We start from the raw sequence: 115343 nt of genomic DNA on the forward strand, positions 1-115343 counted from the left end.
TATTCAGAATTTTTTCTGTTTTATAGGCTAATTGAGATTCTTTTTGATATGAAATAGCCAAGACCAATCCTATGATACCCAAAATCAGGCCTACAATTGGAAATAGCAAACCGAGCACAATAGATAGGATACCTAAAACTAGTGAGACTTTTTTCTTTGCTTGCATGCTTAAAAACTCCTTGAAATGATTATTAATTTAGTATATGAGACCGACTTTATAAACTTTTTCCTTGCTCTTAACTGGTCTTCACTTTCCCTTTCCAAGAATCTAGTCCATAAGAAAGGATATAAATCTCAGAGAAACCTTGTTTATTCAGATAAAGTGCTGCATTGGTCACTCGTTGTCCGCGTTGGTTTTCGTAGAGAAGGACAGGTTTATCCTTGCGAATGGCTACAAGGCTTGACTTCAACTGATTTGAAGGAATATTACGGGCTCCGAGGATATGTTTTCTGTGAAATTCTGCTGGGTCGCGCAAATCAATCAACTGCCCTTTCCGAATTAAGGCTTCAAATTCTGCATTGTCCACAATCTTAGCCGCACGACGAATACGAAGGTAGTTATAACCCATCCATGCCACCATTGCCAGTATAAGTGCCCACAAAATCCAAGTAACCATTAGTTCATTTCTCCATTTTTCTCAATATAGTCTAATTCTATCTTGTGCTCTCTACGAAGAACAGCTTCCGCTTCTAGGTAATCTAGCTTGTCCATCAAACCTGCATCATAGATCCGAGAGAGTTCGAGCTTCATCAGTTCAATATCATACAAGCGCTTCCCCATGTAAACAATAATGCCAAACTGTTTGAGAAATTGCTGCACATCATAGAATGTTTTCATAGCTTTCATTCTAACAGATTTTAGACTTTTTTTCAATACTGGACCGACTCTTTCCCCCTATTTTCTTCGTCTTCATTGCCCATTCTTCCGCAAGTATGGTACAATAAAAACATGAGAATTCAACAACTACACTATATTATCAAAATTGTCGAAACTGGCTCTATGAATGAGGCAGCCAAGCAACTCTTTATCACTCAACCCAGTCTCTCTAATGCTGTTCGAGACTTGGAAAATGAAATGGGCATTGAAATCTTTATCCGCAATCCCAAGGGCATTACCTTGACCCGTGATGGGATGGAGTTTCTCTCCTATGCCCGTCAAGTTGTCGAGCAAACCCAACTTCTGGAGGAACGCTATAAAAATCCTGTCGCCCACCGCGAACTCTTTAGCGTCTCGTCTCAACACTACGCCTTTGTAGTCAATGCCTTTGTCTCCCTGCTCAAGAAAAGTGATATGGAGAAATACGAACTTTTCCTTCGTGAAACTCGCACTTGGGAGATTATCGACGACGTCAAGAACTTCCGTAGTGAGGTTGGTGTCCTCTTTTTGAACAGTTACAACCGCGATGTTTTAACGAAAATGCTAGATGACAACCACCTCTTAGCCCACCACCTCTTTACCGCTCAACCCCATATCTTTGTTAGCAAGACCAACCCTCTAGCTAAAAAAGACAAGGTCAAACTGGCTGATTTGGAAGACTTTCCTTATCTGAGTTATGACCAGGGGACGCACAACTCCTTCTACTTTTCAGAGGAGATTCTTTCACAAGAGCACCACAAGAAATCCATCGTGGTCAGTGACCGTGCCACTCTCTTTAATCTCTTGATTGGTTTGGATGGTTACACCATCGCAACAGGGATTTTGAATAGCAACCTCAACGGAGACAACATCGTTTCCATTCCACTAGACATTGACGACCCGATTGAACTAGTCTATATCCAGCATGAAAAAACCAGCCTGTCTAAGATGGGCGAACGCTTTATCGAATACTTACTAGAAGAAGTTCAATTTGATAGTTGATAAACCATCAGACATATTTTATAATATTTCTTAGAAAATAATGATTGGAGAATATCGTTGAAAAAGTTTATATTGGCAAGTGCTGTTATCCTTTCAATAGCAGGGTTGGCGCAAGCACCTATCTATGCGGAAGAAAACAATGCTAATCCTCCTGCTATCACCGAACAAAGCAACTCTAAGGAAGATAAGAAAGATCTTTCAACTAAAACTGAAGAGGAGGTTGCAACACTTCCAAAAGAAAAGGCAAAAGAAGAAGCTCCTAAAAAGGAAGGATGGCAGGAAGAAAATAAACAGTGGCGTTTCTATGAAAACAATCAGCCTGTCCTCAAATGGAAAAAAATTCAAGATAAGTGGTACTATTTTGACCAAGAGGGAAATCGACTCAGTGATACCATCTTTGATGGCTATGTTCTCAATAAAGACGGAGTCATGGTAGAAAATGGCTGGGTAGCTCTTGAGGGTAAATGGTACTACGCCAGTGAGTCTGGAAAAATCATCCAACAAACATGGAAAAAAATCGGAGGAATTTGGTACTACTTTGACAAAGATGGTGTCATGCTCAGTCAGACAATCGTTGATGGTTATCTCCTTACTAAAAGCGGGGCCATGGCTGAGAATGGCTGGGTGAAGATTGACCAAAATTGGTATTATGTCACACCATCTGGCAGAATCTCGCAAGACAAGTGGGAAAAAGTAAACGGTTCTTGGTATTATTTTGACAAAAGCGGCGTGATGCTCAGCAAAACGACTGTTGGTGCTTACCTGCTCGGCAGTAGCGGGGCCATGGTGGAAAACTCCTGGGTGAAGATTGACCAAAATTGGTATTACGCTAATGAATATGGGAAATACAGCCAAGACAAATGGGAGAAAATAAAAGGAACTTGGTACGCTTTTGAACAAAATGGAGTTATGCTTTCCAATAAATGGAAAGGAAGCTACTACCTTAAATCTAGTGGAGCCATGGCGGAAAAAGAGTGGATCTTTGACAAGGCCTACAACAGTTGGTTCTATCTAAAAGCGGATGGAACCTATGCGGCTCGTGAATGGATTGGAGCCTACTATCTCAAGTCTGGTGGCTATATGGCCAAGAATGAGTGGATTTACGACGACTATTACAAGGCTCGTTACTATTTGGACGATAGCGGACATTATGTATCAGGGACCTACAAGATAGACGGAAAGGAACACCTGTTCCAAAAATACGGCCAATGGATTTCTGAAGTTTCAACAGAAGGTGGATTTGTAAAAGGTCAATACAGCAATACCATTTTCCTAGATCCCGGACATGGTGGTCGAGATTCAGGTGCCTTTTACTACAATGTAGCTGAAAAAGATCTCAACATGCAAATCTATCGCAAACTGCGTAAGAAATTAGAAGAATTAGGTTATACTGTCCTCACATCACGTGACAGTGATATCGATGTTGATTTTAAGACTGAGCGTTCAAAAATGGTAAATAAAACCAACTCTGATATCTTTATCAGTATCCATTTCAATGCAACTGGTAGCGCATACTCAAAAGCAAGTGGTATTCAAACGTACTCCTATAGCGATGAACCCGACTATCCAAGCAAGATTAATCAATACTGGCACAACCATCCTGATCGTATGAGTGAAAGCAAACGCCTCGCTGCTGCTATCCACTCCTCTCTTCTAGCAGAAACAGGAGCTAAGGACGCTGGCTTATTGGAAAGCAGTTTTGCCGTTCTACGCGAAACTGCCAAACCAGCCGTCCTCCTAGAACTCGGTTATATGGATAATTTCACTGAAAATCAACGGATTCGTGATGATCGATACCAAGATAGACTAGTCGCAGGCATTGTGAAAGGCATCCAAAAATACTACGCTGGTAAATAAAAAGTCTCGAGAAACCTCGAGACTTTTTATTTGTCTTCTTTTTTATATTTATCAGGACAGAGGTAGCCAAGTCCTATACAAGCTAGCACTCCTGCACCAATTACCAAACCACTTGAAATTGGTAAAAGATCCAAAATGGCATTTGCAATGATAAAGGCAATAATCAAGCACATCAGACTAGCCTTGTAGTCTTTTTTCAAAAAGTTTTCTAGAGTGAAATAGAGGAACAAACCTACTGGAATCAATGACCAGAGGTTGACATCCAAACTTGGCCATCCAACAGAACCAAAATACAATACTACCGCTGCCGCTACTAAAAATACGATTCCCAATAATTTTTTCATTTTTTGTCTCCATTTTCTTTTTTAGGAACCTGAATTGTCTGACATTAACCCTTCACGCCCTTTACAAAAATCATTATAGCAGAGGATTTTTTCAAGAACAAGCCTTTTTGCCTATCTGGTCTCTATCTCGGTCTAAGTGGTTGAATATTATCGACAACAAAAAAAGAAGCCTTAATTGGGCTTCTTGATTCTGCCGATTGCAGGGCTTGAACCTGTGACCTACGCGTTACGAGTGCGTTGCTCTACCAACTGAGCTAAATCGGCGGTTACCCTTTTAGTATAGCACTCTGAGAATAGATGTCAAGAAATTTTTATCTCCATTAGAAAAAGCCTGTCCTGAGACAAGGCTTTGAGATTCTTCCTTTTACGAACCCGCACTTTCGTAGGCATCTAAGCCCCTGTCCCATAGTTTCAAAGAAATGAAAAAGAAGACAAGAGAAATCAGAATCAAACCACCGATATTAAAGAGCCCATCCTTGTCCTGCAAGAAATAGCTAGCCGGATAGTAGGCCGTAAAGGCGAAAGGCACGATAAAGCTAATCAACCAGCGAAGAAGCGAATTGTAAATGGAAATCGGGTACTTGGCAAAATCATTGAACATATAGAAAATGTATATCATGGCGCCTGACTGCTTGGTCCAAAAAGCGATACTGGCGGTCGCGATTTTCAAGGAAGTATAAATCAAGGTCGCAAAAGGAATACAGACTAGGAAAAGCAGGAATTTGGGAAGAGTCCAAGCAATGCTAGTCACCGTAGTCCCTAGTAAAATGCCACCGACCAATAGTTCGCCCAAGGCATCAATCTGAAAGGTCTCGACGAGGATGTGAAAGAGAGGATTGATAGGACGAGTCAGATACTTGTCAAACTCTCCCTTTCGCACCAAGCGCTGCCCCAGTGCCCAAAGATTATCAAAAAAGAGATGGTCCAGTCCCTTGGGAATCAAGGAAAAACCATAGATAAAGGCAATCTCTTGAAAGGTCCAGCCTTCTAGCGAGGGAATGTGTTGAAAGATGACATTGAGAAATAAAAGATTCAAGCCTTGAGTCAGAAAGACTCCTAACACACCAACCACAAAATCCACCTTATATTCCATGATTTGTTTGATGTATTGTCTGATAAAAATCAGATGCATGCGTTGATATTTTTTCATACTAACCTCCTTGAATGGTGATGAATGACTGGACTCGTTTCCAAATCAACTGAGACAAGCCCACCATCACTAAAAGCCAGAAAAACTGTAGCAAGATAGCTTGAAAAATCTGACTGGCATCGTATTTCCCAACAATGATCATGACCGGAGTATAGATCAAAGATGAAAAAGGCAAGAAGGACAAAATATCTGAAACCACCTTAGGAAAGAAATCCAAAGGAATCAAGCTTCCAGACATAAAGGCCACTAAGGAAGTCTTGAGTAGATTAGAACCCCATAGATTTTTAAATACAAAGGCTGAAAATCCAAAGCAGATATTAAAGAAAAAGTTAATCAGATAGGCCAGCGTTAAGCTAAAAAGATAAAGGACCGTTAAGCCTAGCACTTCTACAATTCCTTGCCCCGATAAGACTTTCATCAAAACAATGACACTTAAAAATGGCAGTCCAACAGAGATAAAAATCAACCACTTGGAACCAAGCTCGGTGAATAGGTAAGAGGCCGCAAAATGCACTGGTCGCAGCAAGCGCATGATAATGGAGCCATCCTTGACCTCCTCCCCAATCATAAAGGAGCTATCTGACTTGGTTAACAGATTGGTCACAAAACTCATGATGATGTAGAGGGTGATATCTGCCATACTGAATCCCTGAATCAAAGGCTCTTGCGAGGAATCAAAGACAGCCTTCCAGAGATAAAAGGCCACAAAAGCCCCCATCACATCGCCAATCCGATAAAGAAGAAAGTTGACTCGATAGGTGATCAACTCCTGAACCCCTGCATTGATAAAGGGTTTATAACGTCTCCACAATTTGACCATCTTAAAGCTCCTTCCGATAGAAGCGACGGATAATATCCTCAATATCCGTATCCACCATCTTCAAATCACGGATTTCAAAATCAGATAGGGTTTGCTTGATAATATCAGCCGACTGGTAGCGGGAACTATCAAATTCAATATTGAGGCTATTTCCTTGTCTATCAATGGTCATATCAGGTAGGCCTTCATAGTGAGAAAAGAGATGACTCTGCCCTGGCACCAATTCAAAGGAAAGAGTCTTCATCTTGCCAAAGGTTTCCTTGAGCCGGCTCACCGTTCCATCAAAAATCTCCTGCCCCTTATCAATCATAAAAATTCGATCACAGAGTTGCTCAATATCACTCAGATCGTGAGTGGTCAAGAGAATGGTTGTTTCTTCCTCCTGATTGATCTGGGTAATGGCACGACGAATGTTATCCTTGACCGAAACGTCCAAACCAATGGTCGGCTCATCTAAAAAGAGAACCTTAGGATTGTGGAGCAAGGAAGCCGCAATGTCCGCCCGCATCCGTTGACCAAGTGAAAGAGTTCGCACGGGATCCTTGATAAAGTCCTTCAAATCCAAGACTTCATTTAAAAAGTCCATGCGCTTATGGAAAAGAGAGTCTGGCACATCGTAAATTTCTTTTAACACCGTGTAGGTTTCTTGCAGAGCCAAATCCCACCATAGCTGGGTGCGTTGTCCAAATACCACTCCAATATCCTTGACATAGTCTTGGCGATTGTCCTGCGGAATTTTGCCATTAATCCGACAAAAACCAGACGTCGGTTTCAAAATCCCTGTCAGCATTTTGATGGTTGTCGACTTCCCAGCACCATTGGCTCCGATAAAGCCTAAAATTTGGCCCTTGGGTACCTCAAAAGTCAAATCCTTGACCGCTTCAAAGGTCTGCTTTTCAGGATGAATAAAGGAGCGCAAAGCTCCCTTTAACCCCGGCTCCTTTACTGTCTTCACAAAATTCTTCTGAAGATGTTCCACTTCTATCATTGCCATATCTATCTCCCTGTCGCAAGGAATAGCAATATTGTATTTTTGACTACAAATATTCTAAATCCTTACTTTCTAACCCCTCTACATTTTATTATTACAGAAGGCTTTATACCAACCTATTATAGTCCAATAAAAAATGGAATGCAAGCGTTTGCCTACAGATTGTGAAATTAGAGATTTTACTCTTAAAATAATAGTTTTAATCAAAAATTCTGGTTTAGTAGTTTCCTTAAACCACCAAAAAACCTGCCCATTGGGCAGGCTACGAATTGTAAAAAGTACACTTTGGACTATTCTATGTTCTTCTTATTCTTTCTTTAGTAAGACTAATAATATTTGGATACCTATCATTCAGTTCATCAAGATATCCTGCCTCTAAGCCACATAAATCCTCAATTAAAAAATTCGGCAATAATTTATTGTATACTCTATATATATCAGCAGATATATCCATCACAATTCTATTTTCCACTAATAGCTCTACTGACTGTTTTAAAGATAGAGGATTACTAATCAATTTCGTTGAGTCTAAGGGCTCATTTTTTCTCCAACCTCTGTAACTAAGCTTCTTATACAAGTTTGTATACTCATTGGAATCTATGATATTCAATGACTTAGCACGCATTATCATCATACTAATTGAGACTTGCCAAATTCTTTTTAGATACCTGTAGTACTCTAGATCATTTTCATACCCAATGAGAGAAGCTTTAAACGAATCCATTGGCAATAGAAATTCAGCCGCAAACTCATTCGCTTCGTCTTCCATTTGCTTATATTCAATTGCTCCCATGTCTTGAGGTGACTTACAACTTTCATGCATTAACCAATGTCCTAATTCATGGGCTAAACTAAACTGCTGACGATAGAATGAATACTCTGTCCCCTCTAACATAACAACATAATACTCATTATTATTTACTTTGACAGCTGAACCAAAAGCATCAACTTTATCACTCTGAGTGTCTATTCTAGAAATAACAAAACCTTTTTCTTCCATCAACAACGACAAGTTATCAATTGGTCTATCTCCAAGTTCCCATTTCTCTCTTATGTAGCTTGCGTATTCTTGTGGAGTATAGTCTAAACCAGAAAGACCCCAGTCAAGATTTGGAAAATCAATAAATTCTCCCAAATAATCTCTTATTAAAGCAACATAGTTTTTATTTATTTCTGCAGGCATTTTTTCTGTTTGAGTCGCTGTGTAACGACTTCTAAAAAATGTGCCTGTAGAACTTAAGCTAAAATTATCATTTCCAAAAAAGAAATCTCTCGGAAACTTTAATTTCTTTTCCAATATTTCTAACGATTCTTCACTTGGAGTTGCTCGTCCTTTTTCATATTTAGAAACCATTTGTTTTGAAACGTTTAAAAACTCTGCAATCTGAGTAATACTTTTTTTGTTAAAAAGTCTTGCCTCTTTTAAGCGAGCACCATTAAAACTAATCTGAAGCATTATTTACTCCTATTTTATATAAAATATTATAATTTAGTATTCTCTTCCTTCTTTTCAACAGGAAGACTAACATGCTTTTGTGACTCCAATTGTTTCTGTACGTCAGATTTCAATGCAACAAGAGGTTTTTCAGGATTATTTCCACGTCCATCTTCTTCAAGTTTTGTAAAATCAAATTCTGTGATATTTACAGCATCAATAAATTCACAAAAGGCATTTACCTGATTAACAATCACTTCTTTAGTTTTTTTATCAAAGGTAACAACCCTAATCTCATCAATCGAATTATAATGATCTCCCAATAATTTCTTCGCTTGTTCAATTTGTGAATCACTCAACCCATCATCATCCAGATCATTAAATAATTCAATGGATAGTTTACCGTCTTCTTTTCCATTTAAATGAGAATTTTTCGCACGTGCTATACAAGTAAGATAGTGATGCTTTTCGTATTTATTAGTTACATCTTCAAATCTTTTCTTCATCATAAAAACATATAGGACACCCTCAATAATTACTCCTCTTGCCGTCCACAGAGCGCCCATATACATAGTGGGTGATATTAAACCATTTACTTTGGCGGTGTTTACAATATCACGATAAATAAAATCCCAAGTTAAAATTGGTAGACTATTCTTAGTTTCAAACTCATTATCATAAAATATTTTCTCAATATCTTTCTTGCGACTTGTTGAAAATACTTGAGCAAACTTAAAGATTTGGGTTGGTAAATTTTCCATAGAACACCTCTTTGAAATTTATAGTCTTATTTTAAGATTTTATTTCAAAAAAGTCAACTATTATTGGTTTTTATTATTATTTTTTATCTCCCTTATCTATTTGGATGCTTTTAATACTTAGATCACGAAACTAGAAAAATCATATTGTTATTTTGAATGAAAGTTCTATCATTAATTTAGCTACTCTGTATTCTTAAAAATTAGGTGTTCCAATTTACTTTGGGAAAGACAGTTATTTCCTTTGAAAACAGGCGTAAAGCTGTTATATTTGTTAGCCAAGGGTAGTCTTAGAATCATTGTAAAAAATTACATTCGTTTAGCAGCTTTGGATATAGTAGTCTTAAGTATATTCTCCATAAAAATAAACACAAAAAACCTGCCCAATGGCAGGTTTCTCTTTCTATATTGTTCAGCTAAATTAAGCTTTACCTTCTGAACCGAATACATCGATACGTTCTTCAACAGCTTCTGTAATTGCTTCGAAACCTGGTTTCAAGAATTTACGTGGGTCAAAGAGTTTCTTCTTATCGTATTCTGCTTCGTTTGCTTCGTATTCAGCAACAAATTTACGAGTTGCGTTAGCAAATGCGATTTGGCATTCAGTGTTAACGTTAACTTTCGCAACACCAAGTTTGATAGCTGCTTGGATTTGGTCATCAGGAATACCTGAACCACCATGCAATACGATTGGGAAGCCTGGAACTGCTTCTGTCAATTTTTGCAAGTGATCAAGGTGAAGACCTTTCCAGTTTGCTGGGTAAGGACCGTGGATGTTACCGATACCAGCTGCCAAAAAGTCAATACCAGTTGCAACCATTGCTTTAGCATCTTCAATTGGAGCCAATTCGCCATCACCAATGATTCCGTCTTCTTCACCACCGATAGTACCAACTTCAGCTTCTACTGATACGCCGTTTGCATGAGCAAATTCTACAACTTTACGAGCTTTTTCAAGGTTTTCTTCAACTGGAAGGTGTGAACCGTCAAACATAACTGAAGTATAACCAACTCGGATACATTCAAGTGCATCTTCATAATGACCATGGTCAAGGTGAATAGCAACTGGTACAGTAATTCCCATTGATTCTACAAGGTTTTCGATGAGAAGTTTACATACTTTGTAACCACCCATGTATTTCGCAGCACCCATAGAAGTTTGGATCAAAACTGGAGCTTTTTTAGCTTCTGCTGCACGCAAGATAGCTTGAGTCCACTCAAGGTTGTTTGTGTTAAATCCACCAACTGCATAACCGTTGTCACGAGCTGCTTGGACAAATTTTTCTGCTGAAACGATTGCCATTTTATCAGGCCTCCTGTATATTTTTATGGGTCAACCCATTTACATTGTTCATTTTATCACTTTTTGATAAAAAAAGCTAGTTTTTCCCATACTTTAGATTGAATTTCTTCTAATCCGATTGATGTAAGCCTTTTCTTTTTTAATCTTGGCTAACTCTAGGAAAGCGTATAAAGAAAGTCAAGCGATCATCCTGCCTTTCAAAACGATAAGGCAATTTCTCATGTTCTAATAAACTTTTGACCACAAAGAGTCCCATCCCTGAACCCTTGGCCTTGCGACTAGCATTTTCAGAAAAAGACTGGACCAGCTTTTCTTGTTCTTCAGGACTACAGCTATTCTCAATAAAGAGTTTCCCTTCTCTCTCGCCGATACGAACCAAACCACCTGGAGTGGAGTGCTTGATAGCATTACTGATGAGATTCGATAGAATCAATTTCATGACAGATGGGTTTATGTAAGCCTGCTGATGGGTCAAGCTATTATCTATCTGAAGTTCTCTTTCCTTGGCGAGCAAAGCATAATCCTTGACCAGACTTTGCGTCATCTGAAGGAGGTCAACCTCTTCTTTCTCGTCTCGCAATTCCTGAACAGAAGAAAGAGACAATATCTGGAGAACGTGGTGACTGAGGTCGTCTACAATTCCCAAGGCAACTCCCAGATAGTGGTCTCTATCCTTATAACGACCTACATTTTCTTTCATATTTTCAATCAGAATTTTCAAGCTAGCCAGAGGTGTTTTCAATTCATGAGAAGCCCCTCGTAGGAACTCAACCTTCATCTTCTCCAGCTGGAGAATAGCTTCATTCTTGTCATGCAAGTCCGCAATGACAGTCCAGAGATGCTGGTAAAGGCTATTGATTTGTTCCTTGAGATCACCTATCTCATCCTTAGAATCCACGCGCAATCGCACTTGGGCATCCAAATCCATCATCCGACGGGTCACCCGCTTGATTTCCAAGATCGGAGCAACAATAGTCCGAGCATAGATATAAGCTACCAAAAGGGAAATCAAAAAGGATGCCAACAAGGTATAGGGAAGAAATTGAAGACTAATCTGCTCTGCTTCTTTTTGCAAATCCATAGACGCTAGAAACTGGAGAGTCATAGTGCTACCATCTTGCGTTTTCACCTCACGCTCCTCGATAAAGAGGGAAGTAGTTTGACGGTCCGTATCCAGAGGAAGATTGTCCTTGACTTCTAACTTGTCCTCAGTCATCTCACCCTTAACGGACCCTTTGATATCACTGGTCTGGGAATACAAGTCTAAGACTTGCTCAATATTCTGCCTATCTTTTCCATCCAGGGACTGGGCAATGGCTGTCGCTTTCTGACCAATGGTTTCCTGACGATGACTTAGATAAGTAGAGGGAAAGAGAAAATAAATGGCTAAATGAAGACAAATAACCAGAACACTAAAAATCGAGAAGGTATAGATAAAAATCTTTGTAAATAGACCTGTCCGTTTCATTTTCGCTCCAATTTATAACCAACATTGCGCACAGTGAGGATACAATCCAAGTCTAGCTTTTTCCGTAATTCCTTGATATAGACATCAATGACACGGTCAAAGGGAACCTCATCTGTCACCTTCCAGACCGCATCAATTATCTGAGATCGGGTCAAGGCTCGTCCTTCATTTTTCACCAGATAGTCCAGAATTTCCAACTCCTTGGCATTGATAGCCACTTCTTGACCTGCTAGAGTTGCACTGTAACTATCAAAATCCACCTTAGTATCTTTATAAGAGAAGACTCGTCCTGTATCGTAGTAGCGCTTAAAAATTGCATCCACCCTCACTTTTAAGAGGAAGAGGGAGAAGGGTTTTTCCAGATAGCCGTCTGCCAGAGAGGCAAAGGCGCTCATCTTGTATTCCTCATCCTGAAAGGCGGTCAGCATCAAGACGGGAACCTGACTGGTTTTACGAATCTCAGCTAGGACTTCGAGACCATTAAGCTTGGGCATCTGGATATCCAGCAGTACTAGAGCAACTTCATAGCTGGAAAATTTTTCCAGAGCTTCCTGACCGTCTGCTGCTTCAATGGTTTCATAACCACAATCCGTCAGATAGTCACTAATCCCCTCACGAATCATCTCCTCATCTTCTACAATTAAAATTTTCATAGAAAAACGTTTCACATTCCTTTAAGTTTCTTGTAAATCTTCTCTGTTTCATCCTGATAGGACGAGTCCTTATCAAGATAAAATAGATAAAAATGCTACCTATATTATACCCCATTTAGGGGAGAATAGGTAGCAAGTTTTTTATTCACTATCGAGCAAGAGCTCTTTTGGTTGTTTTCTGAGGAGATTGCTTGAGGCAAGCGCCATAACGAGAACCACTAGAACCAAGGCAAGGACAAAGACGATGATAAAGTCTGATGTCTGAATAGAAATATCTAGGCTCGACAAGGTCTTACTAAAGCCATCTACTTCTGCACCACCACCAAGATTAGAGGCTTGAGCAGCCTTGCTGGCTTGCTTGGCAACACCTGAAGTGACATTGGCAAGAACAGTATTTCCGATGGCACGGGCTGTGTAGTTGGCTAGGAAGTAAGCAGAAATAAGAGCAGGAATAGCAATCAAGATAGATTCGGTAATGAATTGCCCCAAGATACTTGCCTGCTTGAGACCGATAGAGAGGAGGATTCCCACTTCCTTGCGACGGGCGTTGATCCAAAGACTAAGCAAGAGCGCAAGGAGAAGAACTGAGAAGCTCAAGCTACCCCAGAAGAGGAGGTTGGCCATCTTGTACATACCAGAGATGGATTGCTCTAGAGCTGGGTAGTTAGAGGAGCTCTTCACAAGTGTGTAGCTCTTCCAGTTGATACCGCTGATACCATTCAACTCTTTCATAACATCATCCAAGTTCTTGTCTGCTGTTACAAAAAAGGTTGCGTCCCCATAAATAGCTGTGTCTTCTGTGTATCCATAAAGTTTTGCAGCAGTGTGAATGTCTGTGATAGCTGTGTTTTCATAGAGTTCTTGTGAGTAGGTTACTGCTGACTTATTATGACCATCAAAGAGTCCCTTGATAGTCACTTCGACTGTTTCCTTGGCTCCTTTTTCATTGTCTGCATCGTAGATATTAGAGTCTAGTTTGACCTTATCTCCAACTTTCCAGCCGTGTTTGGCTGCCAAGTCCTTGTGCATGAGGATCTTGTCCTTGTCGTCGTTGGTTAGGTGCTCACCTTCGACCAGCTTATATGAACCAGAGACAAATTTATCTTCTTTAGAGGAATCATTGACACCTGTAATCATCAAACTACTTCCAAACCGTTTTGCTCGGTCAGCAGTGAGATTTTTCTTGATTTCTGGCGTTTCAATCAGGTCGTATCCAGTCAAATCTCCGATAGCGTTGATGCGTTTAACATAAGACTCGATGGCCTTGTTTTCGGTGATTTTTTTGATATCCTCACCCTTGATATTCCCAGAACCACGTGGCGTTCCTTGATTGACGCGACGATTGATTTGCATGGAGAAGCTATTGGTGATATTTTTAAAGGTCTCCTGAGAAGCCTTGGCAGTAGCTCCCTTGATCGACAAGCCGACCAAACTCAAGCTCGCCATGAGGAGAATAATCAGGAAGATAACAATCGATTTGAAAAACTTCCTTGTAACATAGGCAAATGCGTTGTGTAACATAGGTTCCCTTTCTAGATTTGATTCGTTTTTATCATTCTATCAAAACAAACTCATCTTATTTTGTAGTATTGCGAGTTTCAGTCAGTTTCTTGTCCTTCAATTCAAGTGTAATATCTGACGCTTGTGCCACTTCTTTACTGTGGGTGACGACGATCACACATTTACCTGTTTTCTCGGCAAGTGATTTGAGCAGTTCGATAATATCTCCGGCAGTTTTAGGGTCCAGATTTCCTGTTGGCTCATCAGCTAGAATAACTGGAGCTTCTGATACCAAACTGCGAGCGATGGCTACACGTTGTTGTTGACCACCTGATAACTGGAGAACGTTCCGCTTGATCTGACTTTCATCCAAACCAAGCTCAAGAAGTGTATCCTTGCTTGCTTTTTTGTTGACCAAGCGGATATTTTCCAGCGGAGAAAGATAATCTATCAAGTTATAATTTTGAAAGACTAGGGAAATATGGTGCATGCGATGGTAAGAATACCCCTTATTCTGAATGTCCTCTCCTTGGAAAAGGATAGAACCTTCAACAGGACTATCTAGACCAGCAAGCAGGGACAAGAGAGTGGATTTTCCTGCTCCTGACTCACCAATGATACTATAAAATTTTCCGGGTTCAAAATTATACTTGATCTGATATAAAACTGCTTCAGCAGTGTTCTTGTAACGGTAGGTAACATCTTGCAATTGTAATAAAGTCATGATTTCTCCTTCTTATACTCAATGAAAATCAAAGATCAAACTAGGAATCTAGCCGTAGGTTGCTCAAAGCACAGCTTTGAGGCTGCAGATAAGACTAACGCGGTTTGAAGAGATTTTCGAAGAGTATTAACTAATAGATGATAAAATTTCCTTAGGCGATTTTCTAAATAAGAATAGGAAACAAAGGGCTACAGACAAGCAACCAATCAGGAGCAGAAAGACATAGGATTCTGCAAAGGATAGGAGACTAGTTGATAGACCGCTTGCTTTGGCCAGCGTGTCTTGTAAGGTTGCCTGATCTCCACTGGCTAGTACAGTTTGAAGCAGATAGGATGTGATGGCGTTTCCTGCAACAAATGCTGGAAGCAAAGCTCCAAGTGATACCAAAACTACCTCTAAACAGAACTGGAGGAAGATCGAGCTCTTGCTTTTTCCAAGTGCGAGTAAAATTCCCACTTCGTAGACTCTTTCTCTCAACCAGAGAGACAAGACCAAAATCAAAGCTCCTGCTCCTGCTATCAACATCCCATAAAGGAAGATGGTGAGGAAGGTTTGGAAGGTTGCAACTGAGTCTTTAATTTGTTCAAAGGCCTTGTTTTCCTTCTCAACTTGGTAGCCTTGACTTTCCAAAGCCAAGTTTTCCACCTGCTTCATGAGTCCGTCCATTTCCTTAGGATTTTCTACATAGAAGCGCGCTGCACTGACTTGAGCTTCACTATTTCCCAGAAGGGTTTGGCTGCTTTCATAGTCTGTAAAGACTTGGTTTTCACTGAAGTCAGAAGACAAGCCTGTGAACTTCTCTTGTTTTTTTCCAGAAAAGATGCCGACAATTTCAAACTCTACTGTTTGCCCTTTTCCAGCTTCGGATTGACCAGCATCCAAGCCAATCTTGTCATGAAGCGAAAGACCGTTCTTCTTAGCCAACTCTTCGTGAATAAGGATTTTCTTAGAGTCTCCTTTTTGAAGGTGTCGCCCTTCTTTTAGATTGAAAGCCGAACTGGTAAAGGTGACATCCTTGGATGAATCCTCGAGAGCCGTTAAGCTAACCAAGTTCTTGTCTGCAGCAGACAAATCATCACGTTCTACGCTCTGCTCACCACTCACCGCTTCCTTGTCTTTCAGTTTTGCGACCGTTTCGAGTTCAGGAGAGACATTTTCCAGTCCCTTAATCTTGCTCACGGATGCTAGGTCAGACAACTTGAAGGTCTGTCCATTTTCTATCTTTTTGATAGAAAAAGATGTGTTGAGCGATTTGTAAAGATTGCTTTCTACTGTTTTGTTGGACTTCATCAGAGTCAAACAGGCTGAAATTCCTACTAAAAGGACAAATAAAATCAGAAATAAAATAAAACTTCTCAGTCGTTTTCTGCTGACATAAGCCCAAGCTCTTTGGATTGGATTCATTTGTCACCTCCATATTTGTAAGACTATTATAAAATCCAAATATGAAATGTTTATGAAATCAAAAAAATTTTTTTGAAAAAAACAAAAAAGCTAGCAAACGCTAACTTTTCTCATATAGAATGCGTTTTACCAATCAAAAATATACTCCATTTTATAAATGCTGGCACCGTCTTTCAGCTTAGTATTCTCCATTTCCTAAGTTCTTCATTTTCTGACTTGTGTCTGAGAAAATTCTTGGTAGAATGAAATGGAAAACTCAGTTTAAATGTTCTGATACAATGACTGTTCTTGATGCCAATATTTTTCGAGATACGAAACGTAGCCTCTAGTCTTCTTTGTAAAAACAAAAAGAGCTAGCCAAAGCTAACTCTTATCCTATGCGGAGAGAGGGACTTGAACCCTCACGACCTAAAGCGGTCACAGGATCCTTAGTCCTGCGCGTCTGCCAATTCCGCCATCCCCGCGTCGATTACTTTACTAGTATATCAACTTTCAAAATCTTTGTCAACACTTTTTTCAGATTTTTTTCATTTTTCCAAGGGAATTATTCTTGGATTTCAGCCAGATTTTCATCCAGCAACTTGGCTCCCAGAGTGTTCTTAAAATGACCAAGAGCAAACTGATGATTTTCTGGCCAAATAGAGGCGACCGCAGGTTTGACAATCTCGATTTGATAACCTAAATTATAGGCATCAATAGCCGTATGAAGAACACAAATGTCAGTCAGGACTCCAGTTAGGATGACTGTATCAACCCGACGTTCCCGCAAACGGATATCTAGGTCTGTTCCTGAAAACGCTGAATAGTGACGCTTGTCCATCCAAAAGACACGACTATCAGAAGCATGGACTTGGTAAAAATCTGCTAGTTTTCCATACAAGTTGCGACCACTAGTTCCAATGATGTTGTGAGGTGGGAAAAGTTTACTCTCAGGATGAAAATCATCCCCTTCCTCATGAGCATCAATGGTGAAGAAAACATAGTCCCCACGTTCAAAAGCCAATCTGGTCACTCGATTAATTGCCTCTGATATGGCTTGAGCAGGTGCCCCTGCAGTCAGCTTTCCATGGTCTGCTACGAAATCCTCTGTATAGTCAATTGAGATTAAAGCCTTTGCCATTAGTAGTCCCTCTTTTTCACTTCCTCAAAAATATCACCAATTAGAACTTTGAGATAAGTCCCCTTCATTCCGAGTGAACGGCTTTCAATAATTCCTGCCGACTCCAGCTTACGGAGAGCATTGACAATCACTGAGCGCGTGATTCCAATACGGTCTGCAATAACAGATGCAGTCAGCTGCCCTTCATTTCCATCCAGCTCAGCTAAAATAGCTGAAACAGCACGAAGTTCTGAGTAAGAAAGGGTATTGACCGCCATAGTAACAGCAGTACGGCGGCGGATATTTTTCTCATCTTCTTCACGTTGGAAGTTCAAGAGTTGAATCCCTACCACCGTGCTCGCAATCTCAACAAGAATCAAATCTTCATCTTCAAATTTCTTATCATTGCGCCAAATGATCAACGAACCTAGGCGAATCCCTGATACATGAATCGGAGCAATGGTCGTCAAACCATCTGGAAAATCCGCACGGCTCTCTACAGGGAAAATGGTCAAATCATGTTCAACAGGAAGGTTGGCTTCCGTATCATAGATCATGTTTGCACCTTGAATATAATCATCTGGAAAAATCTTAGTTTGAAAAAACTGCTCTACACGATCTGTATTCGTTTTATAACGCATAAAGTAGCCTAAAAGGCGTCCCTTGCTATTCACAATACAAGCGTTACAATCAATAATATCTGCCAACTGGCGTGTAATCGCATTATAAGGAAGTTCATCTTGAAGTTGCTCCTCTGAGCGTTTCAAAATAGAAGTAATTTTTCTTGTTTTTTCTAATAAATGTGCCATTTTTTACCTCGCATTTAATCGCTATCATTATAACATAAAGAGCGTGAATTTTCAATTATTATCTGAAAATTGCTTATTTAATTACAATTTTGAACAGCAAAAATATTTTAGAAAAATAAGATCTTTTGTGTTGACAGCTGAATTATTTTTTATTAATATAACATTATAAGAAGATGACATGGTAAATCCCTTTCCGTTTCACCTATCCTTTACTATCACCATCTTCTTTTACCCTTGGTCTCCTTATATATAAAAGCGATTCACAATGTGAATCGCTTTTTCCTACTTGTCTCCTTTGTTACGAATAACAAAGCCAGTCTTCTTTTCGCTTGAGGTGTTGTGAGGTTTTTTATTGTCTTTATTACGATAGCGTCTGTCTTTATCAAAACGATCGTTCCCGCGGTTGCCTTTTTTGAAATCATCACGGCGGCCACCACGACGGTTATCTCCTCGACGATTGTCGCGTCCACGATTACCTCCAGAACGTCCATTTCCTGACGGTTTGAACGGCAGTGGTTTTTCACGCGCAATCTCCACTTCAGGAAGACTATCTGGATCTTGGACTGTCAGACTCAAGATATACATAGCCAATTCTTCTGGACTAAATTCGGCAGCTAACTTACGAGCATCTTTAGCAAATTTCTCAAAGTTCCCACGAATAGTTTCATCCGCAAAATCACGTTCGATTTTCTTGAGAGCTACTTGTTTCTTAGCTTGGAAGGCTTCTTCTGCTGTCGCTGGTTTCAAGCCTTTCATGCGTTTCTTAGTCAAGTTTTCGATGATTTGAAGGTAGCCCATTTCGTTTGGAGCTACGAAAGTAATAGACTGACCTGACTTACCAGCACGACCTGTACGACCAATACGGTGAACATAACTTTCAGGATCTTGTGGAATATCGTAGTTGTAGACATGGGTCACACCTGAGATATCCAAACCACGTGCTGCCACGTCTGTCGCAACTAGAACATCAAGGTTACCATTTTTAAAATCACGAAGGACACGAAGACGTTTATTTTGGTCCAAATCACCATGAATTCCTTCAGCACGGAAGCCACGGATTTTAAGACCACGAGTCAATTCATCCACACGGCGTTTGGTGCGACCAAATACGATAGCAAGTTCTGGTTGTTCTACATCCATGAGACGGGTCATGGTATCAAATTTTTCTTGTTCTTTAACTCGGATATAGTACTGGTCAACCAATTCTGTTGTCAATTCTTTGGCAGCAATCTTGACATGTTCAGGGTCTTTCATAAACTGAACACCGATACGTTTGATAGCATCTGGCATGGTTGCTGAGAAGAGCAAGGTTTGACGATTTGCAGGGACACGGGAAATGATGGCTTCGATGTCTTCAAGGAAGCCCATGTTGAGCATTTCGTCCGCTTCGTCAAGGATCAGAGTTTCAATATCTTGTAATTTCAAGGCCTTGCGTTTAATCAAGTCCAAGAGACGGCCTGGTGTTCCTACCACGATGTGAGCACCAGATTTAAGAGCCTTGATTTGCTTTTCAATGCTGGAACCACCGTAAACTGAGCGAACTTTCACTCCCTTGCTACGGCCAAAGCGGAAGAGTTCCTCTTGACTTTGGACAGCAAGTTCACGAGTTGGAGCGATGACCAAGGCTTGGATGGTCGCTTCTTCTGTACGGACTTTTTCAAGGGTTGGCAAACCAAAGGCAGCAGTTTTTCCTGTACCAGTCTGAGCTTGACCGATAACATCTTTTCCTTCGAGAGCCAATGGAATAGTCTGTTCTTGGATAGGACTTGCTTCTACAAATCCAGCTTTTTCAATCTCTGCTAGCAATTCAGCAGACAAGTTAAATTCATTAAATTTCACGTTTTTCTTCTTTCTAAAGGTGGTGCGAAGCCACCCTATAAGGCTTTAGTGTATACTTTTCTTTTCATGACGTATCTTCTTAAAAAATGAGATACCGTGTTGCTTCTTTTCCACGAAAGAAAAGTACTGGTTTCTTTGCAACCTATCTAGTATAACACAAGACTAGAGCAAAAGATAGTAGAATCCATTAGGAAAACTATGTAAACGATTTATTATCTATTGAATTAGAATTATAGAAGTTTTTGATAGACTTTTTGACCGGAAATCATTTCCCGTAGCAGATTTGTGCAAAAAGTGTTTTCTTGTGCTAGAATGAAAATCAAATAGGAGGACTATGAATGTTAACATATGATTTAATCGTTATTGGATTTGGTAAAGCTGGGAAAACACTAGCTGGTAAATTGGCTTCAGCTGGCAAAAAAGTTGCCCTCGTTGAACGTAGTAAAGCTATGTACGGTGGAACTTGTATTAACATCGGATGTATCCCAACTAAAACCTTGCTAGTTGCTGCTGAGAAAGATTTGTCTTTTGAAGAAGTCATTGCTACCAAAAATACTATCACTAGTCGCCTCAACGGTAAAAACTATGCTACTGTTGCGGGTACAGGTGTGGATATCTTTGATGCGGAAGCTCACTTCCTTTCAAACAAAGTCATCGAAATCCAAGCTGGTGATGAAAAACAAGAACTGACTGCTGAAACAATCGTCATCAACACTGGTGCTGTTTCAAACGTCTTGCCAATCCCTGGACTTGCTACAAGCAAAAACGTCTTTGACTCAACAGGTATCCAAAACTTGGATAAATTGCCTGAAAAACTTGGAGTCCTTGGTGGCGGAAATATCGGTCTTGAATTTGCAGGTCTTTACAACAAACTTGGAAGCAAAGTTACAGTCCTAGATGCCTTGGATACTTTCCTACCTCGTGCAGAACCTTCCATCGCAGCTCTTGCTAAACAATACATGGAAGAAGACGGTATTGAATTGCTTCAAAACATCCGTACTACTGAAATCAAAAACGACGGTGACCAAGTTCTCGTCGTAACTGAAAACGAAACTTACCGTTTCGACGCCCTTCTCTACGCAACTGGACGTAAACCAAACGTAGAACCACTTCAACTTGAAAACACAGATATTGAACTAACTAAACGTGGTGCTATTAAAGTAGACAAACATTGTCAAACAAACGTTCCTGGTGTCTTTGCAGTTGGAGACGTCAACGGTGGACCTCAATTTACCTACATTTCACTTGATGACTTCCGTGTTGTCTATAGTTACCTTGCTGGAGATGGCAGCTACACACTTGAAGACCGTCTCAATGTACCAAACACTATATTCATCACACCTGCACTTTCACAAGTTGGTTTGACGGAAAGCCAAGCAGCTGATTTGAAACTTCCATACGCAGTGAAGGAAATCCCTGTTGCAGCCATGCCTCGCGGTCACGTTAATGGAGATCTTCGTGGAGCTTTCAAAGCTGTTGTCAACACTGAAACCAAAGAAATTCTCGGTGCAACTATCTTCTCAGAAGGTTCTCAAGAAATCATCAACATCATCACTGTTGCTATGGACAACAAGATCCCTTACACTTACTTCACAAAACAAATCTTCACTCACCCAACCTTGGCTGAGAACTTGAATGACTTGTTTGCGATTTAAGTTGAGACTGATTTGTTAGCTAACAGCCCTATTTGGGCTGTTTTTGCTTCTGCGAAATCTCAAATCTGTCTTTTCTCTCTTTTATGATATAATGTCCAAACTTTACTTAGCAGTCCTAATTATATATTGGGTCTCAGGTCACTCTTTCAAATATCAGCAATACATATGACTTTGAATAACTCGCTTCAGCTCATCGTTTTATGGGTAATTTAAAAAGTATATTTTGCAATGATTGTTTCATGCCTAATTAGTAAATTATCCACTCTTTGCGCGGGTCGTATGTGTATTTTCATCGGTTTGTGGAAAGGTTTTACCGTTTGCAAATTGATGGTTAAGTCGATATATTTTTTCTTCTTAAATATTTTCCAAATTATTTAATCTTTTTAAAGATAAGAATCACTTTCTAATCAATCAAAGGATACTTCAAATTTCTTCATTCTTGATAATATGAGCAATACCCTGCAAAATGTTTAAACTTTATCATTGTAAAAAATATCGAAAGAAATCCCATATTACATTAGTATATATTTGGTATGGGATGAAATTGACTTTCGAAAACATTAACTATATAATGTCTGTAAACAAGAAATAATGAGGTAACGATTATGAATAAAACAGAATTACTGTTACAAAGACTAGATGATATTGGTCAGTCTCTAAAAGATTCTAGACAAGCACTAGCTTTGCTGGCACTTGGTTCTTGCGGAGTAGAAAGAGACCGATTGGATCAATACTCAGATTTGGATTTTTTTGTTATTGTAAAAGATGGCTACAAGCAGGCCTATATACAGGATCTAACTTGGTTAAGTAATTTAGAACCAATTGCATTTCACTACCAAAATACAGTGGACGGACATAAAGTTCTATTTGAAGATGATGTTTTTTGTGAATTTGCTGTCTTTGAAGCTCATGAACTAGTAAACATTCCCTTCGCTGAAGGCAAGATTATCTGGAAGGAGGTCGGTTTTGATGGAACAATCTGCCAGCCACAAAGATTGCCATCAAAAGAAAATAGAGACCGCGAATGGCTGTTGGGAGAAATTTTATGCAACCTATATATAGGACTAGGTCGCTATCAACGAGGGGAAAAATTGGCTGCTTATGATTTCATCCAAAACAGATCCGTCAAGCTTTGGACCGAACTAATCAATTTGGAAAAAACTTCTAAATCTAATTTTATAGATATTTTTAACAGCAACAGACGATTTGAAAAAGGTTATCCAAATGAAGCCAAACAATTACCCTACTTTTTGCAAGGTTACGAACGAATTTCTGAATCTGCTCAGGCACTCCTAGAATATCTTGATAAACACTATCCTCTTAACGCATTTATAAAAGAAAAAATTCGTAATTTATTATAAAAGAGACTTTCCAAAAAATGATCTAAATCCCAAAAGTTAGGTATCTTTGTCAACTATAATGGATTAATGAAATTTTAAAACCTGTAGAGGATAATCAATGTCCTCTCCTTTCTTATATTCAGAGTGAGAAAGATTTATTTCTTAAAGTTGCCAAAGTTATCAAATCCAAAGATATTGTATTTGATTGGTTTGGTTTAATCAGAACCTAAAAAGCACTTCTAAGGTTACTTCTTTAGTTGATCTTAGAGGTTACTTTAGTTATTGGACTGCTGGGCGCAGTATGATATAATAGAAACATGAAATTAAAAACTACTTTGGGCCTTCTTGCTGGACATTCTTCTCACTTCATTTTGAGCCGTCTTGGCCATGGAAGTACGCTCCCAGGAAAACTCGCCCTTCAATTTGATAAAGATATTTTACAAAATTTAGCTAAGAACTACGAGATTGTCGTGGTCACTGGAACCAACGGGAAAACCCTGACAACTGCCCTCACTGTCGGCATTTTAAAAGAAGTTTATGGTCAGGTCCTAACCAATCCTAGTGGTGCCAATATGATCACAGGTATTACGACAACCTTCTTGACGGCCAAATCCTCTAAAACTGGGAAAAACATTGCCGTTCTAGAAATCGACGAAGCCAGTCTTTCTCGTATCTGTGACTACATCTATCCTAGCCTTTTTGTCATCACTAATATCTTCCGTGACCAGATGGACCGCTACGGTGAGATTTACACAACTTATAAGATGATTTTGGATGCCATCCGTAAGGTGCCTACAGCCACTGTTCTCCTCAATGGTGACAGTCCCCTTTTCTACAAGCCAGCTATTCCAAATCCTGTAGAGTATTTTGGTTTTGACTTGGAAAAAGGACCTGCCCAACTGGCTCACTACAATACCGAAGGGATTCTCTGCCCTGACTGTCAAGGCATCCTCAAATATGAACTCAATACTTATGCCAACTTGGGGGCCTATATCTGTGAAAATTGTGGTTGCAAACGTCCTGACTTGGACTACCGTCTGACCGATTTGATTGAGTTGACCAACAATCGCTCTCGCTTTGTCATCGACGGACAAGAATACGGCATCCAAATCGGTGGACTCTACAATATTTACAATGCTCTTGCTGCGGTTGCCATCGCCCGTTTTCTCGGGGCTGATTCGCAACGGATCAAGCAAGGATTTGATAAGAGCCGTGCTGTCTTTGGACGCCAGGAAACCTTCCATATCGGTGATAAGGAATGCACCCTTGTCTTGATTAAAAATCCAGTCGGTGCGACCCAAGCTATCGAGATGATCAAACTAGCTCCTTATCCATTTAGCCTATCTGTCCTCCTTAATGCCAACTATGCTGATGGGATTGATACTAGCTGGATCTGGGATGCGGACTTTGAACAAATCACTGACATGGACATTCCTGAAATCAACGCTGGTGGTGTTCGTCATTCTGAAATCGCACGTCGTCTACGAGTGACAGGCTATCCAGCTGAGAAAATCACTGAAACAAGCAATCTGGAGCAAGTTCTCAAGACCATTGAGAACCAAGAATGCAAGCATGCCTATATCCTAGCAACCTATACGGCTATGCTGGAATTCCGCGAACTGCTGGCTAGTCGTCAGATTGTTAGAAAGGAGATGAACTAATGGTTTATACTTCACTTTCCTCAAAAGCTGGCAACTACCCTTATCAACTCAACATTGCCCACCTCTATGGAAACCTCATGAATACCTACGGAGACAACGGAAATATCCTTATGCTCAAGTATGTGGCTGAAAAACTGGGAGCTCATGTGACGGTTGACATCGTTTCACTTTATGATGATTTTGATGAAAACCACTATGATATTGCCTTTTTCGGTGGCGGTCAAGACTTTGAACAAAGCATCATCGCAGGCGACCTTCCTGCTAAAAAAGAGAGCATTGACAACTACATCCAAAACGACGGTGTGGTTCTAGCCATCTGCGGTGGTTTTCAACTTTTGGGGCAATATTATGTTGAAGCTTCAGGTAAACGTATCGAAGGGCTCGGTGTCATGGGTCACTACACCCTCAACCAGACTAATAACCGCTTTATCGGTGACATCAAGATCCATAATGAAGAATTCGATGAAACCTACTATGGATTTGAAAATCACCAGGGACGTACCTTCCTTTCTGATGACCAAAAACCGCTGGGACAGGTTGTCTATGGAAATGGAAACAACGAGGAAAAGGTCGGCGAAGGGGTTCATTATAAGAATGTCTTTGGTTCCTACTTCCACGGACCTATCCTCTCACGTAATGCCAATCTAGCTTATCGCCTAGTTACTACTGCCCTCAAGAAGAAATACGGTCAGGATATCCAACTCCCTGCCTATGAAGACATTCTCAGTCAAGAAATCGCTGAAGAATACAGCGACGTAAAAAGCAAGGCAGACTTTTCTTAAACTAAAGAAAACTATATCAAAGAGCTCCGCTATCATATCGGAGTTCTTTTTGCCTGCTCTTTTACCCTTCTCCCTTGCATTTTCTCTCTTTTTTTGCCAAAATAGAGGGGTAGAAAGAAGGTAGCATATGTCTAAATTACAACAAATCGTAACATATCTTGAATCAGAAAAACTAGACGTCGCTGTCGTATCTGACCCCGTCACTATTAATTATCTCACTGGCTTTTACAGTGATCCCCATGAACGCCAAATGTTCCTCTTTGTCCTAGCGGATCAGGAACCTCTCCTCTTTGTCCCAGCCCTTGAAGTGGAACGTGCAACCAACACTGTTTCCTTCCCAGTTGTGGGTTATGTGGATTCTGAAAATCCATGGCACAAAATCAAAAATGCCTTGCCACAGCACGACTTCAAACGTGTCGCTGTTGAGTTTGATAATCTCATCTTGACCAAATACCATGGTTTGAAAACAGTTTTTGAAACTGCTGAGTTTGAAAACCTCACTCCTCGCATCCAACGCATGCGCCTCATCAAATCAGCCGATGAAGTCCAAAAAATGATGGTTGCAGGTCTCTATGCTGATAAAGCTGTAAAAGTTGGTTTTGACAATATCTCTCTTGATAAAACAGAGACAGATATCATCGCCCAAATCGACTTCGCCTTAAAGCGTGAAGGCTATGAAATGAGTTTTGATACCATGGTCTTGACTGGTGATAATGCTGCAAATCCACACGGAATTCCCGGTGCAAACAAGGTCGAAAAAGACGCCCTTCTCCTCTTTGACCTGGGTGTTATGGTCAATGGCTACGCATCAGATATGACTCGTACAGTCGCTGTCGGCAAACCAGACCAATTCAAGAAAGATATTTACAACTTGACCCTTGAAGCCCAACAAGCTGCCCTTGACTTCATCAAGCCAGGTGTGACTGCACATGAAGTAGACCGCGCTGCCCGTGAAGTCATCGAAAAAGCTGGTTACGGTGAGTACTTCAACCACCGTCTCGGTCACGGTATCGGTATGGATGTCCACGAATTCCCATCTATCATGGAAGGAAATGACATGGTCATCGAAGAAGGCATGTGCTTCTCTGTTGAACCTGGTATCTATATCCCTGGTAAAGTCGGCGTTCGTATCGAAGACTGTGGTGTTGTTACTAAGGATGGCTTTGACCTCTTTACAAGCACTAGCAAAGATTTGCTTTATTTTGATTAATATTCTTCGAAAATTTTCCCACAATAAAACGCATAATATCAAGGTTTTTCAACACCTTGATATTATGCGTTTTTCTGATTTTTAAAACTTTTCTCCAGCTACTTTACTTAATTTTCTTAATACTCTGACTAAGCACAAACCCTACAACCATTCCCACGATATTTTGCAGGAAGTTTGGTAGGATTTCTGGTAGGGCTGCCGCCCAGCCATTCATCAAAGTTGAACCCAGGGCATAGCCCCCTACCATGACAATCGTTGCCAAGATAAGTCCTAACCACTGAGATTTCCCTTTAAATCCTGCGAAAAATCCCTGCAAGCCATGGTTGATCAAGCTAAAGAACATCCACTGAGGATAGCCTGATAAGAGGTCTATCAAGAAACCTGCTAGACCTCCGACTACAGCCCCCTCTTTACTGCCAAAGTAGAAGGCCGCAAAGAAGATACCCGCATCTAAGAGAGTTAGAATACCTGTTGGTGTCGGGATTTTTAAGAAATAACCTAGAACCACAGAAAGGGCGGTTAATAGAGATAAAAGAGCGATTTTAGTTGTTTTGGTTTGCTTCATATTGTCTTACTCCATATTGATCTGCTTGTGCAATAGCACGGTAAACGAAAGCTTTCGAGCTCTCTACTGCTGGTAAAAGTTCATCCCCTTTAACCAAGTGACTGGCAATGCTTGAGGCAAAAGTACAACCTGCACCAGCATTTTGGCCTTGGATAACGGGATTTTCTAGGACAGTAAAGGTTCGTCCATCATAAAAGACATCCACAGCCTTGTCCTGACTAAGGCGATTGCCTCCCTTGATAATGACTGCTGGCGCTCCTAAATCATGTAATCTCTGTGCTGCAGCTTTCATATCTTCCAAGTTTTTGATCTCTTGGCCCGCTAACAATTCTGCTTCAGGAAGATTTGGCGTAATCACTCTGACATGAGGGAAAAAGCGAATTAACTCTTGGCAGAGTTGGCTGACTGCTACATCGTGCGTTTCCTTGCAGACCAAGACGGGGTCCAGTACCACAGGCACTCCTGGACGTTGCTTGATAAAGTCCAAGGCCTTCTCAGCCACACTGACAGTCGGGAGAAGGCCAATCTTAATCCCTGCAAACTCAACATCACGTAAGCTATTTAACTCATGTTGGAAAATAGTATCATCCGTAGGAAAGACCTCAAAGCCCTTTTCGGTCAAGGCCGTCAAACAAGTCACTGCTACAAAGCCATGCAAACCATTTAAGGTATAGGTAGCCAAATCAGCTGACAAACCACCACCACTAAAAATATCATTCCCAGAAAGGGCTAAAATACGATTATTCTTCATAACGAATCTCCTTTAAATACAAGCCATTCGGTGCAGCCGTTGGACCTGCTAGCTGCCTGTCCTTCTTCTCCAAAATCAAGTCAATCTGCTCAACTGGCATTCGATTATTTCCGATTTTGAGCAGTGTCCCCACCATATTGCGAATCTGCTTATACAAGAATCCATTTCCTGAAAAGGTAAAGGTCAAAAACTGCCCTGTCTCATCGACTGTAAGGTTAGCTTCTGTAATGGTACGAACCTTGTCCTCTACACTGGTACCAGACGCTGTAAAACCGGTAAAATCATGGGTTCCCTCTAGCTTTTTGATTGCCATCTGCATTCGCTCCACGTCGAGAGGATAGGGAAAGTGGGTAGCATAGTGACGACGCATAGGATTTTTAGGACGACCCCTATCCACGATAAACTCATAGGTCTTGCTATGCTTGGCATAACGGCAATGAAAATCATCCGCCACAATCTCAATCGAAATCACATCGATATCTTCTGGAGACTGAGTATCCAGAGCAAAACGGAGTTTTTCCTCATCCATCTGATAGGGCAGATCAAAATGAATAACCTGTCCAAGAGCATGGACCCCACTATCCGTCCTACCAGCACCGTGAACAGTGATGGCTTGTCCCTTATTGAGTCTCGTTAAGGTTTTTTCGATTTCCTCTTGAACGCTCCGCGCATGAGGCTGGCACTGAAAACCAGCAAAGGCAAAACCATCATAAGAAATAGTTGCTTTATATCTCGTCATAACTTCTATTTTATCAGGAAATAAAAGTGTAAACAAGTTTAAAAACCAATAATTGTCTGGGTACAAAATTCCCAGAAAGAAAAACTTAGGAAACCAATCCTAAGCTCTCTTTTGAAATGCATACATAACAAAGATAGAAGTAACAATCAACCAGCATCCTAGAATGGTGAAGACCAACATACCGTTTTGAGTCACCAAGCCAATCACCCCAAGAATGAAAGGTGTCGTAAAGGCTCCAAAGCTACATCCTAGCACTGCAAAAGATGTTGCCTGATTAAGGAGCTTGGCTGGGATTCTTTCAGAAAGAAGTTGAAAGACAGTGGTCAAGGCCACACTGTAGGAAAAACCTGCCACAATACTTCCAACTACCATCACACCCAATGACGGAGACAAGGCAATCACAATCTGCCCCAATCCAAAGGTGATACCTGACCAAAGGAGCAATCTTTCTTTAAATAGAGAGATAAAGAAAGAAAAACTCACACCTGCCAAGATACCAATCAACTGCATGATACTTAAAACCAAACTCGATAACTGGGCATCCCCTAGACCTCTTTCCACCATCAGACTAGGAATGCGTATGGTGATAGCTGTGTTGGTGCAGACAACAACTGCTGCTTCGACAGCCAATAGAAAAATCAAACCTTTCATCTGTCCTGTCAAACGAGTCGTTTCAGCCTCTTTTTTCTTTGTTTCTTTCTTTTCTTTCCCATAAGGGACAAAGAGCAGATAAAGGATCAATACTAAAAATCCCGCACTGTAGGCCAAGAAGGTCACTGTCCATCCCAAGGATAAGAGTTGACCTACCACTAGAGTCAAAATCGATGCCCCGACAACTTCTGCTGATCCACGAAGACCCAGCATCTGGATCCGTGTCTTTCCATGATAGCGTTCGCTGATGATGGAAATGGCCTTGGCATTGATCATCCCCACACCCAAACCAAATAAAATCCGCATCGCAAAGACAAAGTTGTACTCCTGATACCAGAAGGGGGCTGTTCCCCCGATAGAAAGGATGAGAAGTCCTAGACTAATCTGAAGTCGCTCAGGAAACAACCGCTCCAAGAACCCATTTAAAACCAGCATAATCATGATCCCAAAAGAAGGGAGACTGACCAGAAGCTCGATTTGTTCTTTGGGGTAGCCTTGATAGTAGTCAAACATGGCTGGCAGAGCACTTGAGATGGAAAAGGAGGTAATCAAAACGAGGGAGAGGGCCAAAATACTAGCCCGTTCTAAATATTGTTTCATGAATTTTCTTTCTGTATATTTCTCACTGTTTATCCTTTTAAAAGGAAGATGGCAAGAAAAGAAGGAGCCCAATTGAACTAGAGACTCCGTCCTAACTTTCCTAATAGGAAGACTATTTTCGCTTGATTTGCTTGATCAGATAGAAGATAAAGCCTGCAACCATATAAGCCACAAAAATGATCAAACACCATTTGATGACCACGTCCCAACCCTTGTTCACATTTAAAAAGAAATAAGGGAAGGGATTGTCCTTGGAATTCGGAATATTGAGCTTCAAGACTAGGCCGTTAAACAAGGCAAAAATCATATAAACCAAAGGCAAGATGGTCCACAAGACTGGATCCCAGATCTTGTATTGACCCTGTTTATCAAAGAAGAGAGTGTCGGCTAAAAACCAGAGTGGAACGATATAGTGGCAAAGGAAATTTTCCACACGGTAAAAGTCTGTCGCGATCGGAGCAAGCATAAAATGGTAAATCACACAGGTAATCATGATACTCATGGTAACACCACCCTTGAGACGAAGCAAGGTTGGACTTTGCCAATTTTCACCTGAACGGCTCATCACACGGAGCAAATAACCCGTGAAAATCGTTACCAAAAGATTAGACAACACTGTGTAGTAAAGGAGCATACCAAAGCCACCGTGCTTGGTAATTTCTAAATAAACTCCTGTAAATGCCGCTAAGAACAAAAGTACACGACTATAAAAGATAAATTTATAATTCAGTTTCATGGCTAGATTTTCTTAACAAACTCTGACTTCAATTTCATAGCCCCAAAACCATCAATCTTACAATCAATGTTGTGGTCACCTTCTACGATACGGATATTTTTAACACGAGTTCCTTGTTTCAAATCCTTAGGTGCACCTTTTACTTTCAAGTCCTTAATCAAGGTTACAGTATCACCATCAGCCAATTTATTTCCATTGGCATCGATAGCAACAACACCTTCTTCTACTTCTGCAACTTCAGCAGAATTCCATTCATAGGCACACTCTGGGCAGACCAAGAGATTTCCATCTTCGTAGACATATTCTGAATTACATTTTGGGCAATTTGGTAAGTTGTTCATGGGTTCTCCTTATAACATTTCACTATTCTTTGAAAATCAAAATTTCTCGAACAGCAACTATTATACCGTAAAATCCTACATTTGACAATGAATCCTAAGTCCTGCAAACAAAAAATCATGCAACTTTTTACAGTTACATGACTTTTAAAAGATGATTGGTCATGGGTACAAATCTAGCACCACATGATAAAAGGGGTAGCAACTATATCTTACAAACCAGGAGCTTGTCCAAGTTCTGCTGTAAGCATCCAAACTGTTTTCTCAAGTTCAGCCTTAGCCCCAACAAAGATATCGTTTGTAACATCATCACCTTCTTCGTCAGTTACATCCAAAGCTTTTTGGAAAAGAGCGATGAGGTAGCGATAAATCGCTAGAACACGTTCCAAGCTTTCTTCAACGTTACGGAATTCTCCTTCTTCTTCTTCGATTTCACTGTGTTGAAGGAACTCTGTCAAAGTTGAGTAAGGTTTACCACCAAGGGTGATCAAACGTTCACTGATTTCGTCAAGATAGCCATCAAGGCTGTCCATGTATTCATCCATTTTTGGATGCCATACGAGGAAACCACGACCACGCATATACCAATGAACTTGGTGAAGGGCAATGTGTGCCACATACAAGTCTGCTACTGCTTGGTTCAATACTTCCTTTGTTTTTACCAATGCCACTGGCGCTGCTTTAGATAATGTTGTAACGTCTTTTACTGCTTCTTTTTTCAATTCAACCATATTTCTTACCTCTTTCATTTTTTTGTAACCATCCTATTAGTGGTTACAGTATAAGTATACTACTACCAGAAAACGATAGCAAGAAAAGTGTACTATCTGAGAAAAGTTGTAATAGACTGATAATTTAAGAATAGCCTGGACAGTTTTAATTAGTCGACTTGCTCGGATTTACTTGAAAATTGGCTTTGATACAGGTCATAATAAAAACCTTTTACTTGGAGCAAGCTTTCATGATTTCCCTGCTCAATTATCTGTCCATCCTTAAGAACGAGAATCTTATCTGCTTCTTGAATGGTAGAGAGACGGTGAGCAATGACAAAGCTGGTTCTTCCTTTCATCAAGCGTTTCATAGCTTTTTGAATCAAGAGTTCCAAACGGGTGTCAACAGAGGAAGTCGCTTCATCCAAAATGAGAATTTTAGGATTGGCTAAGAGAGCACGCGCGATGGTCAAGAGTTGTTTTTGCCCGAGGGAGATATTGCTGGACTCTTGGTTCATCTCCATATTGTAACCACCAGGAAGAGTTCGAATAAAGTGGTCTACATTTGCTGCTTTGGCAGCTTCTATTATTTCCTCATCACTGGCGTCAAGATTTCCAAAACGTAGGTTTTCTTTGATCGTCCCTTCATAAAGCCAAGCATCCTGCAAGACCATCCCAAACTGACGGCGGTAGTCTTGTCGTGACAACTGGCGAATATCCTGTCCGTCAACCAAGATTGCGCCTGCTGTGACATCGTAAAAGCGCATAAGCAGATTGATCAAGGTCGTCTTACCAGCTCCAGTAGGACCAACAATCGCCACCATCTCTCCCGGTTGAACTTCCAGATTAAAGTCTCGAATCAATGGTTTGTTTTCAACATACTGGAAGTCAACATGTTGGAAGGTCACCTGACCTGTTAAGGGTTCAAGGATTTCGAGTTCTTCTCCCTTGACTTCCTCTGTCTCATCCAAGATGTCGAAGATGCGGTCTAGCGAAGACTTAGCACTTTGCATTTGACCCGCAAGTTGTGTGATGTTTTGGATAGGCTGGCTGACCTGCCAAACATACTGAACAAAGGCCTGCATATTCCCTACTGTCAAACGGCCCGCGATAACCTGTAAACCACCGAGAACTGCAACGATCAGATAGGTCAAGTCCGATACAGCATGAAGAGCTGGCATCATGAGCCCAGAGATAAAGCTAGCTTTAAAACCAACACGTTGGAGGTCGTCTGTAATCTTAGAAAATTCTTTATGAGAAGTTTCCTCACGACCGTAGAGTTTCAAGACATTAAAACCTGTGAGATTTTCCTGCACATAACCATTCATCCGTCCTAAAATAGCCGCCTGCTCTTTAAAATAAGGCTGAGAACGTTTCAGGATGCTTCTAGCACCAAAATAGGTCACTGGAATGGATAGAATCACCACTATAGCCAGCTGAAAGTTCAAGTATAATACCATTCCCATGACAAGGACAATCGTCAAAAAGGCATTGACAATTTGAAGAAAAGACTGCTGAAGGGCATTGGAAACCGTCTCAACATCACTGGTAAAGCGTCCCAATAAATCACCAAACTGGTGTTTATCAAAGAAAGACACAGGGATACGATTAATCTTTTCAGTCATTTCATTTCGCAGATCCTGGGTCATGGACTGGACCGCATTAGTCATGAAATAGTTGGAATAATAAGAACCAAGTTCATACAAGAGACCTCTAAAGAGGTAAATGATTAAAACAGTTCCGATGTAACCAGTATTGATACCAGCACCTGCCAGTCCATTAGCCATATCTAAGAGATTTTTTGTCAACTCCGTAATGGCTAGCCCCAAGACAAAAGGTTCTAAGACACTCATGACTACACTCAAAACTTTTAGAAAGACTGCAAAGAAGACAGAAAAACGGTAGGCCTTTAAATAGCTCCACAAACGAGCCAAACTAGATTGTGTTTTCATATTTCCTCCTATTCTTCTGTTAGAGATGCATTTTTCAACTGCGACTCAGCAATTTCACGATAGATATCATTGGTCTCCATCAATTCCTCATGTCGACCGCGACCCACGATTTCTCCCTTATCAAGAACGATAATTTGGTCCGCATCCATAATGGTCCCAACACGTTGGGCAACGATTAAGACTGTAGCATTTTGAGTGACTTCCTTGAGACGACGGCGTAGAATGGCATCTGTGCGATAATCCAAGGCTGAAAAGGAATCGTCAAAAATATAGATATCAGGATTCTTTATAACAGCTCTGGCAATTGAAAGACGCTGTTTCTGTCCACCAGAGAGATTGCTTCCGCCTTCAGCTAGATGGGTCTCAAATCCTTCGTCTCGGCTTTCGATAAAATCTTTGGCTTGCGCCACATCCGCTGCCTGATGTAGGTCTTTGTGACTAGCATCTTCCTTCCCATAGCGAATATTTTCAGCGATAGTTCCTGTAAAGAGCAAGGCCTTCTGCGGGATAAAACCAATCTTTTGACGGAGAGACTTGAGGCGGTAGTCCCTCACATCAACACCATCAACCTTGATTTTCCCGAGTGTAACATCGTAAAAACGAGGAATCAATTGCACAAGAGAGGACTTACCAGATCCGGTCGATCCGATAAAGGCAATGGTTTCACCTGGTTTAGCGCTGAACGAAATATTGTGCAAAACAGGATTTTCCGTCTCACCAGGATAGGCAAAGGTGACATTTTCAAATTCCAAATAGCCGTGGGTTACTGTCTCTCTAACGCCTCCTTCATTGGGATCAATAGAAATCGGCATCTCCATGACTTCTTTCAAGCGTTCACTCGAAACAGCTGTACGGGGGTACATGGTGAAGAGATTGGATAGGAAAAGGAAGGACAAGAGGGCGTGAAAACTATATTCGATAAAGGCTACTAGATCCCCAATTTGCAAGCTTCCTTGTTTGATAGGGTCCAGAGCAAACCAGACAATAGCTACAATCATAGCAATAATAATCTGAACAAACAAGGGTTCTGTCAAGCCAGTTAGTTTAAACAGACGATTGGAATTAGCTGCATAGACTGCATTTTGCCCTGCAAAGCGTTCCTCCTGAAATTCCTCACGAGCAAAGGCACGAATAACACGGAGTCCCATCAGATTTTCTCTAGCGTATTGATTGATTTTGTCTAAGGTGGCCTGCTGTTTCTCTGATAATGGTCGAGTCTTGACCGCTACATAAATGACCACCACGGCTAAGAAAGGTACTGCAAAGGCCACTATCCAGGCTAATGACGGACTGGTCAGGAAAATCATTAAGATACTAGACAGCATCATCATAGGAGTGATGACACCCAGTTTTAAGGTCTGTTCTGCAAATTGCATGAGAACAAAGGCATCACTGGTAATACGAGTGACCAGTGAAGACACTCCAATCTTTTCATATTCATGATGAGAATACTCTTGTAATTTGGCATAGAGATCATCCCTCATATCCTTGACCATATTGGTCGTCAGCTTACTAGCAGCATAGGCCAAGACTATACGCCCCAAGGTTCCACATAGGATAATCACCAGCATAATTGCAGCCCAAACATATAATTGCTGTTCATTCCCTTTATTCACACCTTCATCAATCATCCGAGCCAGAACAGTTGGCAGTCCAAGATTGACGATAACAAAGAAAACCGCTCCAAAGAAATCCAAGAATAACCACTTGGGATATTTTTTCAAATAAGACCAAATATAGAGCATAACTCCTCCTTTCATAACTCTTTTATACAGAAAAGAGCGCGCATCCGCACGCCTTTCCTTCCCTAAGGAACTTTCCTAGTCTAGAAAAATCCCTCTTTCACAAGAATGCCCCAAGTAAAAATAAGACAGGCAGTCAAAGTCACTTAGTACTTTTAACTGTCTGTCTAGAATAAGCTAGATTATTTTACAAAATCAAGCAATGCCAAGAAGCTTTCAGCTTCAAGTGACGCACCACCAACAAGGGCACCGTCAACGTCTGGGCAAGCCATGTATGAAGCAACGTTCTCAGGTTTAACAGAACCACCGTATTGAACACGAACTTTGTCCGCAACTTCTTGACCAAAGTCAGCTGCTACAACGTCACGAACAACTTTACACATTTTTTGTGCATCGTCTTGTGAAGCTGATTTACCAGTACCGATAGCCCAGATTGGCTCGTAAGCGATAACTGTTGAAGCAACTTGTTCAGCTGTCAAGCCAGCCAATGCAGCAGATACTTGAGCACCTACGAATTCAGCCGCTTTACCAGCTTCGTAAGTTTCAAGTGACTCACCACAACAGATGATTGGAAGCATACCGTTTGCAAAGATTGCTTTTGCTTTTTTGTTGATATCTTCGTCAGTTTCATGGAAGTAGTCACGACGTTCTGAGTGACCGATCACAACGTAGTCTGTACCGATTTCTTTCAAAACTTGTGGGCTAGTTTCACCAGTGAACGCACCTGCATTTTCAAAGTAGCAGTTTTGAGCAGCAACTTTAAGGTTTGAATCTTTAGCAGCAGCAAGAACAGCTGTCAAATCAACTGCAGGAGCTGCGATACCTGCTTCAACAAGGTCTGATGAAGGAAGTTTTGATGCAACGGCTTCAACGAATGCTTTTGCTTCTTCTGGATTTTTGTTCATTTTCCAGTTACCAGCGATAAATGGTTTACGTGACATTTCACATACCTCTTTTTTCATTTTATTCACTATTATTCTATCATATTTATAAGGAGCTTGCAAACCTTACTCTAATTTTCAAGATTTTTCAAGCGACTAATCTTGCCACAAATTCATAGCATCGAGGAAATCAGCTGAAGCCTGAACTTGTTTGGGATTGTTCGCTTCTCGCTCTGCTCGTTTGGCCTCCACCTGAGCCACAGACTGAATACCTTCATGGCGCCAGTTACGAAGGATTGCCTGAATGTACTTCCAGTTTGGTTTGCCATTAAAAACCGCCTCTCGGAGAGCTTCCTTGATCAAATCCGCCTTGATTCCATCTTCTTTGACAGTCTTGGAAAGATCTTCGATTTCAAATGGTGTTAACAAGCGACCCAATTCCTGCTGAAAAGTTTCAACCAGATCCTTCAATTGATTTTTGGGGTTTGGAGCAGTCGCAACTGGAGTTTGGGTATCCAACAAGCTATCTAAGCGTTCAAAAGCCAGACTAGCATCAAAAATGAGCTCAATTTCCCCATTTAGTTCAATGGTCCGATATTGCAGCAAACCATTTTCAGTCAAATTCGAAATAGATTGGTTGACATCTGCCACCTCTTTCCCAATGATTTCAGCTATTTGGCTAGGCGAAACATCTCCTAGGACAGTAGTATTTTGTAAACAGAAAAATTGCCAGACGAGAAAATCTTCGCTGGAAGGAAAGAGTTCCTTAAAATGCAAGAGCAGGGCACTTGGCAAAACCAAGTTCCCTGTTTTAAAAGCGTCAAAATATGTCATAATTCCTCTTATAAATATCCAAATGCAGCCGCATCATCCTCTACCTTTTTCCAGTCAAAAGGGGTTTCCTGATAAACTGCATAGTTCACCCAATTGCTGAAAAAGAGGGCAGCTGATGAAGACCAACAGAGACAGGGTATCTCATTTACATCATCATTTTTAAAGTAGTTCTCTGGGATATGAGGGTCGAGTCCCGCCTCATAATCACGAAAATACTCTCTTGCCAAAGTGTCACGATCGTACTCCAAATGACCAAAACTATAAATCTCACGCAGATCTCGACTAGCTAAGATAGAAACCCCAACCTCAGGACCTTCTGACAGAATCTCAAGATTGGTCTTATTTAAGATTTCTTCTTTCAAAATCTCAGTATGACGAGAATGAGGAGCTACATAGCGATCATCAAAACCTCTAAAAAGAAGGTGCCCCTCTTTTAAGGTATCCTGTGGGTAAATACCTGATAGTTTCCGATCCATCTGGTGCTTTTCAACGCCATAGCGAACATAAAGACCTGCTTGCGCTCCCCAACAGATATGCAGGGTTGAAAAGACATGCGTCTTGGACCATTCGATAACCTGCTTGAATTCCTCCCAGTAATCTACCTCCTCAAAAGGCAAATGCTCCACTGGTGCTCCCGTGATAATCATTCCATCAAAAAAGTCATCCTTGACCTCTGGAAAGGTCTTATAGAAGGTTTCCATATGTTCAGCCCGGGTTGTCTTGGAACGATGCGTTTCCATATATAAGAAATCAATATCTAATTGCAACGGTGTATTAGCCAAATGCCGCAAGAGTTGCGTTTCTGTCACCATCTTTTGGGGCATGAGATTTAAAATCAAAATCTTCAAGGGGCGAATATCCTGATGAGCAGCCCGTTGGTCGTCCATCACAAAAATATTTTCTGTCCTTAAAATCTCCACAGCTGGTAATTTTTTATCAAGTCGAATCGGCATAATACCCTCCTAACAGTTCTCTATTTCGGGAATGATCTTGTCTGTTTGAAAGCAAAAACCTCCAAATACTTCTTCCCTATATTATACTGTATGAAGATATAGTTTTCAATTATAGTTTTTCTCTAACTAGCTATAGTTAATTTATATAGCGGATGAAGAGAAAACAGCCCCAAGGACTGTTTTTCATTAATAATGCATAAGTACCTTGTAATCGTAATCTCCGATTTTTTCACGGCCTTTAAGCTCATCCAATTCAATCAAGAAAGCACAACCGGCTACAACTCCACCAAGTCTTTCAATCATCTCAATCGTTGCCTTGACAGTTCCACCTGTTGCCAAAAGATCATCTACGATGAGAACACGTTGGCCTGGCTTGATTGCATCAGCATGCATAGTCAAGGTATCAATACCGTACTCTTTCTCATAGTCAGCAGAAATCACTTCACGTGGCAATTTTCCTGGTTTACGAACAGGTGCAAAGCCAATTCCCAACTCGAAAGCAACTGGGCATCCGACAATAAATCCACGAGCCTCTGGGCCCACAATCATGTCAATTTTTTTGTCTGTTGCATACTGAACAATTTCACGAACAGCATAGCTATAAGCATTTCCATCTGCCATCAAAGGGCTGATATCACGGAAGGTGATGCCTTCCTTAGGGTAATTTTCAATCGTTGCGATATAATCTTTTAAATTCATCTTTTTCTTTCTTTCAAAGTTTTTTACTCTCTATTATACCATATTTTCTGTGAAAGAAGAAGAGGAAAAGCACTATTGCTACAAACCTGATCAATGAACTGATTTTTCTAAAAGGTCATACTCATCAAAAAAACGAGCACTTTCGTACTCATCTTCTCTTTTATAAACTACTAATTAAAGTGAGTTTACGTCAACTTTGATACCAACACCTTGAGTAGTTGTGATTGTCAAGTTTGTTACGTAAGTTCCTTTAGCTGTAGCTGGTTTTGATTTTTGGATTGTTTCGTTGAAAGCTTTGAAGTTTTCAACCAATTTTTCAGCTTCAAATGATACTTTACCGATGATTGCTTGAACGTTACCTGCACGGTCAGCACGATAAGTGATTTTACCACCTTTAGACTCTTCAACTGCTTTAGCAACATCCATTGTTACAGTACCAGTTTTAGGGTTTGGCATCAAGTTACGTGGTCCAAGGACACGTCCAAGACGTCCAACAAGAGCCATCATGTCAGGTGTAGCGATAACTACGTCAAAGTCCAACCAACCGTCGTTGATTTTCGCAACAAGGTCATCTTCACCAACAAAGTCTGCACCAGCAGCTTTTGCTTCCTCAGCTTTTGCACCACGTGCGAAAACAAGAACGCGTGAAGTTTTACCAGTTCCGTTTGGCAATACCATTGCTCCACGGATTTGTTGGTCAGCTTTTTTAACGTCGATGTTCAAGTTGTAAGCAACTTCTACAGTTGCGTCAAATTTTGCAAAGTTAGTTTCTTTTGCAAGTGCTACAGCTTCTTCTACACTGTATGCTTTTGTGCTGTCAATTTTCTCAAGAGCAGCACGAAGTTGTTTGCTTTTTTTAGCCATTTTCTATTCTCCTTGTAAGTGGTTCAATCGATTTTCATCTCCCACGTCACTCCTCGAAATGATGAAGTCTTGCGGGTTTTCAGTCTATTATTTTCCTTTTCCTACTTCGTTAAGTTCCTTTGCTGTACCTAAGTACAAGCCTCAGTCACTTGCCTAGTATGAAAAGCAACTAATAGACTGCTGTGAGATTTTCTACTGTGTTATTGATTAGTCAACAACAGTGAATCCCATAGAACGAGCAGTACCTTCGATCATACGCATTGCAGACTCAATGTTTGCTGCGTTCAAATCTGGCATCTTAGTTTCTGCAATTTCTTGTACTTGTGCACGAGTAACTGTAGCAACTTTAGTTTTGTTAGGTGTACCTGATCCTTTTTCAACACCTGCAGCTTTTTTCAAAAGAACTGCAGCTGGTGGTGTTTTTGTAACGAAAGTAAATGATTTGTCTTCGTATACTGAGATAACAACTGGAATGATCATACCAGCTTGGTCAGCTGTACGAGCGTTGAACTCTTTTGTGAATCCCATGATGTTGATACCAGCTTGACCAAGAGCAGGTCCAACCGGTGGAGCTGGTGTAGCTTTACCAGCAGGGATTTGCAATTTTACAAGTTTTTCGACTTTTTTAGCCATTTTTAAATCCTCCTTTGTGGTTTTGGCGGTAATGTAAGATTTTTACCTCCCACAAGTATGCTTTACACATACCCATCTATTATACACTATTTATCTAAAAATGCAAGAGAAAAATTACTTTTTTAATCGACGTAATCTCCGCCTTCAAAGCCATAGTACTCTTCCAAACTGAGACCACTTGCAGCAATTTCTTTGGCTTCTTTTCCGACGTAGCGGAGATGCCATTCTTCTGCCATGTATCCAGTCTCTTTTTCCTTGCCTTTGAGATAGCGAACGACAAAGCCATAGTCAGCCGCATGATCTAAGAGCCACTGGGCTGCCTTCTCCTCTGTCACCAATTCTCCATTAGTCCCAATCAAATCAAAAGCAAGACCTGTTTGGTGTTCACTGTATCCAGGGCGAGCTGAGTAGCGATCTGCTGCTTCCTTACCGTCTTGATTCACATAGTCTTGATAAAGTTTGGTTTGAGTTTCATAACTTCTAAAACCACTGTAATGATCGCTGATTGGGAATCCCGCCTCTTGCATTGCTGCAATGAGTTTGACCAACTCTGCTTTAGCTGTTGGATTTTCTCCTGGATTATAGTCTTTTGACAAAGGATAGTGCTTATTAGCTACGACGATTTCATCGTATTTTCCTTGTATACTATAGTGGTCTCCCTTATTCACAACTTCTGCCTTCTTCTGACTAGAGGCTTGGGATTTGCTTCCTACAGTCCCTTCAGATTGGCTAGTTTGTTCCGTTTTTTGAGTATTTTCTTCATTTTTAGGTTGTTCTTGAGAACATGCTGCTAGGGTTACTGCTAGCAAACCAGATAAAATGATATATCTTTTTTTCATTTTTTGCTTCCTCTCTTAGACCAAGTGCTTCTCTAATTCATCGGATAAGGTTTTAATCATTTGTTCCAACTCAGGGGATTGCACTTGGCAATCTTCTGCCGCCATTTCTTCCCAGGGCACCCACCAGACTGGACCACGGCCATTCAATCCATACCCCCTCATATCACCTGATCGTCTTGGAAAGAGGTGCCAGTGAACGTGGGCATCTCCATTTCCTAGAAGTTCGATGTTCATCTTTTCAGCTTTAAACGCTTTGGCGACTGCTTCTTGGACCAAACTCATTTCCTCTAGAAAACGAAGTTTTACAGAAGTCTCCATATGATGAAGTTCTGTGATATGCTCTTTTGCTAAAAATAAGGTATAGCCCTTAAAGTATTGATGGTCTCCAATAACAACATAGCCTGTTTCTAGTTCTTTTACAAAGTAGGGATTCTTCCCTGCCTTGATCCATTCAATTCTTTGACAAATCAAGCACATATCAGTCTACCAATGCACTCTTGAGATAAGCGTCGACCATACGCTCAGTCGCCACTACTGAATCAATGTGTGTTCGTTCGTAAGAGTGACTGGATTCAATACCAGCTCCAAGGAGGGCGTGTTTGACCTCTGCTCCTGCAGACATGGCCGCTGAAGCGTCCGAACCATAAAATGGATAAATGTCGAGCTTAAATGGAATATCTTGCTCTTTCGCCAAAGCTACCAAGTGTTGACGGAAGTCATAGTGATAGGGACCTGAAGCGTCCTTGACACAGATAGACACTGTATACTCATCCGTCTGCTGGTCATCGCCCATAGCTCCCATATCTACAGCTAGATATTCTACTACCTGAGCTGGAATATTGGAATTGGCACCATGACCCACCTCTTCAAAGACTGAAAAAGCAAAATGAGTTGTTACTGGTAATGCTATCCCCTCTTCCTTATAAACACGAAGAAGATTAAGCAAAATCGCTGCGCTGACCTTGTCATCCAAATGACGGGACTTGATAAAACCAGTCTCTGTCACGACAGTTCGCGGGTCAAAACTGATAAAATCACCGACCTCGATGCCCAAGGCGCGGGTTTCTTTTTCATTGGTTACTTTTGCATCCAAACGCACTTCCATATTGTCCTGTGTGCGTTCTGCAGTTCCTGCATCCTTATAGACATGACAAGAAGTCTGGTGGATGAGGATGGTTCCTGATACTTTTTCACCTGTGCTAGCTACATGAACCGTACAGTTTTCCCCTTCGATCATGTTCCAAGGAAAACCACCGATACGATCTAATTTGAGACGACCATCCGGTTTGACAGCACGGACAATAGCACCCAGCGTATCCACGTGGGCAGTCACATAGCGTTGTTGCTCATCGTTTTGACCTTTAATGGTCACATTGACACCCCCCTTGGCTGTACGAACTGGCTGGTAACCAAGCTCTTCTAAAGTATGGACTAGATAGTCTGAAATCTCACGAGTAAATCCTGTTGGAGATGCAATAGCGGTTAGTTCTTTGATATAGTTTATAGTCTGATTCATTTCTTCACCTCTTTCCTACCATTATAACATTTTTCTAGTCAGACTCCTTCTCAAAAGGAGAAAAACTGTGTTTAGTTGCTTTCACTATAGATCCATGTTATAATACAAATACTTTGATTATAAAAGGAAAGTAAAAATATGAAATCATACTTTAAAGTATCACTAGCCCTTGTAGCTTCACTTGTCCTCCTACTCGGATGTTCCAAACAAGCATCAACACCTGCTAGCAGCAGTAGCAAAGAAGACACAACAACTCAGTCAAGCGAGACCAAACAAAGCAGTCAACAATCATCTGAAAAGAAAGATGAGACAGAAACTCACACATTTGTCCACAATAGCAAACCTGGGATTCATTCTACCTTGACTTATACTGTGAAGGGAGATGAAGTTGTAAAACAAACTGTTCATAATGTACTTGACCCTGAAAAACTTAATAATACTGCGGAAGGTATTAAGGAAATTGTTGACGATACTTATAAAGGTTATGAAGGGGTCAAAGGCGTTACACAAAAAGTTGAAATTCAAGACGAAAAAGTTATCCAAAACATCGAGGTTGACATGACTGTCGCGAGTCTTGACGAATTGAAAAAAGCAATGCCGAACGAATATTCTGGTATTGGAAACCGTGTAAGCTTTGCTGCCTCGAAAAAAATGCTTAAAGAAGCTGGTTATACTGAACAAACCAACTAATGAGTCGTGCTCATACAAAAAATTCTTGGTCGATGACCAAGAATTTTTTTATTCCATCTCAAAAACGTCACTCTCTTGTTTGTTTGGTAGAACCAATGAAAGCAAGATTCCGATAATAGCTGGCACTAGCCATGGAAGAGAGGCAGCTGCAAACGGAAGAGCATTGACGAGATTTGCTAGAAACTCAATCTTAAAAGAACTTCCAAGGACGCTTGCAAGAGCAATCGCTGTAACAAGCCCAATAGTTAACTGCATACCTAGTTTTGATAGGGCGACAAACTTATTAACAATCACAATCATCACAATGGCGATGGTGATTGGGTACAGGATCACCAGTACTGGAACTGAGTACTTAATGATTGCATCAAGACCAAGGTTTGCAATAGCAAATCCAATCAAGGTAAAGGCAGTTGCATAGACCTTGTAGCTGATTTGTGGGAAACGTCCATTAAAGAACTCAGCTGTAGACACAATCAAGCCAACTGTCGTTGTGAAGCAGGTTACAGTTACCATAACAGCAAGGAAGAGTTGAGCTGTTGAACCAAAAATTTCCTGAGTAGCTTGCGACAAGATATAAACACCTGGTGTTCCACCCTTCATCGCTTCTGCTGGTACCGGGAAGTGATTTCCAAGGAATCCTAAACCGATGTAAAGAGCGCTAAAGGCAAGGGCAACAACGATACCAACCACCCAAATAGTTGAAATGTATTCTTTCTTACTGGAGAATCCAAGTTGTTTCAAGGTTTGAACAGCAATCACACTGAAAGCAACTGAAGCAAGGGCGTCTAAGGTATTATACCCTTCTAGGAAACCTGTCCCAAAAGCAGAGGATTGATAGGCTTCTGAAGCTGCTTGAGGACTTGTTCCACCATACTTGAAGGCACCTAGTACAACCAAGATAACGATCAACAAAGCAAAGACTGGTGTCAAGATACGTCCGATCCGATCCAAAATCTTTGATGGATTGAGCGAGATCAAATAAGCTGCTGCAAAATACAGTACGGTAAAGACAATCAATCCAAGTCCTTTATTCGCATCTGATAAAAGGGGGCTAATCCCGACTTCGTAAGCTGTTGTGGCTGTACGTGGAATGGCAAAGAAGGGACCAATTGATAGATAGAGGACTGCAAGATAAAGTGTCGCAAACCAAGGTGAGATTTTCTTAGAAATCTCGTGAATGTATCCTTTCGGGTTTAGTGTTCCAATAATAAGTGTCAAAACGGCGATACCGACGCCTGAAAAGACAAAACCTGCAATAGCAGGAAGAAAATGTTCTCCAGATAGGGCACCTAGAGAAGGCGGAAAAATCAAGTTCCCCGCACCAAAAAATATTCCAAACAGGAGCAAACCTGTTAGGGCACCTTTTTTAGCCATAAAGAATCTCCTTCATATTTCTAAAATACTGACCTAGTATATCACGAATAAGAGTATGAAAAAAGCATCACGAAGTAAATATTGAATGTTTTCAATATTTTTAAAAATAAGAATTATCTAAAAACAAAATTCTCCTACCTAGTCCACACCAAGTAGGAGAAATGCAAAATTTTAAAGATTTTCAAAGGCCGTCATGCCACCTTGAACATTGATGACCTTATATCCATACTCCTCCAAGAACTGGCAAGCACGAGCTGATCTCATCCCAGATTTGCAAATGACATAATACAACTGATCCTTATCCAATCGATCATAGATATCAGCTAATTGACTAAGTGGTAAGTTGTGTGCACCTTCTAAATGAAGCGCCTCGAACTCTTCTACTTCTCTCACGTCCAAGACTGAAAGGGACTCTTTCTGATAGAGCTGGTAAAATTCATCGAAGGAGATTTCTTTCATTCTTTTTCTCCTAAAATCGTTTTAATTCTTCTTTGCAACTCTGGCACCACTTCTGACTCAAACCAAGGATTCTTAGCCATCCAGATTTGATTACGGGGAGAAGGGTGAACCAGAGGGAAATGCTCTGGCAAATAGTCTTTGTAGCGTCTTACCCGCTCTGTTACCTTGCCACTAACTTTCTCATGTAAATAGTAGGCTTGGGCATACTGGCCAATCAAAAGGGTCAATTCAATATTGGGACATTCCTTGAGGAGTTGCGGATGCCATTTTTCGGCAAAGCCTTTACGGGGTGGAAGGTCGCCTGATTTTCCATGTCCTGGGAAATAAAAGTCCATGGGAATAACTGCAAACAAGCCCGAATTGTAAAAGGTATCTTCATCTACACCTAGCCACTCACGCAGACGATCACCACTCTTATCCTTCCAATAAATCCCAGCTTCCTGCGTTTTAAACCCCGGAGCTTGACCGACAATATTGATGCGAGCAGTTTTTGGCGCCGCAAAGAGAGGTTCGATTCCGCGTTCTGTGTAGCTGGCATTCTGTGGATCCGCCATAATGGCTTGTTTGATCTTTTCGATTTGAGACATCTGTTTTCCCTCCAAAAAGAAGTCCAAGCATAAAATCTCAGACTTCTATCGTTTTATTTGATCAATTCATAAATAGCTTCAGCATAGATTGCTGCTGCTCGGAAGAGATCGTCCAAGGCGATAAATTCGTTGGCTTGGTGCATGGTGTCAATTGAGTCTGGGAACATAGCACCGTAGGCAACCCCACGTTCTAGCAAGCGACCGAAGGTACCACCACCGATGACTTGTTCATGACCTTGAAGTCCAGTTTGTTTTTCATAGACATTCAACAAGGTTTGCACAAGTGGATCTTCCATCGGTACATAGTGAGGCGTGTGTCCGTGTTCAGAAAGGCTAACAGAAGCAACTGGCAAGGTCTCAAGGATTGACTTGATCTGCTCTGGACTTGTTCCTTTTGGATAACGGAAATTGAGGGCAATCGTATTGTCAGCGCTTGTTTCATCGAAGCGGAAAACACCTGCATTCATAGAAAGGGCACCCATCTTTTCATCCACATGAGCCACCTTGAGATTTTTACCCTCATGGTCATTCAAGAGAATCTTACCAGCGATGTCGAGGTAGTCTTTTGCAGGTCCAGCAAAGTCAAACTGACTGAGGAAGAGAGCAAGGTAGGTTGCTCCATTGACACCTGAAGCAGGCATAGCACCATGAGCTGATTTACCAATGATGGTCACCTTGTACTGACCGTTTTCTTCTTGGAGTTCTCCTCTAAGTTTGTGCTCTGCAACAAAGGCATCTAGTTTAGCTTGCAAGTCAGCCAAGTCACCTGAAACGACTGCTGTCGCTGATTCAGGTACCATGTTTTCACGTAAACCACCTGTGAAGCTGTGAAGATGGGCAACACCTGTATTTTCACCTGCAAAGCGAAGGTATTCTGTGATATTTCCTTTTTCACCATTAATGATAGGGAATTCAGCGTCTGGAGAGAAGCCAAAGTCTGGTTTCGCTACTCCTACATGTTCAAAGTAGTAGTCCATGTCTGCCCAACCTGATTCTTCGTCTGTTCCGACGATGAAACGAACTTTCTTAGAAGTTGGAAGTCCCAATTCTTTGATGATTTTCAAACCATAGTAACAAGCAGTTGTAGGTCCCTTATCATCTGAAGCACCACGCGCATAAAGGCGACCGTCTTTGATAGTTGGTGTATAAGGGTCCGTGTCCCAACCGCTACCAGCTGGCACCACGTCCACGTGAGCAAAGATTCCGAGAACTTCTTCTCCTTCACCAAACTCAAAATGTCCTGCGTAGTTATCGACATTCTTTGTTGGATAGCCATCGCGGTCTGCGATTTCAAGGAATTTTTCCAAGGCTTTTACTGGACCAGGTCCAAATGGATGCTGCGCATCTGCCTTGCTATCATCACGTTCTGAGTTGATTTCCAAAAGGCTAAACAAGTCAGCCAAAAGGTCTTCTTTGCGTTTTTCTACTTCTGCTGTAAAATCAATTGCTGTCATTTTTTCTTCCTTCTATCTTTTCTCGATGATTTCATCCACTGGCAAGCGGTAGCTTGGTTCCAATTTCTCGTCTGTGTAACCCACTGTAATCAAGAGTTCTGGGCGGAATCGGTCTTCAATGTCCAAAACTTCGTTGGCTTTTGATTTGTCAAACCCAAGAATAATGTTAGAACCGATTCCCTGGTCTGTCAGAGCAAGAACCAAGTTCATGGCAACCAAACCTGCATTGAGGGCTAGGTAGTCGCTGGCTTGTTGTTCACTGTAACGCGCAAACTCGGCAGGCAAATTCTTCATGAAATATTGAAGTTGCTCTTCTGAGAAATTCTTTGCGCCACCAACACGGGCAATCTTGCGGGCACGTTTGGCAAGATCTGTATCTGTAAACAAGACAATGGTCACTGGCGCTGATGATACCTGCTCAAAGTTCGAACCATAAGCTAATTTTGCCAATTCAGCATTTTTCTCACGAACGACTACAAACTTCCATGGCTGGCTGTTATGGGCACTTGGGGCTAAGGTTGCGATTTCAATAGCCGTACGCACATCTTTGGGATCCACCGGCTTATCAGTGAAATGCTTAGTCGCATGACGTTTTTTATTTAATTCAAGAAATTTCATAATCGATTTCCTTTTCTAATTCTACTGCTTCCATTCTACCATAATTTGAAAGAGCTTGCAGAGATTTTTCATAGAGTTAGTACTTCTTTCATACTCTCTGCTATTAATTTGGAGCTATTTAAGTAGGTATCGCTTTAGATTTGAGCAAGCAAAAAGCAGGTGATCAAACACCTACTTTCTCATATTATTGACCAGATGTGTATGGAGCAACTGCTTTATACGCTGACTCCAGCGCTTTCTTCATTGTGTCACGTCCAGTTTTCAACTGTTGAACAAATAGAGTACGAGTTTGTTCTGGCACTACTGTATCATCAGAACCAATACTTGAAAGGCTTTCGTTAAATGACTCTCTTACAGTCTCCATAGACTTAAGCGCTGGCTCAACTTGGGCGTTATATGCTTCTTTTCCACTCTCTGGAATTTTCTCCCCAATTTCAACTGCATGCTTTTTATAATTGTCAACTAGTTTACCAAAAACTTTCTTCACATCTCCAACAGTTTTAGCATTGTCAATTTCTTCATCAGTGATCAAAACAATCTCATTATTTTCTGTCTTTGAACTAGACGCTGTTGATGAGGTCTCTGAAGAAGTTTGCTCTACAGAACTTGAATTTTTAGTCGAAGAATCAGACGTTGTTTTCCCTGAACATGCTGCTAAAACAACAACAGATAAAAGAGCCATACTGGCTGTAATAATTTTCTTCATAATGTTCTCCTTTTTATTAAGAATTAAGTCCATTCTATAACAAAATAATTTCAATGTCAAACTTTAGCTAAACCATCTTTTCTAAGCAATTCGACTACAAACCTCACTTCCAAATAAGAGCGTGCATTTTATTTCTAACTTTACAAAAAATCAAAATAATCCTTCACATCCTCTACATACCCATGCTTTTCGATTAAACTAGCTAAGAGTTCCAGATTGTGCCCCCGATAATTGTCATCTCTGCGTAGTTCTTCATACATTTCGATAAAAGGAAGACCCTTGGACTTGGCCAATTCTAACTCTGCTTCATAGTCATAAGCAACTTTTCGGAATAGAATATTTACCAATTCCCCATCTTCTACTTCTATCACGGCATACTGGGCACGGTGATTTTTTAACGCCTCCCAATCAAAATAGGGCATGCCAATCGTACCTGGATTGATAATTTGTTGTCCTTGACTTCCATAACGAAGCAACTGCTTGTGGACATGACCATAGATTGCCACATCCGTTTCCTCGTCTAGGAGTTGGTCAAATTTATCTGTGTTATTCCCAACAGACAAGTCGCCACCATAGTTCTTATTTGGCAAATTATGAGAGAGAGAAAAGCGCAGTCCATCAACTCCTTTCTTTTCTAGCATAGGTAAACTTCGTAGCCAGACAATCGTTTCAGGATCCATTCGCTCCATCAAAAACTGGGTCATACGCAAGAGCTGAACTTCCTGTGGGTCTTCTAAGCCATATTGCCCATCTAAAGCCTCTAAGACACAATCATCCCAATTACCTCGAACACTTGCTGTGATAGGAAGATCCTTTAGCAGGGCAATCAAGTCATGAGCACCTGGACCAGGTAGAAAAATATCTCCCAGAAGCCAATATTCACTGACTCCTTGAGTTTTAGCATCTGCAATCACTGCTTCTAGTGCAGTCACATTGCCATGAATATCTGATAAAATTGCGATTTTATGTTTCATATTATTACTTTCTATTGTTCATTTTCAAATGATTGTATTGATAATTCATTCTATTTACTTACAAACTCATCTATCCGCATTGGCACTACTTACATTTTCTTCAATCATTGCTCTGACCTGCTTGCGTTGTTCCTCATTTAGATTCAACTTCTGTAGTTGCTTTTCAATACTAAATTCTGAGGTATTGTATTTCTTATCATACATCTCTAATAATTTATTACGAAGAATAGGCTCACTGATTAAATGAATTTCTTTTAATAGTTCTTCTTCATTTCCTTCCTGCTCCTCTTCCCCATTAAGTCTTTCAATCATAGAATTAATCTTCGCTAAGGCAAAATCACCATAAATATTATCAATCAAGTTTTCCTTCATGATTTCTTGTATATTCTTAGCGAAAGTATTTTGCAAAACTTTTCCTTCTGAATATCCCGTTTCTTGATTTTTTTCAATCATAATCACATTTCCTGGTTTAATGTCCGAAAGCATGTAAGGGGAATGAGTTGTGAAGATGAGCTGGAAGTTCATTCCTCCTATTTTGTTGATTTCATTTATATAATTGACCAAAAAGTTTATTAAGCTTCTAGACCATTCGAGGTGCATACCCGATTCTAATTCATCCACTACTAATTGACATGTGCCTTGAGAGGAATTCATTTGTAACCACTTCACATAACTCATCACTTTTAATATATTTGTTTCACCAGTAGACATATTATAATAAAATTCATCTATTGCTCTAAAACCATAGTACTTCAAATCTAATGCATTCTTTTCTAATTTTTCATAGTCTAGATATAGTTTTTCAAATTCGATTCGATTATCAAAATTCTTTTCTCCATATCCAATCTCAACTATTCGGGTTTCCATACTATCACTATATTCTTTAATTTCGTAATTATTAATAATTTGTTCGAAATTATTTAAAAAATCTACTAATAAATTCAGAAATTCTTTCCTTTCTTCTTCTGCTTCTTTTTTTATTTTATCAAATAGGGTCAGATAATCACCATCTATAAAATATCTTCCAATTTCTTCATCGCTTAAGCAATAGTTAAAATCATTACAAATCTTCACAATTATTTTCAAAATGAGACAGGAGAAAAACTTTCTCTGTTCCCAATCATTTAAATATTTATCTGGAATATCATACTTATTAACTCCAAAACTAAATTTATATGATGAAGATACCAATCCTCGGAAATATAATTCTTCATAAGCTTCAAAGATACCATTCAACATATACCATTTAGAAGATTCTGCTAAGTGAACATCTAATAATGATGAACCTCCGTACCTTCCACTTGGACGTCTATCTTCGTTCATGATATAAATTAGATTATCATTCTTTGGAGTACCAGAATATCCACTTATATCAAGTTTATCTGTTGCTAATTCTTTTATAATAATTGAAGATAAATCAAAATTTTTATCGAATAGATAAAATTTCCCATTAGTATCTAAATATATACAAAAAAATTGATTTATATCTTTGTTTTGATTTTCCGCTCGATGATAATAGCCTATCAGACTTAAAATTGTGCTTTTTCCCACACCATTTATCCCAACTATTGGTGAAATATTATAAATAGACTCTCCATAAAAATTTTCGATATAGTCTAAATTTTTATCAATTTTAAGTTCATTCGTTTCAAAGTTAAAATCAACTTTATATTCATCTGAAAAATTAAAAATCTGTTCTTTAAAAAGCTTATCATATTGTTTAATTACCAAAGCAATTAATTTCATCCTTCTTCTCCTACTAGTCCAATTTCTTTGCTAATATCTGTAACCATTTTTGAAAGTGGTCTTTTCCCATAATTTTCTTTGTCTGTATAATAACCAACTATCATTCTATCTATCTCATATTTTGAAAACTTTTTATCGGACGTAGCTAAAATTTCTTCTAACTTAATCTTATAACTATTACTATAAACTTCCTGCTTCCACAATAATTCTTGGACAACATCTGTGTGTAGTTTATATAGACTTCTTGTATCAATCACATATTTGTCCTTCAATAATTTCTGTCTAACACTTAATTTATCCTTGCTTTCTAATTGTTTTAACTCCTCTTCCGATATGTCATCCTTGATTATAATATCAATACTTTCTGAATTATTAATAAAATCTGCAGACTTTATATTCAAAGAAAATTTCAACAATTCATCAATATCAGTTATGCTTTCATCATAGGGAGAGATATAAAATTTACTCGTACTCTTTTTATTATTACAACCATAACAAGAAGGAATCAGATTGTAAAAACATAAAGCGAATAGAGGATATTCATTCTTAGGGAAAAAATGGTCTAACTGGCTTGTATTAGCCTCCTCGGTTACATTTATAAAATTTCTATTACAATATGGACAAACTGTGACACTAGTTATGCGAACTAACTCTTTTTTGTCTATTTTATTATAATAGGATTCCAACTTTTCTTTGTATCGTTCAACAACATAATCCTTCAATACTGTATGAGATTTTTTAGTATGAATTCCATCAAACTTGTAACTTTGCACTAAATCATTAAACGATTTTTTCGAGCTCATCATTTCAACCAAAGTATCCATTTTATCCGGAAATATATCTTCAAAGTCCTTTAAGAATTCAGATTTTAAATTCTTCTTAATCAAGTCGATAAATTCTCTTGTATTCTTTGTTCTATCAACAATAATCCGTATATTATCAGTCAAATTTTTCTTTTTTCGGATTTTATCTAGATTATCATCAGTCTCATATGATAATATTCTTTTCAGATTAATACTAGTACTTACTCCTCTAATATGCCCTATTTTTAACTGCTTAATTTCCTCATCACACTTTTCTATAAAATCGTTTTTTAAATGACTATAAATTTGATTAACCAAATCAGAAAATTTCTCCACATGTATTTTAAAAACCCATTCAACATCAGATGAGCTATCTATTTTTTCCTTTACGTTTAGTAAGGTAGAGTAGTCTGCCATCATAAGTTTTAGAAAGGCTCTATCTTGTTGTGTAAAATAGTCTTCCAATCCATTGTGAGATCCAAAATTCTTAAAAATTAACATATCTAATTCGTCTTTTTCTGGTAATTTCTCATAAATATCATGACAAAATTCATATACTTGTTTAGAATTGCTCTTTTTTATCGGAATCATTTTTCACCTCTAAAGCTTAGTTTAATCATAATTATACCACAAAAGACCGTTTTTACGGCCTTTTGTTTATATATTAACCACCTAAATCTGCCGAAGATTCTGCAATCACTGCTTCTAGTATCGTTGCATTGCCATGAATATCTGATATAATTGCGATTTTATGGTTCATGATGATTTCCTTCCGTTTGGTAATTTACTCTCTCTTCTGCCACTTGAGCCAATTCCACTTCTTCCTGAGGGTTCAACTTTCTCTGCACAGCTTCTGCGACTACCCTCGGCACACCAACTTCGACAATTTCATCCACACTGGCTTCCTTGATTTTAGTGAGAGACTTGAAATGCTTCATGAGATTCTGCTTACGTTTAGGTCCCAATCCTTCAATTCCATCCAGCTGTGAAGAAAAAGAATTTTTGGAGCGCAATTGACGGTGAAAGGTAATGGCAAAGCGGTGTACCTCATCTTGAATGCGTTGGAGGAGGAAAAATTCCTGAGAATTGCGAGACAACTCCACCACTTCCAGTGGATCTCCAAAGAGCAGTTCATGGGTTTGGTGCTTGTCATTCTTTTGCAGGCCTGCAATTGGGATATCCAAACCCAGCTCTTCTTGGATGACTTGCTTTGCGATATTGACTTGACCTTGTCCCCCATCAATGACAATCAAATCTGGCGGGGTTAAACCTTCTCGTTGTACTCGACCATAACGTCTGCGAATGACTTCACGCATACTGGCATAATCGTCTGGACCAACAACCGTTTTTATCTTGTACTTACGGTAATCCTTCTTACTCGGTTTGCCATTGACAAAGACTACCATAGCTGAAACAGGACTGGTTCCCATGATATTGGAGTTATCAAAGGACTCGATACGTACTGGGGTCGGGATTTGGAGCAATCGTCCCAGATTTTCAATAGCCCCTTGGGTCTTTTCGACAGATTTTTCTAGCAGATTGAACTTCTGCTCCAGACTAACACGGGCATTTTTTATGGCTAGATTAACCAGCTGTTTTTTTTCTCCACGTTGGGGTTTGAGAATCTTGGTATCCACCAAGGCCTTAACAGCTTCTTCATCGATATCCTGCGGAATCAGCACCTCATTGGGAACCAGGTGGGATTTTTCTTGATAGAATTGTCCCACATAGGTCAAGAAGTCCTCATCCGGATCATTGTAGTAGGGGAAGAGATTGACGTCGCGCTCGATGAGCTTGCCTTGACGAACAAAGAAAACCTGTACACACATCCAACCCTTGTCCACATAGTAGCCAAAGACATCCCGATTTTGGAGATCCTTTGCCATGACCCTTTGCTTGGTCCGAAGCGTTCCAATGGCCTGAATCAGGTCACGGTATTCCCCCGCACGTTCAAACTCCATACTTTGAGCTGCCTTTGCCATTTTACTCTTGAGATCATCGATGATTTTATCATCCTGCCCTTTTAGGAAATCAGAAACCTCCTGAGCCATGGACTTGAAATAGGCCTCATCTTTTTTACAGATAGTATGGGCCATACACTGGCCGATATGGTAATAAAAACAGACCTTAGACGGTGGATTAGTACACTTGCGAAAAGGAAAAATCCGATCCAGTAGTCGCTTGATTTCATTGGCTGCCCCCACATCTGGATAGGGACCAAAGTAAAGACCGCCGTCCTTCTTGACCTGACGGGTGATAATCAAACGAGGATAGCGCTCATTTGTGATTTTGATGAAAGGATAGGACTTGTCGTCCTTGAGCATGATATTATATTTAGGCTTATTCTCCTTGATCAGGTTGATTTCTAGGAGAAGCGCCTCAATATTAGACTCAGTGACGATAAATTCAAAATCCACAATTTCAGACACCAGAGCCTCTGTCTTGGTATCATGACTTCCACGAAAATAGGACCGCACGCGATTGCGCAGATTTTTAGCCTTTCCTACATAGATAATAGTGCCATTTTTATCCTTGTGAATGTAGCAACCAGGGCTGGTTGGTAAGAGCTCTAGTTTTGATTTGATCAAGTTGTTCATAGTTCCATTATAGCAAAAAGCCTGTGACAGGACGAACAAAAAGCCCCACCGATCACTTGATGGAGGAGCTTTGATTTTATTTTAGATTGTACCAACTTCATCTAGTCGCTACTGGTATAGAGTTCTTGAACAGCTTTCACATCCCGAGGCTGAATTCCATAGTAGGAACCTGCCGGCTGCATGACAGAAGTTTCGTTGGTATGATCCAATCCGATGGCATGCCCCAGCTCGTGCTCCGCCGTGTGCACGATCCGTTCATAAGAATATCCATAGTTTGGATTGGATAGATAATAGTGATTCAGGCGAACCGTTACAGATATAAATTGATTGGTCAACAGATTGGTTTGACTCTCAGATTGGCCAGCCACAGCGGTCGATCCATCATTCATCTCACTTGCCACAATATCTGCCTGGCTAGGATCCGCAACCACCTCAAAGGTAAAGGCTCCCGTTTGATTCCAGTTTTTTATAGCTTCTGCATAGGCACTTTGGAAGGTCTCATCCATTTGAGGCTCAATATAGATGCGAGCCGAGGCCTGAGTCCACTTGCCTTCTGCATGTTGGTGACTGTCTGTCTGAGACAAGACTTCCAGCGTTCCCGTCTCCTTCCATTGATTCCAGCCGCCTTGACCAATCTTACTCATTTTTTCAACTTGATTGACTGCAGAATGAAAATCACCTGTCAGATACCAAACCACTCCAAAGGCAATGAGCAGTAGAATGACCACAGTCCAAACCAGACGCCAGAAGAAACGCCAAATTCCCAAAAGAAATCGGAAGAATAGTCGAATAATCCAGAACATGACGCTCCACCTTTCATAAAAATAAGAACCTATCTTGAAATCACATTTTCCTTGATCAAGATAGATTCTCTATTTTACTGAAGAAAGCTGAAAGAAACCTAAAACTAAGATAAACGTTCTTCCAAGACAAAGTCAATTGGTAGAGTAGCTAAAAAACGTTCCAATTGTTTTTCCCAGTAGTACCACTCGTGCTTACCTGGACTGTGACTATAGGTCACCTCAAAACCAAGTTTTTTAAGGTTTTTCACTGCGAGATTATTGGCAGAGTAGAGATAGTCTTGCTCTCCACACCAAGCCCATAGTTTGGTCTTTTTATCGGATTTTGCAGCCATGCTTTCAAGCGAATGAGGGCTAGATGTCCAGTCTTTGATTTCTCCAAAGACTCCTCGCCAGTAGGCAAGCGACCCCAGATCCTGACTTTCAGGAGAAAATTCTTGAAAACTGAGCGCACCAGAAAAACTAGCCGCATGAGAAAAACGATTTGTCGATAGAGCGAGTTTGAAGGAACCATAGCCACCCATGGAGAGACCTGCTAAAAAGGTCTTTTCTCGCTTGCTGGTCATATTAGGGAAGAAACGTTTCATTACCTGAGGTAACTCTTCTGCTAGAGCAGTATAGTAGTTATAGCCATACTGAGTATCTGTGTACCAGCCATTGCTAGTATTGGGCATGATGACAATGAGATTGGTTCCACGCAACAAGCGCTCGACATTGGTACGTTTGAACCAGCTATTTTGGTTTCCTGACATTCCGTGCAGAAGATAAAGAACAGGAATATCTGCGCAATCTGGTTCAGTCACTCGACTGCCATCTGGATAGAGGACGGTAACACCCCACTCCATATCCAAAACTTCTGAGTAATACTCAATATTCATAACTGCCATGGTTGTCTCCTTTTACTATTCTATAAGAAAAAGCCGAATATCGACTTTTTCCGTAGGTATTCTGCTTATTATTTAGCTTCCATCACGACTGGCAAAATTGCTGGGCGACGTTTGGTTTGATCAAAGAGGTACTTGGTCAAATTGTCACGAACCTTGCCTTTGAGATCTGCCCAGTCAAAGTCATCCCCTTGAAGATACTCTTCTACCGTTTGGTTAATCAATTCTGAACTTTCACGGAGAATGTCGCGACTTTTCTTAAGGTAGATAAATCCACGCGTATGAACACGAGCCTTAGCCACAATCTTCTTCTCCCGACGGTTAACAGTGATAGCCACGATAAAGATTCCATCCTCTGACAAGACCTTACGGTCGCGAAGAACGACATTCCCAACATCACCAATGGCATTCCCATCAATCATGACATCGCCTGCAGAAACTGCTCCAGCTGGGACGAAGTCTCCATGTTCATAGGACATGATCGTTCCCTTTTTAGGGATGAAAATGCGCTCTGGCAACATTCCAACTGCCATGGCAGCCTTGGCATGCGCATCCAACTCACGGTACTCCCCTTGGACAGGGAAAAGATATTTCGGTTGCAAAAGATTGATCATCAACTGCAAATCACGCGCATTTCCGTGTCCTGATACTCGCAAACTCTGGGTAATGAGTTTTACCACACCACCAGCTTGGTAAATCATATTTTCAACGCGAGCCACAACTGCTTCTTTGGCGGTGGATGGAGTTGTTACAATATAAACCAAGTCCCCATCCTTGATTTCTACGTAACGGTGGCGCCCAACGGACATCTTGCGAAGTCCATTGATGGGTTCACCCATACGACCTGTCTCTAGGATAATCAACTCATGGTCTTCGAAACGAGACATTTCTTTTGGTTTAATCAAGAGACTTTCATTAGCTAGAGATAATTTTTTGAGACGAATCGCTGTACGGACGATATTTTCAACATCAAATCCAGTCAAAACGACTCGGCGGCCAGTCTCCGCAGCTGCATCAAAAACCTGCTGGATACGAGAAAGGTTGCTGGCAACTGCTGCAACGATGATACGACCGTCCCAGTCAGCGATGGTTTGGGTAATTTCATCCCCAACTTCACTCTCGCTCGCCACCTGAATATTGCTGTCTGCATTTGCAGAATCACTGAGAAGTGCCAAGACACCGTCACGGCCGATTTCGGCTAAACGCGCAAAATCCGTCGCATAGGATTCACTAGCCGTCTGGTCAAATTTGAAGTCGCCTGTGTAAACAATGTTCCCTTTTGGTGTTTTTAACACAACTCCCAGACTTTCTGGGATAGAGTGAGTCGTACGGAAGAAGGAAACCACCGTTCCCCCAAAGTCAATCTCCGTGTTTTCATCAATCACATGGAAGTCATTGAATTTCTTAACCGTATCATTTCCTTTGACAAAGAGTTTCGCCAACTCAATGGTCAACTCAGAACCAAACACAGGCACCTTAGCCTCTGCCAAGAGATAAGGCAGGGCACCAATAGCATCCGCATGCCCGTGGGTCAAGAAGACCCCTGCGATACGGTCACTATTTTCAAAAAGGTAGTCCATGTTTGGAATGACGACATCAACCCCTAGTTGTTCATTTTCAGGGTATTTAAGCCCTGCATCCAAAACAAAAATCGAATCGCCTATTTCAGCGATGTACATATTTTTCCCATTTTCTCGTACACCACCTAGTGTTGTTAAACTGATATTACTCATTTTTCCTCCGAAACTTAATTATCTTGATTATAGGGTAGGTTTACCCTCTTATTCTAAAAGTTCTAAAACTTTCAGCCGAATCTTTTCCTACCATTATACCATTTTTTTGATGATTTTCAAAATGAAGATTTGTTTTCAAAAAAGAGCTGGTTGCCCAACTCTTTCCCATCTTCTAGTTTTCTTCCATCAAAAAATCATACATTTCTTGCACTGTACCCAGCGCCATCATTTCTTGGTCTTTAACGGTCTGTTTGAGATTTTGGTAAATCTGACTTTCACCAATTTCCCTTTTCGGCGCTTCCTTATTGACTGTCATCACACCATCTTTGATTGTCACAAAGCCCAGTTCTTCAAAGACTTGGATCATCTTGACCAGCAAGATTTGTTGGATATTGAGATAAGCCGCTAAATCTTTCAACTTGTAGCGAATATCAAACTCTGGGAACTGATAAATAGTCTTGTACAATTTTGCAAACTGTTCTCTAGTTCCATAACCTGTCAGATAGTAGGCCTTGTCGATGTCATTTTTGAAATAGACAGCAGAGAAATGCTGTTCTTGAAAAATGGCCTTAAGCAGTGTAATATCCTCAGGAATGGTTTTTACAACAACCGCTTCACTGGTCGCTAGATCTGGCAATTCTCCAGCAAAATCCAAGACTGGAACCCCTTCTGGCAAGGCTACGTTCTTCCCACGAATGTTAAAGAGTTGAACACCTTCCACACGCGCATCTACCATCATCAACTGGAGGGCAGTTTGGCCATTCCATTGATTGACAGACAATGTGACTGCCAATTCTAAGTTTTTTGTTTGAGCAAATTCTGTTGCCCATCTACCTTGACCAAAAGCCACCACTTCAAAAGTCGCCTCACCCTTGGAAATTTTTAGTTTGAGGTGGGCATTGCCTGCTCCCATGGTACGAGCACTTTCGACATGAAAATCCTTGATATAAAAGACAGGTTTCTGATTGTCCATTCCAAAGGGTGCCAAGCGCTCAAAACTCTTGACTGTTTTAAGACTCAAAGTCTCCAAGTCTAGCTCTTCATCTAGGTTTAACTTGTTCTTACCACCCGCATCTGCGCCTTTTTCACGGATATAGTCTTCCAAAACCTGAGATAAATCTGAAAGCTTCTCAACTTCCAGCGTCATTCCTGCTGCACCAGCATGGCCGCCAAAGGCGATAAAGAGGTCTCGATGGGGATCCAGAGCTTCAAAAATATCGACCGCTTCCACACTGCGTGCACTGCCCTTGGCACGACCATCTTCTATATTAAGAACAATGACTGTCTGCCCTAGTTCTTCCAACAAACGACCAGCAACGATACCCAGAACGCCAGGATTCCAGCCTTCCTTGGCCAAAACCTGGACCTTCTTCTCAGGATCCACCATGGTCTTAGCTTCTTCATAGATTGACTGAACGATTTCCTTGCGCTCTTCGTTTTTCTGATGAATCATGAGGGCAATCTCATGAGCTTCCTCGTCGTCAAATCCAGTCAGCAAATCAATGGCCGGATTGGGATCATCCAATCGCCCCAAGGCATTTAAACGAGGGGCAATCTGGAATCCAACCGTTTCTTCTGTCACTTCATTCGCAGCAATCCCAGCCATGTCAAGCATTTCTTGCAGACCGATGCGCTGAGTATGCCCCAGCATTTCCAGACCATATTGAACCATGATACGGTTTTCATCTGTCAAGCTCACCATATCTGCAATAGTACCGATAGCGACCAAATCAAGCAATTCCACTTGCACTTCTTCTAAAAGGGCACAAGCCAGCTTGAAGGCCACTCCACAACCAGCCAAATATTTGAAAGGATAGTCCGCATCTGGATGCTCGGGATGAACAATCGCATAAGCATCTGGCAAGGTTTCAGGCATGGAATGGTGGTCGGTCACAATGACATCTACTCCCATAGACTGGGCAAAATCAATAGCTTCGTGACCAGCAACTCCATTATCCACCGTCACAATCAAGGAAATCCCCTCTTGCTCGATAAAATATTTATAAACACTGGCATTGGGACCATAGCCATCGGTAAAGCGATTGGGTAGGTAAACACGGCACTCTGCACCAAGTTGTTCCAAACTTTCCTTAATAATCGAAGCCGAAGTCATACCATCAGCATCATAGTCACCGTAAACGAGGATATTCTCCCCTTCTTCAATGGCCTGACGAATCCGTTCCACTGCCTTATCCATATCATGGAGCAGATAGGGATCATGTAAGTCCTCTAAAGAAGGTTCTAAAAACTTCTTTAGACTTTCTTCATCCTGAATCCCTCTTTCAAATAATAACCGAGCCACCTCAGGACCCAGTCCAGCCTTCTTGGCTATCTTTGTAAAATCCGCATCTTCAGCCTGCGGGGCAAACTGCCATTCATAAGTAGGAGTTATCAAAAAAACATCCACTCTTTCTAAGAATTCTATCGTTTCATTATAACATGATTTAGGCATTTTCTCTATCCAGATTGCTTTTTTATAAAATTTTAGTGAATTTTTTTCAGATATGATTTGACAAGAACATTCTTTTGTTGTAAAATCGTGTTATAAAATCTAACACAAAGGAGATCTCTCATGGCTTTAGTAGAATTTAAAAACGTCGAAAAATATTACGGAGACTACCACGCACTCCGCGACATCAATCTCCGTTTTGAAAAAGGACAAGTTGTTGTCCTCCTTGGTCCTTCTGGTTCCGGGAAGTCAACTCTTATACGGACTATCAATGGTTTAGAGGCTGTTGACAAGGGAAGTCTTCTAGTAAATGGTCACCAAGTTGCTGGTGCCAGCCAGAAAGATTTGGTACCGCTTCGCAAGGAAGTCGGCATGGTTTTCCAGCATTTCAACCTCTACCCTCACAAAACAGTGTTAGAAAACGTAACACTTGCACCCGTAAAAGTTCTAGGAATTGATAAAAAAGAAGCTGAAAAAACAGCTCAAAAATATCTGGAATTTGTAAATATGTGGGACAAGAAAGATTCTTATCCAGCCATGCTTTCTGGTGGACAAAAACAACGGATTGCCATCGCCCGCGGACTCGCCATGCATCCTGAACTCCTCCTCTTTGATGAGCCTACATCTGCCCTTGACCCTGAAACCATCGGCGATGTTCTAGCAGTTATGCAAAAGTTGGCCCGAGATGGTATGAATATGATCATCGTTACCCACGAAATGGGCTTTGCCCGTGAAGTTGCGGACCGCATTATCTTTATGGCCGACGGAGAGGTTTTAGTAGATACGACTGATGTCGATGACTTTTTTGACAATCCAAGCGAACCTCGTGCCCAACAATTCCTCAGCAAAATTATCAACCACGAAAGTGACAAAGTCAAATAAGGAGGCGCCTATGAAAAAGAAATTCTTTTTATCCGCATTATTGATTAGCCTTTTCAGTCTTGCTGCTGCCAAACCAGTCCAAGCTGATACTAGCGTCGCAGACATTCAAAAAAGAGGCGAACTGGTTGTTGGTGTCAAACAAGACGTTCCCAATTTTGGTTACAAAGATCCCAAGACCGGGACTTATTCTGGTATCGAAACGGACTTGGCCAAGATGATTGCAGACGAACTCAAGGTCAAGATTCGCTACGTTCCAGTTACCGCTCAAACCCGTGGCCCCCTTCTAGACAATGAACAGGTCGATATGGATATCGCAACTTTCACTATCACAGACGAGCGTAAAAAACTATACAACTTCACCAGTCCCTACTATACGGATGCTTCTGGCTTTTTGGTCAACAAATCTGCCAACATCAAAAGCATTGAGGATCTAAACGGTAAAACGATTGGGGTTGCCCAAGGATCCATTACCCAGCGCTTGATTAGTGAACTGGGCAAAAAGAAAGGTCTAACCTTTAAATTCGTCGAACTTGGTTCCTACCCAGAATTGATTACTTCCCTTCACGCTCACCGTATTGATGCTTTTTCCGTTGACCGCTCTATCCTGTCTGGCTACATTAGTAAACGGACAGAACTGCTAGATGATAGTTTCAAGCCATCTGACTACGGTATCGTCACCAAGAAATCAAATACTGAGCTCAGCGACTATCTTGATAACTTGGTCACTAAATGGAGCAAGGACGGTAGTTTGCAGAAGCTTTATGACCATTACAAGCTCAAACCATCTAGCCATACTGCAGATTAAGGAGGACACCCCATGACAGATTTATCATCTTGGATAGCCTATTTTCAGGACTTCGGACAATTTTTCAACGGTTTCCTCTTCACTCTTGCCCTAGCGATTGGTTCCTTTATCCTCGCCATGGTTTTGGGCATCTTCTTTGGAGCCATGTCAACCAGCAAACGCCCATTCTTGCGTATTTTGGCTCGTATCTTTGTTGAATTTTATCAAAACACTCCCCTCTTGGTGCAGTTTGTCATCGTCTTCTATGGTTTGCCTCTTATCAGTGAACACACCATCATGATTCCGATTTATTGGACAGCTGTTCTCTGCGTGGGACTCTATCACGGCGCTTATATCGCTGAGGTTATTCGTTCAGGGATTCAGTCTATTCCTAGTGGTCAGATGGAAGCTGCTCTCTCACAAGGATTTACCTATATCAGCGCCATGCGCTTGATTATCTTGCCTCAGGCTTTCCGCATCATTCTCCCACCTTTGACCAACCAAATCGTTAACCTCATCAAGAATACCTCTACAGTTGCCATCATCTCTGGAGTAGACTTGATGTTTGTGACTAAGTCTTGGTCGGCTCTAAACGGAAACTACATTCCAGCCTTTTTAGGTGCTGCTCTTTTCTACTTTGCCCTATGCTTCCCTGTTGCCCAGTTTGGTCGCAAGATGGAGCAAGCCAACAAAAAAGCCTATTCACTTTAGGAGGTTACTATGGAATCTATTTTAGAAGTTTTGACCCCAGATAACCTAGCCTTTATCTTTAAAGGATTTGGCTTGACCCTCTATATTTCTTTAATTGCTATCGTCCTCTCGACCCTTATCGGAACAGTACTAGCCGTCATGAGAAATGGGAAAAATCCTGTCTTACGGATCATCTCCAGCATTTATATCGAATTTGTACGTAACGTTCCCAACCTCCTCTGGATTTTTACCATCTTTTTGGTGTTTAAGATGAAGTCCACACCAGCAGGTATTACAGCCTTTACCCTTTTTACCTCAGCAGCCTTAGCTGAGATTATCCGAGGTGGCCTCAATGCCGTGGACAAGGGCCAGTACGAAGCAGGAATGTCGCAAGGTTTCACCTCTGCGCAAATCCTCTACTACATCATTCTCCCACAAGCGATTCGTAAAATGCTGCCAGCCATCATTTCTCAGTTTGTAACTGTAATTAAGGATACTAGCCTTCTCTACTCTGTTATCGCTCTACAAGAACTCTTTGGCGCTAGCCAAATTCTCATGGGACGCTATTTCGAACCAGAGCAGGTCTTCAGTCTTTATATCCTGATTGCCTTGATTTACTTTATCTTTAACTTTGCTATTTCTAGCTTGTCTCATAAGCTGGCAAAACGTTGGCAACAAGCCGCAGAATAAAAAAAGAAATGTGAACTCAAAACAAGGGTTCATATTTTTTGCTATAAATGAAAAAGAGTATCTCAATACTATGCAAACGTTTTACTTTTTGGTAAAATGGCTTTAAAACCATAAAGCAAGGAGAAAAATCATGATTCACGAACTTTGCAAAGAATTCTCTCAACTGGAACAAGTAGAAGCTATCGCTCTTGGTGGTTCACGTGCAGGACAAGACTATGATCAAAATTCTGACTATGATGTCTATGTCTATCTTAACTCACCTATTGACGAGAAAACTCGTCAAATCATTCTTAGCAACTATTGCTCCTATATGGAAATTGGAAACCAGTTTTGGGAATTAGAGGATGACTGCGTACTAAACAACGGTATCCAAATCGAGTTGATTTATCGTTCTCTGGAGTCGTTTGAACAAGAATTGAACTCAACCGTTTTTCAACACAAAGCTCAAAATGCTTATACAACTTGCATGTGGCATAATCTACTCCACAGCAAGATTCTATACGATCCGAATGGAAACTATGCTTCGCTCCAAAGAGCCTACCAGATTCCCTATCCACAGGAACTCAAAAAGCATATCATTGAAAGGCAACTCCTTTTGCTAGAACAAGCCATGCCTGCCTTCTCTCACCAAATAGAAAAAGCTATCAAACGCCAAGATTTTCTCAGTATGAATCATCGTACAAGTGAATTTTTTGCTTCCTACTTTGACTTGTTATTTGCGCTCAATGAGCAAACCCATCCTGGTGAAAAACGAATGTTGGAGTACGCAAAGACCAATTGTACCCTCCTCCCTAAACAATTTGAAGAAACTATTCGCAAGTATTTCCAACTACTCTATCAACCACAACAAGGAGAACAAGCGATCGTAACATTGCAAACTATCCTGAAGGAACTAAAAGCCATTTTGCCATAGACCAAAAAGAAAATGTGAACCTCTGTTGTTGTTCACATTTTTATTTGTCGTTGACTGTAAAATTCTAGTCTACTCATATTCAGTTGCCTATTTTTGGCTCTCTCTGAAAATCTGCAACTAGGTTAGAAATTGTTCAATTGATTGACGAGCAATCATGAAGCCGTTCCAAAAACCGCACTCACAATCACTTACCCTGCTCTTTCATTACTAGTGACACTTTTTCCCTTAGGGTTACTACAAGATTTTTTAGAGATTCTAACAAGAATTACAATATGAATTTTACATATTACCATAGAATACCTCTATAAGAGAAAATCAGAGCTAAAATCAACAAAACATAGAAAGCGATAAAAAGCCATCTCATCTTCACACATAGAGCAATATATTCTCTAATAAAGGCCGATGGAATATAGTAGGCAGCTGTACGGCAACCAAGGCCATCTCCCTTCATCCCAATACGGCGAGCATAGGTACTGGTACGAAAAACATGGTAATCATTGGTCACAAAAAGAAAACGTGGACTAGCCACCAGCTTCTCACCCATTTCTTTTGAGAAGAGAAGATTCTCATAGGTCGTCGTTGAGTCTTCCTCTAGGAGAATCGCTTCTCTCGGAACATCCGTCTCTTCCAACAAATAATTACAAATTGCCTGAGCCTCGGAAATCTTCTCATCCCCTCCTCGACCACCACTAGCGATGATTTTAACATTGGGATTGAGAGACTGGTGATAAGCTTCTACTGCCTTGTCAATGCGACTCTTGAGTAAGGGAGTCACTTTTTCTCCATTCAATAAGCCTGCTCCGTGAATGATAATAAAATTATAATATTTTTTCTTAGGAATAAAAAGATACAGAATAGAATAAAGCAGAAATCCTGCAAAGGCAAAACCAAAAATTAAATACGAATAAATCAAAAAGAAAAAGATAATATTCACTAGATGATTGGTATAAAACAAGCCCTTGGTATCGCTCACTCGAACCGCCATGATCACAAAAAAGAATAGAATCACACAACCTAATCCTAGAGACAAATAATTTGCCTTGGATTTTCCTTCTTTTTTCAATAACACAAATCCATTATAAATAAGGAAAAAACCACTTAGAAAAACTAAAAGAGGCAGCAGGAGAAAAATCCCTGCAAAGAAAACCATGTGCACTTCTTTCTGTCCAGCTTCGTAAAAAAGATTGGCAATGGACATATAAGAAAAGAGCAGAGACAAAAGTAAGAGAGCTGGATTCCAGAGACTGCGATTGTCCCTTAAAAACGAAACGAGAAAAAGTAGGACAAAAAATCCTGTGATAAAGTACATAGTCTCCTCCTTTGATGACTACATTGTACCATAATTGGGGCAATAGAAAAAGAGGAGCCTAGCCCTCTTATTTTACAATTCTTGCTTCTGCATCTGCCACAACCTGAGCCAGACTCATCTGACGAAGTTGATTTTCCATAGCTACTTGGATATCCAGCAATTTCTGATCCAAGACCTTATGAATATTAGCCCCTACTGGACAGTTAGGATTGGGATTGTCATGGAAACTAAAGAGCTTACCAGATTTTCCTAAACATTCGACTGCCTGATAAACATCAAAAAGGCTAATATCTTGGAGGTCTTTGATAATTTCGGTGCCACCCGTCCCACGAGCAACTGAAATCAATCCTGCTTTTTTGAGTTGCGACAAAGTCTTACGGATAATGACTGGATTAACTCCAACGCTAGCTGCGAGAAAATCACTGGTCACCTTGCTTTCCCGGCCCTTGATAGCAATGATAATTAGCATATGGGTCGCAATGGTAAATCGACTTGAAATTTGCATTTTGTTCCCCTTTCACCTGAGATTCTCATCATCTCTCTTCTCATACTCATTATACCCCTTTTTGATGTCATGTCAATCATTACTACTGTCTAACCATGCATCCAACTCAATATCATGCCCCTGTTCTTGGGCAATCTCATACAGAAGTTCCTGGTTATGAGTGTGGTGAATCCCATTTACCAAACTTTCATAATAGACCTGGAAATAGGGGAGCTTTAAATCTTTGGCCAACTGCAATTCGGCTTCTACATCATAATCCACTCGACGAAAATCAACATCAGACAAACCTGCTTCATCAAACTCTAAAATCATATACTGGGCCCGTAGGTCCTTACGTAATCCCGCATCTAAAAAGAAGGGTTGTCCAATGGACCCTGGATTAAGAATCAACTGTCCATCACTTCCATAACGAAGCAACTGTTGGTGGATATGACCATATACTGCGATGGAGGCATGCGGTTCCGTCACTAATCTATCAAAATCTTCTTGTTTTCCCGTATGAATCAACTCCCTACCCCAGTTTTTATCAGGGAGATGGTGAGTGATTCCCACCATCAAATCACCAAACTGACGATGAACTTGCATGGGGTGATTGTGGAGGTCTTCGATTTCTTCAGGGCTGATTTCTTCTAATATATACTGGCATTGACGTAGGAGGTAGCGATGACTAGCTTTTGTCAAATCTAGCTTACGATGCAAACCTCGCCAGAGACTATTCTCCCAATTACCAAGAACTCTCACAGTAATAGGCAAAGCCGCTAAAAGATTCAATATCCTTCTACGTCCCGTTCCAGGCATAAGAATATCCCCCAAAAGCCAGTACTCATCTACCTTTGCCTTTTTAGCATCAGCCAGTACAGCTTCCAGGGCTGTCGTATTCCCATGTATGTCTGAAAGAACTGCTATTTTCGTCATCCTTTCTCCTCATTTCCTCTTACTTCTTTTGTTAGTATTATAGCAGAAAACACTCAAAAAGAGCACTATCACTACTCACTGGATTAACTTGTAAAGGCTTCCAAGACGTGCTATAATATAAGTAGAGAGTTCCCCTTCATTTAGGATTATGTGGTCTTCAACATCTCTCAATTTTTGTAGATTGGAGGACTATTGCCATGCGGAAATATCTTAAGTATATTCCATACTACCTTGTTCTATTCTTCTTTTACTGGCCCCTCTATGAGTTGCTTTTACTGCTGATATCTGATTCTTATACGCTGAAGGGACTTTACATTTATAACATTCTCCTCTTTTCTCCCCTAGTAACCTTTATCGTATCGCTGCTTTATAGCTATCGATTTCGTTTCTCACTTTGGTGGCTACTTGGTATTGGTCTGGTCTTTTGCTTTACCATCATCACTTTTAATGAATTCATTCTCGTTTATTTCCTAGCTTATGAACTCTTTGCTCTACTTGGCATGGCTTCAGGTTCGGGTATTAAATACATGCTACAGCGAGGAAAAAACAAAAAACTTTCGCAAAATCCTTGAAAATTCTCGCAATCATGCTATAATAATGCATAGAGACAAGTCACTTAGTCCCTTTCTGCTAGAGAGTGCGTGGTTGCTGGAAACGCATAGAAAGCCTAAACTGATACTACTCTACTGACTTTTATGCAAACATAAAACGGTGGCTACGTTAAAGCCAATCTGAGGTGTCCCTCTTTTTTGAGGAACATAAATGAAGGTGGAACCACGTTGCGACGTCCTTTCGAGGATGTCGCTTTTTGTTTTGTCAGAAGGAGGAAGAACGATGCTTTATATGATTGTCGGATCGCCTTGCAGTGGAAAGTCAACAATTGCCTCACTTCTTGCTAGACAGTATCAACTACTTCATATCAAACTGGATGATTTGATAGACGAGATGATGAGTCAAGCAAGTGCAGACTCACAGCCGATTTGCCTTCTTAGGCAGGATAGAAATCCGGAACAAATCTGGATGAGAAATCCAGAAGAGATGGCAAATGAAGAATGGCGCTTTTATCAAGTAAGATTTTTCCTTATGTAAAATCTTACTTGATAAAAAATCAAAACAGACCTCTCTTGGTGGAGGGAGCTGGACTTTTGCCTCACTTGGTAAAGGAGCTTGAATGTCCAACGTCTTCCTATCTATGCTTAACTTCAACAGCCGATTTTCAAAAAAAGCATTATAGACAGAGAGAATGGGTTCCTTATGCCTTAGAGGGTACAACCAACCCTGAGCAAGCTTTTGAAAACTGGATGCAACGAGATATTCTTTTTGCTCAAATGGTTCGTAAGGAAGCGATGAAATTAGGCTATCCTAGTCTCGTAACAGATGGTAGTCAACCAAAAAATCAGACTGCAGAAGAAGTTGCTCGGCTCTTAAAATTGTCCAACAAAAATAGAATAAATATTTAAGGAGAAAACCATGATTAAGATTACTTTCCCAGATGGCGCTGTTCGTGAATTCGAATCTGGCGTGACAACTTTTGAAATTGCGCAAAGCATCAGCAATTCCCTAGCTAAAAAAGCCTTGGCTGGTAAATTCAACGGCAAACTCATCGACACGACTCGTGCTATCACTGAAGATGGTAGCATCGAAATCGTGACACCTGATCACGAAGATGCCCTTCCAATCTTGCGCCACTCAGCTGCTCACTTGTTTGCCCAAGCAGCTCGTCGCCTCTTCCCAGACATTCATTTGGGTGTCGGTCCAGCTATCGAAGACGGTTTCTACTACGATACGGACAATCAAGCTGGTCAAATCTCTAATGAGGACCTGCCTCGTATCGAAGAAGAAATGAAGAAAATCGTTAAAGAAAACTTCCCATCAATCCGTGAAGAAGTTACCAAAGACGAGGCCCGTGAAATCTTCAAGAACGACCCTTACAAATTGGAATTGATTGAAGAACACTCAGAAGACGAAGGCGGTTTGACTATCTACCGTCAGGGCGAATACGTAGACCTCTGCCGTGGTCCTCACGTCCCATCAACAGGTCGTATCCAAATCTTCCACCTGCTCAACGTAGCTGGTGCCTACTGGCGTGGAAATAGCGACAACGCGATGATGCAACGAATCTACGGTACAGCTTGGTTTGACAAGAAAGACTTGAAGAACTACCTTCAAATGCGTGAAGAAGCCAAGGAACGTGACCACCGTAAACTCGGTAAAGAGCTTGATCTCTTCATGATTTCACAAGAAGTCGGACAAGGTTTACCATTTTGGTTACCAAACGGAGCCACTATCCGTCGTGAATTGGAGCGCTACATTGTTGACAAGGAAATCGCTGCAGGCTACCAACATGTTTACACTCCACCAATTGCCTCAGTGGAACTCTATAAAACTTCTGGTCACTGGGATCACTACCGTGAAGATATGTTCCCAACTATGGACATGGGAGACGGTGAAGAGTTTGTCCTCCGCCCTATGAACTGTCCTCACCATATCGAAGTTTATAAACACCATGTACACTCATACCGTGAATTACCAATCCGTATCGCTGAGATTGGCATGATGCACCGATATGAAAAATCTGGCGCCCTTACAGGCCTTCAACGTGTACGTGAAATGTCCCTAAATGATGGTCATACTTTTGTAGCTCCAGAACAAATTGAGGAAGAATTCAAGAAAATTCTTCAATTGATTATCGACGTGTATGAAGACTTTAATTTGACAGATTACCGTTTCCGCTTGTCTTATCGTGACCCAGAAGATAAACACAAATACTTTGACAACGATGAGATGTGGGAAAATGCACAACGCATGTTGAAAGCAGCTATGGATGATATGGAACTGGACTACTTTGAAGCTGAAGGTGAAGCAGCCTTCTACGGACCAAAATTGGATATCCAGGTTAAAACTGCCCTCGGTAAAGAAGAAACCCTTTCTACTATCCAGCTTGACTTCTTGCTTCCAGAACGCTTCGACCTCAAATATGTTGGAGCAGATGGTGAGGAACACCGTCCAGTTATGATCCACCGTGGGGTTATCTCAACCATGGAACGCTTCACAGCTATCTTAATTGAGAACTACAAGGGTGCCTTCCCAACATGGCTTGCACCACATCAAGTGACCCTTATCCCAGTATCTAACGAAAAACATGTGGACTACGCTTGGGAAGTAGCCAAGAAACTCCGTGACCGTGGTGTCCGTGCAGATGTAGATGAGCGCAATGAAAAAATGCAGTTCAAGATCCGTGCTTCACAAACAAGCAAGATTCCTTACCAATTGATCGTTGGGGACAAGGAAATGGAAGACGGAACAGTCAACGTTCGTCGCTATGGCCAAAAAGAAACACAAACTGTCTCAGTTGATGACTTTGTTCAAGCTATCCTAGCTGATATCGCCAACAAATCACGCGTTGAGAAATAAAACAATCACAGTCTGAGAAATATTTTTCAGAGCCAGAAAAAGCAACAACTATTTCAGCTGTTGCTTTTTATATTTTATTTAATCTGAGCTAGTAGTGATTGGCCAAACCACCACACAAGATTTGCTTTCATGAGTTAGATAAGGTCAATATCCTCAATCCTTATCTGCTTCATTTTCTTTTACGAGCTCTTTTTGTGAATCCTTTTCAGAGAGTTTTTGATCAATATACTTGTTAATGGTTTCATAAAATTCCTTGGTCGTATCACTGTCTAATTTTGTCGAATTATGAACTTGATTGACTTTCAATTGAACAGATTGAATACCGTAAGAGGCTTGTTTTTGATGGAGCGCTTCTAATTCTTCGTCTGAAATCGGATCTCCAACAACCGTCAAGACCAATTCATTGTTCCTTGACTTGTAGACTTGATTAATGACCGTGTGATTGGCGAACTCTTTTCCTACAAACTGTTTGATTCCTTCTTTTCGCGCTTGATCTATCGTCAGAGTGACTGCTGAATAACTGGCTGGAAGAACCAATAATACAATCAAGGATGTCAAGCCAATTTTCATTTTAATGTTTAGCTCTTTAAATGAACTTAAGGGAGATTCTCTCATCAAAATTCTTGTTCCAACAATGTTGGCTAGCATGATAAAGACACAGTTGATCAAGAAAAGATAGAGAGCCCCAAATAAAAATCGTACATTTCCATTAGCTAAACCATATCCTGCAGTACAGATAGGTGGCATCAGAGCTGTTGCAATGGCTACTCCTGGCACGATATTGTTTGCTTCTTTTTTCCTTGATCCAATTACACCTGCTATCCCACCAGCAATAGCAATGAGAACATCCCAAATGGTTGGAGAGGTTCGTGCAATCAGTTCGCTACTTTCATAAGATAAGGGAGAAATCCAGAAATACAGAGCCGAGACAAGCAAGCTAACCAATACTTGAGTAAATAAAACCTCTAGAGATTGCTTGATTAAACGCGTATCAAAAATAGCTAAACCAAATCCGAGTCCAACAATCGATGTCATAAGAGGGGAAATCAGCATGGCTCCAATAATGACAGCTGTTGAATTCATATTTAGGCCGATAGAGGCAATAAAAATCGCACACATCAAAATCACTGTATCTCTTAATCGAACATGAAGATCATCATATAATTTCTCACGGTATTCACGTGTTGAATAGTTTCCGGACATTGGTTACTCCTTTTATTTCATATAATCTTGTTTCTGCTTGGATGATGGTAGAGAGACTTCTGTCCAATCTTACATATTTTTAATTCTCACCTGTTATTCTTTTGAAAATTATCCTTTAAATATCCGTCAGTCCATCCTTAGCATTATATCAAAAATTTTACATTCTTTATCTGAAGAAATCTATCAATTGAACAGATAGAGAAAGTTATCGTCAACCTCATGGTATCATCGACTACTTCAATGACCTTGAGAACTAAACTAAGCATATGATAAGCAAAGGCCAATGGAGAAATGCAAAAATTACAGGAAGGAAGAAAACTGTCAAGATTTGCTTGTTAATGGTTTGCTTAATCTGCTTTTGATCTAGACCTACCTGTTCGTTTGTGGTCTTCATATCCCTCAGAGAGTTGTTTATAGTAGATAAAATAATTTACTAGGATACACAGTTAAAGATAGAAAAGCCCAGTTGTCTTATCCTGGGCTCTTATCTACTCTTCTCACTCAAGGACTAAGTTCACTTGAGCAAACTGAATCCGCACTATCGTTCCTTTTCCGACCTCAGACTCGATACGAATCTGGTGACCCAGTTCTTCAGAAATTTTCTTAGATAGGTAAAGTCCAAGTCCAGATGACTGCTGGGTTAGGCGACCATTATATCCTGAAAAGCCACGTTCAAAGACTCGGAGCACATCACTGTTTTTAATCCCGATTCCCGTATCCTTGATACAGAGCTCCTGGCCTTCCATATAAATCTCTAGTCCACCTTTCTTGGTGTATTTGAGGCTGTTTGAGAGGATTTGTTCAATGACGACCAACAGCCACTTCTTATCGGTCACGATGATTTTGTCAAGGTCATGTAGATTGACCGTCAGTCCCTTTTGGATAAAGAAAAGAGCATACTTACGAACCACTTCCTTAACTAAGTCATCCACTTGAACCTTTTCAAATACCAAGTCATCGTGGAAGCTTTCCAAACGAAGATACTGCAACACCAGATTGGTATAGGAGTCAATCTTAAAGATTTCCTGTTCCAGTTGCTGCTTGACCTCCCGATCAGAAACTTCTGCCACTAAAAGTCGACTCGCCGCAATGGGAGTCTTGATCTGGTGAACCCATAAGGTGTAGTAATCAAGCAAATCCGTCAGCTTGCTTTGAGCTTCTGACTTCTTTTGATACAATTCAGACTCACGCTCTTCGAGTTTTTCCGCTAGCACACATTCCAAAGGAGACTTTGGGTCTCTTTCAGCATAGAGCACTTCCTGTCGGTAAACCTGAGCTTCTGCAAAAATATCCCAAACCAAAAATAAAAGGGTCAAAAAGCTACTGAGGAGGAAAAAATAGAAGAAATAAAATCCTATACTAGCGAATAAAAACTGAAAGAGAAAAACAAGAAAACCCAATGAAAAAATATAGACAAAAAGACGACTGCGAGAACGCAGATAGGCCAGAAAAAATAGTTTCCAATCAAGCATGTTTCAGTCCGTACCCTATTCCCTTCTTGGTTTCGATAAATCCTGCCAAGCCTTGCTCCTCCAACTTTTTGCGCAAGCGAGCAACGTTGACAGACAAGGTATTGTCATCGATGAAAAAGTCGCTATTCCAGAGTTCCCGCATCAGGTCATCACGCGCCACGATATTACCCGCATGTTCAAACAAAATCCGCAAAATCTGAAATTCATTCTTAGTCAAACTCAGGACTTCCCCCTGATAGTGCAGGTCCATAGACTTGGTATTGAGGATCACACCCGCATACTCCAGCAGACTTTCATCTCGGCCAAACTCATAAGAACGGCGCAACAAGCCCTGAACCTTGGCAAGGAGCACCTGCTGGTCAAAAGGTTTGGTTATAAAATCATCCGCACCCATATTGATCGCCATGACGATATCCATCGCCTGGTCTCTCGAAGACAGAAATATGATGGGTACCTGAGAAATCTTACGAATCTCCTGACACCAGTGGTAACCATTAAAGAGAGGTAAGCCAATATCCATAAGGACCAAATGAGGCTCTGACTGAACAAAAAGGCTCAATACTTCCATAAAATCCTCTACCAAAACGACCTCAAACCCCCATTCTGAGAGCAGTTTCCCCACTTGTTGCCGAATAACTTGGTCATCTTCTACTAGTAAAATCTTGTGCATGCGCTCCTCCTTTGCTCTTATTATAACAGATTTTCCCCATGGATAAAATGCAAACCTGTATTTAAACCAGCTCGCTAGCAGTATAGCAAAATCTAGTAAGCCCACTAGCTAATTCTTAGTAAATGTGATAGGATAAACATAGAGAAAGGAGCTTTTATGGCCAATATTTTTGACTACCTCAATGATGTAGCATACGATTCCTTTTATGACCTCCTCGTGAATGAGTTAGATGTTCTTGCCTTGACTGAATTAACCTATCTTGCTTTTGATAATGTAATCACCCAAGAATCAAAGCGCCTCATAGATCTAGCACCTCAAATTCCTAGAGACACGACGATGTTGACAAATAAAAACCGTCTCCAGTTGTTGGATCAACTCGCTCAACACAAACGCTTTAAAAATTGCAAGCTCTCTGACTTTATCAACGATATCGATCCTGAATTGCAAAAACAATTTGCAGCCATGACTTATCGTATCAGTCTCGATAGCTATTTGCTTGTTTTTCGTGGAACGGATGACAGCATCATCGGTTGGAAAGAAGATTTCCATATGACCTATATGAAGGAAATCCCAGCTCAAAAACATGCCCTCCAGTATTTAGAGGACTTTTTTGCCCAACATCCTAACCAAAAGGTTATCCTAGCAGGACACTCAAAAGGGGGCAATCTAGCTGTCTATGCTGCCAGTCAACTTGATCCAAACTTGCAGAAAAACATTATCTCTGTCTATACTTTTGATGCACCTGGGCTTCACAAGGAACTAACCGAAACACTAGGCTATCAAAACATGATAGACAGAACAAAAGTATTTATCCCACAAGGTTCTATCATCGGGATGATGCTGGAAATTCCTGATAAAAAAATCGTCGTTCGAAGCACCGCCTTAGGTGGCCTTGCCCAGCACGACACCTTTAGTTGGCAGATTGAAGACAAACACTTTGTCCAACTAGACGAGACCAATAGTGATAGTCAGCAAGTCGATACAACCTTCAAGGAATGGGTTGAAACAGTTCCTGACGAAGAACTGCAGCTCTACTTTGACTTCTTTTTTGGAATCATTCTCGATGCGGGCATCTCCTCTATCAACGATCTTTCTTCCTTCAATGCCATTGAACACATTCATCAACTCTTTGTACAAGCTCAATCCCTCACTCCCGAAGAAAGAGAAACCATGGGGCGCTTAACCCAACTCTTGATTGACACCCGCTATCAAGCTTGGAAAAATCGTCAAAGCACGAAAAAGACTTTTTGATACCCTAAGTATCCTCTTCTATGCTATACTTAGTTTAGTACATTCTTTGAGATTGGAGCCAGTATGAAAATCCATAAAACCGTGAATCCCGTTGCCTATGAAAACACTTATTACCTGGAAGGGGATCAACACCTAATTGTGGTTGACCCAGGTAGTCATTGGGAATCTATTCGCAAGACTATTGAGAAAATCAACAAACCAGTCTGCGCGATTCTCCTGACCCATACCCACTACGACCATATTATGAGTCTGGACTTAGTTCGCGAGACTTTTGGAAATCCTCCAGTTTATGTAGCAGAGAGTGAAGCTAGCTGGCTTTATACACCTGTAGATAATCTCTCTGGTCTCCCTCGTCACGACGATATGACAGATGTGGTCGCAAAACCAGCAGAACACACCTTTGCCTTTCATGAAGAATACCAGCTTAAGGAATTTCGTTTTACAGTTCTACCGACCCCAGGGCACTCTATCGGCGGCGTTTCTATCGTCTTTCCTGATGCCCATCTAGTCTTGACCGGAGATGTTCTATTCCGCGAAACCATCGGACGGACGGACCTTCCTACAGGTAGCATGGAACAACTTCTCTATAGTGTCCAGACTCAACTCTTCACTCTTCCTAACTACGATGTCTATCCTGGACACGGTCCAGCTACGACTATCGCTCACGAAAAGACTTTTAATCCCTTTTTCTAGCAAACAAAAAACCAAGGATAGTTTTATACTGACCCCAAAAAGTTAGACAATTAATTTATCCAAAGGATTTAGTTCTGTGCAATACAGAACTAAATCCTTTTAGTTTTACCTTAATTCTCTTGTTGTTGTAATAATCAATATAGTCTACAATAGCTTGTTCCAAGTTCGGTAAAGTCGAAAGATCATAGCTATCTTAGATGGTCGGGGACCCAAGCAATGATTTGCAATCACTTTTTGCGCTATTCCAGACAGGTTCAAGACGGGGCGAAAGTCATTATAATGGTCATGTTTAGCCCCTACTAAGACATCACTAAGAAACTCTTTCCTTCTGCAAAAATCGCCCTCGATTGTTTACACATTATACAATATCTAAGTCAAACTATGAACCGACTTCGCATCTAAATCATGAAGTGTTTTGATAGAAAATCTCATGAATACAAGGCTATCAAGCGCTACTGGAAGCTCATCCAACAGAATAGTCGAAAACTAAGTGATAAACGATTTTATCGTCCAACTTTTTCATATGCACTTGACCGATAGAGAGATTCTGGAAAACTCTCAAGAACTCCGAGGACATTATGAGCTCTATCAACTCTTACTGTTTCATTTTCAAGATAAACAGGCTGATTATTTCTTTTATCTTATTGAAGAAACAATTTCATATATAAATCCTATCTTTCTAACTGTTTTTAAAACTTTTTTGAAGGATAAGAACAAGATCTTGAACGCACTGGAACTGCCCAAACTAGAATCCTCATCGCTTTAAATATTAAAAAGGAGAGGACCAGAATAGTCCTCTCCAGGGTGTAACTTTTCATCAACCCACTACAGTTGACAAAGAGCCTGTTTTTTCTGTCTAACTTTTGGGGTATAGTTCATAAATTAGTTGTTTTTCTTTATGAGACTATACCTCCTGAAAGATAAGATGATTAGTCTTCTTTTTTCTTAGAGGCCACAAGACCGAATCCACTTAATACTCCAAGAAGCCCAAGTGCTGCTAAACTAGAATGATCTTCCGTACCAGTATTAGGTAATCCTTTGGCTGCTTTAGTAGCCGGAGATTGCTTAGCCGGTTTTTGTTGAGGGGCAGCAACAACTTTTTCGTAGACATGTTCGATGTCGCCGTTTGGAAGTTTCTTAGTCTCTACGAAGCGGTAACCTGGAATATCTTTCTTAGGTTGTTCACCGTCTTCTGTTGGATAACCTGGAATTTCATTGCCTTCCTTATCCTTATGACTAGTCTTAACCTTTTCATAAACGTGCTCTGTGTCACCGTTTGGAAGTTTCTTAGTCTCTACGAAGCGGTAGCCTGGGATATCTTTCTTAGGTTGTTCACCATCTTCGGTTGGATAACCTGGAATTTCTTTGCCTTCCTTATCCTTGTGACTTGTCTTCACTTTTTCGTAGACATGTTCGATGTCGCCGTTTGGAAGTTTCTTAGTCTCTACGAAGCGGTAACCTGGAATTTCTTTCTTAGGTTGTTCACCATCTTCGGTTGGATATCCTGGAATTTCATTGCCTTCCTTATCCTTGTGACTTGTCTTCACTTTTTCGTAGACATGTTCTGTGTCACCGTTTGGAAGTTTCTTAGTCTCTACGAAGCGGTAGCCTGGGATATCTTTCTTAGGTTGTTCACCATCTTCGGTTGGATAACCTGGAATTTCATTGCCTTCCTTATCCTTATGACTAGTCTTAACCTTTTCATAAACGTGCTCTGTGTCACCGTTTGGAAGTTTCTTAGTCTCTACGAAGCGGTAGCCTGGGATATCTTTCTTAGGTTGTTCACCATCTTCGGTTGGATATCCTGGAATCTCATTGCCTTCCTTATCCTTGTGACTTGTCTTCACTTTTTCGTAGACATGTTCGATGTCGCCGTTTGGAAGTTTCTTAGTCTCTACGAAGCGGTAACCTGGAATATCTTTCTTAGGTTGTTCACCGTCTTCTGTTGGATAACCTGGAATTTCATTGCCTTCCTTATCCTTATGACTAGTCTTAACCTTTTCATAAACGTGCTCTGTGTCACCGTTTGGAAGTTTCTTAGTCTCTACGAAGCGGTAGCCTGGGATATCTTTCTTAGGTTGTTCACCATCTTCGGTTGGATATCCTGGAATCTCATTGCCTTCCTTATCCTTGTGACTTGTCTTCACTTTTTCGTAGACATGTTCGATGTCGCCGTTTGGAAGTTTCTTAGTCTCTACGAAGCGGTAACCTGGAATATCTTTCTTAGGTTGTTCACCGTCTTCTGTTGGATAACCTGGAATTTCATTGCCTTCCTTATCCTTATGACTAGTCTTAACCTTTTCATAAACGTGCTCTGTGTCACCGTTTGGAAGTTTCTTAGTCTCTACGAAGCGGTAGCCTGGGATATCTTTCTTAGGTTGTTCACCATCTTCGGTTGGATAACCTGGAATTTCTTTGCCTTCCTTATCCTTGTGACTTGTCTTCACTTTTTCGTAGACATGTTCGATGTCGCCGTTTGGAAGTTTCTTAGTCTCTACGAAGCGGTAGCCTGGGATATCTTTCTTAGGTTGTTCACCATCTTCGGTTGGATAACCTGGAATTTCTTTGCCTTCCTTATCCTTGTGACTTGTCTTCACTTTTTCGTAGACATGTTCGATGTCGCCGTTTGGAAGTTTCTTAGTCTCTACGAAGCGGTAGCCTGGGATATCTTTCTTAGGTTGTTCACCATCTTCGGTTGGATAACCTGGAATTTCTTTGCCTTCCTTATCCTTGTGACTTGTCTTCACTTTTTCGTAGACATGTTCGATGTCGCCGTTTGGAAGTTTCTTAGTCTCTACGAAGCGGTAACCTGGAATTTCTTTCTTAGGTTGTTCACCGTCTTCTGTTGGATAACCTGGAATTTCATTGCCTTCCTTATCCTTGTGACTTGTCTTCACTTTTTCGTAGACATGTTCGATGTCGCCGTTTGGAAGTTTCTTAGTCTCTACGAAGCGGTAACCTGGAATATCTTTTTTAGGTTGTTCACCGTCTTCTGTTGGATAACCTGGAATTTCATTGCCTTCCTTATCCTTATGACTTGTCTTCACTTTCTCGTAGACATGCTCGATGTCGCCGTTTGGAAGTTTCTTAGTCTCTACGAAGCGGTAACCTGGGATATCTTTCTTAGGTTGTTCACCGTCTTCACTCGGTGCCAAAACATTTCCTCTCGTATCCACAAATGAAGTCTCTGGACGAACTGTTGGTGTATATTTAGCAGTGATTTCTGTACCATTTTTATCTACACGCTTAACAATCACACCTGCTGCTTTACCAACAAAGTCTTTTTCTGGAGTGAAGGTTACCTTACCATTCTCATCAATTGTATAAGTTCCTTCTCCCGGAACAACTTTCTTAGTCGTGCCATCATCAAACGTTGGTTTCACTGTTTCATCAATCTCAACAGTCTTTTCAACACCATTAACTTTAGCCTTCCCACCTGCAAAAGTCGGAGTTCCTGTTTGTGTTTGTCCTTTAGGTCCTTCAGATTCAGCATCTGTAGATGTCGGAGTAACCGGAACAACTACTGGTGTGTATTTAGCGTTCGCTTTGGTACCATTTGTATCTACACGAACTACCGTTACAGTAGTTGCCTTGCCCGTGAAGGCCTTTTCTGGAACGAAGGTCACCGTGCCATCTTTTGCAACAGTGTATTTCCCTTCGCCTGGTACAACTTTTTCAGTTTTACCGTCCTCAAATGTGGCTGGAACGTTATCATCCATCGGAACAGTTTCTTCTTTTCCGTTGATTGTTACAGTTCCACTCTTGAACTCTGGCTTACCTGTTTGTGTTGCGCCTTGGATATCTTCTGTGATTGTATCAACACCTGTTGGAGTCGCTGGTTTCACTTCTGGTGTGTAAGTCGCTTTCACCGGTGTTCCGTTCAAGTCCTGACGAAGAACTTCAACACCCTTAGCAACACCTGTGAATGTCTTTTCTGGAGTGAAGGTTACCGTACCATCTGGTGCTACTGTATATGTTCCTTCACCCGGCACTGTTACAGAGTCAACCAATTTTCCTGTATTCGGATCCACCAACTTAGCTGGAACCACTTCATTGATTGGGACTGTTTTTTCTGTGCCATTCACAGTCGCTGTTCCACCCTTAAATTCAGGCTTACCTGTTTGTTTCGCACCTTGAATCCCTTGTGAGGTTGCTGGTGTCGCCGTCGGAGTGACCGGAACAATTTCTGGTGTGTAAGTTGTTTCAACTTTCGTACCATTGGCATCTTCTGCCTGGACACGCGCTGGTTTCACTTTACCAGTGTACATCTTATCTTTCGGTGTGAATGTTACTGTACCTGTCTTCGCATCTACTGAGTAGGTACCAATTTCTTTACCATCCTCAGCATAGGCTGGTGTAGTTTGTCCTGCCGGAACTTCTTTCCCATCTTTGTCAAGAAGTTTAATAGAACCATCCTTGATTGGTGCCACCTTGTCACCTTCTTTGAAAGTTGGTGTTCCAGTCTGAGTTGCACCTTGAATATCTTTGGATACTGCTGGTGTTGCAGTTGGTTTGACAGGAGTAACTGTTGGTGTGTAAGTAGCCGTAGCCGTTGAAGTGATTGGCTTGCCATCTTTATCTTGGCCCAGTTTAGCAGTCAAGGAAAGTGTCACTGGATCCGGAGTTCCGACAAAGTCTTTATTTGGTTTAAAAGTCACAACTCCATTTACTGGATCAAGTGTATAGGTGCCGACTTTTTTACCATCCTTCATTGCATCAAGTTCAGGACTATTCGTTACGCTACCAGTAGAAGGATCTACAAATTTAGCCGGATATTCAATACCTGGTGTCACTGGCGAACCATCACCAACAGATGTAAAGGTCGGCGTACCTGTTTGCGTAGCACCTTGCACACCCGTAGAGGTTACATTATGACCTTGAATTGTATCCTTAACTGTGATTGTGTAGGTCGTAGAAGCAACGGAAGAATTTGAACCAGCATCCGTTCCTGAGTCAGTTCCATTCAGTGTTGCTTCAACATAGTTACCATTACTATCAATCACTTCTACAGTAACCGTGTAAGTTCCTACCTCTGTCAGTTTATAGTTAGAGGCAAGAGTATAATTTTTAGCGTCCTGTTTTGTATCATAAACTTTTTTAACTCCTGATGGAGAAGTTACAGTAATACGAGTGATGTAGGTTGTTTTGTTATTTGCATCGTCTTCTTTATCAGCAATCATTACTCCTGCTTCAGGAGCATTACGAAGATCAACCGATGTCCCTTTTGTTGATTCATAGCTCGTTGACGTTGCAGTTGGTTTTGAGTTGATAATACTTGCTTTATCTGAATTTTCTCCGATGCGTCCCTTCACAACAGCGCTATAGCCAGATGAAGTTTTAACATGCCACTCATTGTCACCTTTCTTTTCTGCGGTAACAGTAGAACCGTCAGATGCTGTCCACGTGTCAGTTGCTTTGTCGTAATTCACAGTTACATAAAGACCATTTCCTGTTGTAGATTTATCAGTATTCTCTTTAGAGTAGATTGTCTCTGTGAGAGTGACATCTCCAACTGCAGTAACTGTTCCATTCGCATCAAATGTACGATTGTATTCGTAAATATAGAATCTAGCAGAACCATCAGCTTGAATCTTTGTGTATACTTCACGTTTTGTCTCCGTGTAAGTACCATCGTTATTTACTTTTTTCACTGTAGCATAGTCGGCTGGTAATTCCCAACGACCTGTTGTTTCACTAAGTTTTGCAATATGAGTTGTATTATCTTTGGCTTTTAAGGTAACCTGATTACGCATCATGACAGCTTGAACATTTTCAGTCTTGGCAGATACATTGATATTATCTACACCTGCCTTGGCTGTGGCTGCTGAGGTTACTTTAAGATTAATCTGATCACCAACATTCCCAAGGACATCTCCTACAGAAACTGCAGAATTTGTTGTTCCTGCTGCTACTACCCACTTGCCATTTCTGTTTTCGAGTACAGTCACAGAACCATCTGGCATTGTGATAGTTGCTCCAGTTGCCCCTTTTGAGATTGTTAAAGGAAGTGTTGTTGAATACGTTTCAATGTTTAATGCTTGAACTTTAGGAGCAACCGTCAGTGTTACACCGGCTTGAGATTCTTGTCCTTGCGCCTTCCAAGCATCCGTACTTGTATTATTAATGTTCCAATCTTTGGCATAGACAGTCGTGTAGTAAACACCGGCAGTTGTTACCTTGCCATTCAAGACACCATTCCCATCACGACCAGTAACTTCGTTATCTGAATTGTGTTGTGTGGTTCCCCAATTTTTTACGGTATAGTTAACACCTGGAATAGACGTTTGAACAGTTGTATCTGACTTGATACCACCTGAAATAAGTGTGCCATCTACACCAGTTGTAGAGGTTCCGTAAACATTTCGAATTGTTACTTTTCGTCCATCGGCAAGAGTATAGGTTGTTTCAGAATAAGTTCCATTACCTGAAGGACGTGAACCTGATGGATCGCGGTATTTGATATCGATATTAATATCGTCTCCAACAGTCTTCTTATAGGATTCCCCAGCAATGTTAATCTCTGGCTTAGTTGTATCTTGCCAGCCAATCCAACCTGCACGTAAGTTACGGAAAAGTGCTGTAACAGTCGCTCCTGTTTTTGAGTTAGTCGCTGTAACGTAGGTACGCATGTCATATACACCATTTGGTAAGCTATTTGACACAATCTTACCTTGAATAGTATCTGACTGCTTATCGTACACCAAACCTGGTGGCAAGTTTGTTGGATTTACCGATGTGATTTCCCAGCCGGCTGCTTTAGCGTCAGCTGTCACTCCAAATCGCTCCTTGATTTTAGGGATATAAACACGATCCACCCCTTGTTCATAGGCAAGTCCATAGATGTGAGTTGCTAGGTATTCATATCCACCGTTTGCAGAATAAACTGAAGTGGGATTAGTGGAAATTCTAGATCCATCTGGACGAAGTTTGCCTTTCCAAAGAGGGGCTTCAGCCGCAATCTTTTTAGCCATCTCATCGGTTAATGGATAGTCAATACGACCCTTATTATTGTGTCCGTCTTTTCCGTTATTTTCCGTGGTCTGCCCGTTTCCTGGATTTGTTTCTTCACCGGTCCGTTGCGTAGAGCCAACGACCATTTTCAGAGTTGTAATATCTCCTTTAATCTTACTAGTTTCAACATCCTGGCTTGTAGCACCTGTCGCAGTGAATGTATACACGTCTTTACCTGTGGCCGTGTCTGCGTTCACAGTTGTAGCAGTTGTATCACGCGTTCCATCTGCCTTTGGATTCTCTGTCGCGTAGTAGTTAGAAGCTGCCAAAGAGACTCCAAATTTTCCATCACGTCCAATTCCTGCTTTTTTAAGGTCATTATAGACTGCAAGGATTGACTCATTCAAGCGTGATAGTTGGGTGTTAATTTGCTGTGCAGTGACGTTTTCAGCTGCTAAAACTTTCTTAGTTTCCGTAATAATTGCTTTATTGTTGGCTACTGCCGCTTCGATGGCTGCTTTGTTTGCACCTTCAACCTTATTTCTACGAACCGCTTCATCTGCAAGAACATTTGTCACTTCCGCTTCTGACGTGACCTGTTCCAAAACCTTTTTAGATTCTTCTACAGCTTTTTCTGTAGCAGTGGTCGCCACTGGTTTGACTGCTGTAGTTGCTGCTGTTTCCTCAACTTGTTTCCCAGCTTCGTCTGACTCAACTACAACTGTAATCAAAGCTTCAACTTTAGCAAGTTCTGCATCGATATCAGCCTGTTTTGCGGTTTCGTTTGCAAGAACTGCCTTTGCCGCAGTCAATACTTCATTTGCAGTAGCTATCTCTGTTGCATCAGCTTTCTTTGCAGATGCAATCTTCGCTTCTAACTCAACTACTTTTTTAGTCAGAGCGGTCTTATCAACTTTTTTAGTTTCTACTACCTTTTCTGACGCCTTAGCTTCAGATTTCTCCGCCGTTATAGTTGACTCCGACTCCTTTGTTGCTACGGGTGTTGTAGTCGTTGCCGCTGTTGCATCTGCACCTTGTACTTCCGCTGCCGACACCGCACCATTACCTAGGAACATCATCAAACCGGCCGCAATTGCCACCGATGCTGCCCCAAAGCTGTACTTCCGAATGCCATAACGAATGTACTTCTCCGTTCTAAAATCCTGTTGTTTGCTCTTCATGAGACACACAACCTCCTTATTTTTATTATGCTGATACGATAGATGCAGGAAAACGGCTTTCCAAATCTACAGAAAACCGCTTTCAAAAGTAAAGGTACTAAAGCAACAACATCTCCACATCAACATGTATAATAATACTAACATTTCCTAGATTTTTTTTCAACTGATTTTAGAATTTTTTTATATTTGATAAATTGCAAGAATAAGCCCAACGTATACTCATTCCATATTGTTCTTTTGTTCGTTTTTGGTTGTTTTTGTAGTTTTAATGTTATAATTTTATAAAGAATATTCTATTATATACAACATAATTCTTAAATTCATTATTCACATATATTAATTCTTTAATCAATCTCTTTTAGGGTTAGTATATATCATAAAAATGTACTTTATGAAATTATTTAAGTTTCTTATCGCAGTGAGTAAGTTGTTAATAATCCTTGCCTATTAAACAAATTCCGGTAAACCCCAATTTTTCCTACTGGACACCATTTTTTATGCCTCTCCCCTCCTTTATCCTAATGTACCTTTCCTTTGTGAAGAATCAATTCATCGAATTAAAAAAGTATACTATACATAGATTTATCGCTCTTCTCCATAGTATCCAGACGCAACTCTTCACTCTTCCTAACTACGATGTCTACCCTGGACACGGTCCAGCTACGACCATCGCTCACGAAAAGACCTTTAATCCCTTTTTCTAGCAAACAAAAACCAAGGATGCTATCCTTGGTTTTTGTTTTACCAAATAATCACACGGTCCTCTGGTGAACGCCACATACCATCGCCTTCTTTGACATCATAGGTTGTAAAGAAGTCATCGAAGTTTGGTACTTGGACATTGACACGGAGCTTAGCTGGCGCGTGCACATCGATACTGGCCATGAGTTTCATCAACTCCGGACGGCCTTTCATACGCCAGATACGAGCAAAATTGTGGAAGAATTCTTCAGCAGAGAAGTCTGCTTCTCTCTTGGCAGCTTCAAGGGCTGCAGCGATTCCTCCCAAGTCGGCAACATTTTCTGATACGGTTAGTTTTCCGTTGATCCTTGCTCCGTAAGATTCTTGACCATCAAACTGGTCGATAACTTTCTGAGTCTTTTCCTTGAAGGCAGTATAGTCGCTTTCTGTCCACCAGTCTTTGAGACTACCATTTTCATCAAAAGAAGCACCATTTGTATCAAAGGCATGGGAAATCTCATGGGCAATAACCGCTCCAATACCACCGTAGTTGGCTGAGGACGACTGATGCAAGTCATAGAATGGAGCCTGTAAAATGGCAGCTGGGAAGACAATCAAGTTCTTCTGAGGATTGTAGTAGGCATTGACCATGTGAGCTGGCATACCCCACTCCTTGTAATCAACCGGTTGGTTCCACTCGCTCCAGCTGTGTTTGATTTCCACACGCGCAAAGGCTAGAGCATTCTCAAAGAGACTGGCAGTTTCGTCCACTACCTTATCCTTGTAGCGTTCTGGCAATTCCTCTGGATAAGCGATATAAGGCTTGATGACATTGAGTTTGACAATGGCCTTGTCACGCGTTTCAGGTGTGAGCCAGTCGTTCTTAGCCAAGCGTTCCTTATAAACATCAATCATAGTCGCTACTTTTTTCTCTACGTCTGCCTTAGCTTCTGGAGAGAATTTTTCATGCGCGTACCAGAGACCAAGGGCTTGCTTGAAAGGACCTTGAGCCAAGTGATAAGCTGCCTTGACCCTGTCCTGAGCTTCTGGAACACCTGAAAGAGCACGACCATAAGTACCTGACAAGACACGAATCTCGTCTGTGAGATAGCTTGTTGAGAGATTGACAACGCCCAAAATCAATGTTGCTTTAAGTAGAGGCCACGCTTCTTCACTATAGAATTGGTCTGCTGCTTGCCAGAAACGTTCCTCGTCTACGATAACCTTATCTGGAGTTTGTCCAATCACTGCTTGGAAGAAATCATCCAAAGAGAGGGCAGGGGCAAATTTCTTGAAATCTTCATAAGCGTATGGATGGTAGAGTTTGGCATATTCTGAACTTTCTTCGTTAGAAAGCACCACAGCTGCAACTCGACGGTCCAATTCCAATCGTTTCTCTAGTAAGTCTGCGATTTCCTCATCTGAAAAATCATAGGCTTTGAGTAGATTCGTTGTACTTTCCTTCCAAAGAGTCAAGAGCTCCTCACGTTGAGGATGGTCTTCAGCATAGTAAGTCGTATCTGGCAAAATCGTCCCTGGTGCACTGGCCCAGAGAACATTGGTTCTGGCATCCATAAAGTCTGGTGATACACCAAATGGAAGGAAGTTTGGTTTGCCTGCTAGTTCAAACTCTGCCAGTTTGCTGGTGAAATCTGCAAAGCTCTCCAAATCTTGGTATTCCTTGAGCATTGGCAAAACGGGCTTGATTCCATCTGCTTCTCTCTTGTCAAAATCATGTACCATACGATGGTATTTAACAAAGTTGGCGAGGATAGCATCCTCTGGAACATCCTCACCCGCCAACCACTTGTCCGTAGTCGCCAGCATCAACTCTTCAATTTCCTCGTCAAGGTCAATAAAACCACCTGTTCGAGATTTGTCAGCTGGAATGACAGCTGTTTTTTCCCATTCACCATTGATTGCATCATAAAAATCGTCTTGATAACGTGTCATCTTGTTCTCGCTTTCATTTTTTCACTTATTTTTAGCTTAGCAAAAAATACTTGGGAATGCAATTAAAAACGGTCTCTCATTTTTCAGTTATTATTTTAAATTTTTCAAAAATTAACTTGACTTAATTTTTTTTTTAAGGTATATTAAAGGATAGGAGGAATACAACTGTATGATACGTATCGAAAACCTCAGTGTCTCCTACAAAGAAACGCTGGCACTAAAGGATATTTCACTAGTGCTCCACGGACCAACTATTACCGGAATTATTGGTCCAAATGGTGCTGGAAAATCAACTTTATTAAAAGGTATGTTGGGAATTATCCCACATGAAGGTCAGGCCTTTCTCGACGATAAAGAAGTCAAGAAATCTTTAAATCGAGTTGCCTATGTCGAGCAAAAAATCCATATCGACTACAATTTCCCTATCAAGGTCAAGGAATGCGTCTCTCTGGGACTCTATCCATCCATCCCACTCTTTCACACCTTAAAAGCCAGCCACTGGAAAAAAGTGGCAGATGCACTTGAAATCGTTGGACTTTCAGACTATGCTGATCGCCAAATCAGCCAGCTCTCAGGAGGACAATTCCAACGTGTGTTGATTGCCCGTTGCTTAGTGCAGGAAGCAGACTACATCTTTCTAGATGAGCCATTTGTCGGGATTGACTCGGTTAGTGAAGAGATTATCATGAACACGCTGAGAGACCTTAAAAAAGCTGGTAAAACAGTTCTCATCGTCCATCATGACCTCAGCAAAGTCCCCCATTATTTCGACCAAGTTTTGCTTCTCAATCGAGAATTAATAGACCTTGGTCCGACCGAAGAAACCTTTACCGAGGCCAATCTCAAAAAGGCCTACGGTAGCAAACTCTTTTTCAATGGAGGTTGCCTATGATAGCAGAATTTATCGATGGATTGCAAAATTTCCATTTCCTACAAAACGCCTTGATCACAGCTATTGTCATCGGAGTTGTTGCTGGAGCCGTGGGATGTTTTATCATCCTACGTGGTATGTCTCTCATGGGAGATGCCATCTCTCACGCAGTTTTGCCCGGCGTAGCCCTTTCCTTTATCCTGGGAATTGATTTCTTTATTGGAGCGATCATCTTTGGTTTGATGGCTTCCATCATCATTACCTACATCAAGGGAAACTCTATCATCAAGAGTGACACTGCCATTGGTATTACCTTTTCATCTTTCTTAGCCTTAGGTGTCATCTTGATTAGTGTTGCCAAGAGTTCGACAGACCTCTTCCATATCCTTTTTGGGAATATCCTCGCTGTCCAAGATACGGACATGTGGATTACCATTGGTGTGGGGGCATTGATTCTCTTGATTATTGGGATTTTCTTTAAACAACTATTGATTACATCCTTTGACGAGCTCCTGGCTAAAGCAATGGGAATGCCCGTTAATTTCTACCACTATCTACTCATGGTGCTCTTGACCCTTGTGTCAGTCACTGCCATGCAAAGTGTCGGAACCATTCTTATCGTGGCCATGTTGATCACCCCAGCTGCGACGGCTTACCTTTATGCTAATAGCCTAAAGAGCATGATTTTTCTTTCATCAGGCCTAGGAGCTCTGGCTTCTGTTGTAGGGCTCTTTATCGGCTATAGTTTCAATCTCGCAGCAGGATCGAGCATCGTGCTCACATCCGCCAGCTTCTTTCTAATCAGTTTCTTTATCTCTCCTAAGCAACGATACTTGAAACTGAAAAACAAAAAAATCATTAAATAACGGGGAAACCCTTCTGGAGGAATCTAATGAAAAAATTAGGTACATTGCTTGTACTCTTTCTTTCCGTCATTGCTCTTGTAGCATGTGCTAGCGGAAAAAAAGATACGGCTTCTGGTCAAAAACTAAAAGTTGTTGCTACAAACTCAATCATCGCTGATATTACCAAAAATATCGCTGGTGACAAGATTGATCTTCATAGTATCGTTCCTGTTGGTCAAGACCCACACGAATACGAACCACTTCCTGAAGACGTTAAGAAAACTTCTCAAGCTGATTTGATTTTCTATAACGGTATCAACCTTGAAACAGGTGGCAATGCTTGGTTTACCAAATTAGTAGAAAATGCCAAGAAAACTGAAAACAAAGACTACTTTGCAGTTAGCGAAGGCGTTGATGTTATCTACCTTGAGGGCCAAAACGAGAAAGGAAAAGAAGACCCACACGCTTGGCTCAACCTTGAAAATGGGATGATTTATGCTAAAAACATCGCTAAACAGTTGATTGCAAAAGATCCTAGCAACAAGGAATTCTACGAAAAAAATCTCAAAGACTATACTGAAAAACTAGACAAACTGGACAAGGAAGCCAAAGAGAAATTTAACAATATCCCTGCTGAGAAGAAACTCATCGTAACCAGCGAAGGATGCTTCAAATACTTCTCTAAAGCCTACGGTGTCCCAAGTGCCTACATCTGGGAAATCAACACAGAAGAAGAAGGAACACCGGAACAAATCAAGACCTTGGTTGAAAAACTTCGCCAAACAAAAGTTCCATCACTCTTTGTTGAATCAAGTGTCGATGACCGTCCAATGAAGACTGTTTCACAAGACACAAATATCCCAATCTACGCACAAATCTTTACTGACTCAATCGCTGAAGAAGGTAAAGAAGGCGACAGCTACTACAGCATGATGAAATACAACCTTGACAAGATTGCTGAAGGTTTGTCTAAGTAATCCATTAAAAAACGTCATTCTCACGTGAATGGGCGTTTTTTTGTCCCTTAATTTCCAGTCAAATCATTGGAAAAATCTGACAATTCTCGGTAAAATAAAAGAAAAAAGAATGGAGTAGTTTCATGACCACTTTTCTCGGAAATCCTGTAACTTTTACAGGTAAACAACTGCAAGTCGGAGACAAGGCACTTGACTTTTCTCTCACTACAACCGATCTCTCTAAAAAAACGCTAGCTGACTTTGATGGAAAGAAAAAAGTCTTGAGTGTTGTCCCTTCTATCGATACTGGTATCTGCTCAACGCAAACACGTCGATTCAACCAAGAACTTGCCAACCTTGACAACACCGTCGTTCTTACCGTTTCTATGGACCTACCATTTGCCCAAGGACGCTGGTGTGGGGCTGAAGGCCTTGACAATGCCATCATGCTATCAGACTACTTTGACCATTCTTTCGGGCGCGATTATGCCCTCTTAATCAACGAATGGCATCTCCTTGCACGTGCCGTCTTTGTTCTCGATACTGACAATGTCATCCGTTACGTAGAATACGTTGACAACATTAACATGGAACCAGACTTTGAAGCTGCCATTGCTGCAGTGAAAGAACTGGACTAAAATCAAAACCATTAGGTCAGAAGGCTAGAGAAATCTAGCTTTTTTTGATATACTAGATGGAGAGAAAAGACAAGAGGAAACGAATGACGCCAAATAAAGAAGACTACCTAAAATGTATTTATGAAATCGGTACGGAGATGCAAAAAATCACCAATAAGGAAATTGCTGCCCGTATGCAAGTCTCTCCACCTGCCGTAACAGAGATGATCAAACGTATGAAAAGTGAAAATCTCATCCTCAAGGACAAGGAGAACGGCTATCTATTGACAGATATTGGCCTCAAACTGGTCTCTGAGCTCTATCGGAAACACCGGTTGATTGAAGTCTTTCTAGTTCACCATCTCGACTATACCAGCGATCAGATCCATGAGGAAGCTGAGGTCCTAGAGCACACTGTATCCGACCTCTTTGTAGAGAGACTGGATAAACTGCTGGGTTTCCCTAAAACCTGTCCCCACGGAGGAACCATCCCAGCCAAGGGAGAGCTCCTGGTCGAAATCAACAACCTACCTCTAGCAGAGACCAAGGAAGCTGGAACCTATCTCCTGACTCGGGTTCACGATAGCTTTGACTTGCTTAAATACTTAGAAAAGCATGAGATTCATATCGGTGACCAAGTCAAAGTCAAGCAGTTTGATAATTTTTCCAATACTTTTACACTGGTCAACAAAGGTGAAGACCTCCAAGTTAGCATCGATATCGCCAAACAACTCTATGTCGAAAAAATCAACTAAGACCTTATCCCTGAAAGAAGTTCCTTTCAGGGATTTTTTGTCATTTTGCTTGTAAGTCCCATTCGTTTGGTGTAGAATGAAGCCAGATAAAAGAGGGAGGTCTTCCTATGAAAAAGCTCTTTAGAATCCATTTTGCAGCCCTTGCAGTCAGCGATTTGCTACTATTTACATTTTTTTACACCAAATCCGAGACATCTTTGGACTGGCTCCTACTCTCTGGCTTCATTTTCATCCTTGCTCAGGGACTACTGCTATCTCGCTTGGTCTTCCGACTCAAACATCATTTCGCTGAGATTTATCCTCAAATCAATAAAAAGATTCGCTTCTACTATTTAGGGGTTCTCACCATTGACTTTCTATTATTTGTCTTTTTAGCCATCACTGGCCCTCAATATTTCTACTCTCTTACTCCAGTCTTTACTTCCTGTCATTCTACTTTATATTATATAACGGCTAGCCACCTAAGAGAAAACTATCCAGACTTTTACAACAAACATACCTCTTTATGGGAGTGTCTATAAACAAAAACCAAGCCAGCTGGCTTGGTTTTCTTATCTATTTTTAGTATCAAGAGCGATGGTAACCGGCCCATCATTTACCAGCTCCACCTGCATATCCGCTCCAAAGATACCTGTCTGAACGGGCACTTCCTGAGCTAACTTTTGGTTGAAAGTGTCATAGAAGGCAGTTGCTATATCCGGCTTGGCTGCACCTGTAAAGGCGGGACGATTGCCTTTCTTGGTATCCGCAAAGAGGGTAAACTGGGAAATAGAAAGGATTTCCCCTTCAATATCCTTGACAGACAGATTCATCTTGCCTTCTGCGTCTGAAAAAATCCGCATGTTAACAAGCTTTCTCACAGCATAGTCCAAATCTTCCTCTTGGTCCTCTGGACCAACACCGACCAGCAATAAGAGTCCCTGATTGATCTTTCCATGAACCTGACCTTCAATACTCACTTGGGCTTTTCTAACTCGTTGAATAATGATTTTCATAATAGCCTTTCTAGTAACTGAAGGGAGAATTAGCCGTTGGTCCGTTTGACAGAGTAAACTTCTGGCACACTCTTAATCTTATCCACGACTGTCGTTAGAGTTGAGAGGTTGGAAATACCAAAGGAGACATGGATATTAGCAAATTTCATATCCTTGGTTGGTTGAGCATTAACGGTTGAGATATTCTTAGTTGTGTTGGAGAGAACTTGCAGAACATCATTTAAGAGCCCTGTACGGTTGAGACCATAGATATCGATGTGGGCAGTGTATTCCTTGCTTGAGAATTGATCTTCCCACTCCACATCAAGAAGACGTTGCTCGTAGTTTTCTTGGGCACGGAGATTCATACAGTCCACACGGTGAATAGCTACACCGCGTCCCTTAGTAATGTAGCCGACAATGTCGTCACCCGGCACTGGATTGCAACACTTGGCAATCCGAACTAGGAGACCTGAAGCACCTTCAATGACCACACCACCCTCATGCTTAACCTTGAGAGTTTCTTTGTTCTCGACCTTAACTTCGCCACCTTTGACAAGCTCTTCTGCTTCCGCCTTGGCCTTGGCACGTTCTTCCTCACGGCGTTCCTTTTCGGTCAAACGGTTAAAGACGGTAATAGCGCCAATTTCTCCAAAACCAATGGCTGCATAGAGAGCCTCCTCTGTCTTGTAGCTGGTCTTTTGAAGGACCTCGTCCATGTGACGCTTGTCCATAAACTTATTGGCTACATAGCCGTTTTCTTGGAACTGGGCCATCAACATTTCACGGCCCTTGTTTACAGATAATTCCTTGTCTTGATTTTTAAAGAACTGACGAATCTTGTTGCGCGCCTTGCTGGTCTTGACCATGTTGAGCCAGTCACGACTTGGACCAAAGGAGTTGGGATTGGTGATAATTTCAACCTGATCCCCTGTCTTGAGCTTGGTTGTCAGTGGAACCATACGGCCATTGACCTTGGCACCAGTAGCTTTTTCACCGACTTTGGTATGGATTTCATAGGCAAAGTCAATCGGTCCTGAATCTTTTGGTAGGGAGCGAACCGCACCATCAGGAGTAAAGACGTAAATCTCCTCCGCCAGATAGTTCTCTTTAACAGAGTCCACAAATTCCTTGGCATCATCAGCCTGGTCTTGGAGCTCCATCATCTCCTTGATCCAGTTCATTCCAATAGCAGATTCCTTGCTGTTGACCTGCCCTTTAATACCTTTCTTATAAGCCCAGTGAGCCGCAACCCCGTACTCAGCCACTTCGTGCATTTCCTTGGTCCGAATCTGGAATTCAATCGGCCCTTTCGGCCCATAAACAGTTGTATGGATAGACTGGTAACCGTTTGCTTTACGATTGGCAATATAGTCTTTGAAGCGGCCAGGCATGGGTTTCCAAAGTTCATGCACATAACCCAACATGGCGTAAACATCACTCTGGGTATCTAAGATACAGCGAATGGCAATCAGGTCATAAATTTCCTCGAAGCGTTTCTTCTTATCCTGCATCTTGCGGTAGATCGAATAGATATGCTTAGGACGACCATAAATTTTCCCTTTGAGATTGCGTTCGGTAGCATACTCCTCCAACTTGGTTACGACTTCATCGACCAAAGCCTCACGTTCTCTGCGTTTTTCCTTCATCATGTGAGTGATTTTGTAAAACTCAGTTGGATTGAGGTAACGGAAAGATAAATCTTCCAACTCCCACTTGACACTGGAAATCCCTAGACGATGAGCAAGTGGTGCGTAAATTTCCATGGTTTCTCTGGAGATCCGTTCTTGCTTGTCCTTTCGCAGGTGTTTGAGAGTCCGCATATTGTGCAAACGGTCCGATAATTTAACCAAGATAACACGGATATCCTCTGACATGGCCATAAGCATCTTGCGGTGATTTTCAGCCAATTGTTCCTCGAGTGATTTGTACTCAACCTTACCAAGCTTGGTCACCCCATCAACGATAATTCGAACATCATGACCGAACTCTCTCTCCAAATCATCCAGTGTCGCATCTGTATCCTCAACCACGTCATGCAAAAAACCACAGGCAACGGTTACGGCATCCAGTTTGAGCTTAGCCAGAATGCCTGCTACCTGAATGGGGTGGATAATATAGGGCTCACCTGATTTCCGAAACTGCCCACTATGACAATCAACTGCGTAAATCAATGCTTTTTGTACAAAAGCAACGTCTTCCTTTGTTAAATATTCTTTCGTTAAAGCGACTACCTGATCGCCCGTCAAATTCACTTCTTTCGGCATCTATACTCTCCAATTCTTCCTACCATTTTATCACTTTTTTAAGGATATGAAAACTAGAAAAAACCGTTTTTATACCAATAACAAGCATTTAAAAGAAAAACACTGCCAGATTTCTCTAGCAGTGTTTTGACATTTCATTTGCTTAGTAGACTGTTTTTTCAGTTTCTACGTCGAAGAAGTGTGCTTTGTTCAAGTCAAATCCAAGTTCAACTGTTGCACCTGTTTGCAAGTAGTCACGAGCATCCACTTTGGCAACAAATTCGTCTTTACCAACTTGGCAGTAAAGGTGAGATTCTGAACCAAGCAATTCTGATACTGAGATAGTAGCTTTGACAACTGATTCTGGGAATGTTTCAAGGAAAGCAGGTTCTGCATTCACATCTTCTGGACGGATACCGAAGATCAATTCTTTTCCTTCGTAGCCTTTGTCACGAAGAACTTTCAAAGCACCTTCTGGAACTTTCAAGCGGAAACCGTCAGAAACAATTTCGCTACCAACCAATTTTACATTGATGAAGTTCATAGCTGGGCTTCCGATAAATCCTGCTACAAATTTGTTAACTGGGTTTTTGTAAACTTCTTGAGGGGTACCGATTTGTTCAACACGTCCGATAGTACCTGTACCAGCAGGGTTCTTAGTTGCTGACATGATAACGATACGGTCTGCAAGTGTCATCGCTTCTGTTTGGTCGTGGGTTACGTAGATAGTTGTAGCTCCGATACGACGGTGGATTTTCGCAATTTCAGCACGCATCGATACACGAAGTTTGGCATCCAAGTTTGACAAAGGTTCGTCCATCAAGAACACTTTTGCATCACGGACGATGGCACGACCCATGGCAACACGTTGACGTTGACCACCTGAGAGGTCAGCAGGTTTACGATCCAAGAATTCTTTCAAACCAAGGATTGCTGCTGCTTCTTGAACACGTTTGTCAATGTCTTCCTTGCTGTATTTACGCAATTTCAAACCGAAAGCCATGTTGTCATATACAGTCATGTGTGGGTAAAGAGCGTAGTTTTGGAATACCATGGCGATGTCACGGTCTTTTGGAGCTACATCGTTGACAACCACGCCATCGATAGATGCAGTACCTTCTGTAATGTCTTCAAGACCAGCAATCATACGAAGAGTTGTTGATTTACCACATCCTGAAGGACCTACGAAAACGATAAATTCTTTATCTTTGATGTCCAAGTTGAAGTCTTCAACTGAATAGTGTTCGCTGTTTGGATATTTTTTGTAAATGTTTTTAAGATTTAATTCTACCATCGAGGTGAACTCCTTTTATTTTTGATAGTTTTATTATAAATGAAAACGCTTTACATTTCTATGGCAAGGTGACCAAAAAAATAAAAAAGTTCTGTGCAACTTGCACAAAACTTTAGAGAATATCTGGTAAAATCAACTGATAACACAAGGTCAAGTCGGTCAATTCCTTCAACTGAAGTCCTGTCAATTCTTCCCATTTGTCAATCTTGTATTGGAGAGAATTTCGGTGCAGATAGAGTTGCTGGGCTGCTTTAGTTAGAACAGCACTGTTTTCCCAGAGAGAAAGGATAATTTCCTGTATCTGATCCTGATCCAAGATCATCTGGTGCAGGCATTCTTTGATTACCTTCAGGTCCACTAGTCTTTCTCCCATACTCCAAAGATAGAGTTGTGAAAAGGTGTGTACACCTTGGTGACCCTGACGCCACCATGTCTTAAACAAATCCCGCTCCGCTTTAATTAAGTCTGATAGGGCTTGAGGACCTGTCTGAGACCAAACCTGCCCCAACATGATAGACAGACGAAGGCCAAAGTCATACTCAACCGCTTCAATCGTATCAGATAAAATCGAGCGAACAGAGGTATACTTATCTTGTTGAAGCACAAATACATAATCCTGAGCCCCGACCTGTAGCACTGTCTGACAGTTGGGAAAAAGAGTCCGCATCATGTCTAGCCAAGAGTCTAGATTATCCTGTTGGTAATAAGACAGATGGCAATAAACCAGTTGAATCTTTTTAAGAGTTTGCGGTGCCTGCCCCTTTCCCTCAATCAGATAGGGATACCAAGGATTGAGCGAACGAGCCTGCTCCTGCTGGGTCAAAAGGGCAACCAGCTGCTTTTCACGCTCGCTGAGCCCAGCTTCCCCTAGTAAAATCCACTGCTGAGAGGCTAAAGGAAGAGTAAGATAGCCTGGTCTCTCAATCGGCTGATCTGAAATCTGAGCTTCAGGAAACCAGTCTTGTAATTCCTTTGCAATCATATTCTAGCCCTCCACTTTTTGGATGCACCAAGCAATTAAGGTTTCTAGCCGCTCCAGGTTTTCAGTCAAATGGAGATAGCCCATCACCGCTTCAAATCCCGTGGACATACGGTAAGTCACGACATCTGCATTTTTAGCCTTTGTGTGACTATTGGTATTGCGACCTCGTTTGTAGATTTCTTCTTCTTTTTCCGTCAAGACTTGCTCCTCCAACATGAGGGCAATCAGGCGAGCTTGAGCCCTAGCTGACACATACTTGGTCGCCTCTTGGTGGAGTTTATTGGGTTTGGTCATGCCTTTGAGGATGAGGTGGCGGCGAATATACATAGAATACACTGCATCTCCCTCAAAAGCCAGCGCAATCCCATTAATGAGATTGACATCAATCACGAGTCCACCTCACTCCATCCTTGGTGTCAAGGAGCTTAATTCCTTGAGCCGCCAATTGGTCACGGATTTGGTCTGCTGTCGCAAAGTCACGATTGGCACGCGCTTCTTGGCGTTTTTGGATCAAGGCCTCGATATCTGCATCCAAAACTTCCTCGATAAAGACAATTCCAAAGACTTCCAACATAGCCGCAAGAGCTTCCTTAACACTTGCATCATAGTTGCCAGAATTGATCCATTTGGCCATCTCAAAGACAACTGTGATACCGTTGGCAGAGTTGAAATCCTCATCCATAGTGGCAACAAACTTATCTTTAAAAGCCTGCAACTCTTGAGTATCTACAGTCCCAGAAAATGGTTGCTCGTAAGTGTTCTTCAGATATTTGAGATTGGTCTCTGCATCACGCACTGCCTTTTCAGTAAAGTTGATTGGTTTACGGTAATGCTGAGTCGCAAAGAAGAAACGCAACACTTGGCCATCGATAGTCTTCAATGCATCATGCACAGTGATAAAGTTGCCCAAGGACTTGGACATCTTGACATTGTCGATATTGACAAAGCCGTTGTGCATCCAGTAGTTGGCAAAAGTCTTGCCTGTTTTGGCTTCTGACTGGGCAATTTCATTGGTATGATGCGGAAACTCCAGATCGGCTCCCCCACCGTGAATATCAATGGTATCGCCCAAAATCTCTGTTGACATGACCGAACACTCGATATGCCAGCCCGGACGACCAGGTCCCCAAGGACTGTCCCAAGAAATCTCGCCTGGTTTTGCAGCTTTCCAAAGGGCAAAGTCTACAGGGTTTTCCTTACGAGCCGTTTCTTCATCTGTTCGACCTGAAGCACCCAGCTCCAAATCTTCCAAGGTTTTATTGGCCAACTTAGCATAGTTGTGAGATTTTTCCACGCGGAAGTAAACATCTCCTTGACTCTCGTAAGCATAACCTTTTTCAATCAAGTCTTCCACAAAACGGATGATGTCCGCCATAAACTCTACTACACGTGGATGGCGAGTCGCAGGTTTCACGCCCAAGGCTGTCACATCCTCACGAAAGGCAGCGATGTACTTATCCGCAACCTCCTGAGGCGTGATGCCTTCTTCCTTGGCACGGTTAATAATCTTATCATCCACATCCGTAAAGTTGGAAATATAGGCAACCTCATAACCACGGTACTCAAAGTAGCGACGAATAGTATCAAAGGCTACTGTTGAACGAGCATTCCCCACATGGATATAGTTGTATACAGTTGGCCCACAGACATACATCTTAACCTTGCCGTCCTCAATAGGGACAAATTCTCGCAAATCACGAGACATGGTATCATAGATTTTAATCATTCACTGTCTCCTTTCTGTTTCTTGTTTATCGTAAAGAGTCATTTCAATCCAACTCTCTAGCAATTACTAAGGCTATCTCAAAGAAAGTCATAGCATCTGCTTTTCTTTCTTCATGTCTTGCATCCCACTCATGATTGTGATGGTCAACATAATCAGCCGTATAAAAAAATTGATAGACTTTTGCTTGTCGAAATTGCGTCCAAGCCATGATTGCAGAAGCTTCCATATCCACAACAGTCGCACCTGCTGCTAATCTACGTTTGACCTTATCGGCTGTTTCACGATAGAAAGCATCTGTGGTCCAAGCCTTTGTTCGAATGTGCTCAATACCAGATTTGTTCAAAGCTTCTTCCATGGTTAAGAGGAGAGTTTCGTCATAAGCTATCTCATCACTTGCAGGAGCGTAATGGTAACTTGTACCTTCATCACGTAGAGCTGAACTTGGTAGGATAATCTTATCTGCCTGAATAGACTGATCTAGAACTCCGCAAGAACCCAAAACAATAAAGTTCTTAAATCCTCTTGCTTTGAGTTCTTCTAAGAGTCCAACAACCATCGGGGCTCCAATCGTAGCTATAGCAACTGCTACCTTACTCCCATCTTTTTCATAGATATACCATGGAAGTCTGCCATTTAGATTGGTTAGATAGCCACCTTCGTAAACATCTTCAAACTTCTTTACTCGTTCAACGATTTCTCCATTAAAAGATAAAATAATCGTGTCACAGATTTCTCCACTACCACAAATACTTCGATCAGTTGGTTCGATAACAGCAGGTACATTTTCGAATTCTTCTAATAGCATTTTTCTACTCTTTCTCATTCAGATAAACTACCTGTGTCTGTTTGACAAAGCCGATTTTTTCATACAAGCGCTTGGCACCTACGTCGCTGTCCTCTACTGCAATCTGAAATTCCTTATCATTTTGCTCAATCAGTTGGTTGACAAGAGATTTTGCTAAATAGCTTCCATAGCCTTTTCCACGTTCAGGTTCCGATATTGCCAAACCATAGAGGTAATTCGTATTAGTCGATAAATCTACCGTGCAAGTTCCAATAACCTGACCGTTTTTTAATAAAATATATAGGCGACTTTCTGGATCTTTTAGAGCTTCAGCAACATATCTATCCGCAACTTCTCTCGATTCATGGTCCTCTGAGAATGCCTGAAATTGTAACTGGCTAATTTGCTCCTGATACGAACTATCTGCTAACAAAACTTCAAGATTAGAAACAGTTACTAACTGATAAGGTCTTCTATCCTTACCTAACCAGGTTTCTGTCTCTTCATCCTCGACCAATCCCCAGTTGCTGACAAAATCAGGATGACGCTCTAGAAAAATACGTTCTGTCTGAAAAGTAACTGAACGAATAGGAAAAGGAGTCGTTTCTTTCTCAAAACTCGTAAACAAAGCACGCGCAATTCCCTGACGGCGATGATTTGGATGAACCAGTATCGTCACTTCCACATCTTGGTCATCAGCATAGACAGTTAATAGACCAACAAGTTCGCCTTTTTCATAATAAAGGAAAAAGGCGGGCATGTTTGGGTCAAAATTAAGCATATTAGAGAGATATGGATCACGAAAAGTTCCATCATGGGATTGGCAACAATTAATTAGTTTTTTCGCCTCAGATAACTCCTCTTGGCTTAACTTGTTTCTTGCTTGAATCATATAGGTATCCTCTACAACCCCGACGATCTGTGACTGGCTTCTTTAGCCTGCTCGAGTTTATTGACGTAGTACTCCCGTTTTTCTTCGACTTCGTGGATGATAGGCTCATCCTTCTGTCCATGAACTCGGACGATCTTAGCCGGAATACCGACAACTGTTACATCACTAGGTACGTCTGCCACGACTACTGCAGCTGCACCAACCTTGGCATTTTCACCGATTTCTACCGGCCCGATAACTTGGGCATGGGCCGATATGAGAGCTCCTTTACGCACAGTCGGATGGCGTTTACCACAGTCTTTCCCTGTCCCACCGAGAGTCACTCCATGATAGAGCAGAACGCCTTTTTCAACAATCGCTGTCTCTCCAATCACCAAGCCTGAACCGTGGTCGATAAAGACACCTGAATCAATCTGGGCACCTGGATGAATCTCAATCTGAGTCCAAAAGCGCCAAAACTGACTGTGCATACGAGCCAGAAGTTTAAAGCCATGCTTCCATAGAAAATGCGAGAGACGGTGGGCAGCTAAGGCCTTGACACCTGGATAAGTCAGCAAAACTTCCAAACTGTTGCGTGCCGCTGGATCATTTTCTTTTACAATATCAATGGTTTCGCGCCACCATCCCATACATTTCTCCTTTTCTTATTCTGAATCTTTTGGTGTTTCTGTAACTTCTTTCTTAGGTTTATGGTCCTTGTGATGACGTGGACGGTGAGGTCGCTCAGACTTTTCGCCTTTTTCATCATGCTCAGGTTTTGGCGGACGAGGAAGAAGAGCTTTCATAGAGGCATCGATACGGCCTTTTTCATCAATCTTGATAACCTTAACATCGACTTCATCACCGATAGCTACCAAGTCCTCGACACGGTTGGTACGAGTCCAAGCCATTTCAGAAATGTGCACAAGTGCATCTGTCTTATCAAAGAGGTTGACAAAGGCACCAAATTTCTCGATACGAACAACCTTAGCATGGTAAACTTCATCCACTTTGGCTTCACGAACCAAGCCAGCAATGATTTCTTTGGTACGGTTAATGGCGTCTTGGTCGCTAGAGTAGATAGACACATTGCCTTCTTCGTCAATATCAATCTTAACGCCTGTTTCAGCGATAATTTTGTCGATGGTTTCTCCACCCTTACCGATGACAATCTTAATTTTGTCCACATCAATCTTGATGGTATCAATTTTCGGAGCAGTTGGAGCCAATTCTGGACGAACTTCTGGAATCGTTGCTTCAATCACATCAAGGATTTCAAAACGTGCTTTCTTGGCTTGAGCAAGAGCCTCAGTCAAGATTTCTGAAGTAATCCCTTGGATCTTGATATCCATTTGAAGAGCTGTAATCCCGTCACGAGTACCAGCAACCTTAAAGTCCATATCTCCAAAGTGGTCTTCCAAACCTTGGATATCTGTCAATACTGTATAGTTATTTCCATCTGAGATGAGACCCATAGCAATCCCTGCTACTGGCGCCTTGATTGGCACACCACCAGCCATAAGAGCAAGCGTTCCCGCACAGATAGATGCTTGAGAAGATGAACCGTTTGATTCTAAGACTTCAGCTACCAAGCGGATCGCATATGGGAATTCTTCCAAACTTGGCAAGACTTGAGCAAGGGCACGCTCACCAAGAGCACCGTGACCAATTTCACGACGACCAGGCGCTCCATAACGACCAGTTTCCCCTACAGAATATTGAGGGAAGTTATAGTGGTGCATAAAGCGTTTCTTGTACTCTGGGTCCAAACCATCGATGATTTGCGTTTCTCCCATCGGAGCCAAGGTCAAGACTGAAAGAGCTTGAGTTTGTCCACGAGTGAAAAGACCGGAACCGTGCACACGAGGAAGATAGTCCACTTGTGCATCCAAAGGACGGATTTCATCAACCTTACGACCGTCAGGACGCACCTTGTCTTCCGTAATCAAACGGCGCACTTCAGCGTGTTCCATTTGTTCCAAGATTTCAGCCACATCACGCATGATACGGTCAAATTCTTCATGGTCTGCATATTTTTCTTCGTAAACCGCTGTTACTTGGTCTTTAACTGCTTGAGTTGCAGCTTCACGAGCCAATTTTTCTTCTACTTGGACCGCTTTTTGGAGGTCGCTGTTGTAAGCTGCAATGATTTCAGCCTGCAATTCAGCATCCACATGAAGCAATTCCACTTCTGCTTTTTCTTTACCGACTGCCGCAACGATTTCTTCTTGGAAGGCAATCAATTCTTTGACTGCTTCGTGCCCTTTCAGAAGAGCTTCCAACATGATTTCTTCTGACAATTCTTTGGCACCAGACTCTACCATGTTGATAGCGTGCTTGGTACCAGCTACTGTCAATTCAAGAAGTGATCGATCCGCTTGTTCTTGACTTGGGTTGATGATGATTTGGCCATCGACATAACCTACTTGTACCCCAGCAATTGGTCCGTCAAACGGAATATCTGAGATAGAAAGCGCCAAGGATGAACCAAACATAGCCGCCATTGGAGCAGAGGCATTTTCATCATAAGAAAGGACGGTGTTGATTACTTGGACTTCGTTACGAAAACCTTCCGCAAACATTGGACGGATTGGACGGTCAATCAAACGCGCTGTCAAAGTTGCGTCTGTCGAAGGACGTCCTTCACGTTTCATAAAGCCACCAGGAAACTTCCCAGCCGCATACATTTTTTCTTCGTAGTTGACTTGAAGTGGGAAGAAATCCCCAGTTGCCATTTTCTTAGACATAACGGCAGCAGTCAAGACAGTTGACTCACCGTAACGCACGACAACAGCGCCATTTGCTTGCTTAGCAACCTGACCAGTCTCTACGATTAACTCACGACCCGCAAAAGTCGTTTGAAACACATGTTTTGTCATTTTAATCCCCTTTGGATTGATGAAATTATACGCCTTGCCTACAAAGATCAGGATACAAAGGGCGTAAAGAATCCCGTATGAAAATAGGAGATTGACGCAGTGTGCGATGCACACTGGGAAATCTATCTTTTTCACTAGGGATTTAGCCCGTGTTCAACTATCTAGATACTTTGAAACATCTAAGAATAATATTCTCTAGCATCTATCTATTTTTGTTAGATTTAAATTGCTAAAAATCTTTTTATACCCTCATCTTTGTATCAAGTACGTACAGAGTCTATTTTATCATATTTTTCTTAAAAAGTACGGGCTTTTCTATTAAAAAGGAACCATTCCCCTCACCTGAGAAGAATGGTTTGCTTTTTATTATCCTAAAGACTGATGGTTGAATAAGGCGTGGGTTGCTTGGTGGATGTATTTCGCTGTTTCAGCATTATTCATGGTGTAGAGATGCACACCTGCGACATCCTGAGTTACCAAGTCCACGATTTGATCCACTGCATAGGCAAGTCCTGCTGCTCTGAGCGACTCAGGGTCATGCTCATACTTGTCCAAGATGGCCTTAAATTTACGTGGAAGATGGATATTCTCACACGTTTTCAAGAGACGAAGCGCTTGGTTACGGTTAAGAATGGGCATAATCCCCGCATGAATGGGAACATCAATCCCTGCCAAGGTACACTTGTCTTGAAAATCATAGAAGCGCTCATTGTCAAAGAAAAGTTGCGTTACAAGGCTTGAACAGCCTGCATCCACTTTCTTCTTGAGATTTTGAATATCCGAGATTTGGTTTGGAGAGTCAGGGTGCCCCTCTGGGTAGCAAGCGCCAACAATATCAAAGTGAGGAGCTTGTTCCTTGATGAACTCGATCAAATCCGTTGCGTAGCGGAAATCCTTTTGTGGTTCCACATCAGGGATAATATCCCCACGCAAGGCCAAGATTTTCTGTACCCCAACCTTATCCAAGTCTGCAATGGTTTCAGCAACTTTGTCCTTGGTCAGATAGATAGCTGGCAAGTGGGCAATGGTTGGAATCACCAAGTCATTCTGGATAAAGTCAGCCAAACGAACCGTTGTTTCCTTGATATTAAATTTATTATTGCTGGCAGTCACACTGATAAAGTGCGGTGTCAGCTCCCGCATATCCTGCAAGGCTGAAATAATTTTATCATTACCCACAGCTGGGTTTGGAGGGAACACTTCAAATGAAAGTGACGGCGTTTGGCGTGACATAGTCATTATCCTTTTCTTTTTGATTTCATGATTGCTAAGCCGGCTTGGGCCAAGCAGTTCCTTGATCAGTCAGTGTCACGAGAGAAATCTTATCTTACAATTTCTCACGCGCAGCTTTTGCTGCTTCGACAAGGCGGATCAAGCTTTCTTTTGTTTCTGGAATACCGCGTGTTTTCAAACCACAGTCAGGGTTGATCCAAACTTTCTTGCTTGGAACTTTGGCAAGAATAGCATCGATTGTGTGGTCGATCTCGCCTTCATTTGGCACACGAGGAGAGTGGATATCGTAAACCCCAGGTCCCACTTCTGTTTGGAAGTTTTTCGCTTTGAGTTCGTCCAAGATTTCAAGGTTTGAACGGCTTGCCTCAAATGAAATAACGTCCGCATCCATGTTGTCGATGGCTGGGATGATATCTGTAAATTCTGAATAACACATGTGAGTGTGGATTTGAGTGTCTGGCGCTACTGTAGAGTGTACCAAGCGGAAGGCTGGAATAGCCCAGTCAAGGTAGTCTTCGTACCAGTCGCTACGACGAAGTGGCAATTTCTCACGAAGAGCAGCCTCATCGATTTGGATAATCTTCACGCCTGCAGCTTCAAGGTCAAGAACTTCATCCTTGATAGCAAGAGCGATTTGAAGAGTTGAATCCTTGATAGAGATGTCTTCACGTGGGAATGACCAGTTAAGGATGGTAACAGGTCCAGTCAACATACCTTTGACAGGCTTGTCTGTACGGCTTTGTGCGTAGCTAGACCATTTGACAGTGATTGGGTTGAGACGAGTGACGTCACCCCAGATGATTGGTGGTTTCACCCCACGCATACCGTAAGATTGTACCCAACCATTCTTAGAGAAGAGGTAACCTGACAAGTTTTGGCCGAAGTACTCAACCATGTCGTTACGCTCGAACTCACCGTGTACAAGCACGTCAAATCCAACTTCTTCTTGCCATTTGATCCATTCGTCGATAGTTTCAGCAAGGAAGGCGTCGTACTCTTCTTGTGACAATTCACCCTTACGGTAAGCCAAACGTTTAGCACGAACTTCCTTAGTTTGAGGGAATGAACCGATGGTTGTTGTTGGAAGAGCTGGAAGTTTGAAGGCTTCTTCTTGGATAGCTTCACGTTCTGCAAAGGCTGGCAAACGAGTGTAGTCTGCGTCAGTCAATCCAGCGATGCGCGCACGAAGTTCTGCATTTTCACCCACCCGTTCAGTCGCAAAGAGTTCTTTATTAGCTGCAAGAGCTTGATCCCCTTGACCATTGCGGATAGCATCCAAGTCACGAAGTTCTTCCAATTTTTCAACTGCAAAGGCAAAGTGGTTCAAGATAGCTGGTTCAAATTCTTCGTTAGCTGTTGTAAATGGCACATGAAGAAGTGAGCATGAGCTTGTCAATACGATGTTTTCAGCTGGAATTTGCTCAAGAACAGCCAAGCTCTTTTCGTAGTTGTTGCGCCAAATGTTTTTACCATTGACAATACCTGCATAAAGAGTCTTGTCAGCTGGGAAGCCACCTTTAACGAGTTCAAGAGTTTTCTTACCTTCAACGAAGTCTAAACCGATGGCATCTACTGGCAAGTTCACAAGATCAGAGTAAACGTCACGAACGTCACCGAAGTAAGTTTGAAGCAAGACTTCAAGACCTTTTTTGTCAGCCAAAAGCTTGTTGTAGAGGTTCAAGAAGAGAGCTTTTTCTTCAGCTGTCAAGTCTTTGACAAGAGCTGCTTCGTCGAGTTGGATGCGAGTCGCACCAAGCTCCGCCAATTTAGCAAAAACTTCTTGGTATGCAGCTACTAAGCTATCTACGAAGTCTTCAGCTTTCACGCCTTCTTCAAAGTCTGATAATTGAAGGAAAGTGAATGGACCTACAAGAACAGGACGAGTGTTCAATCCAAGTTCTTTTGCTTCTTGGAACTCATCGAAAATCTTGTGACCAGCCAATTTAACTTGAGTGTCTTTTTCAAATTTAGGCACGATGTAGTGGTAGTTGGTGTTGAACCATTTCTTCATCGGAAGGGCACGAACGTCCCCTTTTTCTCCTTGGTAACCACGTCCCAAAGCAAAGTAGCGCTCAAGGTCAGACAAGTCCAAGTTTTGAACGGAAGCAGGTACCACATTGAAAAGGAAAGCAGCATCTAGGAAGTTGTCATAGTGAGAAAAGTCATTTGAAGGGATTTCAGTGATGCCTTTTTCTTTGACAATGTTCCAGTGTTTAGCACGCAATTCTTTTGCTGCTGCCAAGAGTTCTTCTTCTGATATTTCTTTTCTAAAGTATTTTTCAGTTGTAAATTTCAATTCGCGGAATTCGCCCAAACGAGGGAAACCGATGATCGTAGTTGACATGATGTGTCCTCCAAAATTTGTTGTTGAAACTATCTTAACAGAAAAGAAACTGTCTGTATAATTGTAAATAATTAGGCTTTGATATAGTTTGAAACTATATCACTCTTTTGGTCAAAAGAAAAAGACTTGAGACCAGTGTCTCAAATCCTTTGTATAGCTTGCTTTATTGCTGTATTTTAGTTAGAATGCTCAAACGAGCCATTGATGATTCTCATCAGTGACTATGGCTTGCTATTAGAAAAGACTATAGGTTGGTTTTCTTTTGTAATTCTGATATTTCCCTGAAAAAGTGCGGACGGTAGCAAATTACTTCGTAATTTCATCCCTAATTTTTGAGCCAAAATGTCTCAAAAATCCCGTTCTAGATAATAATAAATTATTATCTAGAATACCACTATAGCGGGAAATATCCTCTAAAAGCTCACTTCGTTCGCCCTTGGCTTTTTAATTAGAACACAAGAATTATCTTAACACTCATAAAACAAGACCTTAGAATCATTCTAAAGGTCTCATCTTTATTATTCAAAAAAATTACGAGAAGAGTTATAATGTGGAGCTAATCCTGACTCTTACTCCAGCTCAATGCCTTTCTCTCGAAGATTAGCCAAACACTCCTCGTAGTATTCTGCATTATGCTCACAATAGATAGGATTGTCCAACTTCTCCTCAGGCAAGTTCTCATATGGAGGGCAGGTCTTACCTCGGTAGTTCTTGTCTAGCCATTCTGGACTGACATTGTAGCCACGGTTAGCCATCTCCTCCATGATCAAGCGATGATAGGCATAGAGATGGTAAGGCGAGTGGGTAAAGACATAGTCAACCGTCGCATGCTTTCTGCCCCAGCCATTGCCACGAAGGGCGCAGCACTCACGATGTTGCCCCAAGAGCTGCGGACGTGGAAGTCGTGAAATCAAAGCCTCATGCCAAAGTCTCATGGGTGTCTCCTTTCAGTAAAGTCGAATGTTGCAAGTAGGTATTCGGATAGCGATCAAGCAAGTCTCGAGTCTTAGCAATCAAGTCTTCCTTGGAAACCTGACCAGAGCGGTAGCGATCCAGCAAGAGCATATAGTCCTTGCGCTCAGCATCTGTCGCTTTCTTTTTGAAATAGCCCCAAACATGCTGAAAGGCATTGCAAACCTGACCCCTGTGTTCTGGGATTTGACAGGCGCGGTCAATCATCTCTTGAACTTCACTCACCTCCACCTGTTCATTCTTCAAGTATTGACGAATCTCATTGTAAATATTGCTGGAATGGCTCAAGACGAGATATTTGTTTCTAGCCCAGAGTTGTTGGCACTGGGATTTTTGATTAGTTTGTTCCATGTTTCTCCTTGCTTTCTATCAGTTTCCAGGAAATATGGAAACAAAGTTGTATCTTAAAAATGAGCGAATTATGAGCGGAATATGAGCGAATAAATTACCTCCATCATCCTTTAAAATTTTTTAAGAACTCTTCGAGTTCAGCATCGGCTTCTGGTGTGGTTCGATACCATCATCCAATTTTTTTACATATCTTACAGCTACGATTTCTTCATTTCTGTATTCTTTAAATTCAAGAGAAATTGTTTCATCACCAAATTTTTGGTTATAGGATCCATCCCACTTCAAATTACGTATAACATTATCTTCATGTGGACTTCCTTGATTCCATTCAATCACTAGACTTAAAAATCCGTCTTTAGTCAATGACTTATCAATATTTAAAATTGTAGAAAAAAGTAACATTTCTTTTCCTTTCAGAATCTAATATTAGACCATCTAAAATGGTAATTCATCATCGAAAATATCATCATTTAACATTTGCACTTTTGGAAATTTTTTCTCATAGAAATCAATTAAAAACAGACCAACAGTCGCACATGCATTAACTACAAAATATGCATATAAGGGTTCCGAAATCAAATATTTTTCTGAATCCTGACCATGAAAAAGAGTATTATCACTCCTTAAATCTTCAATTGCTTTTGCAACAGTTACAAATGAAGATGAGATAGGTTTCATTTGACTTGGTAATTCAGGACTATCTGGATTAAGTTGAAATACTTTTAATATTTCTTGAACTAACTTCTTACTACTCGCATTGGAAACAACAGATATATGAGCAAATCGGCTATCTGATAAAATCTCTTTAATAATACTCTCTAACACTGAGTTTGCATTTCCAACCGCATCAGCTGGTTTTTTCTCAATGTTATGAAACGCTTTTTCAAAGCTAGTTGAAGCATTCTTATATTCATCCTTTAATTTATTTCGAAAGGTTGGGATAGATGGTATAAAGTCAGGGGTTTCAATACCTAAATCAATACCTCGTTTATTTCCTTCTCCCGTTTTCATCAAAGTTTTTCTTCAATGCAATCTCTGTTGAAATCATCGCGCCAACTAAAGGGATTGTCTGAATCATCGTGATAATAAAGCCAACAGTACTCATTGTCTCCGTTCCCTTTTCAAAAACAATGGCCATGGCAATCACGGAGAGAGGTGCTGAAAGTAGTCCGCAAAGATACCATACTTTCCCAAAATATTGATTCGCAAACTTCCATGTTTCTTCATTCCTCATGGACCTTTTTGTTCGGTATCCGAATACATAATTGATTTCTTTCGGTGTTCTCCTGAGAAATAGCCAGCCAAATAAAAGCATAGTTAACGGAATAAGTAAAACTACGATTAGCATGAATATCCTAAATCCCATTTAAATTCCCTCCATTACTTTTACCTCTAAATGATAGATTCCGATCATGTCAGCAATCTGCTTGTCTTTTTGATCGATTTGATCCACTAGTTGAGTACGTTCACGCTCAAAATCATCGCGCAATTGCTCAATTTGACTTTGTAGCATTTTTTTACACGTGCGCTAGAACGTGCTACATCATCTATAATACATCTATCTAAAACATACTGAGTCAGTCTTTTGTTCTGTTTTTTAGATAGTTCTACAAGTCTTTCTTTCTGTTCTTTTGATACACGCATACTAATTTGCACGCTCATAATCTTTCGTGAAATGTTGAATACTTAGGTAACTTAATATATACTCTGTCAGCAAACAAAGTTGCTGCGTTCTCAGCAACTTTGCGAACTTTAGTTAGTACGCCTTCATAGTCTCCTTGAGTATAATTTAGCTCTGCCATATTGATGGTTGAAAAAAGTTCCGCTGTATCTAAATCTACTTTTAAAAAATTGAAATTTGACATCATAAAATTCTATTCTCCCAAGGTATAAACTTTTTTAATCCTTACTTGACGGATTTCTTTATTTTGCATATTTTCTTCCGTAAGTTCAAATAAGCTTAGTTGTCCTTCAGCTACTTTTCCGTTATCAGCTATATCCTCACCAAATAATTCAGCAAATACAAAAGGAATTTTTTCAACCAAACTAGGATAACCCTTTTTACGTTTCCACTCATTAAATATGATAGGCTCATCTGTATCAGGATGTCTTTTTGTCAATGTATTCCCTCTAACAATATTTTTAGTAATTAAGTAACGAGCTGATTTATATAAATCATTTCTGCTACTCAATCTTTCTCCAAATACTTCCTCAAACCAATCAAGATAATGCAAAAACATTCTTGCTCTAGCAACTTCAAGATTATCTTCAAGATATTCAATTCCATAAATTGATGATAAAGCGAATAAAGATTTTGTTTTCCAATTTTTATTGTCATAATTCCTAGTTACAGCAGAGAGTTTTCGTTCAAGTATTGCCTCTAAAAAATTTCCATCACCTGCTGACGGCTCTAGAAAAGTAGCATAAATATCTTCTGTTTTCTCCCTTATCCCTTGAGTATCTAGCATCTTTTGGACCATCCATGAAGGGGTAAAAACCTCTCCGTGTTTCTGTACTCTATCCTTAGATTTGATAATATTTTCTTCCATAAGTATTCCCAATCTTTAATCAACTAGTTTTTAGTACGTTTGAATTTACACATATAAAATGAATTAGATTTCATCTACTATTTTCTAATATTATACCACGAATCCACTAAAAAACGCCTTTAGATAATAATATATCTAAAGGCGTTTGTTTTTATCCTGCTACTTGTTCTGCTTCTTCTGCTTTAACTTTCTTATCCTTCTTACTTGAACTAGTCAATCGGCGCTTGCTATCTCGGATTGTATTTAGGTCCTTGAGGAGTTTGGTCAGGTGTTCTTTTTCTGGATAGGCTTCTGCGCTGGCTGCGGTATAGCGCATAAAGAGGTCGTAGATACTGGTTAGTTCGGTACGGACTTGTCTGGTCTTGCCGACTTCCTTGGCAGACTTATGCGCACGCGCCTGACTTTCCACTATATCATACTCCTCCTGAGCACTAATCACCGCCGTCAGCATGGGTGTCAGTCCTAGACTGGTCACTGCCGTGTGGTAGGGATCTTCGCTAAGGGTTTTGAGCAGGCTTTTGATTTCTGCCGTTTCCACATCATTGCTATGCTTGGTGATATCCTTGTACTTGGCAAAGACTGGTTTCAAGGTCTCATGGGCTTCTTTGAGTTTGGTCTCCTTGATCTTAGCAAATCCTCGATGAAGAGTAAAGAGACCAACTAGGGCACTGTCACGATTGCGATCGACTTCGGTCAGATTGGTCGCTTCCTTCTTTTCCACTGTAGCTAGCTGGGCTTGGAAGTCTGCTAGCTTGCTCTTGAAGGAATCAAGGTGCTTGCTATACATAGGCTCGTCCTTATGTGCCTTGGCAAAAACTTCTACTAGTTGACCCGTGTCTACCATGAGACTTTCAAACTCACGATTGGTAAAGTTGGTATAGCTTAGTGGACGAATAGTGAATGTTTTTGTCATGATGATAACCTTTCTTTTTTCATTATTTCAAAAAGGAGTTTTCCCTTAAATTTATAAATCCATTCTAACAGTTACTTTAAAAGATTTGTCCCCCTTCCTCTGAACTGTCAATATTTCCATCTAAAATGTACTTCTCAGAGCAAATTTTTTATTTCCAAAACAAAAAATCCCTATCTGACTGGAAACATATCCATCTGTCAGATAGAAACTCTTACTATTTTTAGATTTTAACTTTTCTAACTTTAGAATACATATAAACTTTAGGAAAAACGACTATTCGAAAGCTCGAAGACCTCAAAACTTTCTCAGACAGACAATTCGAAGCCTAGGATACTCATAAATTTATGTATTTCTTATCATTCCAACTTTAGAATACATCTAAACTTTAGGAAACTGACTCATCCGATACTTAGAATAAGGTCTAAAATATCTAGAACTTAGATTAGTCTTTATTATCAAAATATGGTATAGTAGAATCATACTATCTATGAGGAGTTTACATGTCACAGGATAAGCAAATGAAAGCTGTTTCTCCCCTTCTACAGCAAGTCATCAATATCTCATCTATCGTTGGGGGAGTCGGCACCTTGATTTTCTGTATTTGGGCCTATCAGGCGGGTGTTTTACAGTCAAAGGAAACCCTATCGGCCTTTATCCAGCAAGCTGGGGTTTGGGGGCCACCTCTCTTTATCTTTTTACAGATCCTACAAACCGTCGTTCCGATCATTCCGGGAGCTTTGACCTCAGTGGCTGGGGTCTTTATTTACGGCCACATCATCGGAACCATCTATAACTATATCGGCATCGTGATTGGCTGTGCCATTATCTTTTACCTCGTCCGTCTCTATGGAGCTGCCTTTGTCCAGTCGGTCGTTAGCAAGCGCACCTATGACAAATACATCGGTTGGCTAGATAAGGGCAATCGTTTCGAGCGGTTCTTTATCTTTATGATGATCTGGCCTGTCAGTCCAGCTGACTTTCTGTGTATGCTGGCTGCCCTTACCAAGATGACCTTCAAACGCTATATGATTATCATCGTTTTGACCAAGCCCTTTACCCTAGTGGTTTATACTTATGGTTTGACCTATATTATTGATTTCTTCTGGCAGATGTTTTGAGAATAGAAAATAGCCTGACACTAAATATACTTTGGCATGAAAATCATGCCTATTTTTCGATAGTGAATTGAGGACTTACCTAGCCTTTCCGCCGTGATAAAAACACCTGAAATCATTAGATTTCAGGTGTTCGGAAACTTTGAGACATTAGGCTCAAAGTTTAGGTATGGAATTTCGAAGAAAGTCGCTACCGTCCGTAATCACTTAAGGAAAGGCTCAAAAACATTTTCATCAAACAAAACATCCGTTTGGTTTCCCAAGCGGATATTTTGTTTATTTTATTTTGCAACACTCTTAGCAAGGACAAAGTTTCCAAGTGTGGCAGAACCATTTCCAGCAACTGCTGGAGTGACAATGTAGTCACGCACGTCTGGTACTGGTAGGTAACCATTTAGAAGAGCTGTAAATTTCTCACGCACACGGTCCAGCATATGTTGTTGGGCCATAACCCCACCACCAAAGACGATCACGTCTGGACGGAAAGTCACTGTAGCATTGACCGCAGCCTGAGCGATATAGTAGGCTTGAACGTCCCAGACAGAACTGTTGAGTTCGATGTTTTCACCACGAATACCTGTACGAGCTTCGAGACTTGGACCAGCCGCAAATCCTTCCAAACAGCCCTTGTGGAAAGGACAAACGCCGTTAAATTCTTTCTCCACATCCATTGGGTGTTTAGCCACATAGTAGTGACCCATCTCAGGGTGACCCACACCACCGATAAACTCACCACGTTGGATAACACCTGCACCGATACCTGTACCAATCGTGTAGTAAACCAAGTTTTCGATACGGCCACCAGCATTGTTACGAGCAACCACTTCACCATAGGCAGAGCTATTTACGTCAGTGGTGAAATACATGGGTACGTTGAGGGCACGACGTAGGGCACCAAGTAGGTCTACATTTGCCCAGTGAGGTTTTGGAGTCGTTGTGATAAAGCCATAGGTTTTTGAGTTTTTATCGATATCGATAGGACCGAAGGAACCGATGGCAAGACCTGCAAGATTATCGAATTTTGAAAAGAACTCGATGGTTTTATCGATAGTCTCGATAGGAGTTGTTGTAGGAAACTGTGTTTTTTCTACAACGTTAAAATTTTCATCTCCGACAGCACAGACAAACTTTGTACCGCCCGCTTCTAAGCTTCCATATAATTTTGTCATGATAAACCTCTTATCTTTGTTTTCTCTATTATAGCACATTTTAAAGGGCTAGATTTCTCAATATTTTAGATTTTACTCTGTAAATCTTACCATCCAAGTAAAAACGAACAAACATGATATTTGTTCGTTTTGTTTTTAGATTTGATTTTTGAAGAGGACTAGGCTTTCACTTCGATGATAGCGTCACCCTTGACAACTGAACCGCTTGCGACTGGTGTCACAGAAGCGTAGTCTGCCGTGTTGGTTACGATAACCATTGTTGTGTCGTCAAGACCTGCAGCAGCGATTTTGCTTGAGTCAAAAGTTCCGAGAACATCACCAGCTTTGACCTTGTCGCCTTGAGCAACTTTTTGTTCAAAGCCTTCACCGTTCATAGTCACTGTATCGATACCAACGTGGATCAAGATCTCAGCTCCATTAGCTGTCTTCAAACCGTAAGCATGTCCTGTGGCAAAGGCAATCGATACTTCGGCATCAGCTGGTGCGTAAACCACGCCTTGGCTTGGTTTTACAGCGATCCCTTGTCCCATTGCACCACTTGAAAAGACTGGATCGTTAACATTCTCAAGAGCAACTACATCCCCAACAATTGGAGTTTGGATTGTTTCATTTTGAGGAGCTACTGGAATGTTACCAGTTGTTTCTTCTTGGACTAAACGTTCTGTTGCCACTTCAGAAGCAACTTCTTTTTCATCCTCGTAACCAAACATGTAAGTAAGGGCAAAACCAAGAACGAATGATACAGCTACCATAAGAAGGTATTGAAGCAATTGACCGTTACCAACGTACAACATTGTACCAGGGATGATGGTGATACCATTACCAGTACCAGCAAGTCCAAGGATAGAAGCCAATCCACCACCGATAGCACCAGCGATCAATGAAAGGAAGAATGGTTTACGGAAGCGCAAGTTCACCCCGAAGATAGCAGGCTCTGTAATACCGAGGAAGGCAGAAAGAGCAGCTGGGAAAGCAAGTGTTTTTAGTTTAGGATTCTTCGTTTTAACACCAACGGCAACAGTTGCAGCCCCTTGAGCTGTCATCGCTGCAGTAATGATAGCGTTGAATGGGTTCACATGGTCCGCAGCAAGCAACTGCACTTCAAGCAAGTTGAAGATGTGGTGTACACCTGATACGACGATCAATTGGTGAACCCCACCGATGACCAAACCACCAAGACCAAACGGCAAGGCAAGAATCGCTTTTGTTCCGAGAAGGATGTAGTTTTCAACAACGTGGAAGACTGGTCCGATGACAAAGAGTCCAAGGATAGACATGACCAAAAGTGTCACGAACGGTGTCACCAAGAGATCCAAGACATCTGGAACCACTTTGCGGAGAGCTTTTTCAAACTTGGCTCCGACCACCCCAATGATGAAGGCTGGAAGAACAGAACCTTGCAAACCAACAACAGGAATGAAGCCAAAGAAGTTCATAGCTGTTACTTCACCACCTGATGCTACAGCCCAAGCGTTTGGAAGTGAGCCAGAAACCAGCATCATACCGAGGACGATACCAACAGCTGGGTTGCCACCGAATACACGGAAGGTTGACCACACAACTAAACCTGGCAAGATGATGAAGGCTGTATCTGTGAGGATTTGGCTGTAAATGGTAACATCTTCTGGAAGTGTCATTCCAAGAGCGTTCAAGAGTCCACGAAGACCCATGAAGAGACCAGTTGCTACGATAACTGGGATGATTGGCACAAAGACGTCACCGAAAGTACGGATAGCACGTTGGAACCAGTTTCCTTGTTTAGCAGCTTCTGCTTTCATGTCTTCTTTAGAAGATGTTGGCAAACCAAGTGCAACCACTTCGTCGTACATCTTGTTTACTGTACCTGTACCAAAGATAATTTGGTATTGCCCTGAGTTAAAGAAAGCTCCTTGAACTTTATCCAAGTTCTCAATCACTTCCTTATTGATTTTCCCTTCATCTTTGACCATGACACGTAGACGAGTCGCACAGTGGGCTACACTGTTGACATTTTCACGTCCGCCAAGGGCTTCGATGACCTTTTTTGCAATATCCTGATTGTTCATTTGCAAAAATCTCCTTATAAAATTTTGTTCTTGTTTGAAAGCGATTTTATTCGCCCTACGACTATTATTTTATCACGTTTCCAAAATATGTCAAGCGTTTTGCAGAATTTTTTATTTCCTTTCTTTTGTGCCTGATTATTCTTGCTCGTTTTTGAGGG

Annotated in this window: 104 protein-coding genes, 2 tRNA genes and 8 pseudogenes (2 of these 114 running past the window's edge); 27 read left to right on the forward strand and 87 right to left on the reverse strand. The window is 41.1% G+C overall.

Going from position 1 to position 115343, the window contains the following annotated elements; genetic code table 11:
- From ACVX3R_RS06630 to ACVX3R_RS06640, 3 genes are all read right to left on the reverse strand, one after another.
- Nucleotides 1-166, reverse strand: the 5' portion of a protein-coding gene (locus ACVX3R_RS06630) for a DUF4190 domain-containing protein (protein WP_458794635.1). The gene continues 68 nt to the left of window position 1, outside the view; the window shows 166 of its 234 coding nt (coding positions 1-166); the start codon lies at nt 164-166; its stop codon lies beyond the left edge, outside the window.
- A 70-nt stretch (nt 167-236) separates the two neighbouring features.
- A complete protein-coding gene (locus ACVX3R_RS06635; protein ID WP_458794636.1) occupies nt 237-617 on the reverse strand; it encodes a rhodanese-like domain-containing protein in 381 nt (126 codons plus the stop codon).
- Nucleotides 617-847 (reverse strand): YqgQ family protein, encoded by a 231-nt coding sequence (locus tag ACVX3R_RS06640; RefSeq protein ID WP_004181724.1) that lies wholly within the window; start codon nt 845-847, stop codon nt 617-619. The genes ACVX3R_RS06635 and ACVX3R_RS06640 overlap by 1 nt, the downstream gene beginning before the upstream one ends.
- A gap of 102 nt (nt 848-949) precedes the next feature.
- Between ACVX3R_RS06640 and ACVX3R_RS06645 the strand changes: the two genes are divergently transcribed.
- Both ACVX3R_RS06645 and ACVX3R_RS06650 read left to right on the forward strand, forming a co-directional pair.
- Entirely contained in the window at nt 950-1858 is a 909-nt protein-coding gene (locus ACVX3R_RS06645; protein ID WP_001222585.1) for a LysR family transcriptional regulator, read from the forward strand.
- Nucleotides 1859-1915: 57 nt separating this feature from the next.
- Nucleotides 1916-3715, forward strand: coding sequence for an N-acetylmuramoyl-L-alanine amidase (locus ACVX3R_RS06650; RefSeq protein WP_458794637.1), 1800 nt, complete (start codon nt 1916-1918; stop codon nt 3713-3715).
- Between the two features lie 26 nt (nt 3716-3741).
- On the opposite strand, the gene ACVX3R_RS06655 is transcribed toward ACVX3R_RS06650, so the two are convergent.
- The 17 genes from ACVX3R_RS06655 to ACVX3R_RS06735 form a co-directional block, all read right to left on the reverse strand.
- On the reverse strand, nt 3742-4059 hold the full coding sequence (locus ACVX3R_RS06655; protein ID WP_458794638.1) for a hypothetical protein: 318 nt from the start codon (nt 4057-4059) through the stop codon (nt 3742-3744).
- 191 nt (nt 4060-4250) lie between these two features.
- Nucleotides 4251-4323: transfer RNA gene (locus ACVX3R_RS06660), tRNA-Thr, on the reverse strand.
- Between the two features lie 100 nt (nt 4324-4423).
- Entirely contained in the window at nt 4424-5209 is a 786-nt protein-coding gene (locus tag ACVX3R_RS06665) for an ABC transporter permease (RefSeq protein WP_045498476.1), read from the reverse strand.
- Between the two features lies 1 nt (nt 5210).
- Entirely contained in the window at nt 5211-6029 is an 819-nt protein-coding gene (locus tag ACVX3R_RS06670) for an ABC transporter permease (RefSeq protein WP_458794639.1), read from the reverse strand.
- Nucleotide 6030: 1 nt separating this feature from the next.
- Complete coding sequence (locus ACVX3R_RS06675; protein WP_458794640.1) at nt 6031-7023, reverse strand: ABC transporter ATP-binding protein; 993 nt, start codon at nt 7021-7023, stop codon at nt 6031-6033.
- A gap of 292 nt (nt 7024-7315) precedes the next feature.
- Entirely contained in the window at nt 7316-8476 is a 1161-nt protein-coding gene (locus ACVX3R_RS06680; protein ID WP_084853772.1) for an XRE family transcriptional regulator, read from the reverse strand.
- Nucleotides 8477-8502: 26 nt separating this feature from the next.
- Complete coding sequence (locus ACVX3R_RS06685; protein WP_458794641.1) at nt 8503-9216, reverse strand: DUF5986 family protein; 714 nt, start codon at nt 9214-9216, stop codon at nt 8503-8505.
- A 418-nt stretch (nt 9217-9634) separates the two neighbouring features.
- Nucleotides 9635-10516 (reverse strand): class II fructose-bisphosphate aldolase, encoded by an 882-nt coding sequence (locus ACVX3R_RS06690; protein WP_001019007.1) that lies wholly within the window; start codon nt 10514-10516, stop codon nt 9635-9637.
- 139 nt (nt 10517-10655) lie between these two features.
- A complete protein-coding gene (gene vncS, locus ACVX3R_RS06695; RefSeq protein WP_458794642.1) occupies nt 10656-11984 on the reverse strand; it encodes a sensor histidine kinase VncS in 1329 nt (442 codons plus the stop codon).
- Nucleotides 11981-12637 carry a response regulator transcription factor VncR gene (vncR, locus tag ACVX3R_RS06700; protein ID WP_458794643.1) on the reverse strand — a complete coding sequence of 219 codons (657 nt, stop codon included), beginning with the start codon at nt 12635-12637 and terminating at the stop codon, nt 11981-11983. Before vncR ends, vncS begins: the two co-directional genes overlap by 4 nt.
- Nucleotides 12638-12778: 141 nt before the next feature.
- Nucleotides 12779-14158, reverse strand: a complete 1380-nt coding sequence (gene vex3 / locus ACVX3R_RS06705) for an ABC transporter permease subunit Vex3 (protein WP_458794644.1) — start codon at nt 14156-14158, stop codon at nt 12779-12781.
- Between the two features lie 55 nt (nt 14159-14213).
- Nucleotides 14214-14861, reverse strand: a complete 648-nt coding sequence (vex2, locus tag ACVX3R_RS06710; RefSeq protein ID WP_458794645.1) for an ABC transporter ATP-binding subunit Vex2 — start codon at nt 14859-14861, stop codon at nt 14214-14216.
- A 126-nt stretch (nt 14862-14987) separates the two neighbouring features.
- Nucleotides 14988-16265 (reverse strand): ABC transporter permease, encoded by a 1278-nt coding sequence (locus tag ACVX3R_RS06715; protein ID WP_458794646.1) that lies wholly within the window; start codon nt 16263-16265, stop codon nt 14988-14990.
- 378 nt (nt 16266-16643) lie between these two features.
- Nucleotides 16644-16729: transfer RNA gene (locus ACVX3R_RS06720), tRNA-Leu, on the reverse strand.
- Nucleotides 16730-16809: 80 nt separating this feature from the next.
- The gene (locus ACVX3R_RS06725) at nt 16810-17385 is read right to left on the reverse strand and encodes a cysteine hydrolase family protein (protein ID WP_458794647.1); all 576 of its coding nucleotides are present in this window, start codon (nt 17383-17385) and stop codon (nt 16810-16812) included.
- Nucleotides 17385-18173: a GTP-sensing pleiotropic transcriptional regulator CodY gene (gene codY / locus ACVX3R_RS06730; RefSeq protein ID WP_000940727.1), complete on the reverse strand. Its 789-nt coding sequence runs from the start codon at nt 18171-18173 to the stop codon at nt 17385-17387. Before codY ends, ACVX3R_RS06725 begins: the two co-directional genes overlap by 1 nt.
- A gap of 282 nt (nt 18174-18455) precedes the next feature.
- Nucleotides 18456-20012: a DEAD/DEAH box helicase gene (locus tag ACVX3R_RS06735; protein ID WP_458794648.1), complete on the reverse strand. Its 1557-nt coding sequence runs from the start codon at nt 20010-20012 to the stop codon at nt 18456-18458.
- A gap of 338 nt (nt 20013-20350) precedes the next feature.
- Between ACVX3R_RS06735 and ACVX3R_RS06740 the strand changes: the two genes are divergently transcribed.
- The 5 genes from ACVX3R_RS06740 to ACVX3R_RS06760 all read left to right on the forward strand — a co-directional run bounded on the left by ACVX3R_RS06740 (nt 20351) and on the right by ACVX3R_RS06760 (nt 26660).
- Nucleotides 20351-21667: an FAD-containing oxidoreductase gene (locus tag ACVX3R_RS06740; RefSeq protein WP_458794649.1), complete on the forward strand. Its 1317-nt coding sequence runs from the start codon at nt 20351-20353 to the stop codon at nt 21665-21667.
- A gap of 605 nt (nt 21668-22272) precedes the next feature.
- Nucleotides 22273-23028: a hypothetical protein gene (locus tag ACVX3R_RS06745; RefSeq protein ID WP_458794650.1), complete on the forward strand. Its 756-nt coding sequence runs from the start codon at nt 22273-22275 to the stop codon at nt 23026-23028.
- 296 nt (nt 23029-23324) lie between these two features.
- Entirely contained in the window at nt 23325-24668 is a 1344-nt protein-coding gene (gene murT / locus ACVX3R_RS06750; protein WP_458794651.1) for a lipid II isoglutaminyl synthase subunit MurT, read from the forward strand.
- A complete protein-coding gene (gene gatD / locus ACVX3R_RS06755; RefSeq protein WP_308688170.1) occupies nt 24668-25450 on the forward strand; it encodes a lipid II isoglutaminyl synthase subunit GatD in 783 nt (260 codons plus the stop codon). The genes murT and gatD overlap by 1 nt, the downstream gene beginning before the upstream one ends.
- Before the next feature lie 127 nt (nt 25451-25577).
- Nucleotides 25578-26660 (forward strand): M24 family metallopeptidase, encoded by a 1083-nt coding sequence (locus tag ACVX3R_RS06760; RefSeq protein ID WP_084853745.1) that lies wholly within the window; start codon nt 25578-25580, stop codon nt 26658-26660.
- Between the two features lie 103 nt (nt 26661-26763).
- Here ACVX3R_RS06760 and ACVX3R_RS06765 read toward each other — a convergent pair whose 3' ends face one another.
- The 18 genes from ACVX3R_RS06765 to ACVX3R_RS06850 form a co-directional block, all read right to left on the reverse strand.
- Nucleotides 26764-27225, reverse strand: a complete 462-nt coding sequence (locus ACVX3R_RS06765; RefSeq protein WP_458794652.1) for an ECF transporter S component — start codon at nt 27223-27225, stop codon at nt 26764-26766.
- Nucleotides 27203-27976 (reverse strand): bifunctional hydroxymethylpyrimidine kinase/phosphomethylpyrimidine kinase, encoded by a 774-nt coding sequence (locus tag ACVX3R_RS06770; protein WP_458794653.1) that lies wholly within the window; start codon nt 27974-27976, stop codon nt 27203-27205. Before ACVX3R_RS06770 ends, ACVX3R_RS06765 begins: the two co-directional genes overlap by 23 nt.
- The gene (gene truA, locus ACVX3R_RS06775; protein ID WP_458794654.1) at nt 27966-28715 is read right to left on the reverse strand and encodes a tRNA pseudouridine(38-40) synthase TruA; all 750 of its coding nucleotides are present in this window, start codon (nt 28713-28715) and stop codon (nt 27966-27968) included. The genes ACVX3R_RS06770 and truA overlap by 11 nt, the downstream gene beginning before the upstream one ends.
- Before the next feature lie 99 nt (nt 28716-28814).
- Nucleotides 28815-29966 (reverse strand): MFS transporter, encoded by a 1152-nt coding sequence (locus tag ACVX3R_RS06780; protein WP_458794655.1) that lies wholly within the window; start codon nt 29964-29966, stop codon nt 28815-28817.
- Nucleotides 29967-30078: 112 nt separating this feature from the next.
- Complete coding sequence (locus ACVX3R_RS06785; RefSeq protein WP_125449194.1) at nt 30079-30702, reverse strand: Pr6Pr family membrane protein; 624 nt, start codon at nt 30700-30702, stop codon at nt 30079-30081.
- 2 nt (nt 30703-30704) lie between these two features.
- A complete protein-coding gene (locus ACVX3R_RS06790; protein WP_458794656.1) occupies nt 30705-31043 on the reverse strand; it encodes a zinc ribbon domain-containing protein YjdM in 339 nt (112 codons plus the stop codon).
- 209 nt (nt 31044-31252) lie between these two features.
- Nucleotides 31253-31771: a Dps family protein gene (locus tag ACVX3R_RS06795; protein ID WP_458794657.1), complete on the reverse strand. Its 519-nt coding sequence runs from the start codon at nt 31769-31771 to the stop codon at nt 31253-31255.
- Nucleotides 31772-31920: 149 nt separating this feature from the next.
- Nucleotides 31921-33702, reverse strand: a complete 1782-nt coding sequence (locus tag ACVX3R_RS06800; RefSeq protein ID WP_458794658.1) for an ABC transporter ATP-binding protein — start codon at nt 33700-33702, stop codon at nt 31921-31923.
- Between the two features lie 8 nt (nt 33703-33710).
- The gene (locus ACVX3R_RS06805; protein WP_458794659.1) at nt 33711-35447 is read right to left on the reverse strand and encodes an ABC transporter ATP-binding protein; all 1737 of its coding nucleotides are present in this window, start codon (nt 35445-35447) and stop codon (nt 33711-33713) included.
- Nucleotides 35448-35626: 179 nt separating this feature from the next.
- Nucleotides 35627-36385: a triose-phosphate isomerase gene (tpiA, locus tag ACVX3R_RS06810; protein WP_458794660.1), complete on the reverse strand. Its 759-nt coding sequence runs from the start codon at nt 36383-36385 to the stop codon at nt 35627-35629.
- 96 nt (nt 36386-36481) lie between these two features.
- Nucleotides 36482-37159, reverse strand: coding sequence for a DnaD domain-containing protein (locus ACVX3R_RS06815; RefSeq protein WP_458794661.1), 678 nt, complete (start codon nt 37157-37159; stop codon nt 36482-36484).
- An 8-nt stretch (nt 37160-37167) separates the two neighbouring features.
- Complete coding sequence (gene metA / locus ACVX3R_RS06820) at nt 37168-38112, reverse strand: homoserine O-acetyltransferase MetA (protein WP_458794662.1); 945 nt, start codon at nt 38110-38112, stop codon at nt 37168-37170.
- A 186-nt stretch (nt 38113-38298) separates the two neighbouring features.
- Entirely contained in the window at nt 38299-38811 is a 513-nt protein-coding gene (locus tag ACVX3R_RS06825; RefSeq protein WP_001049316.1) for an adenine phosphoribosyltransferase, read from the reverse strand.
- A 174-nt stretch (nt 38812-38985) separates the two neighbouring features.
- Nucleotides 38986-39675: a 50S ribosomal protein L1 gene (gene rplA / locus ACVX3R_RS06830; RefSeq protein WP_001085676.1), complete on the reverse strand. Its 690-nt coding sequence runs from the start codon at nt 39673-39675 to the stop codon at nt 38986-38988.
- Between the two features lie 207 nt (nt 39676-39882).
- The gene (gene rplK, locus ACVX3R_RS06835) at nt 39883-40308 is read right to left on the reverse strand and encodes a 50S ribosomal protein L11 (RefSeq protein ID WP_001085808.1); all 426 of its coding nucleotides are present in this window, start codon (nt 40306-40308) and stop codon (nt 39883-39885) included.
- Nucleotides 40309-40430: 122 nt separating this feature from the next.
- On the reverse strand, nt 40431-41147 hold the full coding sequence (ldcB, locus tag ACVX3R_RS06840; RefSeq protein WP_458794663.1) for an LD-carboxypeptidase LdcB/DacB: 717 nt from the start codon (nt 41145-41147) through the stop codon (nt 40431-40433).
- Between the two features lie 15 nt (nt 41148-41162).
- Nucleotides 41163-41624 (reverse strand): HIT family protein, encoded by a 462-nt coding sequence (locus ACVX3R_RS06845; RefSeq protein WP_458794664.1) that lies wholly within the window; start codon nt 41622-41624, stop codon nt 41163-41165.
- Between the two features lies 1 nt (nt 41625).
- Nucleotides 41626-42663, reverse strand: a complete 1038-nt coding sequence (locus ACVX3R_RS06850) for a M42 family metallopeptidase (RefSeq protein ID WP_458794665.1) — start codon at nt 42661-42663, stop codon at nt 41626-41628.
- Between the two features lie 138 nt (nt 42664-42801).
- On the opposite strand from ACVX3R_RS06850, the gene ACVX3R_RS06855 reads away from it, so the two are divergent.
- A complete protein-coding gene (locus tag ACVX3R_RS06855; RefSeq protein ID WP_458794666.1) occupies nt 42802-43353 on the forward strand; it encodes a DUF1307 domain-containing protein in 552 nt (183 codons plus the stop codon).
- Between the two features lie 48 nt (nt 43354-43401).
- Here the strand turns inward: ACVX3R_RS06855 and brnQ are convergent, their stop codons facing one another.
- From brnQ to recJ, 15 genes and pseudogenes are all read right to left on the reverse strand, one after another.
- Nucleotides 43402-44727, reverse strand: a complete 1326-nt coding sequence (gene brnQ, locus ACVX3R_RS06860; protein WP_458794667.1) for a branched-chain amino acid transport system II carrier protein — start codon at nt 44725-44727, stop codon at nt 43402-43404.
- Nucleotides 44728-44898: 171 nt separating this feature from the next.
- On the reverse strand, nt 44899-45186 hold the full coding sequence (locus tag ACVX3R_RS06865; RefSeq protein WP_084853710.1) for a rhodanese-like domain-containing protein: 288 nt from the start codon (nt 45184-45186) through the stop codon (nt 44899-44901).
- On the reverse strand, nt 45183-45773 hold the full coding sequence (locus tag ACVX3R_RS06870; protein WP_458794668.1) for a uracil-DNA glycosylase family protein: 591 nt from the start codon (nt 45771-45773) through the stop codon (nt 45183-45185). Before ACVX3R_RS06870 ends, ACVX3R_RS06865 begins: the two co-directional genes overlap by 4 nt.
- Before the next feature lie 53 nt (nt 45774-45826).
- Nucleotides 45827-47227: a dipeptidase PepV gene (gene pepV, locus ACVX3R_RS06875; protein WP_458794669.1), complete on the reverse strand. Its 1401-nt coding sequence runs from the start codon at nt 47225-47227 to the stop codon at nt 45827-45829.
- A 12-nt stretch (nt 47228-47239) separates the two neighbouring features.
- Nucleotides 47240-47845: a nitroreductase family protein gene (locus ACVX3R_RS06880; RefSeq protein ID WP_458794670.1), complete on the reverse strand. Its 606-nt coding sequence runs from the start codon at nt 47843-47845 to the stop codon at nt 47240-47242.
- A gap of 184 nt (nt 47846-48029) precedes the next feature.
- On the reverse strand, nt 48030-48551 hold the full coding sequence (locus ACVX3R_RS06885; RefSeq protein WP_458794671.1) for a hypothetical protein: 522 nt from the start codon (nt 48549-48551) through the stop codon (nt 48030-48032).
- 140 nt (nt 48552-48691) lie between these two features.
- The gene (locus ACVX3R_RS06890) at nt 48692-49525 is read right to left on the reverse strand and encodes a metallophosphoesterase family protein (protein WP_458794672.1); all 834 of its coding nucleotides are present in this window, start codon (nt 49523-49525) and stop codon (nt 48692-48694) included.
- A 66-nt stretch (nt 49526-49591) separates the two neighbouring features.
- Nucleotides 49592-51271, reverse strand: coding sequence for an AAA family ATPase (locus ACVX3R_RS06895; protein WP_458794673.1), 1680 nt, complete (start codon nt 51269-51271; stop codon nt 49592-49594).
- Nucleotides 51268-52665, reverse strand: coding sequence for an HNH endonuclease (locus ACVX3R_RS06900; protein ID WP_458794674.1), 1398 nt, complete (start codon nt 52663-52665; stop codon nt 51268-51270). The genes ACVX3R_RS06895 and ACVX3R_RS06900 overlap by 4 nt, the downstream gene beginning before the upstream one ends.
- A gap of 94 nt (nt 52666-52759) precedes the next feature.
- A pseudogene (locus ACVX3R_RS06905) lies at nt 52760-52834 on the reverse strand (metallophosphoesterase family protein); the annotation flags it as partial.
- A complete protein-coding gene (gene uvrC, locus ACVX3R_RS06910; RefSeq protein WP_458794675.1) occupies nt 52824-54671 on the reverse strand; it encodes an excinuclease ABC subunit UvrC in 1848 nt (615 codons plus the stop codon). The pseudogene ACVX3R_RS06905 and the gene uvrC, both read right to left, overlap by 11 nt.
- A 101-nt stretch (nt 54672-54772) precedes the next feature.
- Nucleotides 54773-55474 carry a M57 family metalloprotease gene (locus ACVX3R_RS06915; RefSeq protein ID WP_458794676.1) on the reverse strand — a complete coding sequence of 234 codons (702 nt, stop codon included), beginning with the start codon at nt 55472-55474 and terminating at the stop codon, nt 54773-54775.
- 104 nt (nt 55475-55578) lie between these two features.
- Nucleotides 55579-56358: an alpha/beta hydrolase gene (locus tag ACVX3R_RS06920; protein ID WP_458794677.1), complete on the reverse strand. Its 780-nt coding sequence runs from the start codon at nt 56356-56358 to the stop codon at nt 55579-55581.
- Between the two features lie 68 nt (nt 56359-56426).
- Nucleotides 56427-58088 (reverse strand): ribonuclease J, encoded by a 1662-nt coding sequence (locus tag ACVX3R_RS06925; protein WP_458794678.1) that lies wholly within the window; start codon nt 58086-58088, stop codon nt 56427-56429.
- A gap of 172 nt (nt 58089-58260) precedes the next feature.
- Complete coding sequence (gene recJ, locus ACVX3R_RS06930) at nt 58261-60483, reverse strand: single-stranded-DNA-specific exonuclease RecJ (protein WP_458795683.1); 2223 nt, start codon at nt 60481-60483, stop codon at nt 58261-58263.
- Between the two features lie 177 nt (nt 60484-60660).
- Between recJ and ACVX3R_RS06935 the strand changes: the two genes are divergently transcribed.
- The 5 genes from ACVX3R_RS06935 (at nt 60661) to ACVX3R_RS06955 (ending at nt 64496) form a co-directional block, all read left to right on the forward strand.
- Nucleotides 60661-61419, forward strand: coding sequence for an amino acid ABC transporter ATP-binding protein (locus ACVX3R_RS06935; protein ID WP_458794679.1), 759 nt, complete (start codon nt 60661-60663; stop codon nt 61417-61419).
- Between the two features lie 10 nt (nt 61420-61429).
- Nucleotides 61430-62224 (forward strand): transporter substrate-binding domain-containing protein, encoded by a 795-nt coding sequence (locus ACVX3R_RS06940; RefSeq protein ID WP_458794680.1) that lies wholly within the window; start codon nt 61430-61432, stop codon nt 62222-62224.
- A gap of 12 nt (nt 62225-62236) precedes the next feature.
- Nucleotides 62237-62914 (forward strand): amino acid ABC transporter permease, encoded by a 678-nt coding sequence (locus ACVX3R_RS06945; protein ID WP_458794681.1) that lies wholly within the window; start codon nt 62237-62239, stop codon nt 62912-62914.
- Between the two features lie 9 nt (nt 62915-62923).
- A complete protein-coding gene (locus tag ACVX3R_RS06950) occupies nt 62924-63583 on the forward strand; it encodes an amino acid ABC transporter permease (protein WP_042902757.1) in 660 nt (219 codons plus the stop codon).
- Nucleotides 63584-63713: 130 nt separating this feature from the next.
- Nucleotides 63714-64496, forward strand: coding sequence for a DUF4037 domain-containing protein (locus ACVX3R_RS06955; protein WP_458794682.1), 783 nt, complete (start codon nt 63714-63716; stop codon nt 64494-64496).
- A gap of 286 nt (nt 64497-64782) precedes the next feature.
- Here ACVX3R_RS06955 and ACVX3R_RS06960 read toward each other — a convergent pair whose 3' ends face one another.
- From ACVX3R_RS06960 to ACVX3R_RS06970, 3 genes are all read right to left on the reverse strand, one after another.
- The gene (locus tag ACVX3R_RS06960) at nt 64783-65805 is read right to left on the reverse strand and encodes a YdcF family protein (protein WP_458794683.1); all 1023 of its coding nucleotides are present in this window, start codon (nt 65803-65805) and stop codon (nt 64783-64785) included.
- Nucleotides 65806-65872: 67 nt separating this feature from the next.
- Nucleotides 65873-66310: an Rrf2 family transcriptional regulator gene (locus tag ACVX3R_RS06965; RefSeq protein WP_001167382.1), complete on the reverse strand. Its 438-nt coding sequence runs from the start codon at nt 66308-66310 to the stop codon at nt 65873-65875.
- 72 nt (nt 66311-66382) lie between these two features.
- The gene (locus ACVX3R_RS06970; protein WP_458794684.1) at nt 66383-67225 is read right to left on the reverse strand and encodes a metallophosphoesterase family protein; all 843 of its coding nucleotides are present in this window, start codon (nt 67223-67225) and stop codon (nt 66383-66385) included.
- Between the two features lie 197 nt (nt 67226-67422).
- Here ACVX3R_RS06970 and ACVX3R_RS06975 point away from each other — a divergent pair, with 197 nt between their 5' ends.
- From ACVX3R_RS06975 to thrS, 3 genes and pseudogenes are all read left to right on the forward strand, one after another.
- Nucleotides 67423-67797, forward strand: coding sequence for a hypothetical protein (locus tag ACVX3R_RS06975; RefSeq protein ID WP_458794685.1), 375 nt, complete (start codon nt 67423-67425; stop codon nt 67795-67797).
- 139 nt (nt 67798-67936) lie between these two features.
- Nucleotides 67937-68685, forward strand: a pseudogene (locus ACVX3R_RS06980) (AAA family ATPase).
- 10 nt (nt 68686-68695) lie between these two features.
- Nucleotides 68696-70639: a threonine--tRNA ligase gene (thrS, locus tag ACVX3R_RS06985; RefSeq protein WP_268714118.1), complete on the forward strand. Its 1944-nt coding sequence runs from the start codon at nt 68696-68698 to the stop codon at nt 70637-70639.
- 153 nt (nt 70640-70792) lie between these two features.
- On the opposite strand, the gene ACVX3R_RS06990 is transcribed toward thrS, so the two are convergent.
- The 4 genes and pseudogenes from ACVX3R_RS06990 to ACVX3R_RS07005 form a co-directional block, all read right to left on the reverse strand.
- The gene (locus tag ACVX3R_RS06990; RefSeq protein ID WP_458794686.1) at nt 70793-71842 is read right to left on the reverse strand and encodes a DUF389 domain-containing protein; all 1050 of its coding nucleotides are present in this window, start codon (nt 71840-71842) and stop codon (nt 70793-70795) included.
- A 143-nt stretch (nt 71843-71985) separates the two neighbouring features.
- Nucleotides 71986-72264, reverse strand: a pseudogene (locus tag ACVX3R_RS06995) (ABC transporter permease); the annotation flags it as partial.
- 75 nt (nt 72265-72339) lie between these two features.
- Nucleotides 72340-73314, reverse strand: a complete 975-nt coding sequence (locus tag ACVX3R_RS07000) for a sensor histidine kinase (protein ID WP_000887937.1) — start codon at nt 73312-73314, stop codon at nt 72340-72342.
- Entirely contained in the window at nt 73307-73984 is a 678-nt protein-coding gene (locus ACVX3R_RS07005) for a response regulator transcription factor (RefSeq protein ID WP_458794687.1), read from the reverse strand. Before ACVX3R_RS07005 ends, ACVX3R_RS07000 begins: the two co-directional genes overlap by 8 nt.
- 156 nt (nt 73985-74140) lie before the next feature.
- Here ACVX3R_RS07005 and ACVX3R_RS07010 point away from each other — a divergent pair, with 156 nt between their 5' ends.
- Nucleotides 74141-75235, forward strand: coding sequence for a DUF2974 domain-containing protein (locus tag ACVX3R_RS07010; protein WP_458794688.1), 1095 nt, complete (start codon nt 74141-74143; stop codon nt 75233-75235).
- Between the two features lie 63 nt (nt 75236-75298).
- On the forward strand, nt 75299-75928 hold the full coding sequence (locus tag ACVX3R_RS07015) for an MBL fold metallo-hydrolase (protein ID WP_458794689.1): 630 nt from the start codon (nt 75299-75301) through the stop codon (nt 75926-75928).
- 55 nt (nt 75929-75983) lie between these two features.
- On the opposite strand, the pseudogene ACVX3R_RS07020 reads toward ACVX3R_RS07015, so the two are convergent.
- Nucleotides 75984-76103, reverse strand: a pseudogene (locus ACVX3R_RS07020) (IS3 family transposase); the annotation flags it as partial.
- 6 nt (nt 76104-76109) lie between these two features.
- Here ACVX3R_RS07020 and ACVX3R_RS07025 point away from each other — a divergent pair.
- Nucleotides 76110-76738 (forward strand): annotated as a pseudogene (locus ACVX3R_RS07025) (transposase); the annotation flags it as partial.
- Between the two features lie 119 nt (nt 76739-76857).
- Here ACVX3R_RS07025 and ACVX3R_RS07030 read toward each other — a convergent pair.
- On the reverse strand, nt 76858-84060 hold the full coding sequence (locus tag ACVX3R_RS07030) for a YSIRK-type signal peptide-containing protein (RefSeq protein ID WP_458794690.1): 7203 nt from the start codon (nt 84058-84060) through the stop codon (nt 76858-76860).
- 590 nt (nt 84061-84650) lie between these two features.
- Between ACVX3R_RS07030 and ACVX3R_RS07035 the strand changes: the two are divergent.
- Nucleotides 84651-84764, forward strand: a pseudogene (locus tag ACVX3R_RS07035) (MBL fold metallo-hydrolase); the annotation flags it as partial.
- Nucleotides 84765-84801: 37 nt separating this feature from the next.
- Here ACVX3R_RS07035 and ACVX3R_RS07040 read toward each other — a convergent pair.
- Nucleotides 84802-86694, reverse strand: a complete 1893-nt coding sequence (locus ACVX3R_RS07040; protein ID WP_458794691.1) for a M13 family metallopeptidase — start codon at nt 86692-86694, stop codon at nt 84802-84804.
- A gap of 169 nt (nt 86695-86863) precedes the next feature.
- On the opposite strand from ACVX3R_RS07040, the gene ACVX3R_RS07045 reads away from it, so the two are divergent.
- From ACVX3R_RS07045 to ACVX3R_RS07070, 6 genes are all read left to right on the forward strand, one after another.
- Nucleotides 86864-87586, forward strand: coding sequence for a metal ABC transporter ATP-binding protein (locus ACVX3R_RS07045; protein ID WP_458794692.1), 723 nt, complete (start codon nt 86864-86866; stop codon nt 87584-87586).
- Nucleotides 87583-88431 carry a metal ABC transporter permease gene (locus ACVX3R_RS07050; RefSeq protein WP_000559794.1) on the forward strand — a complete coding sequence of 283 codons (849 nt, stop codon included), beginning with the start codon at nt 87583-87585 and terminating at the stop codon, nt 88429-88431. Before ACVX3R_RS07045 ends, ACVX3R_RS07050 begins: the two co-directional genes overlap by 4 nt.
- Nucleotides 88432-88457: 26 nt before the next feature.
- Nucleotides 88458-89387: a metal ABC transporter substrate-binding protein gene (locus ACVX3R_RS07055; RefSeq protein WP_000733087.1), complete on the forward strand. Its 930-nt coding sequence runs from the start codon at nt 88458-88460 to the stop codon at nt 89385-89387.
- Nucleotides 89388-89509: 122 nt separating this feature from the next.
- Nucleotides 89510-90004 (forward strand): thiol peroxidase, encoded by a 495-nt coding sequence (gene tpx, locus ACVX3R_RS07060; RefSeq protein ID WP_458794693.1) that lies wholly within the window; start codon nt 89510-89512, stop codon nt 90002-90004.
- An 83-nt stretch (nt 90005-90087) separates the two neighbouring features.
- The gene (locus ACVX3R_RS07065) at nt 90088-90738 is read left to right on the forward strand and encodes a metal-dependent transcriptional regulator (RefSeq protein WP_458794694.1); all 651 of its coding nucleotides are present in this window, start codon (nt 90088-90090) and stop codon (nt 90736-90738) included.
- A 107-nt stretch (nt 90739-90845) separates the two neighbouring features.
- Nucleotides 90846-91259, forward strand: a complete 414-nt coding sequence (locus ACVX3R_RS07070; protein WP_458794695.1) for a hypothetical protein — start codon at nt 90846-90848, stop codon at nt 91257-91259.
- A gap of 30 nt (nt 91260-91289) precedes the next feature.
- Here the strand turns inward: ACVX3R_RS07070 and dtd are convergent, their stop codons facing one another.
- The 21 genes and pseudogenes from dtd to ACVX3R_RS07175 all read right to left on the reverse strand — a co-directional run bounded on the left by dtd (nt 91290) and on the right by ACVX3R_RS07175 (nt 110856).
- Nucleotides 91290-91733: a D-aminoacyl-tRNA deacylase gene (gene dtd / locus ACVX3R_RS07075; protein ID WP_458794696.1), complete on the reverse strand. Its 444-nt coding sequence runs from the start codon at nt 91731-91733 to the stop codon at nt 91290-91292.
- Nucleotides 91734-91762: 29 nt separating this feature from the next.
- A complete protein-coding gene (locus tag ACVX3R_RS07080) occupies nt 91763-93979 on the reverse strand; it encodes a RelA/SpoT family protein (RefSeq protein ID WP_001123776.1) in 2217 nt (738 codons plus the stop codon).
- A gap of 142 nt (nt 93980-94121) precedes the next feature.
- Nucleotides 94122-95252, reverse strand: a complete 1131-nt coding sequence (locus ACVX3R_RS07085; RefSeq protein WP_000229944.1) for an ABC transporter ATP-binding protein — start codon at nt 95250-95252, stop codon at nt 94122-94124.
- Nucleotides 95253-95364: 112 nt separating this feature from the next.
- On the reverse strand, nt 95365-96234 hold the full coding sequence (locus ACVX3R_RS07090; RefSeq protein WP_458794697.1) for a helix-turn-helix domain-containing protein: 870 nt from the start codon (nt 96232-96234) through the stop codon (nt 95365-95367).
- A gap of 3 nt (nt 96235-96237) precedes the next feature.
- Nucleotides 96238-96624 (reverse strand): Mini-ribonuclease 3, encoded by a 387-nt coding sequence (locus tag ACVX3R_RS07095; RefSeq protein ID WP_061597935.1) that lies wholly within the window; start codon nt 96622-96624, stop codon nt 96238-96240.
- The gene (gene cysS, locus ACVX3R_RS07100; RefSeq protein WP_458794698.1) at nt 96617-97960 is read right to left on the reverse strand and encodes a cysteine--tRNA ligase; all 1344 of its coding nucleotides are present in this window, start codon (nt 97958-97960) and stop codon (nt 96617-96619) included. Before cysS ends, ACVX3R_RS07095 begins: the two co-directional genes overlap by 8 nt.
- A gap of 43 nt (nt 97961-98003) precedes the next feature.
- Nucleotides 98004-98765, reverse strand: a complete 762-nt coding sequence (locus ACVX3R_RS07105) for a nucleoside phosphorylase (protein ID WP_084939240.1) — start codon at nt 98763-98765, stop codon at nt 98004-98006.
- A gap of 4 nt (nt 98766-98769) precedes the next feature.
- Nucleotides 98770-99636 (reverse strand): GNAT family N-acetyltransferase, encoded by an 867-nt coding sequence (locus ACVX3R_RS07110; protein WP_458794699.1) that lies wholly within the window; start codon nt 99634-99636, stop codon nt 98770-98772.
- Nucleotides 99637-99647: 11 nt separating this feature from the next.
- Complete coding sequence (gene cysE / locus ACVX3R_RS07115; protein ID WP_458794700.1) at nt 99648-100265, reverse strand: serine O-acetyltransferase; 618 nt, start codon at nt 100263-100265, stop codon at nt 99648-99650.
- A gap of 15 nt (nt 100266-100280) precedes the next feature.
- The gene (gene pnp, locus ACVX3R_RS07120; RefSeq protein ID WP_458794701.1) at nt 100281-102494 is read right to left on the reverse strand and encodes a polyribonucleotide nucleotidyltransferase; all 2214 of its coding nucleotides are present in this window, start codon (nt 102492-102494) and stop codon (nt 100281-100283) included.
- Between the two features lie 366 nt (nt 102495-102860).
- Nucleotides 102861-103727 carry a methylenetetrahydrofolate reductase [NAD(P)H] gene (gene metF, locus ACVX3R_RS07125; protein ID WP_458794702.1) on the reverse strand — a complete coding sequence of 289 codons (867 nt, stop codon included), beginning with the start codon at nt 103725-103727 and terminating at the stop codon, nt 102861-102863.
- Between the two features lie 94 nt (nt 103728-103821).
- Nucleotides 103822-106071, reverse strand: a complete 2250-nt coding sequence (metE, locus tag ACVX3R_RS07130) for a 5-methyltetrahydropteroyltriglutamate--homocysteine S-methyltransferase (RefSeq protein ID WP_458794703.1) — start codon at nt 106069-106071, stop codon at nt 103822-103824.
- Nucleotides 106072-106640: 569 nt separating this feature from the next.
- Nucleotides 106641-107006, reverse strand: coding sequence for a TIGR02328 family protein (locus ACVX3R_RS07135; protein ID WP_458794704.1), 366 nt, complete (start codon nt 107004-107006; stop codon nt 106641-106643).
- Nucleotides 106990-107394, reverse strand: coding sequence for a YbgA family protein (locus ACVX3R_RS07140; protein ID WP_458794705.1), 405 nt, complete (start codon nt 107392-107394; stop codon nt 106990-106992). Before ACVX3R_RS07140 ends, ACVX3R_RS07135 begins: the two co-directional genes overlap by 17 nt.
- Before the next feature lie 120 nt (nt 107395-107514).
- Complete coding sequence (locus ACVX3R_RS07145) at nt 107515-107796, reverse strand: hypothetical protein (protein ID WP_458794706.1); 282 nt, start codon at nt 107794-107796, stop codon at nt 107515-107517.
- A 33-nt stretch (nt 107797-107829) separates the two neighbouring features.
- Nucleotides 107830-108384 (reverse strand): annotated as a pseudogene (locus ACVX3R_RS07150) (abortive infection family protein); the annotation flags it as partial.
- On the reverse strand, nt 108383-108760 hold the full coding sequence (locus ACVX3R_RS07155) for an SdpI family protein (RefSeq protein WP_458794707.1): 378 nt from the start codon (nt 108758-108760) through the stop codon (nt 108383-108385). The gene ACVX3R_RS07155 and the pseudogene ACVX3R_RS07150, both read right to left, overlap by 2 nt.
- Nucleotides 108761-108907, reverse strand: a complete 147-nt coding sequence (locus tag ACVX3R_RS07160) for a hypothetical protein (protein WP_156025221.1) — start codon at nt 108905-108907, stop codon at nt 108761-108763.
- A gap of 148 nt (nt 108908-109055) precedes the next feature.
- Nucleotides 109056-109262, reverse strand: a pseudogene (locus ACVX3R_RS07165) (hypothetical protein); the annotation flags it as partial.
- 6 nt (nt 109263-109268) lie between these two features.
- Entirely contained in the window at nt 109269-109943 is a 675-nt protein-coding gene (locus tag ACVX3R_RS07170; RefSeq protein WP_458794708.1) for a methylase, read from the reverse strand.
- A gap of 151 nt (nt 109944-110094) precedes the next feature.
- A complete protein-coding gene (locus tag ACVX3R_RS07175) occupies nt 110095-110856 on the reverse strand; it encodes a DUF6261 family protein (RefSeq protein ID WP_458794709.1) in 762 nt (253 codons plus the stop codon).
- A gap of 500 nt (nt 110857-111356) precedes the next feature.
- On the opposite strand from ACVX3R_RS07175, the gene ACVX3R_RS07180 reads away from it, so the two are divergent.
- Nucleotides 111357-111974, forward strand: coding sequence for a TVP38/TMEM64 family protein (locus tag ACVX3R_RS07180; RefSeq protein WP_000076177.1), 618 nt, complete (start codon nt 111357-111359; stop codon nt 111972-111974).
- Nucleotides 111975-112252: 278 nt separating this feature from the next.
- Here the strand turns inward: ACVX3R_RS07180 and scrK are convergent, their stop codons facing one another.
- From scrK to ACVX3R_RS07195, 3 genes are all read right to left on the reverse strand, one after another.
- Nucleotides 112253-113140, reverse strand: a complete 888-nt coding sequence (gene scrK / locus ACVX3R_RS07185) for a fructokinase ScrK (RefSeq protein ID WP_000164288.1) — start codon at nt 113138-113140, stop codon at nt 112253-112255.
- Nucleotides 113141-113298: 158 nt separating this feature from the next.
- Complete coding sequence (locus tag ACVX3R_RS07190; RefSeq protein ID WP_458794710.1) at nt 113299-115185, reverse strand: sucrose-specific PTS transporter subunit IIBC; 1887 nt, start codon at nt 115183-115185, stop codon at nt 113299-113301.
- A 64-nt stretch (nt 115186-115249) separates the two neighbouring features.
- On the reverse strand, nt 115250-115343 hold the 3' end of the coding sequence (locus ACVX3R_RS07195; protein WP_458794711.1) for a hypothetical protein. It continues 128 nt past the right edge of the window; only the last 94 of its 222 coding nucleotides appear in the window; its start codon lies beyond the right edge, outside the window — the gene reads right to left on this strand; it ends in the stop codon at nt 115250-115252.

The organism is Streptococcus sp. 517s (genome assembly GCF_054445985.1).

Bases quoted from the DNA above. Each gene is read 5' to 3' on its own strand.
- ACVX3R_RS06725 (WP_458794647.1), bottom strand. From the start codon at position 17,385: ATGGCAAAGGCTTTAATCTCAATTGACTATACAGAGGATTTCGTAGCA.
- ACVX3R_RS07030 (WP_458794690.1), bottom strand. From the start codon at position 84,060: ATGAAGAGCAAACAACAGGATTTTAGAACGGAGAAGTACATTCGTTAT.
- cysS (WP_458794698.1), bottom strand. From the start codon at position 97,960: ATGATTAAAATCTATGATACCATGTCTCGTGATTTGCGAGAATTTGTC.
- ACVX3R_RS07015 (WP_458794689.1), top strand. From the start codon at position 75,299: ATGAAAATCCATAAAACCGTGAATCCCGTTGCCTATGAAAACACTTAT.
- ACVX3R_RS06975 (WP_458794685.1), top strand. From the start codon at position 67,423: ATGCGGAAATATCTTAAGTATATTCCATACTACCTTGTTCTATTCTTC.
- ACVX3R_RS06815 (WP_458794661.1), bottom strand. From the start codon at position 37,159: ATGACATATTTTGACGCTTTTAAAACAGGGAACTTGGTTTTGCCAAGT.
- scrK (WP_000164288.1), bottom strand. From the start codon at position 113,140: ATGACAAAATTATATGGAAGCTTAGAAGCGGGCGGTACAAAGTTTGTC.
- ACVX3R_RS06765 (WP_458794652.1), bottom strand. From the start codon at position 27,225: ATGAAGCAAACCAAAACAACTAAAATCGCTCTTTTATCTCTATTAACC.
- ACVX3R_RS06665 (WP_045498476.1), bottom strand. From the start codon at position 5,209: ATGAAAAAATATCAACGCATGCATCTGATTTTTATCAGACAATACATC.
- ACVX3R_RS06955 (WP_458794682.1), top strand. From the start codon at position 63,714: ATGATTCACGAACTTTGCAAAGAATTCTCTCAACTGGAACAAGTAGAA.
- ACVX3R_RS06770 (WP_458794653.1), bottom strand. From the start codon at position 27,976: ATGAAGAATAATCGTATTTTAGCCCTTTCTGGGAATGATATTTTTAGT.
- ACVX3R_RS06635 (WP_458794636.1), bottom strand. From the start codon at position 617: ATGGTTACTTGGATTTTGTGGGCACTTATACTGGCAATGGTGGCATGG.
- ACVX3R_RS07105 (WP_084939240.1), bottom strand. From the start codon at position 98,765: ATGCTATTAGAAGAATTCGAAAATGTACCTGCTGTTATCGAACCAACT.
- ACVX3R_RS07085 (WP_000229944.1), bottom strand. From the start codon at position 95,252: ATGGTAGAATTAAATCTTAAAAACATTTACAAAAAATATCCAAACAGC.
- pnp (WP_458794701.1), bottom strand. From the start codon at position 102,494: ATGACAAAACATGTGTTTCAAACGACTTTTGCGGGTCGTGAGTTAATC.
- ACVX3R_RS06680 (WP_084853772.1), bottom strand. From the start codon at position 8,476: ATGCTTCAGATTAGTTTTAATGGTGCTCGCTTAAAAGAGGCAAGACTT.
- ACVX3R_RS06800 (WP_458794658.1), bottom strand. From the start codon at position 33,702: ATGAAAACACAATCTAGTTTGGCTCGTTTGTGGAGCTATTTAAAGGCC.
- ACVX3R_RS06780 (WP_458794655.1), bottom strand. From the start codon at position 29,966: ATGAAACAATATTTAGAACGGGCTAGTATTTTGGCCCTCTCCCTCGTT.
- ACVX3R_RS06745 (WP_458794650.1), top strand. From the start codon at position 22,273: ATGAATAAAACAGAATTACTGTTACAAAGACTAGATGATATTGGTCAG.
- ACVX3R_RS06970 (WP_458794684.1), bottom strand. From the start codon at position 67,225: ATGACGAAAATAGCAGTTCTTTCAGACATACATGGGAATACGACAGCC.
- dtd (WP_458794696.1), bottom strand. From the start codon at position 91,733: ATGAAAATCATTATTCAACGAGTTAGAAAAGCCCAAGTGAGTATTGAA.
- ACVX3R_RS06935 (WP_458794679.1), top strand. From the start codon at position 60,661: ATGGCTTTAGTAGAATTTAAAAACGTCGAAAAATATTACGGAGACTAC.
- ACVX3R_RS06885 (WP_458794671.1), bottom strand. From the start codon at position 48,551: ATGAAGAAAATTATTACAGCCAGTATGGCTCTTTTATCTGTTGTTGTT.
- ACVX3R_RS07175 (WP_458794709.1), bottom strand. From the start codon at position 110,856: ATGACAAAAACATTCACTATTCGTCCACTAAGCTATACCAACTTTACC.
- ACVX3R_RS06655 (WP_458794638.1), bottom strand. From the start codon at position 4,059: ATGAAAAAATTATTGGGAATCGTATTTTTAGTAGCGGCAGCGGTAGTA.
- ACVX3R_RS06790 (WP_458794656.1), bottom strand. From the start codon at position 31,043: ATGAACAACTTACCAAATTGCCCAAAATGTAATTCAGAATATGTCTAC.
- ACVX3R_RS06845 (WP_458794664.1), bottom strand. From the start codon at position 41,624: ATGTGCTTGATTTGTCAAAGAATTGAATGGATCAAGGCAGGGAAGAAT.
- ldcB (WP_458794663.1), bottom strand. From the start codon at position 41,147: ATGAAAAAAAGATATATCATTTTATCTGGTTTGCTAGCAGTAACCCTA.
- ACVX3R_RS07010 (WP_458794688.1), top strand. From the start codon at position 74,141: ATGGCCAATATTTTTGACTACCTCAATGATGTAGCATACGATTCCTTT.
- ACVX3R_RS06825 (WP_001049316.1), bottom strand. From the start codon at position 38,811: ATGAATTTAAAAGATTATATCGCAACGATTGAAAATTACCCTAAGGAA.
- brnQ (WP_458794667.1), bottom strand. From the start codon at position 44,727: ATGGCTAAAAAAGGTGCCCTAACAGGTTTGCTCCTGTTTGGAATATTT.
- codY (WP_000940727.1), bottom strand. From the start codon at position 18,173: ATGGCACATTTATTAGAAAAAACAAGAAAAATTACTTCTATTTTGAAA.
- ACVX3R_RS06925 (WP_458794678.1), bottom strand. From the start codon at position 58,088: ATGAGTAATATCAGTTTAACAACACTAGGTGGTGTACGAGAAAATGGG.
- ACVX3R_RS06675 (WP_458794640.1), bottom strand. From the start codon at position 7,023: ATGGCAATGATAGAAGTGGAACATCTTCAGAAGAATTTTGTGAAGACA.
- ACVX3R_RS06760 (WP_084853745.1), top strand. From the start codon at position 25,578: ATGTCTAAATTACAACAAATCGTAACATATCTTGAATCAGAAAAACTA.
- ACVX3R_RS07180 (WP_000076177.1), top strand. From the start codon at position 111,357: ATGTCACAGGATAAGCAAATGAAAGCTGTTTCTCCCCTTCTACAGCAA.
- ACVX3R_RS06670 (WP_458794639.1), bottom strand. From the start codon at position 6,029: ATGGTCAAATTGTGGAGACGTTATAAACCCTTTATCAATGCAGGGGTT.
- ACVX3R_RS06915 (WP_458794676.1), bottom strand. From the start codon at position 55,474: ATGTTCTGGATTATTCGACTATTCTTCCGATTTCTTTTGGGAATTTGG.
- ACVX3R_RS07070 (WP_458794695.1), top strand. From the start codon at position 90,846: ATGAAAAAGCTCTTTAGAATCCATTTTGCAGCCCTTGCAGTCAGCGAT.
- vncR (WP_458794643.1), bottom strand. From the start codon at position 12,637: ATGAAAATTTTAATTGTAGAAGATGAGGAGATGATTCGTGAGGGGATT.
- ACVX3R_RS06895 (WP_458794673.1), bottom strand. From the start codon at position 51,271: ATGAAATTAATTGCTTTGGTAATTAAACAATATGATAAGCTTTTTAAA.
- ACVX3R_RS06900 (WP_458794674.1), bottom strand. From the start codon at position 52,665: ATGATTCCGATAAAAAAGAGCAATTCTAAACAAGTATATGAATTTTGT.
- vex2 (WP_458794645.1), bottom strand. From the start codon at position 14,861: ATGACTTTATTACAATTGCAAGATGTTACCTACCGTTACAAGAACACT.
- tpx (WP_458794693.1), top strand. From the start codon at position 89,510: ATGACCACTTTTCTCGGAAATCCTGTAACTTTTACAGGTAAACAACTG.
- ACVX3R_RS06795 (WP_458794657.1), bottom strand. From the start codon at position 31,771: ATGGTTGAATTGAAAAAAGAAGCAGTAAAAGACGTTACAACATTATCT.
- ACVX3R_RS07055 (WP_000733087.1), top strand. From the start codon at position 88,458: ATGAAAAAATTAGGTACATTGCTTGTACTCTTTCTTTCCGTCATTGCT.
- ACVX3R_RS07140 (WP_458794705.1), bottom strand. From the start codon at position 107,394: ATGGAACAAACTAATCAAAAATCCCAGTGCCAACAACTCTGGGCTAGA.
- ACVX3R_RS06690 (WP_001019007.1), bottom strand. From the start codon at position 10,516: ATGGCAATCGTTTCAGCAGAAAAATTTGTCCAAGCAGCTCGTGACAAC.
- ACVX3R_RS06945 (WP_458794681.1), top strand. From the start codon at position 62,237: ATGACAGATTTATCATCTTGGATAGCCTATTTTCAGGACTTCGGACAA.
- ACVX3R_RS07080 (WP_001123776.1), bottom strand. From the start codon at position 93,979: ATGCCGAAAGAAGTGAATTTGACGGGCGATCAGGTAGTCGCTTTAACG.
- ACVX3R_RS06920 (WP_458794677.1), bottom strand. From the start codon at position 56,358: ATGGCAGTTATGAATATTGAGTATTACTCAGAAGTTTTGGATATGGAG.
- ACVX3R_RS06965 (WP_001167382.1), bottom strand. From the start codon at position 66,310: ATGCAAATTTCAAGTCGATTTACCATTGCGACCCATATGCTAATTATC.
- ACVX3R_RS06850 (WP_458794665.1), bottom strand. From the start codon at position 42,663: ATGAATCAGACTATAAACTATATCAAAGAACTAACCGCTATTGCATCT.
- ACVX3R_RS07110 (WP_458794699.1), bottom strand. From the start codon at position 99,636: ATGATTCAAGCAAGAAACAAGTTAAGCCAAGAGGAGTTATCTGAGGCG.
- murT (WP_458794651.1), top strand. From the start codon at position 23,325: ATGAAATTAAAAACTACTTTGGGCCTTCTTGCTGGACATTCTTCTCAC.
- ACVX3R_RS07090 (WP_458794697.1), bottom strand. From the start codon at position 96,234: ATGATTGCAAAGGAATTACAAGACTGGTTTCCTGAAGCTCAGATTTCA.
- ACVX3R_RS07160 (WP_156025221.1), bottom strand. From the start codon at position 108,907: ATGCTACAAAGTCAAATTGAGCAATTGCGCGATGATTTTGAGCGTGAA.
- ACVX3R_RS06865 (WP_084853710.1), bottom strand. From the start codon at position 45,186: ATGAAAGAAATCTCCTTCGATGAATTTTACCAGCTCTATCAGAAAGAG.
- truA (WP_458794654.1), bottom strand. From the start codon at position 28,715: ATGACGAGATATAAAGCAACTATTTCTTATGATGGTTTTGCCTTTGCT.
- ACVX3R_RS06940 (WP_458794680.1), top strand. From the start codon at position 61,430: ATGAAAAAGAAATTCTTTTTATCCGCATTATTGATTAGCCTTTTCAGT.
- uvrC (WP_458794675.1), bottom strand. From the start codon at position 54,671: ATGAACAACTTGATCAAATCAAAACTAGAGCTCTTACCAACCAGCCCT.
- pepV (WP_458794669.1), bottom strand. From the start codon at position 47,227: ATGACAGCAATTGATTTTACAGCAGAAGTAGAAAAACGCAAAGAAGAC.
- ACVX3R_RS07040 (WP_458794691.1), bottom strand. From the start codon at position 86,694: ATGACACGTTATCAAGACGATTTTTATGATGCAATCAATGGTGAATGG.
- ACVX3R_RS06805 (WP_458794659.1), bottom strand. From the start codon at position 35,447: ATGCTCTATATTTGGTCTTATTTGAAAAAATATCCCAAGTGGTTATTC.
- cysE (WP_458794700.1), bottom strand. From the start codon at position 100,265: ATGGGATGGTGGCGCGAAACCATTGATATTGTAAAAGAAAATGATCCA.
- ACVX3R_RS07145 (WP_458794706.1), bottom strand. From the start codon at position 107,796: ATGTTACTTTTTTCTACAATTTTAAATATTGATAAGTCATTGACTAAA.
- ACVX3R_RS06990 (WP_458794686.1), bottom strand. From the start codon at position 71,842: ATGTCCGGAAACTATTCAACACGTGAATACCGTGAGAAATTATATGAT.
- ACVX3R_RS07065 (WP_458794694.1), top strand. From the start codon at position 90,088: ATGACGCCAAATAAAGAAGACTACCTAAAATGTATTTATGAAATCGGT.
- ACVX3R_RS07135 (WP_458794704.1), bottom strand. From the start codon at position 107,006: ATGAGACTTTGGCATGAGGCTTTGATTTCACGACTTCCACGTCCGCAG.
- ACVX3R_RS06640 (WP_004181724.1), bottom strand. From the start codon at position 847: ATGAAAGCTATGAAAACATTCTATGATGTGCAGCAATTTCTCAAACAG.
- ACVX3R_RS06870 (WP_458794668.1), bottom strand. From the start codon at position 45,773: ATGTCTCAAATCGAAAAGATCAAACAAGCCATTATGGCGGATCCACAG.
- rplK (WP_001085808.1), bottom strand. From the start codon at position 40,308: ATGGCTAAAAAAGTCGAAAAACTTGTAAAATTGCAAATCCCTGCTGGT.
- ACVX3R_RS07190 (WP_458794710.1), bottom strand. From the start codon at position 115,185: ATGAACAATCAGGATATTGCAAAAAAGGTCATCGAAGCCCTTGGCGGA.
- ACVX3R_RS06950 (WP_042902757.1), top strand. From the start codon at position 62,924: ATGGAATCTATTTTAGAAGTTTTGACCCCAGATAACCTAGCCTTTATC.
- metF (WP_458794702.1), bottom strand. From the start codon at position 103,727: ATGTCACGCCAAACGCCGTCACTTTCATTTGAAGTGTTCCCTCCAAAC.
- ACVX3R_RS07170 (WP_458794708.1), bottom strand. From the start codon at position 109,943: ATGGAAGAAAATATTATCAAATCTAAGGATAGAGTACAGAAACACGGA.
- tpiA (WP_458794660.1), bottom strand. From the start codon at position 36,385: ATGTCACGTAAACCATTTATCGCTGGTAACTGGAAAATGAACAAAAAT.
- ACVX3R_RS07155 (WP_458794707.1), bottom strand. From the start codon at position 108,760: ATGGGATTTAGGATATTCATGCTAATCGTAGTTTTACTTATTCCGTTA.
- ACVX3R_RS06740 (WP_458794649.1), top strand. From the start codon at position 20,351: ATGTTAACATATGATTTAATCGTTATTGGATTTGGTAAAGCTGGGAAA.
- ACVX3R_RS07000 (WP_000887937.1), bottom strand. From the start codon at position 73,314: ATGCTTGATTGGAAACTATTTTTTCTGGCCTATCTGCGTTCTCGCAGT.
- ACVX3R_RS06890 (WP_458794672.1), bottom strand. From the start codon at position 49,525: ATGAAACATAAAATCGCAATTTTATCAGATATTCATGGCAATGTGACT.
- ACVX3R_RS06785 (WP_125449194.1), bottom strand. From the start codon at position 30,702: ATGAAACTGAATTATAAATTTATCTTTTATAGTCGTGTACTTTTGTTC.
- ACVX3R_RS06880 (WP_458794670.1), bottom strand. From the start codon at position 47,845: ATGAAATTTCTTGAATTAAATAAAAAACGTCATGCGACTAAGCATTTC.
- thrS (WP_268714118.1), top strand. From the start codon at position 68,696: ATGATTAAGATTACTTTCCCAGATGGCGCTGTTCGTGAATTCGAATCT.
- ACVX3R_RS06685 (WP_458794641.1), bottom strand. From the start codon at position 9,216: ATGGAAAATTTACCAACCCAAATCTTTAAGTTTGCTCAAGTATTTTCA.
- rplA (WP_001085676.1), bottom strand. From the start codon at position 39,675: ATGGCTAAAAAAAGCAAACAACTTCGTGCTGCTCTTGAGAAAATTGAC.
- ACVX3R_RS07005 (WP_458794687.1), bottom strand. From the start codon at position 73,984: ATGCACAAGATTTTACTAGTAGAAGATGACCAAGTTATTCGGCAACAA.
- vex3 (WP_458794644.1), bottom strand. From the start codon at position 14,158: ATGTTACACAACGCATTTGCCTATGTTACAAGGAAGTTTTTCAAATCG.
- ACVX3R_RS06645 (WP_001222585.1), top strand. From the start codon at position 950: ATGAGAATTCAACAACTACACTATATTATCAAAATTGTCGAAACTGGC.
- ACVX3R_RS06715 (WP_458794646.1), bottom strand. From the start codon at position 16,265: ATGAATCCAATCCAAAGAGCTTGGGCTTATGTCAGCAGAAAACGACTG.
- gatD (WP_308688170.1), top strand. From the start codon at position 24,668: ATGGTTTATACTTCACTTTCCTCAAAAGCTGGCAACTACCCTTATCAA.
- ACVX3R_RS06960 (WP_458794683.1), bottom strand. From the start codon at position 65,805: ATGTACTTTATCACAGGATTTTTTGTCCTACTTTTTCTCGTTTCGTTT.
- ACVX3R_RS07050 (WP_000559794.1), top strand. From the start codon at position 87,583: ATGATAGCAGAATTTATCGATGGATTGCAAAATTTCCATTTCCTACAA.
- ACVX3R_RS06855 (WP_458794666.1), top strand. From the start codon at position 42,802: ATGAAATCATACTTTAAAGTATCACTAGCCCTTGTAGCTTCACTTGTC.
- metE (WP_458794703.1), bottom strand. From the start codon at position 106,071: ATGTCAACTACGATCATCGGTTTCCCTCGTTTGGGCGAATTCCGCGAA.
- vncS (WP_458794642.1), bottom strand. From the start codon at position 11,984: ATGAAACGGACAGGTCTATTTACAAAGATTTTTATCTATACCTTCTCG.
- metA (WP_458794662.1), bottom strand. From the start codon at position 38,112: ATGCCGATTCGACTTGATAAAAAATTACCAGCTGTGGAGATTTTAAGG.
- ACVX3R_RS07045 (WP_458794692.1), top strand. From the start codon at position 86,864: ATGATACGTATCGAAAACCTCAGTGTCTCCTACAAAGAAACGCTGGCA.